The sequence below is a fragment of the Pseudomonas sp. W2-17 genome, assembly GCF_041060445.1.
In the GTDB taxonomy this organism is placed as follows: domain Bacteria; phylum Pseudomonadota; class Gammaproteobacteria; order Pseudomonadales; family Pseudomonadaceae; genus Aquipseudomonas.
The window spans coordinates 1-105,589 of the sequence record NZ_JAUFNS010000018.1; the positions used below are offsets into that span (position 1 = coordinate 1).

Sequence of the window (105,589 nt, forward strand, 5' to 3'; positions counted from 1 at the left end):
AGTTACTGGCCTGAGGAGGGCTTTTTTTCTCTTTGCATAAATAAAGAATACCCCGAGTTGATCGGGGCATTTTTTGATTAGCTGCTGGTTATTTCGTTTTCACACGGTCTGAGTGGGACCGGCTTTAGCCGGGAAGAGGCCAGCCCAGGCGCCAGCAATTTTGCTGATCGCACACCCTCCCTGTGGGAGCGAGCTTGCTCGCGAATGCTGCATTCCAAACACCGGATAATCGGTGGATGTACCGACCCCTTCGTGAGCAAGCTCACTCCCACAAGTCCTCAGCGTTTGCTCTGCCCTCGATTCGCTTTCAAGTTTTTCACCAAAAAAGACTAACCACTTCGCCCCCTCGTTCGTCTTTCAGGTAAGGCGCGCTTACCTGCGCCGTTCCAACACCACGAGGGATTACACATGAGCTTCGACAGCGAAAACACACAGTTCCGGGTCGTCATCAACCACGAAGAGCAGTACTCCATCTGGCCCGATTACAAAGCCATCCCGGACGGCTGGAAAAGCGTCGGCATCGAAGGCGACAAACAGACCTGCCTCAACCACATCGAAAGCGTATGGACCGACATGCGCCCCCTCAGCCTGCGCAAGGCCATGGCCTGAACCCACCCCCTTCAGCCTCAGGAGCGTAACGCCCATGAACATGCGCATGCTCACCCCCGAACGCCTGCGCCTTGAAGCCGGCTTTCCCCTGCGCGTCCAGCCCGGCCAGACCGGCGTCTCCCTGGCCGCCGAATTCGACGCCCTGCGCAGCGTCGTCGACCACTCGCTGGAACGCGACGGCGCCATCCTCTTCAGCGGATTCACCAGTGAAGGCGTCGAAGGCTTCCAGCGCTTTGCCGCCTCCTTCGGCCACCCGCTGCTCAACTACGAATTCGGCTCCACCCCGCGCAGCCAGGTCGATGGCAAAGGCGTCTATACCTCCACCGAATACCCGGCCCATCGCTCGATCCCGCTGCACAACGAACAGGCCTACACCACCGAATGGCCCATGCGCATCTTCTTCTACTGCGCCAAAGCCGCGGTCAGCGGCGGCGAGACGCCGATTGCCGACAGCCGTCGGGTGTTCCAGCGCATCAGTCCGGCGCTGCGCAAACGCTTTGAAGAAAAGCGCCTGATGTACGTGCGCAACTACGGCAACGGCCTCGACCTGACCTGGCAACAGGTTTTCAACACCGAGCGTCACAGCGACGTCGAAGACTACTGTCGCCCCCGTGGCATCCAGTGCGACTGGAACGAGGATGGCGACCTGCGCACCCGGCAGCTGGTGCAAGGCGTCGCCCAGCATCCGCGCACCAAGGACTGGGTCTGGTTCAATCAGGCGCACCTGTTTCACCTGTCGAACCTCGACGAGGAGATGCAGGAAATCCTCCTCGACACCGTCGGCGAAGAAGGCCTGCCGCGCAACGTCTACTACGGCGACGGCAGCCCGCTGGAGGCCGACGCGCTGGCGGAAATTCGCGGCGTACTGAGCGAATGCGAAGTGGTCTTCCCGTGGCAGACCGGCGACGTGCTGATGCTCGACAACATGCTCACGGCGCACTCGCGCAAGCCGTTCAGCGGCGAACGAAAAGTCGTGGTCGCGATGGCCGAAGGCGTCAGCGGCAACACCCTGCACACCCTTTCCTGAGTCCGATATTCATGCAGAAAACCAAGCTTGTTTACGTCTGGTCGTTGCGTAACGCAGCGGCGGACAAGGCCGGTCAATACGTTGATTACCACGGCGAACAGCGCTACATGACCTCGCCGCTGGAGTACCTGGTCAAGGCGCTCAACGACACCGCCCTCGGCGACCATTACTCCCTGGAAGCGATCATCTACGACGAAAACCCTGAGTCGGCCCGCGACCGCGAGAGCATCAAGGACTACGGGTTCAAGCCGGGGCAGGGCGCTCACTGGTTCTACCCGGCGGGCCTGACGGTGCAGGGGCGCAAGGTCGATGACCTGCTGGAAAACGTGCCGTCGAGCTACCGCGCCTTGCCCTTGGGCGACAGCGCGCGGCCGGCCGGCAAATCGGATTTCGAGCGCCGTCTCGGTGAGCGCCTACACGCGCTCGGCGCCGATGTCGTGGTGCTCGACGGGCTGCTGGTGATCCTCGATGAACTGGTGCGCGAAGGCGCTGATTTCCACCGGCGCATCTTCAACGTACACCCGGGCATCACGCGCCTGGAATCGCCGTACGAGCGGCGCGGCGCCTATGCCACCCTCGACGCGCTGTACGGCGCCCGGGGCAAGAAAGTGGTCGACTGGACCACGCGGGAGATGGTCGACATTCCGGCGGTGAACATGACCGGCGCCTCGTTCCATTACGTCGACACCGGCATCGATTCCGGCGAGGTGGTGTTCGACGTGCTCGACACGCCCATCGCGCCGGACGACACCATCCTCGAACTGCGCTGGAACAACTTCAACAACAGCCTGTTTCCTGCGCTGGAGCAAGGGTTGTGGGTGCTGGCGCGGCAGCAGTCCCATTGACCGCGCTCCGTTGAACGGGCGGTCAGCGCAGCGAGTCAGCACATGATTCCTGCGCTGGCGCCGTTGTTCATTGCCGATTTCGAGCACTACCGCGACGTGCTGGTATTGCCCGACGACCCCCGCGTCGGCGTGCCCCTGCGCACGTTTCTGACCGGTGAATACCTGAACGATGTCCTCACGCGATTCGCCAGCGCCTATCCCGACAGCGACCCCCGCGGCCTGGCGTCGATCTGGAGCAAGTATTACTTCATCAAACTGATTCCACCGGTGGTCGCGGCGTCGCTGATCCTCAACCAGCGACTGCCGCTGCACCTCGATCACGTACAACTGATCCTCAACGACGATGGCCTGCCTGCCGCGTTCAAGCTGGCTGACTCGGGACAGCGCTGGACGCCCAGTCCGGCCGATGCTTTCGAGCGTTTCGACGAATTGCTTGAGCAGCACCTCAGGCCGTTCATTGATGCCTTCGCGCGGCACGTTCGTCTATCGCCCAAGGTGCTGTGGAGCAACGCCGGCAACTATTTCGAGTGGTTGTTGGGCGTGCTCGCAAACGCAATGCCCCACGCCGATGTGAGTCACGGCCGCCAGTTGCTCAACGCGCAACATCTCCCCGATGGATGCCGCAATCCGCTCTACCAGCCGGTGCGTTATCTCAAGGTCGGCGGCCAGGAGGAACTGAAGCGCCAACGCCGCGTGTGCTGCATCCGTTACCGCGTAAACGGCCTCGACTACTGCGCCAACTGCCCGCTGTCCTGACTGACCGCGTACACATTGTGGAACGGCTTCAGCCGGGAAGGCGTAACTCGCCACGCCGCAAAAACGAGATCACACCTCCCGCCCACGCAACCCGCTGCGGCCATAAAACGCCACCACCACAAAACACCCCAGCGGCAGCAGGTACGCCAGCGCCGTAGAGAAGTGATCCGCCACCAGTCCCATGAAATACGGCATCAGCGCGCCGCCGACGATGGCCATGATCAGGAACGAGCTGCCGCGTTTGGTGTGCGGGCCGAGGTTTTTCACGCCCATGGCGAAGATGGTCGGGAACATGATCGACATGAAGAAGAACACCGCGACCAGCGCCACCACCGACACGCTTTCCACGCCGCTGACCACCACCGCGCACAGCGCGACGTTGATCCACGCGTAGACCATCAGCAGCCGCTGCGCCGGGATACGCCCCATCAGCCAGGTGCTGAAGAAGCGCCCGCACATGAAGCAGATCATCGCCACCGACAGCAAATAGGCGGCACTCTGGCTGGTCATGCTCGCCCAGTGTTCGGTCACGTAATTGATGAAGAACGCGCCGACACCCACCTGCGCCGCCACATAGAAGAACTGCGTGACCACGCCGCCGACGAACTCACGGTGCTGCCAGAGGGTCTTGTTGTCGTGGCGCTGGATGCTCGATTCCTGCTCGCGCAGATCGGGCATCGGCGTGCGGGCGAACAGCGCGGCCACCAGCAAAACGATCACCGCGATGACCACGTAGGTGGTTTGCAGCGAGCTGTTGTCACTGCCGGCGTTGTTGCCGCCGAAGAACAGCGCGCCCCCCAGCAGCGGCCCGACGAACTGGCCGAGGCCGTTGAACGACTGCGCCAGATTAAGCCGACGCTCCGCGCCTTTCGGATCGCCCAGCACGGTGGCGTAAGGATTCGCCGCCGTCTCCAGACAACCCAGCCCCAGGGCGATGACGAACAGCGCAAACAGGAAGAACGGGAAGCTCGCCGCATTGGCCGCCGGCATGAACAGCAACGCGCCGGCGGCGTACAGGCACAGGCCCAGCAGAATCCCGGCCTTGTAGCCGAAGCGGTCCATCAGAAAGCCGGCGGGCAGGGCGATGATGAAATACGCGCCGAAGTACGCGGCCTGCAGCAGCCCGGACTGGGCCTTGCTGACGTGCAGCGTTTCCTGAAAGTGCTTGTTCAGCACATCGAGCAGCCCGTACGACAGGCCCCAGAGGAAAAACAGGCTGGTCACCAGCATCAACGCCACCCGCACCGACGGCGCTGCGTGCCGGTACACCGGGGTCTGGACTTTGCTGTGTTTGGTCAACATAACGCTCTCCTTTTTTGTTGTTGTTCAAGCGTGAAGCGTGACGAAGCGGATGTTCGGTTGTGCAGGGATCGACGCCTTGCACTCGTACCTGTGGGAGTGAGCTTGCTCACGAAAAGGCCGGTACATCCGCGAGATTTCCAGCATTTGAAACTCAGCTTTCGCGAGCAAGCTCGCTCCCACCAGAGACCCATTCAGCAGCCGGCGCAGAGGGGTGTCAGGGCTCATGAAGTCTTTTGAATTGCTCATCCAGACTAAAAATCTGCGCCATGGGCTGCCACTTATTCCCCGGCTCGGTCCACGGCGTCGGCCTCTGAAACCGCCACATCAACGCCTCCCATTCCTGCACCCTGGGATGGGCCGCCGACGCCTGATCCATCGCGTCGGCGCTAAAGCCCGGGGCGGTGTCCATGACCATGAACAGCCGCGTGCCCAGTCGCCAGATCTGCATGTCCAGCACGCCCTGACTGCGCAGGTGTTCGGCAATTTCCGGCCAGATGCGCCGATGCAGTTGCTCATACTCGGCGATCAACACCTCGTCATCGGCCATGTCCAGGGCCATACAAAAACGCTGCGCGCTCATGTCAGTGCCCGATCCAGATGCGTATAGCCGCCGTCCACCACCAGCCACTGCCCGGTGGTGTGGGACGCTCGCGGAGACAGCAGAAACAGCACGCTGTCGGCAATCTCAGTCGGCGTGGTCATGCGCTGCCCGAGGGGGATTTTCTCGACGATCTTCGCCAGCTTCGCGTCAGGGTCGTCGAAGCTGGCAATCCAGCGCTCGTACAGCGGCGTCATGACTTCAGCCGGGATCACCGCGTTCACCCTCACGCCATCGCCGAGCAGCGACGCCGCCCATTCCCGGGTCAGCGACAGTTGCGCGCCTTTCGAGGCGGTGTAACCGCTGGTGCCGCCCTGGCCGGTGAAAGCGGTTTTCGAGCCGATGTTGACGATGGCGCCCTTGCTCGCCTTCAGCGCCTCGACGCACAGATGGGCCATGACGTAGTAGTGAATGAGGTTCTTCTCCAGCGACTCGATGAACGCGCCGCGACCGGCCCCTAGGCCGATGTTGTCGTTGACCCCGGCGTTGTTGACCAGCCCGTCGATGCGGCCAAAGCGCTCCAGCACCTTGCTCACCGCCGCCGTACATTCGGCCTCGTCACGCAGCTCGACCTGCACGAACAGGGTCTGCGGCTGGCGTCTGTCCAGCTCGGCGGCCAATTCAGCAGGCAGCGGCTGATTGGCGAAGATCACCGGGATCGCGCCTTCTTCGGCCAGCCCCAGTGAGATCGCGGCGCCAATCCCCGAGCCGCCGCCGGTGACGATGATGATTTTGTCATGCAGGTGCAGATTCATGGGCAGGTTCCTTGCAGTCCGTACAGGCGAATGGCGGTGCCGCCGCGCAGCGCGTTTTGCTCATCGACGGAGAGCGTACTGATGGCGGTTTCGAACAACTGGTGGACGTCGCTGTAGCTGCCGGCCATCTGACAGACCGGCCAGTCGGAGCCGAACATCAGTCGTTGCGGCCCGAACAATTCCAGCGCCAGATAGAAATACGGCAGCAGCTCCACCGGTCGCCAGCGCTGCCAGTCGGCTTCGGTAATCAGCCCCGACAGCTTGCAGGCCACGTGGGGCAGGGCGGTCAGCGGGGCGAGGCGATCGGCCCAGGCGATGGGGTCTTCCAGGGACAGATCCGGTTTGCCGAGGTGATCAAGGATCAGGTGATGCCGGTCGTGGCGTTGGCAGAAGTCGGTGGCAGCGTGCAGGTCTTTGTCTTTTATCAGCACGTCGTAAGTCAGCCCGAGGGCTTGCAACTGCCGCATACCCCGGGCCAACGCCGGGTCCTGGAGAAACAGCGACGGCGCCGGTTCGTCCTGTACCAGGTGACGAAGGCCGACCAGTTTTTCCGCGTCCGCCCAGCGTGCCAATTGCTCGTCGACACCATCCGCCCGCAGGTCCGCCCAGCCGACCACGCCGAGGATCCAATGATGCTCGGCCGCATGGCTCAACAAGGCGTCTGTCTCGGCAATGCTGTGCCGCGCCTGCACCGCGACGCAGCCATCGATGCCATGCTGATCGAGCAGAGGTTTTAAATCGCCCGGCAGAAAATCCCGTTGCAGCGCAGCATGGCGCTGGTCAATCCAGGGGTAATCCCTGGCGTCATAAGTCCAGAAATGCTGATGGGCATCCACCCGCAAGGGCGGTGCCGGAACGCTTGAGTGTTGGGACGACATTGTTGTTGTACTCCGTCCGTTTTATGCCTGGGCAAAGCTCTGCCGGGGTCCTCAGCCCTTGTACGCGTACTGCTCCCGCGAAGCGGCTTTCATCTGAATCGAAAACCCCGGGGCGGCCGGCGGCAGATACGCCGCATCACGAATCACGCAGGGGTCCTCGAAGTGCTCATGCAGGTGATCGACATACTCCACCACCCGACCTTCATGGGTGCCGGCGATGCACAGGAAGTCGATCATCGACAGGTGCTGCACGTACTCGCACAGCCCGACGCCGCCGGCATGGGGGCAGACCGGCAGTTGATATTTGGCGGCCATCAGCATCACTGCCAGCACCTCGTTGACCCCGCCGAGGCGGCAGGCGTCGATCTGCACCACATCGATGGCGCCGCGCATGATCAGTTGCTTGAAGACGATGCGGTTCTGGCACATCTCGCCGGTCGCCACCTTCACCGGGTGCACGCCAAGACGAATGGTGCGATGACCCTCGACGTCGTCGGGGCTGGTCGGTTCTTCGATGAACCACGGTTTGGCGAACGCCAGCTCGCGGACCCAGTCGATGGCCTCGCCGACCTCCCAGACCTGATTGGCGTCGATCATCAGATGGCGATCCGGCCCCAGCACTTCCCGGGCGATGCGCACGCGGCGGATGTCGTCCTGCAGGTCGCGGCCAACCTTGAGTTTGATGTGGGAAAACCCGCCATCGACCGCTTCCTGACACAAACGGCGCAGCTTGTCGTCGGGGTAACCCAGCCAGCCCGCCGAAGTGGTGTAGCAGGGGTAACCGTCGGCGAGCAGCGCTTGCAGCCGTTGCGCCTTGCCTTCGGCGCGCTCGGTCAACAGCGCCAAGGCTTCGTCCGGCGTGAGGCAGTCGGTGATGTAGCGGAAATCGATGCAGCGCACCAGTTGCGCCGGGGTCATTTCCGCCACCAGTTGCCACACCGGCTTGCCCTCGGACTTGGCCCACAGGTCCCAGGTGGCATTGACCACGGCGCCGGTCGCCAAATGGATCGCGCCCTTGTCCGGGCCGATCCAGCGCAACTGGCTGTCGCTGGTGACGTGGCGCCAGAAACGGCCCATGTCTTCGGCGATCCATTCCAGCTTCAAGCCTACCATCACGCCCGCCAGCGCCTTGATCGCGGCGCAGCAGATCTCATTGCCGCGGCCGATGGTGAACGTCAGGCCGTGGCCCTGCAGGGTGGGGTGATCGGTCTCGAGAATGACGTAGGCCGCCGAGTAATCGGGGTCCGGGTTCATCGCGTCGGAGCCGTCGAGGAATTGCGACGTGGGGAAGCGAATGTCTTCAACGCGCAAGGCGGTGATGGTGGTCATGGCGGGTCCCTTTGGCATTGTTATGGGCAGCGCGGTTTGCTTGGGAATTCGGTTAAAACTTTTCAGCTTGGCACCACAGTGATCTCAGTCCGGCGAAACCCTGTGATCTCAGGCACCACATGATCTCAACTGGATGGAGATCTTCAGGGAGTTGAAATCCTGTGTTTTCAAGTCCCACATGATCTCAAGCGGATGGAGATCTTGTGGGAGTGAGCTTGCTCACGAAGGCGGCATCTCTACCCACAGAAATTCAGTGGATGTACTGGCCTCTTCGCGAGCAAGCTCGCTCCCACAGAGACGGTGTTTGCTGCTTTAGGCGTCGACCGTCAGCTGCTGCTGTTCCCCCAACCCTTCAATACCCAGACGCATGGTCTGGCCGGCGCGCAGGAACACCGGCTCCGGCTTGATGCCCAGGCCCACGCCCGGCGGCGTGCCGGTGGAAATCACGTCGCCCGGTTGCAGGCTCATGAACTGGCTCAGGTAGCTCACCAGCTTGGGGATCTGGAAAATCATCGTGCGCGTGTTGCCGTTCTGGGAGCGCTTGCCGTCGACTTCCAGCCACAGGTTGAGCTGATGGGGGTCGGCGATTTCATCGCGGGTCACCAGCCACGGACCGATCGGGCCGAAAGTGTCGCAGCCCTTGCCCTTGTCCCAGGTGCCGCCGCGCTCGATCTGAAATTCACGCTCGGAGACGTCGTTGATCACGCAATAACCCGCCACGTGCTCCAGCGCATCGGCTTCGTCGATGTAGCGACCGCCCTTGCCGATGACCACGCCCAGCTCGACTTCCCAGTCGGTCTTCTTCGAGTTGCGCGGGATTTCTACGTTGTCGTTGGGCCCGACGATGGCGCTGGTCCACTTGTTGAAAATAATCGGCTCTTTCGGAATGTCCGCACCGGTTTCTGCGGCGTGGTCGGCGTAGTTCAGGCCGATGCAGATGAACTTGCCGATCTTGCCCACGCATGGGCCGAGGCGCGGATTGCCCTCTACCAGCGGCAGGCTGTTGATGTCCTGTGACTGCAGATGCGCGATGCTTTCCGGGCTCAGGGCGGTGCCCGACAGGTCGCCGATGAGATCGGTCAGATCGCGAATGCGGCCGTCGCTGGCCAGCAGGCCAGGGCGTTCTTGACCGGGTTCGCCGTAACGCAGCAATTTCATGGGGTGTCCTCTGCAGGTAAAAAATCAGGATTGAGTGATCAGAATTCGGTGTCACCAATACGCGGGATGGGCGGTGGGCTCAATTACTCCAGCCGCCGTCGATGATCTGCGCCGTGCCGGTGGTAAAGCCGCTGGCGGACGAGCCAAGGTACAGCGCCAGTTGGGCGATTTCCTCGGGGGTGCCCAGACGTCCCATCGGCTGGCGCGCTTCAAACGCGGCGTACACCTCGGCCTCTTCGCGATGCTCGCGCGCAGCCTGATCGGCCACCCGCTGACGCAGGGAAGGGGATTCCACGGTGCCGGGGCAAATGCAGTTGCAGCGGATGTTCTGCCCGACGAAGTCGGCAGCGACCGAACGGGTGATGCCTATCACGGCGGCCTTGCTGGCGCAGTAGGCGAAGCGGTTGGGCACGCCCTTGACGGCCGAGGCCACCGACGACATGTTGATGATCGAACCGCCACCGTTGGCCAACATCGCCGGCAGGAACGCGCGGATCATCTTGTACATGGCGGTGACGTTGAGGTCGAAGGCGAAGCGCCAGTCGTCGTTGGAGCATTCGAGGATGTTGCCGCTGTGCACCACGCCCGCGCAGTTGAACAGCACATCCAGCGCACCCACTTCGGCGGCCAGCCGCTCGATGGCGGCGTGATCGGTGACGTCGAGCAAACGCTTGTGCACGCCCTGGAGGTGGTCCAGTGCTGCACCGTTGATGTCAACGGCGAAGACTTCCGCGCCGGCCTTCAGATAAGCCTCGACGCTGGCTTGACCGATGCCCTGGGCGGCGGCCGTGATGAGCACTCGCTTACCGGTGAGGTCCATGTTGATCCCTTGTTTTTATTGTTGAGACGACCTGACTGGCCATGCTGCCGTCGAGGTCTGCTGATCGAACCGTGCAGCACGTCAGGAGATTTGAAGCACGCCGAACCCCGACGGGTTTTGCTATGCTCCGCTCACTGCAGCGCTCCAATGGTCAGGCCATTGGTCCTGTTTTTAGCACTAGTCATGGACTGCAACAAGGCCAATTTTTGATCCAGTGCGCTGTACATTTCCGAGCCGATTCCCGATGCCAATCCAAGTAATTGATAACCAGAGACTTTATCGCCAGATCGCCGATCAGCTGCGCGCGCTGATCGACAGCGGCGAATTTCCACCGGGCAGCCGCCTGCCCGCCGAACGTGAATTGGCGAAGATGTTGGGCGTGAGCAGGGCGTCGGTGCGCGAGGCGATGATTGCCCTTGAGGTGATCGGGCTGGTGGATGTGCGCGTGGGCAATGGCGTGCTGGTGTGCGAACCGCCGGGGCAGAAGCTGTCCGATGAACCGGTGATGACTCAGGTCACCCGCGATCAGTGGAAGGACGTCGACCCGGAGCTGGGCATCGAGGTGGATTTCAGCGCGGAGATCCCTCCGTTTGCCCTGCTTCAGGCGCGGCGGTTGATCGAGCCGGAAGCGGCCGCGCTGGCGGCACAAAACGCCAGCGATGAAGAACTCGAAGCCATCCGCGAGGCCTTCGAGCGCAACGCCCGCGACAACCGCGAGCATTCCCATACCCACCCGGGCGATCGGCTGTTTCACATTCGCATCGCCCAGGCCTCCGGCAACCCCGCCTATGGGCTGATGATCAAGCACCTGCTCGGGCATCAGTACGGCAGCATGTTCCAGCGGCTACAGGCGCACTACACCTCCGACGACATGCCGTTCCGCTCCGAACACGAACACCGCCTGATCCTCGACGCCCTGCAAAACCGGGATGCAGAAGCTGCGAGGCAGGCGATGGCGGGGCATCTGGATGAAGTCATCCGTATCTTCAGTCGCGGCGGGTTTTAGCCTTCACAGGGGACCACGATTTCCCGGCTGGCGGAGAACCTGTGGCGAGGTTGTTTGAACACTGCAGATGATCCTGACGACGGAGAACCTGTGGGAGCGAGCTTGCTCGCGAATGCTGACTTCCAGCCGATAAAGATGCAGTGGCTGGACCGGCGCTTTCGTGAGCAAGCTCACTCCCACAGGTCCTCGGCATGGCTCGAAATCTCAGGTCAGCCGCGGTCTCGTGGGAGCGAGCTTGCTCGCGAAGACTTAATGTCTGACACCAGAGAAATTGGCTGAATGTCCCGGCCTCTTCGTGAGCAAGGTGGAGCGCCACCCCGGTCACTCCCACAGGGACCGCACTTCAGCCCCTTTCTGGTGAAGCCTCACCCATCCGTCGACCGCGACACCTCTTCCCATTCCGCAAACTCGGCCTCCAGCTGCGCGAGCTTCTCCCGGACCAGCTTCAACGCGTCGCTGCCCAGCAACAGATGCGCCGGCGGGTTGGGGCTATTAATCAGCTTGAGCATCGCGTCGGCAGCCTTGGCCGGATCCCCCGGCTGTTTGCCGCTGCGTTCTTCGCGGGCCTTGCGGATCGGGTCGAAGCTGGCGTCGTAGTCGGTAATCTGCCGCGCAGTACGCTGCATCGAACGGCCGGCCCAATCCGTGCGGAACGAACCCGGTGCCACCGCGGTGACGAACACATTGAAGGGCTTCAGCTCCTTGCCCAGGGATTCAGAAATGCCTTCAAGCGCGAACTTACTGCCGTGGTAGTAGGAAATCCCCGGCATCGTGATGAAGCCGCCCATGGAGGTGACGTTGAGGATGTGCCCGCTGCGGCGCTGGCGGAACAGCGGCACGAAGGCCTTGATGATCGCCACCGCGCCGAACACGTTGACGTCGAACTGCCGACGCAAATCTTCCAGCGGCGACTCTTCCAGAATACCTTCGTGGCCATAGCCGGCGTTGTTGACCAGCACGTCGATGGGCCCGAACGCGTTGTCGGCCTCGGTCACCACGCGGTCGATGGCGTCGAAATCAGTGACGTCCAGCAGCACGCCGTGGGCGCGACCCGGTGCCTGGGCTTCAAATGCCTGAACGGCGTCTTCATTGCGCAGCGTGCCGATCACGGTATGACCCGCCGCCAGCGCCCGCTGCGCCAACGCCTGGCCGAAGCCGCTGCTGACACCGGTGATAAACAAGGTTTTGCTCATTGTGCGTTTCCTCATGAGGCCTAAGCCGTTGATCGTAGGCCCCCATGGTAGGAACCCTGCGCGCCAAACCGATGACCCAGTCCTACGCGATGATTGCCTGATCCTGCCCGGGCTTGGCGCTGCCATGGGAGGAATGCCGGTCCTGTAGGAGTGAGCTTGCTCGCGATCACGGTGTGTCAGTCAACTCACCTGCAACTGACACGCCGCAATCGCGAGCAAGCTCACTCCTACAAGATCGTGGGCGTATCACACTCGCGGATTGGCCGTGTTCTTCGTCACCAGCCGCAAGCCGCTCGCCACACTGCCCACCGCCGCAAAGCCCGCGCCGATGCTCAATGCCAGCACGGGACCGTGGGTGTTGGAAATCCCGAAGCTCAGTGCCACCAACGCCGCGCCCGTGGCCTGACCGATCAAACGTGCCGTCGCAATCGTGCCGCTGGCGCCGCTGGAGCGTTCCTTCGGCGCGCTGGTCATCAGGGCTTTCTGATTCGGCGCCTGGAAGAAACCGAAGCCGATGCCGCACAGGATCATCCGCGCGATGATCGACATCACGCTGGCGTCGGCGGGCATGGTCGCCAGGGAAATCATCCCCAGGCAGAGCATGGCCAGGCCAATCCCGCCCAGCAGCCCCGGCGCATAACGGTCCGACAGGCGCCCGGCGAACGGCGCGATCATCGCCACCACGACCGACCATGGCGTCATCAGAAACCCGGTCTGGATCGGGTCGCGGCCCAGGGTGCTTTCAAAAAAGAACGGCAGCGAGACGAACGCCAGCCCTTGGGTGGCGAACGAGCAGAACGCCGTCAGCGCCGACAATGCAAACAGCGGCCGCTTGAGCAAATCCAGGGGAAACATCGGCGCAGGGTGCCCGACCTCGCGTTTGAGCATCAGCGCGCCGCCCACCAGAAAGATCGCCAGGGCGATCAGCACGCTGGTCATGGAACCCAGTTGCGCCGCCTGACTCAGGGCAAAGATCAGCGCGCCGAAGGTGATGACATTGAGCACGGCGGTGACCCGGTCGAACGTCAGGCTGCCGAGGCGGGTCGCGGGCAGCGAGTTCCAGGCGAACACCAGGGCGAACAGGCCGATGGGCAGGTTGATCGCAAACAGCCACGGCCAACTCGCTACCGACAACACCAGCGAGGCCACGGTCGGGCCGATGGAAAACGAGGTGCCGACCACCAGCGCGTTCATGCCCAGCCCGCGCCCCAGCCGTTCGTGGGGGAAAATCGAGCCGATCAGCGCGGCGTTGACGCTCATGATCGCACTGGCGCCGATGCCCTGCAGCACGCGGGCGATGGTCAGCGTCGGCAATGACCAGGACAGCGCACACAGCGCCGAGGACACCACGAACAGAATCAGCCCGCCCAGGTAGACCTTGCGATGACCGAGCACACCGCCCAGCGCCGCGAACGGCAACAGCGTGGCGACGGCGGCGAGCTGGTAGGCGTTGATGATCCACACCGACGCGGCGGGCGAGGCGTTCAGATCAGCCGCGATGGCGGGGAGGGCGGTGTTGGCGATGGCGGTGTCGAGGGTGGCGAGGGCGATGGACATCAGAATCGCCGCCATACCGCGAAACTCGCGGGGTGTAAGTTTATTACCGACGCGCGGGGCATCCTGAGTGGCGGGCTGGACCATTATCGATAACGCTCCGGGGGATGAACTTCAGGCGGGTCTGCAGGCGCAGACGAAAGCGTGATGGTGCCGTTTTGTTAGGGTGCTACGCAATGAAAGATGCGCGGGTAAGCGGATGGCGGCGTACTAAGGTGCGGAGCTGAGGCTTCGCAGCCACTGAAGATCCTGTAGGAGTGAGCTTGCTCGCGAAGACTTAGGCCCAGCCGCTAGAAACTCAGCGGCTGTACCGTCCCCTTCGTGAGCAACCTCACTCCCACCAGTGACAGGCCGAAATCAAATCCAGTGATCAGACTCACAAACCTGCTTTGGATCTCCGGTCCAGAAGGCCGCCCTCAACCCCCCGCTGTATCAATGTCCTTGTCCAGCTCACCCGTCTGCCGTTCCTCTTTGGTGGTATCCGGCGACTCATGCTCTTCAGGCTCGAAATCCGGGGTGAAGCTGTTCTCGCCGGTCAGGTTGCCGTTGTTCTCCTGACTCTGCGCGCCGTTCTCGGACTGGCTCTGTGACCCGCCCTGGTTCTTCAGCGCATCGTTCTGCGCCAGGCTGCTGTCCGGCCTGACTTTCTCAACGGCAGGATTAATCGCCGGGTCGTTGCGGTTGACGGTTTGATCGTTGTTCTGGGTAGCCATACGCACCTCTTCGGTCATGTCCCGTTCACAGGACGTACAGATATCGAGGGCAACGGCGCGCAAGGGTTCGACCCATGTGCTGACCGGCAGCTTCAGCTGTCGCGATAGGCGCCGGTCACCGGCATGCGGCTGCCCAGTCGATAGCGCGACGACGGATGCACCAAGCGCACGTAGGTCACCACGTTGCCGCTGTTCCAGGTGCGGCGCATCAGCACCAGACACGGCTCGCCCGGCTCGATCTGCAAATGCTTGAGCTCCTCGGCGCTCGGGTGGCTGGCCTCGACGATGTGCTCCATCTCATCGGGCTGAATGATCTGCAAGAGATAGCGCGCCGACTGCAATGCATCGCCGAAGGGTTGCTGCAGAAAGTCAGGCGCGGCGTGGGGATTGACGTAACGGTCCTCCAGCTGCACCGCCACATCGTCCTCGTAATGCACGCACAACAGGTGAAACACCGACGCGCCAGTGGCCAGCGAGAGGGCCGAGGCGATGGGCATCGACGCCGATTCCCGTGCCAGGTGGAGCACCTGGCAACGATAGCGATGGCCCCGGGCGAGGATTTCGTCGGCGATGTTGGTGATACGCAGCAGGTTGGATTGCGGCTTGCTCGCGGCGACAAAGGTGCCGACCCCGGACACCCGCAGCAGGCGGCCTTCTTCGGTCAGCTCGCGCAACGCCCGGTTGACCGTCATCCGCGACATGCCCAGCTCGACCACCAAGCGGTTCTCCGACGGAATCAGGTCGCCGGGCTTCCATTCCCCCGATGACAGTTTGCCGTGAACGAAGGATTTCGCCCGCCGATAAAGGGCCTGGGGTGCCGGCTTGTCCATCGTTTCTCTCCCTTTCCGAACAGGCGTGCGTCGACGGCCCTAAAAAAAGCGCATCACGCTTTGGCGTCCTGCCAGAACGCGTTGCGGTCCAGGTAGTTCTGCAAGAACTGCTGCAGCCGGGGTTGCTCGGCGTTGTGGAAAATCTGCCGGGGCGTGCCGCGTGCGACGATTTCGCCCTGGTCGAGAAAGATCACCGAATCGGCGACCTGGGCGGCAAAGCCCATCTCGTGGGTGACCACGACCATGGTCATGCCTTCCTTCGCCAGGGTCTTCATCACCTGCAGCACTTCGCCCACCAGCTCCGGGTCGAGGGCCGAGGTGGGCTCGTCGAACAGCATGATGTGCGGCTCCATCGCCAGCGCCCGGGCAATCGCCACCCGCTGCTGCTGACCGCCGGACAATTGCGCGGGATACGCCTGGGCCTTGTGCGCCAGGCCCACCTTGTCGAGCATCGCCATGCCGCGCTGTTTCGCGTCGTCGGCCGAGAGTTTGCGCACCCGCCGCAAGGCTTCGCAGACGTTGCCGAGTGCGGTCATGTGCGGCCACAGGTTGAACTGCTGAAAGACCATGCCGACGTTGCGCCGCACCTGGTTGATCTGTGACTGCGGCGCGCGGCGACGGCCCTTGTCGGTGTCCTGCCAGCCGAGCAATTGGCCTTCGATGCGGATCTCGCCTTCGTCGTACTCCTCCAGAAACGCCATGCTGCGCAGCAAGGTGCTTTTGCCCGAGCCCGACGGGCCGATCAGGCAGACCACTTCCGAGCGCTGCACCTGCAAGTCGATGCCCTTGAGCACGCGCAGGTGGCCGAAGCTTTTGCCCACCTGGCTCAGGGTCAGGACGGGCGACTGCTCGCCGTTGGTTTTCATAGGTTCATCCAGGGATTCGCGGGTCGTTTCGCGGGTCGTGGCGGGCACGTTGCCGCCGGGGATCAGAAGACTGTTCATCGCGGTTGCCTGCTCATGAAACGGCCGACGCGGGTTTCCAGCAGCATGCCCAGCCGCGAGCACAGCTCCACCAGAATCAGGTAGCCAATGCACAGCATCAGCAGGGTTTCGACGAAGGCGAAGGTCTCCGAACCGATGCCGGTCAGCACCATCGTCAGCTCGGGAATGGTGATGATCGACAGCACAGCGGTTTCCTTGCACAGCACCGTGACCATGTTCACCAGCGCCGGCAGAATCATCACCAGCATCTGCGGCAACTGGATGCGCCAGATGCATTGCAGGCGAGTGATGCCCAGACAATCGGCGGCCTCCAGCTGACCCCGGGCGACTGACTGAAAGCCGGTGCGGAAGATCTCGGCGAAGTACACGCTGCCGTAAACCCCCAGGCCGAGGATGCCGGCGGGGATCGGGTCGAGGCTGATGCCGAACGAGGGCCCGCCGTAATACACCAGAAACAGCTGCACCAGAAACGGCGTGCTGCGGATCAGCTCGATGAACACCCGCAATGGCGCGCGCACGAAGTGGTTGCCGAACACCTGGGCGACCGCGATCAGCATGCCCAGCGCGAGGCCGAGCACGACGCCGCTGCTCCAGGTGCCGAGGGTGACCAGAAACCCCGAGCCGATGTCGCCCAGGTGGTCGGTAAAAATGCTCGGGTCGAAGGTCATGCCGTGCGCTCCTTCAGGCGTCGTTCGAGCAGGCTCGCGGCATAGGCCAGCGGCACGTTGATCAGGCAATAGAAGCCGGCCAGCATCAGGTAGTCCTGGACGAACATGTAATCGCTGGCCGCCAGGTTCTGCGCCGTGCGGGTGAGGTCGGCCAGCCCCACCACCGAGACCAGCGACGAGGCCTTGATCAGCAGAATCATTTCATTGACCAGCGCCGGCAGCGTCAGGCGCACGGCCTGGGGCACGCGGATGCGCATGAGCATTTGCGCGTCGCTCATGCCCAACAGCCCGGCGGCCTCCAGCTGACCGCCGGGAATCGCAAGAAAACCGCCACGCATGATCTCGGCGATATAGGCGCCGGCGGCCAGGGACAGGCCGATGATCGCCGCCACCGTGGGCGAGACGTTCGGCAGGCCGACCCGGGGCAGGAAGTAATAGATAAACAGCAATTGCACCAGCAGCGGAATGCCGCGGAACACGAAGATGTAGGCGCCACCCAGGCGGCGCAACAGGGGGACCGGCGACAGGCGCAGGCTACCGACGACGATGCCGATGACAAAGCCGAACACCAGCGCGGCCATCGACACGTGTAGCGTCACCCACAGAGCGCCAAGCAAGAGCGGCGCGTTTTGCTGAAGCAATGGCCAATCGAACACGGGGGTACTCCAGCCGGTGAATTGTCACTGAGTGAATCGTCACACTGTGGATGATCACTGTATGAGTCATCACTGGGTGGATCTTCAGGCGCCGACCTTGTGGGAGTGAGCTTGCTCACGAATGCGGTTTGTCAGGCGACACCTCTTTCACTGCAAAAATGCATTCGCGAGCAAGCTCGCTCCCACAGGTTACGTGTCGCCCCGCAAATCCGGAGTCGACGCGCGGATCGTGTGGGAGTGAGCTTGCTCACGAAAGCGGTGGGTCAGGCGACACATCCTTCCACTGCAAAAATGCATTCGCGAGCAAGCTCGCTCCCACAGGTTACGTGTCGCCCCGCAAATCCGGAGTCGACGCGCGGATCGTGTGGGAGTGAGCTTGCTCACGAAAGCAGTGGGTCAGGCGACACATCCTTCGACTGCAAGCATGCAATCGCGAGCAAGCTCGCTCCCACAGGTTACGTGTCGCCCCGCAAATCCGGAGTCGACGCGCGGATCGTGTGAGAGTGAGCTTGCTCACGAATGCGGTTTGTCAGGCGACACCTCTTTCACTGCAAAAATGCATTCGCGAGCAAGCTCCCACAGGTTATGTGTCGTTCTGTCGGCCTTGAGTCAAAGCAGAAGGCTCAAATGCGCCTCACCACGTCGGCTCGAAATCACCCTTCGGCACGTCCATTTCCGCGCCCAGCCATTTCTTCTGCAGCGCAGCCAGGCGGCCGTCGTCGTGCATCTTGGTCAGGGCGGCATCCAGCGCAGCGATCAGGCTGTCGGCATCGGCGTCCTTGCGGCCCAGGTAGGCGAAGTAGGATTTCTTGCCGAACGGCGGCTGCACCACTTTGTACAGATTGCTTTTCTGCGCGGCGACGAAGGAGATGTTCGGCAGCGAGTTGGCCACGGCGACGATGCGCTTGGCGGCCAGGTCGGCGTAAGCCTGATTGTTGTCGACGTATTCACGAATGGTGACCTTCTGCGGCAGGGTCGCGGCGAAGGCTTTCAGCTCTTCCAGCTGCGCCGAGCCCTTGCCGGCACCGACGGTTTTACCGGCGATGTCTTCAGGCTTGCCGATGCTGTCGTCCTTTGCCCCGGCCAGCAGCGCCACGGTCGCTTCGGCAATCGGCGACACGAAGTGGTAACGCTCCTTGCGCGCCTTGGTCACGATGATCGGACCGGCCACCACGTCGAATTTCTTCGCCTCAAGGCCGGGCAGCACGCTCGGCCACGGCAGGTCGAGGAACTTGATCTTGACCCCCAGCTCCTGGCCCAGCGCCTCGAACAGCTCGGCATTCAAGCCTTTCTGTTTGCCCGCTTCGAGGAAATCGAAGGGCGCGAACTGCATTTCGGTGCCGACCACCAGCTCACCGGCCTTCTTCACATCGGCCAGCTGATCGGCGTGCGCCGACGATGGCAGCACTGCCAGAGGCAACAGCGCCAGCGTGGCAGCGGTACTCAAGCGTTTAAACGTCCTGCGGAACACAGAGTCGAGTGACATGGGATGGCTCCTGGGTGGATGCGGCGTGTTTCGTCGAAGGCTGTGGGATGTTGGGTGAGCGGGTGAATGATTCTGCAACTGCAGTTAGCGTGCCATACCGGTATAGACAACCGGCATGGTACGATCAGCCGAGGATCTTGCCCGGGTTGAGAATGCCGTTGGGGTCGAAGCTGCGCTTGAGCTCGGCCATTACTTGCAACGCTTCTGCGCTCACCGAGTGATGGAGAAACTCGCGCTTGAGCAGGCCGATGCCATGTTCAGCCGACACCGCGCCGCCCAGCTCGCCGACGGCGCTGTACACCAGCTCCTCGATTTCCAGCACCGGCGCGGGTTGCGGCAGCGAGTTGCAGTCCACCGTCAGGTGCAGATTGCTGTCACCGATGTGGCCGAAATACACGCTTCGGTTACCCGGCCAGCGCGCGTCGATACGCTCACGGCAGCGTTCGGCGAACTCACCGATGCGGCCGATGGGCAGGCTGATGTCGAAGTTCAGGGGCGCCATGCGCTGGGGAAACTCGCCGGTGGCCTCGCGAATCTTCCACAGGCCGCGTGCCTGGGTCTGGGAGGTGGCGAGAATGGCATCGACCACTTCACCGGCCTCAATCGCCGCTTCAAGGGTTTGCTCCAGCGCATCGCTTTGGCCGGAAGACTCCAGCAGCACGTACAGCGGATGGTGATCGGGCATCGGCGCGACGGGCTTCTCTAGCCACGACACGCCAAGGCGGAAGAAGTCCTGCCACATCAACTCGTACGCCTGAGGCGTGCCGACGCTCGATTGAATACGCCGCAGCAGGGCGACCGCGCTGGGGTAATCGGGCAGGGCGCAGAGCAGCGTGGTGGTCGGACCGGGTGGCGGCGCCATCTTCAATACTGCTCGGGTAATCACCCCAAGGGTGCCTTCGCTGCCGATGAAGCACTGTTTTAGGTCATAACCGCAGTTGTTCTTGATCATCTTGTTCATCAGGTCGAGCACACGCCCGTCCGCCAACACCACCTCCAGACCGAGCACCAGGTCGCGGGTCATCCCGTAACGAATCACCGCATTGCCGCCGGCATTGGTAGCAATATTGCCACCGATCTGGCACGAGCCCCGGGCGCCTAGATCCAGCGGAAACAAAAATCCGGCCTCGGCCACGGCGCGCTGGATGTCCTCCAGCGTCGTGCCCGCGCGCACGCTGACGGTGGCGGCGGCCGTGTCGATCTCCTCGATGCCGCGCAGGCGATCCAGCGACAGCGCGATGTCGGTGGTGCGCGGAACGGCGCCGCCCGCGAGACCGGTCATGCCGCCCTGGGGCACCACGCTTTGCCCCGCCGCGTGGCAGATGCCCAGGGCGAGGGAGACCTGTTCGGTGCTGGTCGGCAAGAGCAACGCGGCGGGGCAAGCAGGGGCATGGCGGGTCCAGTCGCTGTAATGCCGCGGGCTGATGGCCTCGCCGGTCAGCACCTGAGCATCGCCCAGGGCCTGGCGCAACTGGCTGATGGTCTGTTGCAGGTCGCTCATGGAATCCACTCGATCAATTCGCGTCAGGAGTGGGGCGGGCCTGAAAGCGGGGAGGCTGTATAGACAGCTGAGGCAAGATGCAGGCCAGTTGATCGACGCCGGTGGGTTAATGACGCTAAAAGCTTCCCGGCTGAAGCCGGTCCTAGTGATCGTGAAGTGTCGTACGAATAACGCTCGGGCGGCGCGGCACAGTAAATGCTTGATCCGGTCTATACCGCCCAGTCCATTTCCTGCGCCCGGAGCCTGCCATGACCGTCACCGCCAACCTCCCGATCATCGACATGGCCGGCGTCCGCGAAGGCGACGATGCCGCGATCCGGCGCGCCGGCGAAGCCATCCGCACCGCCTGCAGCGAGAGCGGCTTCTTCTACATCATCAACCACGGTGTGCCCCGACAGGTGATCGACAGCACCATGGCGGCCGCAAAAACCTTCTTCGCCTTCGCACCGGAAGTGAAGCGTCAAGTGGCGGTGAACAAGCGCCACCGCGGCTGGCATGCGTTGGGCGGTGCGCTGATGTATGAGGCGACCAAACCGGATTTCAAAGAGTTTTTCAGCATCGGCCTGGAGCTGCCGGAGGATGACCCGAGTGTGCTGGCGGGGGAGGCGTTGCGCGGGCCGAACCAGTGGCCGGATTTCATGCCGGCATTGCGGGTGGCCCTGGAGGCCTATTACGAGGAGATCGGCAAGGCCGGCGCTGATCTGTTGAAGGCCGTGGCCGTGGGCTTGGGCATCGAGCCCGATTTCTTTGCGCCGAAATACGGCAAGCGTTTGCAGCGTACGCAGATGGTCTATTACCCGCCCCATCCGCCCCGGGCCGAGACCGATCAGTTCGGCGTGGCGCCACACACGGATTATGGCTGTATCACGTTGTTGCATCAGGACAACAGCGGCGGTCTGCAGGTGCGTGAGTTGGGCAGCGGGGCGTGGATCGATGCGACGCCGATCGAGGGCAGTCTGGTGGTGAACGTGGGGGATTTGCTGGCGCGGTGGTCGAACGATCGGTTCCGGTCGACGTTGCATCGGGTGATCAATCAGTCGGGGCATGAGCGGTATTCGATCGCGACGTTTTATGACCCGACCTATGGGGCCGTTGTTGATCCGTGCGATTTGGGAATCGAGGCTGCTGCCAGTCGGTATCCGGCGGTGGCGGCGGGGGATTACATACTCAAGCGGATTGATGATTCGATGGCGTATCGGAAGAAGGCGTAGTCGCAGGCTCCGAAAAGCGGGTAAATGCGCAAATATTTACGGGTATCCAATATCTCGGTGTGCTGTTGTTAGGGTTCCGCCCTTACGGCGGGTCACTTTTTCCAAGAGCCGAAAAAGTAACCAAAAAGGCCCTGCTCCTGGTTGGGTTCCTCCTTCGTCGGAATACCCTCACTCCGACGACGCTCCGTGGGCCCGCGCCGAACGGACATCCATGTCCTAGCGGCGCTCTCGCGGCATCCATGCCGCTCGGCCCACTCCGCGTCGTCTGCGTTCAGCCTGCACCCAAGTCGCGATTTGTGGTGTTTGGGCTTTTTGCGTACGAAGATCAAAAGCACGGCAACGGCAACGGCAACTGCAACTGCAACAGCAGCAACAGCAGCAACAGCATTCGCGAGCAAGCTCGCTCCCACAGGGGCGGTGTTTGGTCAGCGGAACTGCAAGCGCCTGTACCGGCCTCTTCCCGGCTAAAGCCGGTCCCACTAAAACACCGCGCGCACCTGTGGGACCGGCTTCAGCCGGGAAGCCTTTGATCTGCTTTAAACGCGCTTTTGATCTTCCTACGCAAGAGGTCCAGACAACACCAAACGCGACTTTGGTGCAGGCTGAACGCAGGTCTCGTGGAGTGGGCCGAGCGGCATGGATACCGCGAGAGCCGCCCCCCGCCATGGATGGCGGATGGCGGCGGGCCCACGGAGCGAGACCGGAGTGAAGGAACCCGACGAAGTCGGGCCCAACCGAGAGCAAGCACCCTTGGTTACTTGGGGTGCTTTTCCAAGTAACTCGCCGAAGGCGAAACGTCTGCCCTTAGGCAGACGCTCCTGATCTTAAATGTTCAGCGGTTTAGATAACCGCCAGGATCGCCTCGGTAACCGCCCCGATATTCCCCTTGTTCAACGCCGCCACACAAATCCGCCCGGTATCCAACGCATAGATCCCGAACTCGCTGCGCAAACGATGAACCTGCGGTGTCGTCAGACCCGAATACGAAAACATCCCCCGCTGACGCGCGACAAAACTGAAATCCTGCCCCGCCGCATTATTCGCCAGACGCTGGGTCATCTCCTCACGCATCCCGCGAATCCGCAGGCGCATCTCGCCCAGCTCCTCCTCCCACTTCGCACGCAACTCAGGGCTGCTCAACACCGCCGCCACAATCGACGCGCCATGGGTCGGCGGATTCGAATAGTTCGTGCGGATCACACGCTTCACCTGCGACAACACCCGCGCCGTCTCCTCCTTCGAATCCGTCACAATCGACAACGCGCCGACCCGCTCGCCATACAGCGAAAACGACTTCGAAAACGAACTGGAAGCAAAGAACGTCAGGCCGCTGTCGGCAAACAGACGCACCGCCGCCGCGTCCTCGTCGATCCCGTCACCGAAGCCCTGATACGCCATGTCCAGAAACGGCACATGACCCTTGGCCTTCAGCACCTCAAGGACCCTCTTCCAGTCTTCCAGGGTCAGGTCAACGCCGGTCGGGTTGTGGCAGCACGCGTGCAGCACAACGATCGAGCCGGACGGCAGGTTCTGCAAATCTTCCAGCATCCCCGTGCGGTTCACGTCATGGGTGGCGGCGTCGTAATAGCGGTAGTTCTGCACCGGGAAACCGGCGGTTTCGAACAGCGCGCGGTGGTTCTCCCAGCTCGGGTCGCTGATCGCCACAACGGCGTCAGGGGAAAGCTGCTTGAGGAAGTCAGCGCCGATCTTCAGCGCGCCCGTGCCGCCGACCGCCTGGACCGTCATCACCTGACCCGACGCCAGCAGCGGCGACTCGGCACCGAACAGCAGGGTTTGCACGGCCTTGTCGTAGGCGGCGATGCCGTCAATCGGCAGGTAACCGCGGGGCAGGTGTTGAGCCACCCGGTTTTCTTCCGCTTCGACAACGGCGCGCAGCAGCGGAATTTTCCCTTCTTCGTTGCTGTAGACGCCGACACCCAGATTGACCTTGGTCGTACGGGTATCGGCGTTGAATGCTTCGTTGAGGCCCAGGATTGGATCGCGTGGTGCCATTTCGACAGCGGAGAACAGGCTCATTGTGCGGGGGCTCTGAGTGGGGGAGTGAATGGGTCGCGTCGCTCCAGCCGATTGCACTAGAGCGGTGCACAAACGGGGAGCAAGTATAAAGGCCCGCGCCAGTGCGGGCGACAGTCCCGGGCAGGTTTTTCAGGGTTTTTCGCGAAATTTTTCGACCGTTAGTCCAGTGCTGCGGACTAATCTGCGGAGGGTGGCTTGAAAGGTGGCGCAGTCGACTCCACCTGTAGTCCCATCACTTCTTTTATGTACGTCTTTTCCGTGGCGGGATCAGCCGTTCGTGCTCAATATTGCGTTGCTGCAGGATTTATCTGGCAGCGGCCCGTCCAGAGGTACGTTATGTCCGAGTTTCAGCTCGTTACCCGTTTTGAGCCGGCCGGCGATCAACCGGAGGCGATTCGTCAGTTGGTTGAAGGCATCGACGCCGGGCTGTCGCACCAGACCCTGCTCGGTGTGACCGGTTCGGGCAAGACCTTCAGCATCGCCAACGTCATTCAGCAAGTGCAGCGCCCGACCCTGGTGCTGGCGCCGAACAAAACCCTGGCCGCCCAGTTGTACGGCGAGTTCAAGGCGTTTTTCCCGAACAACTCGGTCGAATACTTCGTTTCCTACTACGACTACTATCAGCCCGAAGCCTACGTGCCGTCGTCGGACACCTTCATCGAGAAGGACGCGTCGATCAACGACCACATCGAGCAGATGCGCCTGTCCGCGACCAAAGCGTTGCTGGAGCGCAAGGACTCGATCATCGTCACCACGGTGTCGTGCATCTACGGTCTGGGCAGTCCGGAAACCTACCTGCGCATGGTGCTGCACGTGGATCGCGGCGATAAACTCGATCAGCGCGCCTTGCTGCGCCGTCTGGCCGACCTGCAGTACACCCGCAACGACATGGATTTCGCCCGGGCGACCTTCCGTGTGCGCGGCGACGTGATCGACGTGTTCCCGGCGGAATCGGACCTGGAAGCCATCCGCATCGAGCTGTTCGATGATGAAGTCGAAAGTCTCTCCGCCTTCGATCCGCTGACCGGCGAGGTCATTCGCAAACTGCCGCGCTTCACGTTTTACCCGAAGAGCCACTACGTGACCCCGCGCGAAACGCTGCTGGACGCAATGGAAGGCATCAAGGTCGAGCTGCAGGAACGTCTCGAATACCTGCGCGGCGCCAACAAGCTGGTGGAAGCGCAACGCCTGGAGCAGCGCACCCGTTTCGACCTGGAGATGATCCTCGAACTGGGTTACTGCAACGGCATCGAAAACTACTCGCGTTATCTGTCCGGGCGTCCGTCCGGCGCGCCGCCGCCGACGCTGTACGACTACCTGCCGGCTGACGCGCTGCTGGTGATCGACGAATCCCACGTCAGCGTGCCCCAGGTCGGCGCCATGTATAAAGGCGACCGCTCGCGTAAAGAAACGCTGGTGGAGTACGGTTTCCGCCTGCCGTCTGCGCTGGACAACCGGCCGATGCGTTTCGATGAGTGGGAAAACGTCAGCCCGCAGACCATTTTCGTGTCAGCGACGCCGGGTAACTACGAGGCCGAGCACGCGGGCCGCATCGTCGAGCAGGTGGTGCGGCCGACCGGTCTGGTTGACCCGCAGATCGAAATCCGTCCGGCGCTGACCCAGGTCGACGACTTGCTCTCGGAAATCCACAAGCGCGTGGCGATCGAGGAACGGGTGCTGGTGACCACGCTGACCAAGCGCATGTCCGAAGACCTCACCGATTACCTGGCCGACCACGGCGTGCGCGTGCGTTACCTGCACTCGGACATCGATACCGTCGAGCGCGTCGAGATCATCCGCGACCTGCGCCTGGGCACCTTTGACGTGCTGGTGGGGATCAACCTGCTGCGCGAAGGTCTGGACATGCCGGAAGTGTCACTGGTGGCGATTCTCGATGCGGACAAGGAAGGCTTCCTGCGTTCCGAGCGCTCGCTGATCCAGACCATCGGCCGAGCCGCGCGTAACCTCAACGGCCGGGCGATTCTCTACGCCGACCGCATCACCGGCTCCATGGAGCGCGCGATTGGCGAAACCGATCGTCGTCGCGAGAAGCAGATCGCCTTCAACTTGGCCAACGGCATCACGCCGAAAAGCGTGATCAAGGACGTCGCCGACATCATGGAAGGCGCCACCGTGCCCGGCTCGCGCAGCAAGAAGCGCAAAGGCATGGCCAAAGCCGCCGAGGAAAACGCCAAGTACGAAGCCGAACTGCGCTCGCCGAGCGAAATCACCAAACGCATTCGTCAGCTGGAAGAGAAGATGTACCAACTGGCCCGCGACCTGGAGTTCGAAGCAGCGGCACAGATGCGCGACGAGATCGGCAAACTGCGCGAGCGGTTGTTGGCGGTTTGAGGACTCCTGGGAGTGACTGGGGCATGACGCTGGATATCGGTCACGCCAGGGGACCTGTGGGAGTGAGCTTGCTCACGAAGGCATTTTCACTCCAGATGAAGATGCAGCGGATGTACCGACGCTTTCGCGAGCAAGCTCGCTCCCACAGGGGTTGTGTTCAACTTGATATCCCGGCCACGCCGCTGGGCTTTGTGGGAGTGAGCTTGCTCACGAAGGCATTGGTCCTGCAGATGGAGATGCGGCGGATATCAGGCCATCTTCGCGAGCAAGGTGGAGCGCCACCCCGGTCGCTCCCACAGGGGATCTGTTAGATGAGCGATCGCGGAGCGTCAGGACATTCCGCTCAATGCGCCGCGCCACTCTTGACCCCCGACGGCAGCTTACGCGTCAGCAACACCGCCAGCATGCTGACCCCCAGCGCAATTCCGACAAAATGAAACGCGTCGTTGTAGGCCATGATCGCTGCCTGTTGATGGGCGATCTCGCTGAGCTTGCCCAACGCCGCCGTTTCACTGCCCAGCCGGTCGGTGAGCATCGCCATGCGCTCGGCCACTTGCGGATTGGCGGGGGAGATCGATTCGCGCAAATAGTCGAAGTAGGTCTTGGTCCGTGCATCCAGCAGCGTGGCCAGCAGCGCAATGCCGATGGCGCCGCCCAGGTTGCGCAGAATGTTGAACAGGCTCGACGCCGACCCCGCATCCTGGGGCTGAATGAACGCCGTCGCGATCAAGGAAATGGTCACCATGATCAATGGCTGACCCAGCGCCCGTACGATCTGAATCTGGTTGAACTGCGGCCCGGCGAAATCCGGATTGAGCACGCCGGACGAAAAGCTCGCCAGCCCGAACAAACCAAACCCCAGCGTACACAGCAGCTTTGGCGAAATAACCTTCATCAGCTGCGGCACCAGCGGAATCAGAAACAGCTGGGGCACGCCCATCCACATGATCACCTCGCCGATCTGCTGCGCGTTGTAGCCCTGTATCTGCGCCAGGTACAGCGGCAGCAGATAGATCGAGCCATACAGCCCGACGCCCATACCGACGCTGGAAATACTCGATAGACCAAAATTGCGGTTGCCGAGGATGCCCAGATTGATCAGCGGCTTCGCCTTGGAAAGCTGAATGATCACAAAGCTGATCAGGCTCACCAGCGCAATACTGCCCAGGCCGACGATCAGGTTCGATTCAAGCCAGTCCTTGCGATGCCCCTCTTCAAGAAAGACCTGCAGGCAGCCCAGCCCGACGCCCAGCGTGACGATGCCGGCGTAGTCGGTGCTCTTGAGCAATTCCCAGTGCGGTGCTTTCTTCTCCAGCCCGTAGAGCAGACCGCCAATCATCACCAGCCCCGGCGGGATGTTGATGTAGAAGATGTATTCCCAGCCAAAATTCTCCGTCAGCCAGCCGCCCAGGGTCGGGCCGATGGAAGGGGCAAAAGTGGCGGTCATGGCGAACAGCGCCATGCCCTTGGCCCGGTGATGCTCCGGCAGTTTGATCAAGGTCAGGGTGAACGCCAGCGGGATCAGCGCGCCGCCGGTGAAGCCCTGCAGGGCGCGGAATACGATCATGCTCTCCAGGCTCCAGGCCATCGAGCAGAGCAGGGACGACAGCAGAAAACCCAGTGACACCCAGACCGCCAGGCGCCGCGCCGAGAGCAGCTGCACCAGCCACGCCGTCAGCGGAATCATGATGATTTCCGCCACCAGATACGAGGTGGAGATCCACGAGCCTTCTTCCAGCGTCGCCGACAGTGCGCCCTGGATGTCCTTGAGCGACGAGTTGGTGATCTGGATATCGAGGACCGCCATGAACGCGCCGAGCATCACACTCATCACGGCAATCCAGTCGCGCCGGGTCGGTTCGCCGACCGGGCGGATCAGTTCGTCACCGGCCACGTTGCGGGTCGTTCGCCGGCCGGATGTCAACCGAAACGGTCACCGACATGCCCGGGCGGATCTTGCCGTGCAGCGGGTTGTCCGGCGTGAAGGTCAGCTTGACGGGGATGCGCTGCACGACCTTGGTGAAGTTGCCGGTGGCGTTGTCCGGCGGCAGCAGACTGAACTGCGCGCCGGAGGCGGCAAACAGGCTGTCGACGCGACCCTCGATGGGCGTGCCGGGAAAGCTGTCGAACGTCAGCTGGGCGACCTGACCGATCTCCATGTGCTCGATCTGGGTTTCCTTGAAGTTGGCCTGCACCCAGATGTCCTCGTCCGGCACGATCGACAGCAGATACGCGCCGGCCTGAACGAACTGACCATTGCGCGCCGCCCGCTGGCCGACAAGCCCGCTGAGGGGCGAGTGGATTTCGGTGCGCTGCACATTGATCTGCGCTTGAGCCAGGTCGGCGCGAGCGGTGGCGATCTGCGCGTCGAGGCGCTTGATCTCGGCGTTCAGCGCGTTGACCTGCTGGCGCTGACTCTGGGCATCGGCCTGGGCCTTGCTGACCTGGGAGCGGGCGACGTTGCTGTCGGCGGTCATGGTCGTGACCTGCGCTTCCGAGACGAAACCCGGGGTGCGCAGTTTTTGCAGCCGCGCCAGGTCCAGTTGCGTGCGCCCGAGGGTTGCCTGATTCGCTTGCACCTGCGCATCGCTGGCGGCGATCAGGCTCGACTGCTGAGTGAGACGGCTCTGGGCTTGCAGGCGCTCCGCCTCGCGGGTTGCCAGGGTCGCCTGAGCCCGGTCGATGGCCAGGCGAAAGTCATCCGGCTCGAGCCGCACCAACAACTGGCCTTTTTCCACGTGCTGGTTGTCCTGCACCAGCACCTCGTCGATCCGCGCGCCGAGCTGGCTGGACACCCGGGTGATTTCACCCTGCACGTAGGCGTTGTCGGTGGACTCGTGAAAACGTCCTTTCAGGTACCACTGGGCGAAGAAGGCGAGGGCGATCAGCAGGACCACCCCGAAGAAGATGAACAGGCGGCGCTTGAGTTGGGCGGGCATGGGCGTTCTGGATTTTTGGAATGTCAGCAAATTTATCAGGGTTGGCGGTCTGGCACCTAGCCATCGTCGCGATCATGACCGGCACTGATGGCGGGGCATTCGTTGCGAGGCGTTCCGGGCAGGCAGGGCGGGGGCGCCTGTCTCGTCATCGCCCCGATTGTGCAGCCCATCACCGCTGGCGCTGGAGCCGCGCAGGCCGCGCCTGTTAACATTCGCGGCTTGTTCGACCTATCCGGGATTTTCCATGACCACCGTTCGCACCCGCATCGCGCCATCGCCCACCGGCGACCCCCACGTTGGCACGGCCTACATCGCGCTGTTCAACTATTGCTTCGCCAAGCAGCATGGCGGCGAATTCATCCTGCGCATTGAAGACACCGATCAACTGCGCTCGACCCGCGAGTCCGAACAACAGATTTTCGACGCCCTGCGCTGGCTCGGCATCGAGTGGAGCGAAGGCCCTGACGTCGGCGGTCCCCATGGCCCGTATCGCCAGAGCGAGCGCGGCGACATCTACAAGAAGTACGTGCAGGAACTGGTCGATGCCGGTCATGCCTTTCCGTGCTTCTGCACCGCCGAAGAGCTCGACCAGATGCGCGCCGAGCAGACCGCCCGCGGCGAAACCCCTCGCTACGACGGCCGCGCGCTGCTGCTCTCGAAAGAAGAAGTCGAGCGTCGCCTGGCCGCCGGCGAACCCCATGTGATCCGCATGAAGGTGCCGAGCGAAGGCGTCTGCGTGGTGCCGGACCTCCTGCGCGGCGAAGTCGAAATCCCGTGGGACCGCATGGACATGCAGGTCCTGATGAAGACCGACGGCCTGCCGACCTACTTCCTGGCCAACGTCGTCGACGATCACCTGATGGGCATCACCCATGTGCTGCGCGGCGAAGAGTGGCTGCCGTCGGCGCCGAAGCTGATCCTGCTCTACGAATACTTCGGCTGGGAAAAACCGGCGCTGTGTTACATGCCACTGCTGCGTAACCCGGACAAGAGCAAGCTGTCCAAGCGCAAGAACCCGACCTCGGTCACGTTCTACGAGCGTATGGGCTTCATGCCGGAAGCGATGCTCAACTACCTCGGCCGCATGGGCTGGTCGATGCCCGACGAGCGCGAAAAGTTCTCGCTGGACGAAATGGTCGAACACTTCGACCTGAGCCGCGTCTCCCTGGGCGGCCCGATTTTCGACATCGAGAAACTGTCGTGGCTCAACGGCCAGTGGCTGCGTGAACTGCCGGTGGAAGAGTTCGCCACCCGCGTGCAGAAGTGGGCGTTCAACAGCGACTACATGATGAAGATCGCGCCCCACGTGCAGGGCCGCGTCGAGACATTCAGCCAGATCGCCCCGCTGGGCGGCTTCTTCTTCGCCGGTGGCGTGACGCCGGACGTGAAGCTGTTCGAGCACAAGAAGCTGTCGCCGGAGCAAGTGCGCCAGGTCATCCAGCTGATTCTGTGGAAGCTGGAGTCCTTGCGTCAGTGGGAGAAGGACAAGATCACCGGATGCATTCAGGCGGTGGTCGAGCACCTGGAGCTCAAGCTGCGTGACGCCATGCCCCTGATGTTTGCCGCTATTACCGGTCAGGCCAATTCGGTATCGGTCACCGACGCGATGGAGATTCTCGGCCCGGACCTCACCCGTTTCCGTCTGCGCCAGGCGCTGGACATGCTGGGCGGCGTGTCGAAGAAAGAGAACAAAGAGTGGGAAAAATTGCTCGGCGCGATTGGCTGAGTGGTTGCATGAGCGACACCGGGCCATTGAGCGATTGCCCGGTGGCCCGACGTGGGGCGGTTTTCCGGGAGGCGGTAAGTGATTGTTATCCCGGAAAATTCTTTTGGAATTGTTTGAAAAAGAATTTGACAGCATTGTGGGTCGCACTTAATATGCGCCCCGTCCACACGGCAACGCAGAAACACGCGGTAACGCGGCGTTCTCTGTCAGTGTAATGTGGGGCTATAGCTCAGCTGGGAGAGCGCCTGCATGGCATGCAGGAGGTCAGCGGTTCGATCCCGCTTAGCTCCACCAAATTAGAAGCTTGAAGGTTTGCTTTACTGCCTTGAAGTTTGTCCCGCTTCGGAACCAGCACCGATGCGGTACGCAAGGGTTACGTCCCCTTCGTCTAGTGGCCTAGGACACCGCCCTTTCACGGCGGTAACAGGGGTTCGAGTCCCCTAGGGGACGCCAGTTTTACCGAGTGAGGCTTTCGAGCTGATCTCCGCCGAGAGGCGTAAAGTAGGGGCTTTAGCTCAGCTGGGAGAGCGCCTGCATGGCATGCAGGAGGTCAGCGGTTCGATCCCGCTAAGCTCCACCAATTTCTGCCAGGGTTCGTCATGTTGTCATCGACGAGTCTGCTCGAAGGTTTTGCGTCCCCTTCGTCTAGTGGCCTAGGACACCGCCCTTTCACGGCGGTAACAGGGGTTCGAGTCCCCTAGGGGACGCCACGATTTCTCGCTCTGCGAGACCAAGGGTCATTCGATTATTGAATGGCCCTTTTGTTTTTCCGGGGTTTGAGTTCTCAGTCCCTTCCTTGTTTAGCTCATTTTCGTTCATCTCTTGTCTTATCCGCCTGTCAGTCATCTCAAATGCCCTGATGGGTCCTTGCCAACGCACATGATGAGGATAATATTATCGTCATCATCCCGGAGGCGGTCATGAACGACAAAAAAGCACAGACCCGCGAACGTATTCTGACTGCTGCCAGCACTGCACTCATCGCGCGCGGCCCGATCGAGCCCAGCGTCAACGAGATCATGGGCGCAGCGGGGCTCACGGTGGGCGGCTTCTACGCGCATTTCGACAGCAAGGAAGCGCTGATGCTTGAAGCGTTCAGCCAGTTGCTGGCCGAGCGCCGTGAGATGGTCGCCGGTATCGACGATCAATTGCCGGGCGAGGAGCGGCGCGCGCTATTGGCGGCGTTCTACCTGTCGCGCAGGCACCGCGATGCCCAAGAGCACGCGTGCCCCTTGCCGACGGCGATAGGGGAGATGGCGCGTCTGTCCGATGATTTTCGCAACGCCCTGGCGGAACACGTCGAACTGATGGTGGCGCAGCTCGCCGCCAGCCCTGAAGAAACCGACAAGACCCTGGCCGACATCGCCTTGATGGTCGGCGGTCTGGCACTCGCCCGAGCCCTGGGCCCCAGTGAACTGTCGGATCGGGTGCTGCGGGCAGCGAAATCGGCGGTGCTCTGATGCCATTGTAGGACCGGCTTCAGCCGGGAAGAGGCCAGTGCAGGCACCATCAATTCTGCGGTGTGACACCCGACGCCTTCCCGGCTAAAGCCAGTCCCACAAAGTTTCGCGTTCAGCCAATCCCTCTGGATGCACGCGATGCTTTTTTAGTGGGACCGGCTTCAGCCGGGAAGGGGCCGGCGCAGGCACCCTCAACCTCTGGCCAACCACGACCGCCCTCAGTTTTGTCTGATGCTTTTGGTTACACTGCCCGCGTAATGAATTTGAAGGGGCAGGAAGACATGGTCTGGGATCTGGCAACGCCGTTCGTCATCGATCTGCAGGTGGGCGAGGAGGACATCGACGGCCTGGGGCACGCCAACAACGCCGTGTACGTCACTTGGCTCGAACGCTGCGCATGGCGGCATTCCCAGCAGTTGGGCCTGGACCTGACCGAGTATCGCCGACTCGACCGGGCCATGGCCGTGGTGCGTCACGAAATCGATTACCTGGCCAGCGCCTACCAGGATGACGAGCTGCAACTGGCGACCTGGATCGTCGACTGGGACCAGCGTCTGAAGATGACCCGGCGCTTCCAGCTGAAACGGCCCAGTGACGGGATGACCTTGCTGCGGGCGCAAACCGCCTTCGTCTGCATCGAACTCTCGTCGGGCAAGCCCAAGCGCATGCCGAGCGAGTTCATCGACGGCTACGCCGCCGGCCTGCACCGCGTTGTGTCCTGACGTCCGGCACGCGTAAAGCGTATCCAATCCGCCGGCCTCTGCGTAAACTGCCGGACTTTTTTTCGAGTGTGACCCATGCAAATTGCCCTGGCGCCCATGGAAGGCCTGGTCGACGACATTCTGCGCGACGTGCTGACGCAAGTCGGCGGCATCGACTGGTGCGTGACCGAATTCATCCGGGTGACCGAGCGTCTGCTGCCGGAACATTACTTCCACAAGCTCGCGTCCGAACTGTTGCAGGATTCGAAAACCCGCGCTGGCGTGCCCTTGCGTGTGCAACTGCTGGGTTCTGACCCGGTGTGTCTGGCCGAGAACGCAGCCTTCGCCGCCGAACTGGGCGCCCCGGTCATCGACCTGAATTTTGGCTGCCCGGCCAAGACGGTCAATAAGTCCCGGGGCGGGGCGGTGCTGCTCAAAGAGCCGGAGCTGCTGCACACCATCCTCAGCCACGTGCGTCGCGCCGTGCCGGCACACATTCCGGTCACCGCCAAAATGCGCCTGGGCTACGACAGCACCGAGCCGGCCCTCGATTGCGCCCGGGCGCTGGAAGCGGGCGGCGCTGAACACATCGTCGTCCACGCCCGCACCAAGGTCGATGGCTACAAGCCGCCGGCGCACTGGGAGTGGATCGGCAAGATTCAGGACGTGGTGAAGATTCCGATCATTGCCAACGGCGAGATCTGGACCGTCGACGACTGGCGGCGCTGCCGGGAAATCTGCGGGGCCCGCGACATCATGATCGGCCGCGGTCTGGTGGCGCGTCCGGACCTGGGCCGTCAGATCGCCGCTGCCCAGGCCGGGCGTGAGGTCATCCCCATGACCTGGATCGAGTTACAGCCGTTGCTGCGGGATTTCTGGCTGCAGGCCATGGCCAAGATGACCCGCGTTCAGGCACCGGGCCGGCTCAAGCAGTGGGTGGTCCTGCTGACCAAAAGCTACCCCGAGGCCACTGTGCTATTTGATGCCCTGCGCCGCGAAACCGACTGCGAGCGGATCAGCCAGATGCTCGGCGTGAACGTGCCGGAAGCGGCCTGAAAATTTTTTTTTGCACGACTCTTGAAACGCAAATGGCTGTCCCTATTTTGGGATTACGCGATGCCGAAATCGGGTCGCGGAGATAACCACTTGCTGATTTATCAGGAGATTTTCAGATGACTACTGCATTTTCCCTGGCTCCACTGTTCCGGCACTCCGTTGGCTTCGACCGCTTCAACGACTTGTTCGAATCGGCGGCGCGCAACGAGTCGGCGAGCAGCTACCCTCCCTACAACGTCGAAAAGCACGCGGATGACCAATACCGCATTGTCATCGCGGCGGCGGGGTTCCAGGAGGAAGATATGGAGTTGCAAGTCGAGAAGGGCGTACTGACCGTCACCGGCAGCAAGCGCGAGAACACCGCGGAAGGCGTGACCTTCCTGCACCAGGGCATTGCCCAGCGTGCGTTCAAGCTGTCGTTCCGCCTGGCTGACCACATCGAGGTCAAAAACGCTGCTTTGGCCAATGGCCTGCTGAACATTGACCTGCTGCGTCTGGTGCCTGAAGAGGCCAAGCCAAAACGCATCGAAATCAATGCTCAGAAAACCCTGACTCACTGATCCCGAGTCAGCGTGAGAAGGCGCCCTGCGGGGCGCCTTTTTTGTGCGCGTTCAACGCGGCGTTATGCAGGCCTGGGGTTACTGCAACTGCGCAGCCTGGGCATCGAGCAGCGCCATGAACGCCCGCGCGGCGTTGGACAGTGTGCGTTCGGTGTGGACGATGTACCCCAGCTGTCGCCGCAACTGAATGCCCGGTAACGGAATGGCCGTGACCTGCTCGTCGAGCATGGTCCGGGGCAGCACGCTCCAGGCCAGTCCGATGGACACCATCATCTTGATCGTCTCCATGTAGTTGGTGCTCATGGCGATATTCGGCTTTAGGCCCTGGGCTTCGCACAGTCCACTGACGATGTGGTGGGTGAAGGTGTTCTCGCCCGGGAACACCGCCGGGTAGCCGGCGATGTCGGCCAGGCTGACGTTTTTCTGAGTCGCCAGCGGATGCTCGGGCGCCGCGACGAAGTCCAGGGGGTCGTCCCAGACCTTGACGGCCTTCACCAGCGCGTGGGGCTCGGGCGCCAACGTAATCACCGCCAGCTCCGCACGGCCGTGGAGGATTTCTTCGTAGGCCACTTCCGAATCGAGAAACTGAATGTCCAGCGCGACGTCCGGGTAGGCCTTGGTAAACGCCCTTAACAGCGTAGGCAACCGGTGCAGTCCGATGTGGTGGCTGGTCGCCAGGGTCAGGCGCCCGGTGACTTCGCCGGTCAGGTTGGTCAGCGCACGACGGGTGTCGTCCAGCACGTTAAGGATCTGATAAGCGCGTGGGAGCAGGGCGCGTCCGGCCTCGGTCAGGCTGACTTCGCGACCCAGACGATCAAAAAGCCGAACGTCCAGCTGCTGCTCCAGACCGGCGATGCGCTTGCTGACTGCCGGCTGCGTCAAGTGCAGGCGCTCGCCGGCGGCCGAGAAACTGCCCATCTCGGCGATGGCGATAAAGGCATTGAGGTTGGCCAGATCCATCTCGGATTCCTGTTGGTTATGCAAAGCATGAAAAATATGAATTTGAGTTATTTAAGCATATTCCATAGCATCTCCCCCACAAGCCAAGGGTCTTTACGGTGTCATCTCGACATCGACGGCCGGGGCATAGAAATACGCTGATGAGGAACCGTCTGATGGCCGGCAAAACGCTCTACGACAAGCTCTGGGATTCGCATTTGGTCAAGCAGCGCGACGATGGCTCCGCGCTGCTGTACATCGATCGTCACATCATCCACGAAGTGACCTCGCCTCAGGCTTTCGAAGGCTTGCGCCTGGCCCGTCGCAAACCGTGGCGCATCGACGCCAACGTCGCCACCGTCGACCACAACGTGCCGACCACCCCGGACCGCAAGGACGGGGTTGACGCCATCGTCGATCAGGTGTCGCGCTTGCAGGTCAAGACCCTGGACGACAACTGCGACGAATACGGCATCACCGAATTCAAGATGAACGACGTCCGCCAGGGCATCGTTCACGTCATCGGCCCGGAGCAGGGCGCGACCTTGCCGGGCATGACCGTCGTCTGCGGCGACTCCCACACCTCGACCCACGGCGCATTCGGCGCCTTGGCCCACGGCATCGGCACCTCTGAGGTCGAGCACGTCCTCGCGACCCAGTGCCTGGTCGCCAAGAAAATGAAGAACATGCAAGTGAAGGTCGAAGGCAAGCTGCCGTTCGGCGTCACGGCCAAGGACATCGTCCTGGCCATCATCGGCAAGATCGGCACCGCCGGCGGTAACGGCCATGCCATCGAATTCGCTGGCAGCGCCATTCGTGACCTGTCCGTAGAAGGCCGCATGACCATCTGCAACATGTCCATCGAAGCCGGCGCGCGCGTCGGGCTGGTGGCGACCGATGAAAAGACCATCGCCTACGTGAAGGGTCGTCCTTTCGCACCGACGGCCGAGCAGTGGGACGCAGCCGTTGAAGCCTGGAAAGACCTGGTGTCCGACGACGACGCGGTGTTCGACACCGTGGTCGAGCTCGACGCGACCCAGATCAAGCCGCAAGTCAGCTGGGGCACGTCCCCGGAAATGGTCGTGGCTGTGGATCAGAACGTGCCGGATCCGGCGCAGGAAGCCGATCTGGTCAAGCGTGGCTCCATCGAGCGCGCACTGAAGTACATGGGCCTTAAAGCCAATCAGGCGATCACCGATATTCAACTGGATCGCGTGTTCATCGGCTCGTGCACCAACTCGCGGATCGAAGACTTGCGTGCGGCGGCGGACATCGCCAAAGGCCGTAAAGTGGCGTCGACCATCAAGCAGGCGATCGTTGTGCCGGGCTCGGGTCTGGTGAAGGAACAGGCCGAGCGGGAAGGGCTGGACAAGGTCTTCATCGAAGCCGGCTTCGAATGGCGTGAGCCGGGCTGCTCGATGTGCCTGGCAATGAACCCGGACCGCCTCGAGAGCGGCGAGCACTGCGCGTCCACGTCCAACCGTAACTTCGAAGGCCGTCAAGGCGCCGGTGGTCGTACTCACCTGGTCAGCCCGGCGATGGCGGCAGCGGCAGCGGTCAACGGCCGTTTCGTCGACGTTCGCACCATGAGCCAGGCATAAGGAGCCCCGTATGAAGCCTTTTACTCAACACACCGGTTTGGTCGCTCCTCTGGATCGCGCCAACGTTGACACCGATCAGATCATCCCCAAGCAGTTCCTGAAGTCGATCCGCCGGACCGGCTTTGGCCCGAACCTGTTTGACGAGTGGCGGTACCTCGATGTGGGTCAGCCGTATCAGGACAACAGCAAGCGTCCGCTGAACCCGGACTTCGTGCTCAACGCCGAGCGTTATCAGGGGGCCAGCGTATTACTGGCCCGGGAAAACTTCGGTTGCGGCTCGAGCCGCGAACACGCCCCGTGGGCGCTGGAGGAGTACGGTTTCCGCAGCATCATCGCGCCGAGCTACGCGGACATCTTCTTCAACAACAGCTTCAAGAACGGCCTGCTGCCAATCATCCTGAGCGAAAGCGAGGTGGATGAGCTGTTCAAGGTGGTCGAAGCCACACCGGGCTATCAGTTGAGCGTGGACCTGGAAGCCCAGACCGTGACCCGCGAAGACGGCAAGGTGTACCGCTTTGAAATCGACGCCTTCCGCAAGCACTGCCTGCTCAACGGCCTGGACGACATCGGCCTGACCCTGGTGGACGGCGAGGCGATTGCCGCGTTCGAGAGCAAGCATCGGGCTTCGCAGCCGTGGCTGTTTCGCTGAGGGGCGGCCTTAAGCTGCAAGCTATAAGCTTCAAGCTGCAAGAAATTCCGAGCCAGGCGCTGCATCACTTGTGGCTTACCGCTTGGAGCTTGCCGCTCCCGAGCCGGCACCATCTACCGGCTCGACGCATATTCTGAAACGAGGGTTTTATGAGCAAGCAGATTCTGATTCTTCCAGGTGATGGCATCGGTCCGGAAATCATGGCCGAAGCGGTCAAGGTGCTGGAACTGGCCAGTGAGAAATATCAGCTGGGGTTCGAGCTGAGCCACGACGTTATCGGTGGCGCGGCCATCGACACGCATGGCGTACCACTGGCAGATGGGACCCTTGAGCGCGCTCGTTCGGTTGATGCGGTATTGCTCGGCGCCGTGGGCGGCCCGAAATGGGACGCCATCGAGCGCGACATCCGTCCGGAGCGTGGCCTGCTGAAGATTCGCTCGCAACTGGGCCTGTTCGCCAACCTCCGTCCGGCGATTCTCTATCCGCAACTGGCCGACGCCTCGAGCCTGAAGCCTGAAATCGTCGCCGGCCTGGATATCCTCATCGTCCGCGAGCTGACCGGCGGTATTTACTTCGGCGCCCCACGTGGCACCCGCGAGCTGGAAAACGGCGAGCGTCAGTCCTACGATACGTTGCCCTACAGCGAAAGCGAGATCCGTCGTATCGCCCGTGTCGGCTTTGACATGGCCCGCGTGCGCGGCAAGAAGCTCTGCTCGGTGGACAAAGCCAACGTGCTGGCCTCCAGTCAGTTGTGGCGCGAAATCGTCGAGCAGGTCGCTAAGGATTACCCGGACGTCGAACTCAGCCACATGTACGTCGACAACGCCGCCATGCAGCTGGTCCGCGCACCGAAGCAGTTCGACGTGATCGTGACCGACAACATGTTCGGCGACATCCTCTCCGACGAAGCGTCGATGCTCACCGGTTCCATCGGCATGCTGCCATCAGCGTCGCTGGATTCGAACAACAAGGGCATGTACGAGCCTTGCCACGGTTCGGCGCCGGACATCGCCGGCAAAGGCGTGGCCAACCCGCTGGCGACGATTCTGTCGGTGTCGATGATGTTGCGTTACAGCTTCAACGAACACACCGCCGCCGACGCCATCGAGAAAGCCGTCAGCCTGGTGCTGGATCAGGGCTTGCGCACCGGCGACATCTGGTCCGAAGGCAATGCCCGGGTCGGTACGCAGGAAATGGGCGACGCCGTAGTCGCCGCGCTGCGCAATCTGTAATATCTCGGGCCCACGACTGTCAGGTTGAGCCCTATGGCTCTCTGCGGTCGGGGCCCCACTTTTAATTAAGGTGTAGTTGCGATGAAACGTGTAGGTCTGGTCGGTTGGCGCGGGATGGTCGGTTCCGTGCTCATGCAGCGCATGCTGGAAGAGCAGGATTTCGATCTCATTGAGCCGGTTTTTTTCACCACCTCCAACGTCGGCGGCCAAGGCCCGTCGGTGGGTAAGGACGTCGCGCCGCTGAAAGATGCCTACAGCATCGACGAGCTCAAGACTCTGGACGTGGTGCTGACCTGCCAGGGCGGCGACTACACCAACGAGGTTTTCCCCAAGCTGCGCGAAGCGGGCTGGCAGGGTTACTGGATCGACGCGGCGTCGTCCCTGCGCATGCAGGACGATGCGGTGATCATCCTCGATCCGGTCAACCGCAAGGTCATCGACCAGCAGCTGGATGCCGGCACCAAGAACTACATCGGCGGCAACTGCACCGTCAGCCTCATGCTGATGGGCCTGGGCGGGCTGTTTGAGGCCGGTCTGGTGGAGTGGATGAACGTCATGACGTATCAGGCCGCTTCCGGCGCCGGTGCGCAGAACATGCGTGAGCTGATCAAGCAGATGGGCGCGATCAATGCGTCGGTGGCCGACGAGCTGGCGAACCCTGCCAGCGCGATTCTGGACATCGACCGCAAGGTGGCTGACGCGATGCGTGGCGAGGGCTTCCCGACCGAGAACTTCGGGGTGCCGCTGGCGGGCAGTCTGATCCCGTGGATCGACAAGGAGCTGCCGAACGGTCAGAGCCGCGAGGAGTGGAAAGGGCAGGCGGAGACGAACAAGATTCTGGGTCGTTTCAAGAGCCCGATTCCGGTCGACGGTATTTGCGTGCGGATCGGTGCGATGCGGTGTCACAGTCAGGCGTTGACGATCAAGCTGAACAAGGATGTGCCGATCGCGGATATCGAGGGGATGATCAGTCAGCACAACCCGTGGGTGAAACTGGTGCCGAATAATCGCGAGGCGAGCATTCAGGAGCTGAGCCCGACGTCGGTGACCGGTACGTTGAATATTCCGGTGGGTCGTTTGCGCAAGTTGAACATGGGGTCGCAGTATCTGGGCGCGTTTACCGTGGGCGACCAGTTGTTGTGGGGCGCGGCCGAGCCGTTGCGTCGCATGCTTCGGATTCTTCTGGAACGGTAATCCGGCGTTCGCGCTAGACCTGCGGCGTGGCTTAGGACGCCAGGATCAAGAGCGTCTGCCTGGGGGCAGACGTTTCGCCTTCGGCGAGTTACTTTTGAAAAGCACCAAAAGTAACCAAAAGTGCCTGCTCCTGGTTGGGCCCGACTTCGTCGGGTTCCTTCACTCCGGTCCCGCTCCGTGGGCCCGCGCCGAACGGGCATCCATGCCCTGACGGCGCTCTCGCCGCATCCCTGCGGCTCGACCCACTCCGCGAGACCTCCGTTCAGCCTGCACCCAAGTCGCGATGGGGGGCGTCTGGATTTTTTGCGTACGAAAATCAAAAGCACAGCAACAGCAACAGCAACAGCAACAGCAACAGCAACGGCAACAGCTTCCCGGCTGAAGCCGGTCCTACGGGTGCGCGCGGTCTGTTAGTGGGACCGGCTTTAGCCGGGAAGGGGCCGGTTCATTCACCATCGGTTATCCGATCGTTCCCACTGACGCTTTCCCGGCTAAAGCCGGTCCCACTGAATGCACGCGGTGTCCTGTGGGACCGGCTTCAGCCGGGAAGCTTTTGATCTTGCACTTGATCTGCTTTTGCCTTTCAAACACAAAAAGTCCAGCCACCGCCAATCGCGACTTTGGTGCAGGCCGAACGCGGACGACGCGCAGTGGGCCGAGCCGCATGGATGCGGCGAGAGCGCCGCTAGGACATGGATGTCCGTTCGGCGCGGGCCCACGGAGCGTCGTCGGAGTGAGGGAACCCGACGAAGTCGGGCCCAACCGAGAGCAGGCACTTTTGCTTACTTTTGGTGCTTTTCAAAAGTAAGTCGCCGAAGGCGAAACAATCTGCCCCTAGGCAGATGCCTCTGATCTTGAATTTGATCTTGATCTTAAGACAGCGGCAAACCGCATGCCCGGCGCTTCGATCCAGCGATGAACCACCATCGAAACCACCACAACTGCCACTACCACCAACAGCAACAACAGATTGTCGTTCAGCGCACTGCCCGTGCTCAGATACCGCACCAGCGTCCCCGGCATCTCCCCCGGCTTGTCCATCAACAGCGGATACCCGCCAAACTTCGCTGCCACCGTCAGCCCCGTCGCGATGACGAAAATCACCGCTGCATGGGTCAGGTAAATCGACAGCCACAACCGGCCCAGCGCCGGGAACACCCGCACCTGCAACAGCCGCGACACCACCCCGGCTTCCCAAGCGAACACCAGAATGGCCAGGCAAAACAGCAGCGACAGCTCAATCGTCAGCGGAGCGTCGCCGGCCACCATCAGCCAGCCGATCGCCGCCAAAACCCCCACCTCAAGCACGCTGGCCAGCACCACCCCCGGCGTGAAATGCCGCAGCCGTGCGTACAGCCGATACGTCACCGTGCCCGCAAAAAAACAGGCTGCGCCCCACAGCACATAGCGCGTCAGCAGATCGGAATCCACGAACAAGCCGACAAACGCCAACCCGCCCAGCAGCGTGAAAATCATCCGCGCCATGCCCGGCAGCGCATAGCAAATCAGCCCGAAAATCAGCCACAGATAAAACGCGACGCTGACCCACCACGACGGGTAGTTGAACGACAGCGCATTGAAGCCCGGCCACCAGGCCTGAATCAGCAACAGATTGGGCACGATCTCCCCTGGCGCGCGGTCACCACTGAACGCCGGGAAATTCAACAGCAACCCGTAGCGCTCCAGCACCAGCTTCAGGCACTCGAATCCGATGAAGAACAACAGCACCGCAATGTGCAGCGGCATGACCCGGCAGGCGCGAGCAAGCATGAAGTCGCCCAGCTGCCGCGAGGTACTCAGCGTGCCCACGTAGCGCCGGTAAATCAGAAACCCGCTCAGGGCGAAGAACAAACCGGCGAACTGACTGGCATTACGGAAAAACCACAGCTCCGTGAGGCTTCGCTCGATGTGCGAGTGATGAACGATCAAGGTCAGGGCGCAGAGACCGCGCAGGCTGTCGAGCGCGACGAATCGCTTCATCGTGAGGATCCTTTTTCAGATGATTCAGGCGTACGGGCACGCGAACAGGCGCCAGCAGGTGTGCAGGGCAGGCAATGGCAGGGACAGAGAGGAAAGTTACCACCTTCGGCGCCAAGGCTGATGAGTGGCAGGAGCAGCTTGAAAACAGGATGTGATGCACAGCTATTTCGAAGTCAACGCTAACAGGGTGATCGTGAAAGTTTTGCCAGCGACGGGCAGCAGTATGCCCGAACCGCAAACCCGTTCGAAACAGCAATCATCGAAACCCTACTGTCAGAAAATCCCACTATATGGGATTACGCGTTATATATTGAGATTGCCAGCGCAACAGGTTTATAGTTCGCTCCGCATTCACTCATTAATAACAATCAGGTGAAGCCATGCAGGCGCAATTGATCGCGCTCGATTGGGGGACGACCTCCCTTCGCGCGTATCGACTCGGCGAACACGGCCGGGTACTGGAACAACGTTCGCTCAGCGCGGGCATCATGCAGCTGCCATCGACACCCCGTTTGATCGGCGGGCAGCAGGTTTCCAACGGATTCGAACTGGCTTTTGACGAAGCCTGCGGCGACTGGCTCGACGCCGAGCCGACGCTGCCGGTGATCGCCTGCGGCATGGTCGGCAGCGCCCAGGGCTGGCGCGAAGCGGTCTATCAGCAGACGCCCGCCAGCGTCGCAGCGCTCAGTTCTGCGCTGGTCACAGTGCGCAGCGTGCGCGGCGTCGACGTTCACATCATTCCCGGCATCCTGCAGCGTTCCGAGCTGCCCAACGTGATGCGCGGCGAAGAAACTCAAGTCCTCGGCATTCTCGACTCGCTGCCCGCCAGCGAAGCCGCCAAACCCTTGTTGATCGGCCTGCCCGGCAGCCACTCGAAGTGGGTGAGGGCGGTGAACGGCCGGATCGAACATTTTGACACCTTCATGACCGGCGAGGTCTACGCCGCGCTGTCCAGCCACACCATTCTCGGCCGCACGATGCAGCGCAGCGACACCTTCGACGCTGAAGCCTTCGACCGAGGCGTGGCGGTGTCGCGGTCGGCCAATGGCGCGGCAGGTCCGCTGTCGACCATCTTCAGTTGCCGCACGCTCGGCTTGACCGGCGTGCTGTCCGGTACCGCACAATCCGATTACCTGTCCGGCCTGTTGATCGGTCATGAAATCGTCGCGCTGGCCCAACTGCTGCGCCAGACCGACGCGCAATTGCCTGACGTGATCCTGATCGGCAGCGACGCGCTGATCGCCCGCTATCAGCGCGCCCTCGATGCCAACGGTTTTGCCCAAGTGACCCTGGCCGAGCAGGCCACCGAGCGTGGCCTCTGGCAGGTGGCGGTGCAGGCCGGTCTGATTCAATCCTCCTCTTCGGCCGCTGCCCGGCCCCTTCACGTAGAGAACTGACATGCTCAAGCAAGCCCTCGTGCAAAACGGTCTGGTCGCGATTCTGCGCGGCCTGCGCCCCGAAGAAGCGCCGGCCATCGGTGATGTCTTGTACACCGCCGGTTTCCGCGTCATCGAAGTGCCGCTCAATTCCCCGCAGCCGTACGACAGCATCCGCCTGCTGCGTCAGAGCCTGCCCGCCGATTGCCTGATCGGTGCCGGCACGGTGCTGACGCCGGAACAAGTACGTCAGGTCAAGGAAGCCGGCGGCCAAGTCATCGTCATGCCCCACAGCGACCCGAAGGTGCTGCGCGCGGCGAAGGCCGAAGGCCTGTTTCTTTCCCCCGGCGTAGCGACACCGACCGAGGCCTTCGCCGCGCTGGCCGAAGGCGCTGACGTACTGAAGATGTTCCCAGCGGAGCAAATGGGCCCGGCAGTGGTCAAGGCCTGGCTGGCGGTGTTGCCGGCCGGGACGGCGTTGATTCCGGTCGGCGGCATTACCCCGGACAACATGAAAGTATTCCTCGACGCCGGCGTGTCCGGTTTCGGCCTGGGTTCGGGGCTGTTCAAGCCGGGCATGAGCGCCGAGGATGTTGCCAGGAACGCCAAGGCCTACGTGGATGCCTGGAACCTGCACAAGCCTGCCAACCTTCAGTGACTGACCCGCTCGTTGCGCCATCGAGGCTGTGTTTTCGAGCGAGTGCGCTAACAGCATGTGTTTTTGAATAAGAGAGACAAGACATGAAAATCACCAAACTCACGACTTACATCGTTCCGCCGCGCTGGTGCTTCCTGAAAGTCGAAACCGACCAGGGCGTCACCGGTTGGGGCGAGCCTGTGGTCGAGGGCCGCGCGCACACCGTGGCTGCGGCGGTTGAGGAACTGTCCGACTATTTGATCGGCAAAGACCCGCGCAACATCGAAGACATCTGGACCGTGCTCTATCGCGGCGGCTTCTACCGGGGCGGCGCCATTCACATGAGCGCGCTGGCGGGCATCGATCAGGCGCTGTGGGACATCAAGGGCAAGGCGCTGGGCGTGTCGGTCAGCGACCTGCTCGGCGGCCAGGTGCGCGACAAGATTCGGGTGTATTCGTGGATCGGCGGCGACCGTCCGGCTGATACCGCGCGTGCCGCGAAAGAAGCGGTGGAGCGTGGTTTCACTGCGGTGAAGATGAACGGCACCGAAGAGCTGCAGTTCCTCGACACCTTCGACAAGGTCGATCTGGCCCTGGCCAACGTCGCCGCTGTGCGTGATGCCGTAGGACCGAACGTGGGCATCGGCGTCGACTTTCACGGTCGCGTGCACAAACCGATGGCCAAAGTGCTGATGAAGGAGCTGGACCCGTACAAGCTGATGTTCATCGAAGAGCCAGTGCTCAGCGAGAACTACGAAGCGCTGAAGGAGCTGGCGCCGTTGACCAGCACGCCGATTGCCTTGGGCGAGCGCCTGTTCTCCCGTTGGGATTTCAAACGCGTATTGAGTGAAGGTTACGTCGACATCATCCAGCCGGATGCTTCCCACGCCGGCGGTATCACCGAAACCCGCAAGATCGCCAACATGGCCGAAGCCTACGACGTGGCGCTGGCGCTGCATTGCCCGCTGGGCCCGATCGCGCTGGCCGCGTGTTTGCAGCTGGACGCCGTTTGCTACAACGCGTTCATTCAGGAGCAGAGCCTGGGCATTCACTACAACGAGAGCAACGACCTGCTGGACTACATCAAGAACCCCGAAGTCTTCGACTACGACAAGGGCATGGTGAAGATCCCGAACGGCCCGGGTCTGGGCATCGAGATCAACGAAGAGTACGTCAAGGAACGCGCCGCCATCGGCCACCGCTGGCGCAACCCGATCTGGCGCCATGCCGACGGCAGCTTTGCCGAGTGGTGATCCTTCTGTGCTGAATCGATCGTTCCCGCGCTCTGCGTGGGAATGCATCTCCCGACGCTCCGCGTCGACTTCAAGACGCGGAGCGTCAGGGCGGGTTACCACGCAGAGCGTGGGAACAAGCATTCGCGAGCAAGCTCGCTCCCACAGGGACTGTGCCTGACCCTGATGTCGAGGGCGCTGACCCTCATGTGGGAGTGAGCTTGCTCACGAAGCTTTTCACGGATCACTTACACCAAAAAAACTCCAGACCTCAGATAACCATAAAAAGAGGCACTTCCCATGCGCACACAGACTGTTCCCCAGGCGCGGGCGACCACCGCCACGCCGACCCGCAAACGCTTCTTCATCATGGTGCTGCTGTTCATCACCGTGGTGATCAACTACCTCGACCGCAGCAACCTGTCCATCGCAGCGCCCGCACTGACCAGCGAGCTGGGCATCGACCCGGTGCACGTCGGCCTGATCTTCTCCGCCTTCGGCTGGACCTACGCCGCCATGCAACTGCCCGGCGGCTGGCTGGTGGATCGCGTTCCGCCGCGGATCCTCTACACCGTGGCACTGGCGCTGTGGTCCATCGCGACCATCTTCCTCGGCTTCGTTGGCAGCTTCATCGGCCTGTTCATTTTGCGCATGGCCGTCGGCGCGCTGGAGGCTCCGGCCTATCCGATCAACAGCCGCGTCGTCACCGCCTGGTTCCCTGAAAAAGAACGCGCCACCGCCGTCGGCTTTTACACCTCCGGCCAGTTCGTCGGCCTGGCCTTCCTGACCCCTGTGCTCGCGTGGTTGCAGACCCGCTACGGCTGGCACATGGTGTTTGTGGCCACCGGCGGCGTCGGCGTGCTCTGGGCGGCGATCTGGTACATGGTTTACCGCGAACCCCGCGACTTCAAAGGCATCAATCAGGGCGAGATCGACCTGATCAAGGATGGCGGCGGCCTGGTCGACATGCAGACCGATGCCTCGAAACGCAAAAGCGGTTTCAGCTGGCAGGATCTGGGCATCGTGCTGACCAAGCGCAAGCTGTGGGGCATCTACCTGGGCCAGTTCTGCCTGAACTCGACGCTGTGGTTCTTCCTCACCTGGTTCCCGACCTACCTGGTCAAATACCGCGGCATGGACTTCATCAAGTCCGGCCTGCTGGCGTCGCTGCCGTTCCTCGCGGCCTTCGTCGGCGTGCTCTGCTCCGGGTTCTTTTCCGACTGGCTGATCCGTCGCGGTCACACCGTCGGCTTCGCTCGCAAGACGCCGATCATCGCCGGTCTGCTGATTTCCACCTCAATCATCGGCGCCAACTACGTCGACTCGACCCCATTGGTGATCACCTTCCTAGCACTGGCCTTCTTCGGTAATGGCCTGGCGTCGATCACCTGGTCGCTGGTGTCGACCCTCGCCCCGGCGCGGCTGTTGGGGTTGACCGGCGGCACCTTCAACCTGATCGGCAACCTGGCGGCGATCGCCACGCCGATCGTGATCGGCTTCCTGGCGTCGGGTGATTCCTTTGCCCCGGCGATCACTTACATCGCCGTTCTGGCGCTGCTTGGGGCGTTGTCCTACATCCTGTTGGTGGGCAAGGTGGAACGCATCGAGTTGTCATGACCCTGTCGATAGGTAATGAGGGACGTCAATCACGTGCCCGGTGACGAACCTTTGCCTGAGTGCGCTTCCTTGAAAGCTGCGCTCAGGGCGCATATTTACTACGTCCTGGAGTCGCAGGTCGTTCGGGCGGGTGTTGCTTCTGAAAGGGTCACCGAGAATCACCTGGCCCGAGCGCTTTGGTAGGACCGTGCTTGAGAGTTTGTCTACATCCAAGAGAGCAACCTTTCGAGCTCACGGTGTTCCCACGTGCTCAGCAGCTCCACCGGATCGGTACCGAACCGTTTGGAGGAGTCAAAGGTATAGGCCCTGCCTTCCGGGTTGTAGCAGCTGTCGCAATAGTCGAGCGTGTCGCAATCGTTGTAAAACGTGATCACCCACCCATCGGTTTCGACCGCCATCAGGCCGCAGTAAATTTCTACCCACGAGTGTTCGCCTATGCGGCGCATCGATCGCACGCCCAGGGCGATGTCCCGCAGGATTTGATAGGTTTCGCGCGCGGTGAGTGGGTTTGGAGACAAACGGATATACCTTCGTGGCTCTGGCTTTCGAGGAATAGGTGCATGAAGAATTTTCGCAGGGGCATGCGGCGCAGGAATCGATTTGATAGCCTCCGTTCTCCTTTGGAGAGTGTTCATGACTACCAACAGCCAATCAAAGATGGCGGCTCGCTATGGTGAGCCAGATGCATCAGCGCTCCTCGCCTGGAACGATATCATCGATCAACTCCTCGACCATCGCAGCGTCCGCGCATTTACTGCAGAGCCCTTGCCTGAAGGCGCAGTTCAGACGCTCATCGCCGCCGCGCAATCCGCGTCAACCTCGTCAAACCTGCAGGTCTGGAGCGTTGTCGCTGTGCAGGATGCTGACCGAAAGGCACGACTAAGCTCGCTCGCTGGAAACCAGGCCTATATCCGGCAGGCGCCTCTGTTCTTCGTATGGCTTGCCGACTTGTCCAGAGTCACGCGTGTTGCCGAGCAGCAGCAGGCAGAACTGGAAGCACTTCCTTACCTCGAAAGTCTGTTGCTCGGAACAATTGATGTTTCCCTGGCTGCTCAGAATGCGGTCGTGGCGCTCGAATCCCTGGGGCTTGGGAGCGTGTACATTGGCGCCATCCGCAATGATATCGAGGGCGTCGCGAAGGAGCTTGGACTGCCTCCACACGTCTACCCCGTATTCGGCCTTTGTGTAGGCCATCCCTCCAGGGAGTTGCCGGCCAAGGTCAAGCCGAGGCTTCCTCAGAGCGCGGTTCTCCATTACGAAACATACTCAGTTGATCAAGAGCCTGAAGCGATCGCCGAATATGACCAGCGTTTAGGGGCTTTCTATCAGCGCGAGGGCATGAAGGCATCGGGCTGGTCGGAGCAGGTCGTCAATCGGTTAAGCAGCGTCGCTAATCTTCATGGCCGCGAACGACTTGTTGAACAGATGCTGCGAATGGGTTTTGGTCTTCGTTAACCCGTTGTTCGTCATAGGCGCAAGCGTAGCGATGAGGTCGCCCTGCCATCGGTAGGGGCTCCGCCTGATCGGCACCACGAAGGCATGGCGGAGCGATGTGAGGGCGGTGAGAGCGCGACGCTTGAAACGCTTTCGGTCGTTCGAGTCGCCAAACTCCCCACCTCGTTCACCTCAAACGCACACGCTATATCCTCAGCCATCACCGTCAGTAATCGAGCACTGCCGCTAGTGAAGGGTTGTGCTTTGAATCGTGCTTCCACCGTGAAGCCACCGAGTACTGAACAACGTTGCGAACTCGACCGCGCCTTTGAAGTTGAGCCGAGACGAGGCGTAGGATTTCATGAGCAGCGAGCGTGCCAATGCCCAGTCCCATTTTTCCTTGATGAGATTCTCGACGCCTTCCAGCAGTGATTCGATGTCGTCCGGGTCTAGCTCAGCGATCTTGGCGAGCGCTTCAGCGACATTCTTTTGTGAGCCGCCCACCGACAGCGCGAGGCCTGAACTCTCGCACGCCATTCCTACGTGGTTGAACATGAGTACCAGAGCGTCGTTGGTTTGATCGCCGCGCCAGGTGAGTAAATGAGTTTTCGAGTCAGAGCCATAGGTGAATTCATTTACCAGCCCGAGTGATCTGAACGATTTACGGGCTTCGCTCAGCAACTCCTGTGCTTTGCTATCGATGAAGGGGCAGGGCGTCGTTTCGGTCAGTACCGCGCGCATTTCCTCGCGGACATGATCGTGCACCATTGCACCTAGCCCGTCGAATTGGGGTGGCTGACCGCCTCGGGCGGCAGTGACGATAATCACCTTTTTTTCGATATCGACATCCAGTACCCGCCAACGCCGGCCACCAAAGATAATCCGCTGGCCCTTCATCAGAGGCCGGCTAACGGGTATCGAACCAAGCGGTTTGCCCTCTCGTACCAGCCTGAACTCTTCGTCGCTGGTGAAAGCGCTGTAGAACTCATAATGGTTGATGAGTCGTTCGCCGATCTCTCCTGGAAGCAACAAACCTGAGCTGTCCTGCACGATCAGTTTCTTCTCGCCGAGACCTTTCAGTAGAGAGAAGAAGTCAGTCTTGGAAATGCTCTTGAATGTTCCGCTTTCTACCAGGCCACCCCATAACTGAGCAGCGCTGGCGCCTCCTTGCTGTGCGATCACTGACAGAATCTGTTGCACCAGAGTCGAGGCGTGCAAACCCTCAGCCCTGGGCGGCTCGAACCAGTTGCCAATCAGTAGCCTGATCATCGCGATGGTTTGGACGAGGTTCTGGCGTAGCAGGTCTGACAATGATGACTGGTCAGTCAACTCCCGTTCCTGACAGTAGGCCCGGAGAGTGGCGGGTTCGTCGTTGCGACGGCCTGACCGGCCTAGGCGTTGGCGCAGGCTTGCAACTGATGGAGGCGAACCTATCTGGACAACTGTCTTGATGTTGCCGATGTCTATTCCAAGCTCCAGGGTGGTGGTGCAGACGGCGGTTGCTGGAGGTGTGCCTGCTTTGAGCGCACGCTCCGTGTCTTCTCGAAGGTCTTTCGAAAGGCTGCCGTGATGAGGCAGGAATTCGTTGGGCATACCGCTGATTTCGCAGAGGCGACGTAGGCGGTCTGCGTACCATTCCACCTCCTGCCGACTGTTCGGGAAAACCAGATTGTTACTGCCGCGCAGCACCTTGTACATGTGTGCGGCGATGGCATGCCTGGAGCCGGACTCGTCTTCTTCCTCCTCTTCTTCAGGGTTCTGATCAGGGTCGGCATTCGGTATTTCGACAGCACGCAACTTTTGCATCGGCGGCATCATGTAGCCGCGCACTTGCACCTGAAGATTCTGGCCAGATGATTTCGATTCAATCACCTGCACCCGCTCTGGATGCCCGGGCCTGAGAAACTCGCTCGCCAGCGACATGTCTCCCAGCGTGGCGGACAAGCCGACTCTCGGCAGGGTTTTTCCGGCTACAAGCTCGACTCGCTGCATCAATGACTGGAGCTGCTTGCCACGCTCGCTGCCAATGAAGGCATGCAGCTCGTCGACCACGATGTAACGCAGGTTCTGGAACAGGCCCATGAGGCTTGAACCTCTGTTGACGAACAGCGCCTCAAGGGACTCTGGGGTGATCAGCAAGACGCCCTTGGGAGACTTGAGAAACTTGTGTTTTTTGCTGGCGGACACATCCCCGTGCCATGCGATGACGGGAAGATCCAACTGCTCACAGAGTCGACTCAGCCTGCCCCATTGATCGTTGATGAGTGCCTTTAGTGGGCTGATATAAAGGACGGCCCCAGCAGGATCTTGGTGCTCTATCAGGTTAGTGAGGATGGGCAGGAATGCGGCCTCAGTTTTCCCGGCAGCCGTTGAGGCGGCGATAATCACATCCCGATCAGCATCCACCAGCGCGGAAATTGCCCATTCCTGTGCGTCCCTTAACGCTGTCCATCCCTGGGCCCAGACCCACTGTTGAACGTCGGGGTGCAAGCGCTCGAAAGACGAGGATTCAGAGTTTGAAGGTTGTGAGCTCATCGTCTGCCTCGATGCTCAAATCCTGGTTGCCGCCATCATCCTGGGCAACCTGAACGGCCCCCACCAAGGCACGCCAGTCCGCTCCAGGGTTCTGCTCCAATACCGCGAGCAGGTTGATGAAGGCTGTGATGGTTGTGCGTGGAGTGCGGAAGTAGGCCTCCCCCAACCGTTGGTTACAGTGCGCCATGAACGCAGGGATCGCTTCGTCAGGCATCAGGTATTTGCCCGGGTCACCGTAGGCATAAACGTCACGCAGCTTTTGAAGCAGTACGTAGAAGTCTTCGGGAGTCAGGCTGCTTAAGCGGATGACCGGCCCCGACAGGTCGATCAATCCAGATTTGGCGAACGTGTTTTCGGCAAGCCGGGATTGCAAGGCGGGGTAGCTATAAAGTCCACGCCGGGTGTCCATCAGAAACTCAGGCGTACCGCCGAGGACGAAGCCAAGGCCCCCGGTCGAGCCTTGTAGGGAGTCATTCAGAATCCGCAAGATCTGCTCGTAGTTGGCGTTGCGTGCCTGAGTATTCGCGAGCTTGTATAGATTTACGAGCTCGTCCAGGCAAATCATGAGGCCGCCGAACCCCGCCAGGCGTACGAACCGCGACAGCAACTTCAACTGATCGTAGACCGATGCGTCATCAATGATGGTCCGGACACCGAGCGCCGCACGTGCATCTGTCCTGGTAGTGAACTCGCCTCGAAGCCACCGGATGGCATCCGCCTTGAGCTGCTCGTTGCCTTGTTCAAACCCTTGGCAATACTTGGCAATGACGTCAGCGAAGTCGTAGCCGTTCACCATCTCAGTGAGATCGGCGAGGAATTCTCTAATCACGACTTCACTCTCGACGCCCCGGGTTTTCGCTTCCGATTTTGCCTGAGAAATGAATTTTTCAACGATACCCTGCAGCGCACCACCGTCCGGTTTTGTCCGGGTGGACATGTTTTTAGCAAGCTCTGCATACAGTGAGCGTGCTTGTCCGCCTGAGGCATGCAGCCGGCGATCCGGGTTTAAATCGGCGTGCATTGTGACTAGCTTTCGCTCCATCGCAATGCCCCGGACAAGGTTAAGGAAAAAGGTTTTCCCGGCCCCATATTCGCCTACAACGATCCTGAAGGCGGAGCCGCCGTCGGCGAGCCGATCTATATCTTTGAGAAGGGCGTCGAGCTCACCCGCTCGACCCACCTGAATAAGATACTGGCCCGCACGAGGGACTACGCCGGCTCGCAATGACTGGATGACCGCATCGCGATCCTTTGGGCGTATCGTGCTCATAGGGCTAATTCTTCCAGGATATCCGGGTTGATCTCGATGGGGTCATCCCCCTCAGAGACGGGCATGTCGAACCGCTCAAACGCCATGTCGTTGATTTGCTCAAGAGCGCCATCCAGCATGAGCTCCATATCTGTGGCCACATCTTCCAGCTCTTGGCGGCTCCATTCGCGGCGTGACACGATCATTCGCAGAAACGCCGAGTGCTCTGTGTCGAGCCCATGTACGGTCGCTGCATGGTCAGTGGGCTGATCCTTGATGCTGTCCACGATGGCAGGCGGTTCTGGAAATTCATCACTGAATACCTCGGCCAGCAGCGCTGACACCACTGCCGTCTCGCGCTGGAGCTGCGCAATTTTATCCATGTCCAGATTGAAGTTTTGGGCTGCGGCAGAATTGCCTGGCATCTCACCGGTGTGGTCGGAACTAGGCACGGCACCAAATCTGGGCGCCGTGGAGACATTTTTACCAGGGGTGATGGCTGCGCCGTGTAAGTCTCCGTAAAGCAACTGTGGATCAAGCTCCAGTGTTTTATAGACGCGTTCCAACAGCCGGACTTCCTGCGGCGAGACGTTTCCGTCAGCTTGAGCGAGATGAGCGAGAAACCTGGCCATGGCGCGTTTGGCATCGGCGTTCAGAGGGCTTAGCTTTTTTTTCAGGCTCGCCAGGGTAGGTGGCTGCAGAATCTGGATTTGCAAGTGGGCTTTGAGCCGTTTGAGATGGCCTACGCCGAGATGAGTCCAGGAGTCGATATGCCGCCCGAGCTGAGCCATTTCCTCATTCGACGTCACCCTGTCTGCAGCCGCGACCGCACTTGCCAAATCCAGCGTCACCGCTGCGGCGTGGTAGTCCGAGGTTGTCCGTACGCTCGCATCATCGTCACCTGCCGCAAACAGTACGATCGTGTCTAGATTCTTGGGAGTACGGCTGCCGGACAGTACGTCCGGCTCAAAGCCGATACCCGAGGACTCGAATGCTCTCGCCAAAGCGACGATTGTTCCGCGCGGGAGAGCTCCTGCAGATCCAAACCGTCCTGCAAGATCCTCGAAGGTCATGACCAGATGCTCCTCGCCGACTTGCCGCTGCAGATCAGCGATCACATCCTTTGCTGCAGCCGGCCAGAGGGCCACTGGCAGCTGCAAAATACCCTCCAGATCTGAGGCCCCTCCAGGATTGCGACCCAGGTATCTACTGTATGGGTCGAGGATAAACGTGCATTCATCGACTACGGCCTGGAGCTTTTTGCGCGTTGCCGACGTAACGGAAACATCCGGTATGTCGCCCACCGCCATGTCGGGAATACCCAAGCGAGAAGAGGCTGAGCGGTAGCTCGTTTTAAGCATGGTTTTGTTTTGGTTAAGCACAAGACCGTTTGGATAGCGGGTGGAATACCGCGTCACGAAAAGCTGTTCAAACTGATCCGCACATCTACTTACTGAGGTGCGTCGGCTAATGTTTGGGTCTGACTTTGCCCATGCCAACGCCCACGGAGCATTTAAAGGATGCTTGTCCTGGGCCATCTGCCCCAATGCCAGCCGCAGCGACATCGGCATTTCAACGTCGGTGGATTCGAAACGAGGCGGTGCTCCTAGGTACATCTGCGGCTTCACATCCACGAGCTGGATGTGATTGAGCAAATTCGACGCGTAATTTCGAAACGACGCGTTCTCACCGTAAAGCATCCTTAGACGCTTGACCTCTCTGACGATGGTGGGGAGCTCAGAGCGCGCTACATCGTCCGTGAGCGAATCAACGACCGCCCGACGTTCAAGCCCGTAAAAGAAGATGAAGACGTAGCCAATATCCACATTGGGCGTACTTCGCCCGTCGGACAGCCATTGCAGGTAGCCACGCCGGGCTGCAGGCGAGATGCCGCTGTAACTGGGCCAGTAGCCGGTTATTTTTTCGGTTAGATCGACATGCGCAGCTTGTACAGGCAGTTGGCCGTTAATCAGCGAGGGCTCTTGTTTAAACGTGCGATCTGCTTTTTCAGCAAAATAGACCATGCCGCCCTGAAGAACATGGCCGCTGACAGTGATGGTTTCATCCTTGCCAATCCATCGAGCTTGCGGAAAAACATCTTTGGGCTTGGGGATCGTGAACTGCTGCTCAGGCGAGTTCACCCTGACCACATGGAAATCCGAGTGAGCACCGTTAGCGTTGCTCACTTCGAGACTGATTTCTGATTTGGACTCGTTATTCGACAAGGTTGTAGTTTGACCTTTTGAGTCGGGGAGGATCGTATTCTTCGGGCGAGGAGGGCCGGTTGATGACGCTCTAATAGACTTCTTTACTAGCCAGATGAAGCCAGCGATCCCCGCCAACAGCGCGACCAAGAGCCGCATTCGGGGTGGTACAGCTACGATGAGCACGACCAATATGAATATCAAGGTCGCCATGGCCGCCATGTCTGGGCTGCTTTTTTGCTTCCTTGCCATTAAGTGCTTCCATCATGATGGGCTGGCTTGGTGGCAGTATCTGCATTTTCTCACCGGACGCCAATCACCGCGCTTGCTGTCCAGCTGACGTCCCGACCAACGCGACATCACTCTCCATTGATTGTGTGGTGGCCGCGGGTTTCAAAGCCTTGAGCTCTGCCTTGAGGCTTTCGTTCATGGCTATCAAGGTATGTGCATCAGCTTTCAACCTTCGGATGTCAGACCAGGCTTCCTGCAGCTCGTCCAACAGCATCAGACACTGGTGCTGGTAGCTTTCGAGTTCGGTAGGCATACCGCGGTCTAGAGCAGTGTTGGCGATGCACGGAGTGGGATGGGTCATAAGATTGCCGTCAGGAGTACGTATGTTCTCCGGCTAGAGTAGCTCCAGATACTGTATGGATCAACAGTTCAGTGGCGCATTCGCTGCCGCCTGGAATGACGCCACTGTATCGACTAGAGTCCTGCCTATGCCTGCGTCGTTGACTCGTCTCACCCCCGCACCCTATCTGGCGCCTGATGAAACCGTCGTCTTGTTCGACGGGGTCTGTAGCTGTGCAACGGCTGGGCGAAGTTTTTGATCCGGTATGATCGCGGCCACCGTGTCCGGCTTGCCACCGTTCAATCCGAGGAAGGTCGGGCGCTGCTGGCTTGGGCGGGGTTACCCGTCGATACGTTCGATACAATGGCGGTTATCCGCGACCATCATTACTGGGTGAGGTCGGATGCGTTTTTTGATGTCATCGGTCGGCTGCCGGGCGGGTGGCCCCTGCTTCAAGTGCTGAAGGTATTTCCACGGTGGCTGCGGGACTGGTCTTATGACCTTGTTGCTCTCAACCGATATAGATTATTCGGGCAGTACGATGTCTGCCTGCTACCGACTCAAGATCATGAGCGTCGCTTTCTAAAGGGGCAGCCATGACCCCCATGCGCCAAGCACATTGGCTGGGGCGTGACGGTCTCCTACCATGGCCTGGTGCCGAAGCTGATTGCGCTTAGTCCTGGAGAACAACTGTTGCTGCGGGCCATGGCCTGGAGTGCGTTCCCTGGCTGTCTCGTGGCGCAGGCATAGCGCAACTGGGACTAGCAGCGTCACTGCTGTTCGCACCTCGGAACAAGTGGCCATTGGCGATCGCCGCTATCGTCTTAGCAGCGTTGCTTGTGGATATTGCACTGGTGCAGCCCGCACTCCTTGTTGATGCTTTCAACCCTGTCAGCCTGAATATCGCCGGTGGGAGTTTGAGTTTTGGAGCGATAGGTGGCACGGTCGGTAGTGGCATTGCCGGAATTATATGTGTTGGATTAAGCATCCCGACAGGCGGAGGTGCCGCATTAGCATGTGCAGTAATTGGGGGGGCTGCCGGAGGTATGGCGGGAGGTGCGCTTGGAACTAAAGGCGGTGAGATGATGGGCGACTATCTATACAGGCAGACAACCCCATGACAGACGTGGATCCTGGGCTGATAGCGACAATTATTATTTTGTCCGCCGTAATTACGGTGTGTGCTTCTTTTTATGTGGCTCACGCCTTTACCGAGAAATTTGAACATTGTCTTCCCAGCTGTAAATTTGTTGAGCAAAATAAAAAGGTTTTTTCGGCCGCAGGGCTCTTGGGAAAGATTATGCGCTGCAACATGATTTATATTTATCTTTGGATGCCAAGTATTGGGGAGAAAAAGGGCTTGGTAGATATAAAGGACATCGAGCGTTTCCCTGTGAAATTCAGATACCTGCTTACAATTCCTTGGACAGTGCAGATTATTCTTGTAATAGCCCTGGTACTACTTATCCAAGTAAGCGCAACGTAACTTCTATCTCTCTCCCTCCAAGGCCGAAGGAAAATTTCTTTATCAGCAATGATATTGATTCATGTTTGAGATTACATATTCTGGTCACGATAGGGACGACTGTTCGCTATCATGACACAAAATAGTGTGCTCCATGGTTGCTGAATCTCGCTGTTGGACCTGTACTTTAGCGACTTTTGTTAAACATCTTTATGCAAGACATAACTGCTTGAGTCGCTGGCTGGCTCCTAGGCTTCCTCCGCCGTCGACGCTGATCACTTGGCCCGTCACGAAAGAAGCACGCTCACTAAGCAGGAAGGTTATCAAAGCGGCAACTTCTGCTGGACTTCCCAGCCTTTGCATCGGAATCGTGGAAAGTAGTTGACGCTCAGCATCGCTACCTACTGGCCTGGTGGCTCGGAAAAGCTCGGTATCTATAGGGCCAGGAGCACAAGGAGTAGAACAGGCGAATAATGATCTGGCACAGATTTTTTGCGACCAACATGAAGCTGCAAGGTTCGAAGCTAGCTTCATTCATGAACCGAGTTCATAGGATGGTGCTACGTAGAGCCAAAAGAACCCCTACTCTGGCTCGACGCCCGATTTGCATCCTCTTAGAATCACATTTGACGTCTTGGATCACCGGTGACTAATCTCCTATTCATTTGCAGTCGCAACCAGTGGCGAAGCCCGACAGCAGAAGCCATGTGGCGCCGTCGACCTGGCTTCAATGTGCGTTCGGCAGGTACCAGTCCCAGTGCACGGAAATCAGTCGGGCCTGCAGACATTTGTTGGGCAGACGTGATTTTCGTAATGGAGCGTAAACACCTGCAGCGGCTCCGAGCGGAATACGCTCGGCTTCTTGAGCACAAGCTCGTGCACGTTCTTGAGATCCCTGACGATTTTCAGTACATGGATCCCGAACTGGTGGAATTGTTGGAGAGCGCGGTGAGCGAATTCCTGGAGCAGTAGGGACCTCCCGGGAAGTTGCGAGGTGGCAGCAGTGACGTATGTGCAGCCCTTGCAGGTGGCCTTGACGAACGCTCTAAGCTGAACTGAGCGCCGCCAGCGCTCCAAGTTGCTTACCCGCTCTCGGCGTAACCGCTGCTTGCTTTCATCCTGTCTCACTTGCTGCAGATGCAATCCCTCCTCAATCCGACGTGCATGCTGCTGTTCCAGCGAGGCAAAGTATGCTGGTGGGGCACAGACCTTCAACATTCAGAATGTGTACTGACCGAACGCCCACGATGAAGGTGCTACGACGCCATCGTCCAACGCAAGCAGCCTGCAGGAAAAATGGACCAAGCCTCTACACGCAGAGATTTCCTAAAGCGGATTGGTACGGTGTAAATCAGAGCGGGTCAGACCATTCAAGGCTGGAAGCGGCGTGGAGATACCTTAAGGTTACGGACAGTGGACGTAGCATCGATGTACTGCAGGCGCTCGCTTTGTCCGCCGACGACATCGGCCGCGTTGTGGCATTTGGTCAGTTACGTCGGTGACGGCCTCGTTGCCGAAAAAGTCGGTGGTATCGGGGTAGTGGGTGCGTGCCAATGACACCTCTGCCACGCCCGAGTCTCGGTCGAAGTGCGCTGGATAATGCCATCCACCAGTTGTGCTTCCAGGATGTGGAAAATTGATGGCAGCTTGCCCGTGGTGTAGTGCTCGCGTGTGACGGGTTTGAGATCAATATCAAATAGCGGCTGCCTCATGGGACCTTTTTGAGACTCGCAAGACCTTGCTTGATATGTCCAGCGATCTCCTCGATGGTTCGAGGGCTTCACGGCGTCTTTTACTGCATCCGCTTGCCCTTGGGACTCGACCCCATTGGTGATCGCCTTCCTCGCGCTGGCCTTCTTCGGCAACGGCCTGGCGTCGATCACCTACATAGCCGTTCTCGCGTTGCTCGGGGCGTTGTCCTACATCCTGTTGGTGGGCAAGGTCAAACGCATCGAGTTGGTATGACCCTGTCGATACGTAATGAGGCACGTCAATCACTTGCCCCGTGACCAACGTTTCCTTGAGAGAAGCACGGAAGCCATCTATGCCCGGGTAAGACCGGGCTTGAGAGGTTGTCTGCATCAAAGAGAACACTATTTCGAGCAGGTGCTCAGGCGCTCCACCGAATCGCTACTGAACCGTTTGAAGGGTCGAAATGGACCCTCCAAACGGTTCTTAGTATCTGGCAAGAGCACCTGAGCTGGCGCAGGCTTTAAGGCAGCTTTTGAGGTTAGAACTCCCAATTCAGCGACAGCCCTACGCCGTGGGTTTTATCCCGGGCGCCCAGCAGGCCGTTGTAGTCCAGGTTGATCCGCGCATCCCGGTTCAAGACAAGGCTGGCGCGGGCGCCCACGACGGCGGCGTCCCGGTCCATGGACACGCTTTGCACGGCAAAGCTATTCACCCCGCTGGCAAAGGCCAGGTGCTGCTCGGCCGAGGTATCGCTCAGGTTATGCTGCCAGCCCAACGTACCTGAGACGTCCAGTTTCTGGGTATCGGTGAGGTTGAACCGGCTACCGGCACGCGCGCCCAGTGTGGACAGCACCGTGTCGCGGGTGTCGTCATTACCCCTGAGCGCCGTGGCGCCTCCCTTCTCCGTAAAGCTGTCGCTGTCGAAGTGCACATAGGCCAGGTTGGCGAAGGGCTCCAGCGCCAAAGGCTGCAGGTTCAGACGATAGGCCGCTTCGGTGAACACCTGGGTCGATTGCGCGTCGCGCTTGACCTTCAGGCGGTCGGCCGAAGTGCCCAGTTGCAGGTCTCGCTTGACGTCGATGCGGTGCCAGCTATGGGATGCACCCGCGGTCAGGCGCAATGGCCCTTCTTCGTGGCCGATGTAGGCACCCAGGTGGTAGCTATCGGCCGAGGCGCTGGAATGGGTGTTGTCACCCATGCCTAACGAGGTATCGCTGTAACCGACCATGGCGCCCAACCGGGTGTGCTCAGCCACCAGGCCGTCCACCCCGGCGAGCAGGCCGCCCAGGGAAGAGGTTGAACTGGCGCTGTCGCTGCTGCCGGCGTTCTTGCCCCAGGCGCCCAGGCCTTTCACCCACAGGTTGTTGCCTTCAACACCCGCCGCAGGCTGGTCGTATAGCCCTTCGACGCGCAGGCGATCACCTACGGCATCGCGTACCTGGCGGCTGTCGTTGATCAACTGAGTGGCGATGGCCGGGTGCACTTCGCCGGACAACTGGGTGTAGGCACGCCGGGCGGTAGCCGCATCAGGGCTCAACAGCAGCTCTTCGTACACCGCGTTACCGGCCCCTAATTGCTCGGCGGCCGCCGCTACGTTGGCCTGGTTAGCGGTTTGCGCGGCGCTGGCGAAGCTGTCCCCATTGCGCTCCAGGGCCAGTGCAACGCCCGTCCCGCTGTAGGCCAGGTTGCCATCCAGGAAAGCGTAGTTATCCAGCACCGACCCAAACTGGCCCTGCACGCCGCCAGCGGCTTGCAGCACGCTGAACTGCCGCCCGATCAGGCTGTTGACCTCGCTTGTGGTGAAGCCGACGCCGTTTTCCAGCGAGAGGGCCATGGTCGCACCGCTCACCGTAGCCTGTCCGCCGGCGATAATGCGGTCGCTGCCAGCGGGCGACAACTCCACCGCATACACAGCCCCGGGCGCCAGGTTAAGATCGCCCGCCACGTGTAAGGTACCCACGGAATTGCCCGGCGCTACCGTACCGCCACGGTTGGCGGCAAGGGACGCGACCCGGCCGTTGCCGCCCAGTATGCCGGTGTCGTTGACGGTCACCGCCGAGGCCAGCGAACCATTGACCGCCAGGCGCCCTTCATTGACCAGGGTTGGGCCGCTGTAGGTGTTGGCGCCAGTCAGCACCAAGGTACCGATACCCAGCTTGGTCAAGCCGCCATGCCCGGCTATGTCATTGCTCCACACGTCCCGCCCGCATTGTGGCCCGCTGCAGAGGCGCTGGGTCGGTTTACCGGCATCGACCACCGCGCCGGTGCCCGGCAGGTTGGCAACGAACTGGCTGTCGCCATAGGCGCCGCTGATACGAAACTCGGCGGGAATATCCGCCTCGGTGACGAACATGCTCGGGCCGTTGACGGCCTTGCCCAGGTTGATCATGCCCCAGCCATAGAGCGCGTCCACGCCAGGCGCGCCGAGGTCGGTGGCGGTGGTTTTCAACACGTCGGCCACCTGTGCGCCGGTCATGTAGGGGAAGCGCTCCATCAGTACCGCCATGCTGCCCGCTACATGGGGCGCGGCCATGGACGTACCGTTTTTGTTGGCCCAGCCCACGGTCAGGTCTTGCAAGCTGGTGCCGTTGAGCACGGAGCTGTAGATCCGCGTACCTGGCGCCGACACGCAGAAGCTGGCCGTGTAACCGCAGCGAGAAGAAAATGTGCTCAAGGTGTAAGGCGTGGCGCCGGCCGCCGTGGCGTTCGGGTTTTGCTGCAAGGCAGCAACCGTCAGCCAGTTGGGGGCGATCTCTGGCACGAAATACCCGAGTCCGGCCATGGCGTCCGGGTTGTTCAGGTTGTAGTCGTTGCCGGCGGCGAAAATGGTGACCACGCCGCTGCGCGCTGCATCGATGGCGCCTTGGTAAGCGCCCCCTGGGCGAGTGCCGAGGATCTGTCGGATCTGATCGAACTGCAGCTGCGCATCCTGCACGGTAAAGTGCGGAAAGGCCGGGTCGCGACCGCCCTGGTCAAAGCGGTCGGTAATGCCGATGCCCCAGCTGTTATTGATGATGCGCGCGCCACTGCTGACCAATGCATTCCAGCCAGCTTGGTAAACCGCGCCGTCGTTGCCCAGCACAATGCCGTCTTCCGGGCCTGGGTCGCCGTTGTCGGCGCTGATGATCTGGGCGTTGAAGGCCACGCCGTGCATAGGCCCACCGTCTCGGTTGCCGCCAGCGATGCCACCTACGTGGGTGCCATGGTTACCCAGCCGGCCGTTGGAGTCAGGGGTAGGGGTGCCATCGTAACGGAAGGCGTCGCCGGCCTTTACCGGAATATAGGGGTCGGTGTACTCGCGAATGCCACTGGTAACCAGGTTGATCACTTTATCCGGGCTGGCGAATTCCGGGTGCGGTGCGTACACCGGCTGATCGAAAATGCCCAACTTCACGCCCTTGCCGGTGTAACCGGCCGCGTAGGCCTGGTCGGCGTTGATCGCGCCCAGCCCCCATTGGGCCGTGAACTCCGGGCTGCGCCAACTGGCGACATTCCCGGCCTGGCCGGCTTCTACGTAAGGCGCAGCATGGGCTACACCGAGGGTGGCCAGGTAACAGGCGAGGGCGCCGCAAGAAGCGCGATTGGCTTGCCGAATAGCGTGCCGAATGGAGCTGACAGCAACCTGTCGAGTGGTGAATAGCTCTTTCATAGATATAACTGTCCTTAGTTAGCGCACACAAAACCCCGCGCGAATGCCGTCTTGGCATCCGCGTCGTTCTTTTTCCAACAATGGGTAGGTTGAAACATTCAGCTCTATGCACGCGGCGGGCGATGGCCTGGCTCGCCCTGCCGCTTTGCGTTTAGAACTGCCAGTTAAGGCTCAAGCCGATGCCGTGGCTTTTTTCACGGCTGGCCAATTGGCCGTTGTAGTCCAGGCTAACGCTGGCCTCACGGCTCAGCGCTATGCGGGCATGGGCACCCACCAGGGCCGCTTCACGCACCAAGGGCGAACTTTCGATGCCAAAGCTGCTGCCGCCTGCCGCAAAGGCCATGTGCTGCTCTGAATCGGTATCGCTCAGGTTGTGCTGCCAGCCCAGGCTGCCGGAGAGTTCCAGCTTCTGATGATCATTGATTGCGATGGTTTTAAGCGCCCGTAGACCCAGCGTGCTGAGCACGGCTTCACGGGTATCGCTGCCGGAGGCAAGCGCTGCGGCATCTCCCTTCTCGCTGAAGCTGTCAGTGCCAAGGTGTACATAGGCCACGTTGGCGAAGGGCTCAAGCACTGCGGGCTGCAACTGAATACGGTACGCCGCTTCGGTGAATACCTGTGCGGTTTGCGCATCGTGTTTGGTTTTCTCCCGGCCACTGGCGCCGCCGACCTGTATGTCGCGCTTGCCATCGATCCGGTGCCAGCTGTAGGCACCGCCGAGGGTCAAGCGCCAGGCGCCGATCTCATGACCCAGGTAGGTGCCCAGATGGTAGCTGTCCACTGATGCACGGGAATGGGTACCCGAGCCCATATTGACCGAGCTGTCACTGTAGCCGCCTACCAGGCCAAGGCGCGTGTCGTCACCTATGTCGCCGTCGACACCCGCCAGCACGCCGCTAATGGACGAGGTATAGCCAGCCGTATCGCTACGGGAATCCGTTTTGCCCCACGCGCCCAAGGCCTTGAACCACACATTGTCTTGCGCTGCCGTATGGGTATCGGCGCCGAAGACGCTGGCGCCCAGGCGCTCGCCAACCGCATCACGCACATAGCGGCTGTCGTTGATCAACTGGGTGGCGACTGCCGGGTAGATCTCGCCCGACAGCTGCTGGAAACTCTCCCGCGCCGAGGCGGCACTTGGCGCGAGCAGCAGGTTTTCATACACCGCGTTGCCCGCCCCCAATTGCTCGGCGGCCGAGGCCACTGCTGCCTGGTTAGGGGTTTGCGCCACGCTGTCGAAAGCCGCCGTGCGTTCGATATTCAGCGCAACGCCGTTAACGGCGTAGTCCAACCGGCCGCCGAGGAAAGCGTAGTGGGAGGTGACCGCAGCGAACTGCCCGTTCACACCATTGGCGGCTTGCAGCACGCTGTACTGGCGGCCAAGCAGGGTTTGGCCAGGCGTGGCATTCAAGGCCAGCGGCGTTGGGTCCAGGGCCAGGGTCATGTTGGCCCCCGACACCGTGGCACTGCCGGTGGCCACAATGCGGTCACTGGCAGTGGGTGAAAGTTCTACCGCGTAGGTTGAGCCTGGCGCGAAGGTTAAGTCACCGTTCACTCGCAAGGTGCCGATGGAGTTACCCGGCGCCACCTGCCCGCCGCTCAACGCGGTGAGGTTACCGACCTGGCCATTGCCGCCCAAGGTGCCACCCGCATTGACCTGCACGGCGGACGTCAGGGAGCCATTGACCGACAGCACACCGCCGTTGACCTGGGTATCGCCGCGATAGGTATTGTTCCCTTCAAGGATCAATCGGCCCGCGCCGGACTTGATCAGGCTGCCCTGGTACTGGCGCTGAGCCGCGGCCGCCGCACGGGCGGTGCCCACGGCGTAGTCGGTCTGGTCCTGTTGGCTGGCCGTGCTGGCCACGCCGTTCTGCCAGCCTCTGTTGACCAGGGTTTGCCGCCAGGCGGCCTGTTCGGCAGTGTCCTCGGCCTGACGCTGGATCAACGCCTGATCAGAAATATCGTTACTCCAGACATCGGTTTGGCCGGCGCCCAGGGTGGCATCGAAGGTGCCCAGCAACTGGCCTGGCCCGCGCATGGCCCGCTCAAGGTTGACCACACCCCAGCCCACAGTGCCATTGGGCGCCTGGGTGACCGAACCATCGAGCTGGGTCGCGGTGGTGAGCAGCACCTGCAAGGCCTGCTCGTTGTTCATGTAGGGGTAGCGCTCCATCACCAGCGCCAATGCGCCGGTGGCATGGGGCGCGGCCATGGACGTACCGGACTTGAGCGCATAGCCGCCGCCCGGCACGGTGCTGTTGATCAGCCTCCCCGGTGTGGTGATGCACCAATATTTGGCAATGCCGCACTGGTTGTAGCGCTGGGCATTGGCGCTGTCCAGGCCAGACACCGCCAGCCAGTGGCCTTCCAGGTCTGGCTCGAAATACGGCAGCGCAGAACGCACACTGGCGTTGGCATACCCGGTATTGCCAGCACTGAAGACGTTGATCACGCCCTTGCGCGAGACGTTAGCCGCTTCATCCAGCCAGGTGCCCCGGTTGTAATGCTGGGCATAAGCGGCCTGCACGCCTTCCAGTGTCGCGTAGGTCACATCCGGCGGCTGGCTACCCCAACTGTTGTTGATCGCCCGCACACCGGCATCGGCCAGCGCGCCATAAGCCGCCTTGAAGTACTGCGGGTCTGGGCTCGGGCCAAACAAGAAGCTATCGCTCTGGTTGGTGTTGGCCACATAGATTTGCGCGTTGTACGCCACGCCATGCATGCCGACGCCATCGCGGGCCGCGCCCATGGTCCCGGTCACGTGCGTGCCGTGGGTGTCGTTATTAGGGTTGATGGCACCCGTGACGCTAAAGGGCGAACCATTTACGTAGGTGCCGTTGGCCGTTACCGCATGGTAGCGGGATGGGCTGGCTTCGGGATGAGAGGGGTCGAATCCCGAATCCATCGCGCCGATTTTTACGCCGTTGCCGGTGATACCGGCAGCATAGGCCTGGTCAGCCTGGATACGGCCCAATCCCCAGTCGCTCTGAAATTCTTCCGAGCGCCAACTGGCCGCGTCGCCTAACTTGCCCTGTTCTGCATAGTCGGCATACGCCGAGCAGCCAAAGGTAAAAGACAACGCGCAAAGTGCGGTCGTGGTTGCGGGTTTAACGGAATAACGGACAGCATTGGACGGCTTGAACCTTCGCATCCCTGCACACCTTTTTTATTTATTAGCTCCCTAGTGAGCGCCGTAAGAAAATAGTCCGCTCCGCAGGGCATGGCAACTAATTTGTTTCAATTTTGATACAAAGCCAACGACTGGCGATACGCAGGTAGTTAGGCAAAAGGCGCTGTGATGCCTGACCTAGAAGGTCCGGGCACAACTAAGGGGCATTGCGGAATAGTGGCGTTTTAGTTGCATTGTCGAAAAAGTAGCGCGTGTTTAGTTGATCTGGCGCAGGCGTCTTGGCGAACCTTCCACAGTCACAAGTTCCATGCGGGATGCGCAGCAAGGATTTATTCAAGTAATAAACAGCGTGAATCAGGAGTAATGGGCGTTAAGTACACGAGCGCCAAAGGGTCCGCGGGCGCAATTATTATGTTTGCGCAACTTACCGCAGTGCTGGCACGGCAAGCGATGCTTCGTCCCTAATCTGTTTCAAACCCTCGGCTGTGTGTTCACTGGGCACCGTACCGAAGCCGTGCTTGCGGAACCAAGCGCCGTTCCAGGGAGACTCATGAGTCGGTCGGATTTTTCCGCAACACTTCAGTGCATCGGTAGCGACAGCCAGCGCTAGGTCGCGACGTCCCGCCGTATGAAAGTAAGATGCTCTGCAGCGCTGGCAGGCTGCAAGGCTGGCGACGATAATGACGCCGGTTTTCTGATTCGATAAGGCGCGCCATGCAAGATGCATCCGACACCGCCGTCACTGGCAAAGACCCTGCACCCACCGGCACGCAAACGCTGATTCGCGGCCTGGGCGTGATTCAGGCGGTCGCCAGCGGCGCTCGCGACCTCAAGGAAATCGCCCGGCTGATCGGCACCACCCGCAGCACCACGCACCGGCTTGCCAGTTGCCTGGTGGAGGAGCGTTACCTGCGGGTGTTGCCGCAAACGGGCTATGTGCTGGGGCCCAGGTTGATCGAGCTGGGATTCCAGGCCCATGAAGAAGTGCCGCTGCTGGTGCTCGCCAGACCCTTTCTTGACGAACTGTCGGCGCTCACCGGCGACACCGTGCACCTGGCGATGCGCGACGGTGACGAAGTCTTGTACCTGCATAAAAACCCCGGGCGCAATGGCCCGGAGATGCGTTCGCGGGTGGGCCATCGCATGCCGCTGGCGCGCACCGGCATCGGCAAGGCGTTGCTGTTGGACAGCCCGGAAAGCGAATGGCAACGGCTGTACGAAATCAGCGTGCCGACCACCGGCAAAAACCCGCTGTGGCCGGCCCATGAAGAGCAGACCTGGGCGCAGGTGCAGGCGCGCATGCACGAGTACGTGCGAGGCGGTTATGCATTCGATCTGGAAGACAACGAGCCGTCGATTCGCTGCGTGGCCGCGCCGGTGCGTGACGCCAGCAAACAGATCGTCGCTGGCATCAGCATCGCCAGCACCGTGCCATACATGCCGCTGGAAAAAATGGCCGACCTGGTGCCGGTGATCAAGGACGCGGCGGCACGGCTGTCGGCGGAGCTGGGCGGCTAGCGTGTCGCTGCGCGGAGCAGGAGGGGGCGGGGCGAAACGTTGAAGCAACGGGCGGCACTCACATGCTGTTGAAAGCCCGGATAGCGCCTGCAGGTGACGAGATCGAGAAATGGGTCCGTGATTGACCCAACCATAACCCCGACCCGCGGTCTTAACTGTTCAGAGGCCAAAGGCCGTCCGGCCAAGGCACGCGCGATTCGGGAAGGAGGGATGTTATGGCGAGTAGAAAAAAAATACAGCTCACACCGCTACTGCTGCTTCAGGAACTCACCACCCTTTTGCTGGAGCATTTTGAGCAAGCCTGCGGACAAACCCTTGCTGATGCTGAAAAGAAGCTTTCCCGGTTCGAAAAGAAGCGCAGCAAGGTGGAAAAAAAGCGTGGCAAGCAGCGGGACCGTCTCGACTACACGCCAACCTCCAAACGCAAAAAACAGACAAAGCTGCGGGCCACTCTCTCACTGCTTGAAGCAGCTTTGGTTGAGTTGCAACTTCAGATCGATGAGACCCGGCAATACATCAGTCACTTGAAGCACGACATTCACGTAAGTCTCACGTTGGTGCAGGGCGTGGGCAAGATACGTGAAGCCGCCGGTGAAATGCTGCGCCAGCGCGAAGGCGGAGGCAGCTCGCCAGCCGCACAAACGGAAGTGGCCGCCAAGTCTGCTGTGAAGCCTTCGCCCGCGACCCTGCGCGCTGCCAAGCAGGCGACAGCACTGAAAGCCATTGCTAATGCGGTGGTCGCCAAGCCCACGGTGACGGTGGTCAAGGGACGAAAGCATGCGCCAAGCGAGGTTGCACCATTGGCCCACGGGGTCGCCGAGGCCAGCGCTGCACCCGAGCCGGATGACGCGCCGCATGCTGAATCGGCGCTCCAGCCCGAGTGGCTTGAGCGCTCGCTGTAGTGGTGTCGCCGTTCGCCCCGCATTGCGCGGGGCGACCGGTGGATCAGGCCTTCAATGTGGCCATGTCAATCACGAAACGGTATTTCACGTCACCGGCGATCATGCGGCTGTAGGCCTCGTTGATGTTCTTGATGTCGAGCATCTCGATGTCGCAGGTAATGCCGTGCTCGGCGCAGAAATCCAGCACCTCCTGGGTTTCGGCGATGCCACCGATCAGTGAACCCGCCAGCACGCGACGCTTCATCACCAGATTGGCTGCGTGCAGCGCCGGATCGACGGGTTCGATCAGGCCGACGAGAATGTGCACGCCGTCAAAACGCAGGGTTTCCAGGTAGGGGTTCAGATCGTGCTGCACCGGAATGGTGTCCAGCAGGAAGTCGAAATGACCGGCAGCGGCTTTCATCTGCTCGGCATCCGTCGAAACGATGACGTGATCGGCGCCCTGACGACGACCTTCTTCTGCCTTGCTCGCCGAGCGGGTGAACAGCGTCACTTCGGCGCCCATGGCCTTGGCGAACTTGATGCCCATGTGGCCCAGACCGCCCATGCCCAGCACGCCCACTTTGTGGCCGGCCTTGACGCCGTAATGCTTGAGCGGCGAGTAGGTGGTGATGCCGGCACACAGGATCGGCGCGGCAGCGGCCAGGTCGAGTTTCTCCGGGATACGCACAACGAAATGCTCGCTGACCACGATGCTGTTGGAATAGCCGCCCATGGTGTTGCTGCCGTCGACGCGGTCCGGAGTGGCGTAGGTCATGGTCGCGCCTTCGAGGCAATACTGCTCGAGGTCGCGGGCGCAGGCTTCGCACTGACGGCAGGAATCGACCATGCAGCCGACACCGACCAGATCACCGACTTTGTGCTTGCTGACGTTGGCGCCGACTTCGGTGACCTTGCCGACGATTTCGTGGCCCGGCATCAGCGGGTACACGGCGATGCCCCACTCGTTGCGCGCCTGGTGGATGTCGGAGTGGCAGACGCCGCAGTACAGGATCTCGATGGCCACGTCGTCCGGCCGCGGGCTACGGCGGCTGAACGTCATGGGGGCGAGGGGAGCAGTGGCGGACTGGGCGGCGTAACCGATGGCTGTGTACATGAAGAACCTCGCAAAAACGATGACGGTTGAGGCGGTGCATTGTCCGCAGCCAAGGCGTCGACGGCCATGGTCATTCCTCCGTCTGTCATGCCTGATCCTCCGAACCTGACACCTCGATTCACGCGGCGCGTGGCAGATCTGCGATGATGGCGGTGTCAAATCCTCCGTATGGTTGCCCATGTCTCCTCTTTCCCATTCCGACGCCAACGCCGAGTTGGTCTCCCTTATCAAACCCTTGGCACCGCGCCCGGGTTTCGTCGACACCCTCGTGCCGGGCGTGCAGGCGATGTCCTGGGATTACTACGTCGCCAGCAGCCCGCAGATCTATGAACCGAGCCTGGTGATCATCGCCCAGGGCAGCAAGCTCGCACGCCTGGGCCCGCGAACGCTGGAATACGGCGCCGGTCATTATCTGGTGCAGGCGTTGTCGGTGCCGTTCATGTGCGAAACCTTCGCGACGGCCGAGGCGCCCATGTATGGCGTCGCCGTGTCGATCGATCGCGCGCTGCTGGGCGAGCTGGTGCAGGCCATGGGCGAGGCGCCGAACGTGAAGGTCAAGGCGCAGACGCCGGAGTCCATGACCTCCGCCGAGCTGGATGCGCCGATGCGTGAGAGTGTCGAGCGGCTTTTGCGCTGTCTGCACGATCCGCTGGACGCGCAAGTGATGGGGCAGGCTCGGGTCAGAGAGGTGGTGTATGCCGCGTTGCGCGGTCCCCAGGCCGGGGTGCTGCGGGCATTGGTCGAACAGACCGGCCACTTCGCGCGCATTGCGGCATCGCTGCAATACCTGCGCGACCATTACGATCAGGCCTTGAGCGTCGAGGATCTGGCCCGCTGCGCCAACATGAGCGCCTCGACCTTCCATGAGCATTTCAAGCGCAGCACCTTGCTGTCGCCGGTCCAGTACCTCAAACGCGTGCGCCTGCTCAAGGCTCAGCAGATGCTGATTGGCGAGGGCATGGGTGTGGCGCAGGTCGCGCACAAGGTCGGGTATCAGAGCACGTCGCAATTCAGTCGCGAGTACAAACGCTACTTCGAGCGCAATCCGGGGGAAGAGGGCGAGCGGCTGAAAGTATCAGCGTGAGGGGTGAGGCTGAGCCTCAAAAGCTTCCCGGCTAAAGCCAGTCCTACGGAGGTTATGCGGTGTCGTTGTGGGACCGGCTTCAGCCGGGAATACGTCGGTGTGTGCAACATCAATTTTGCGGTATGGCCGCTTGCGCCTTCCTGGCTAAAGCCGGTCCCACTGAACACGCGCAGTGTCAGTAGGACCGGATTCAGCCGGGAAGCTTGCAGCTAAAGCTTGAAGCTTGCCGCTTCCCTTACATATTGGGATAGGTCGGGCCGCCTGCGCCTTCCGGTGCTACCCAGGTAATGTTCTGTGACGGATCCTTGATGTCACAGGTTTTACAGTGGACGCAGTTCTGCGCGTTGATCTGGAAGCGCTTCGCGCCGTCTTCCTGGGTCACCACCTCGTAAACCCCCGCCGGGCAGTAACGCTGAGCAGGCTCATCCCACTTCGGCAGGTTGACGCTGATCGGGATGCTCGGATCCTTCAGCTTCAAGTGGCACGGCTGCTCTTCTTCGTGGTTCGTGCCGGAGATGAACACCGAACTCAACTTGTCGAAGCTCAGCTTGCCGTCGGGTTTCGGGTAATCGATCTTCTTCGAATCGGCCGCCAGCTTCATGCACGCGTAGTCCGGCTTGGTGTCGTGCAGGGTGAAGGGGATCTTGCCGCCAAACAGGTTCTGGTCGATGAAGTTGAACGCACCACCGAAGATCGCGCCGAATTTGTGAACAGCGGGCCCGAAGTTGCGGCTGGCGAACAGCTCTTCGTGCAGCCAGCTGGCCTTGAAACCCTCGACGTAGCCGTTGAGCGCGTCGCCACCCTCGTTGCCGGCGAACAGCGCATCCGCCACCGCTTCAGCGGCGAGCATGCCGGACTTCATGGCGGTGTGACTGCCCTTGATCTTGGCGAAGTTCAGCGTGCCGAGGTCGCAACCGATCAGCGCGCCGCCGGGGAAGACCATCTTCGGTAGCGAATTCAGACCGCCCTTGCAGATCGCTCGCGCGCCGTAGCTGATGCGCTTGCCGCCTTCCAGGTACTGCTTGAGGACCGGATGGTGCTTGAGGCGCTGGAACTCATCGAACGGCGACAGGTACGGGTTGGCATAGGACAAATCGACGATCAGCCCGACCACGACCTGATTGTTTTCCAAGTGGTAAAGGAACGAGCCGCCCGTATTTTCGGTACCCATGATATCCAGCGGCCAGCCGGCGGTGTGCACCACCAGGCCTGGCTGATGTTTGGCCGGATCCACTTCCCAAATTTCCTTCAGGCCGATGCCGTAATGCTGGGCGTCGGCTTCGCTGTCGAGGTTGAAACGGTTGATCAGTTGCTTGCCGATGTGGCCACGGCAGCCTTCGGCGAACAGCGTGTACTTGCCGCGCAGTTCCATGCCGGGGGTGTACAGGCCTTCTTTCGGATTGCATTCACGGTCCACGCCCAGATCGCCAGTGAGAATCCCGCGGACCACGCCGTTCTCATCGATCAGCGCTTCCTGAGCGGCAAAGCCCGGGTAGATTTCGACGCCGAGGTTCTCGGCCTGCTGCGCCAGCCAGCGGCACAGGTTGCCCAGGGAGATGATGTAGTTGCCTTCGTTGTGCATGGTCTTGGGCACGAACGCGCCCGGCACTTTCTGGCTGGCGTCAGCGCCGGTCAACACATAGATGTCGTCACGTGTGACCGGGGTGTTGAGCGGGGCGCCGAGGGCTTTCCAGTCGGGGAACAGCTCGTTGAGGGCGCGGGGTTCAAACACCGCGCCGGAGAGAATATGAGCACCGACTTCGGAGCCTTTTTCCACCACGCAGACGCTGATTTCCTGACCGGCGTCTGCGGCTCTCTGTTTCAGGCGGCAAGCGGCAGACAGCCCGGCGGGCCCGGCTCCGACGATGACGACGTCGAACTCCATAAATTCGCGTTCCACAGGCTATCTCCTACTCAAGGCTCAACGGCATATTTTTTTATAGATGGCTAAACCGACACCGGGAAGGTCGTGGGCCCGGGTGTCATCTCAAAGGCGCGCATTATATCTACACCACCTCACAGGTCCAATACAAACGTTTGTTTGAATCGGCCGAAACCCTGATAAATCATGGTGAGGCGGCTTGTGACTGGCGTTTATGTCGTATTGACCCGACTAGACGTTGCGGTCAAGATACGGGCGGTTTTGCGCTGGCTATGGGTTGGCTGTCAGCCCTCATCATTGCGTACGAACCGTCGGTAGCAGAGCACCGGTAAAAGCAACGTGAGCATCGCCCCGCGCAACCGTCAGCCTCAGGCCGGCGGCGCGCTGCAGTTTACACGGGCGCTCGGCGTCTGGCTTGGATTGCCGCCCTGGCGTGGCCGCTTTTGCTGACATCCGCATTCAGCAACGGTGAATACGTTGTTTTCACAGGTGTTCCCTACACTGACGAGTACCCATCGCCGGGCCTGGCCTGGCGATTTCTTTTCACCGGAGAGAAACGAGGAATCCATGAAGGTTCTTGTAGCTGTCAAACGAGTGGTCGACTACAACGTCAAGGTTCGCGTCAAAGCGGACAACTCCGGCGTCGATCTCGCCAACGTTAAAATGTCGATGAACCCCTTCTGCGAAATCGCTGTAGAAGAAGCCGTGCGCCTGAAAGAGAAGGGCGTTGCGACCGAGATCGTCGTCGTTTCCATCGGTCCGACCACCGCTCAGGAGCAACTGCGTACCGCGTTGGCACTGGGTGCCGATCGCGCCATCCTCGTGGAATCCGCTGACGAACTGACCTCGCTGGCCGTGGCCAAGTTGCTCAAGGCCGTTGTCGATAAAGAGCAGCCGCAACTGGTCATTCTCGGCAAGCAGGCGATCGACAGTGACAACAACCAGACCGGCCAGATGCTGGCTGCGCTGAGCGGTTATGCCCAAGGCACCTTCGCCTCTAAAGTCGAAGTGTCCGGCGACAGCGTCAACGTCACCCGTGAAATCGACGCCGGCGCGCAGACCGTATCGCTCAAGCTGCCAGCCATCGTCACCACCGACCTGCGTTTGAACGAGCCGCGCTACGCCTCGCTGCCAAACATCATGAAAGCCAAGAAGAAGCCCCTCGAAGTGCTGACGCCTGATGCGTTGGGTGTTTCGACTGCGTCCACCAACAAGACCCTGAAAGTTGAAGCCCCGGCTGCCCGCAGCGCAGGCATCAAGGTCAAGTCGGTTGCTGAACTGGTTGATAAACTGAAAAACGAAGCGAAGGTGATCTGATGACGACCCTGGTTATCGCTGAGCACGAAAACGGCGCAATCGCTCCCGCCACCCTGAATACCGTTGCTGCTGCCGCAAAAATCGGTGGTGACATCCACGTTCTGGTCGCCGGTCAGAACGTCGCTGCCGTCGGCGAAGCAGCTGCAAAAATCGCAGGCGTGTCCAAGGTCCTCGTGGCTGACAACGCCGCCTACGAGCACCAACTGCCGGAAAACGTCGCCCCGCTGGTCGTCGAGCTGGCTTCGGCTTACAGCCACGTGCTGGCGGCTGCAACCTCCAACGGCAAGAACATCCTGCCCCGCGTCGCAGCGCACCTGGACGTCGATCAGATCTCCGAGATCATCTCGGTCGAAAGCGCTGACACCTTCAAGCGCCCGATCTATGCCGGTAACGCTATTTCGACCGTTCAGTCGTCGGCAGCCGTGAAAGTCATCACCGTTCGCGCCACCGGCTTCGATGCAGTGGCAGCCGAGGGCGGTTCTGCTTCGGTTGAAGCCGTGGGCGCAGCCCACGATGCCGGCAAGTCGTCCTTCGTCAGCGAAGAGCTGGCCAAGTCCGACCGTCCGGAACTGACCGCTGCCAGGATCGTCGTTTCCGGCGGCCGCGGCATGCAGAACGGTGACAACTTCAAACACCTGTACACCCTGGCTGACAAGCTGGGTGCAGCGGTCGGCGCTTCACGCGCGGCCGTTGACGCAGGCTTCGTGCCCAACGACATGCAGGTCGGCCAGACCGGCAAGATCGTCGCGCCGCAGCTGTACATCGCGGTCGGCATCTCCGGCGCGATCCAGCACCTCGCCGGCATGAAAGACTCCAAAGTGATTGTCGCGATCAACAAGGACGAAGAAGCGCCGATCTTCCAGGTGGCCGATTACGGCCTCGTGGCGGATCTGTTCGAAGCGATCCCGGAGTTGGAGAAGCTGGTTTAATCCACTTCCCTGCCTTATAAAGAGAACCCGTTCGTTCGGGCTGCCGCAAGCGTGTTCACTATGAACCAGCGCTCAGGCAGTCGGGGCTGACGGGTTTTTTATGGGCTCGAAAAAGGACGTTGTCATGTTGTCGCCAAAGCAGACGCTGGCTTCACTGCTGGGCGGGTTGCTGTTGCTGCCGTCGCTGGTCTGGTCTGCGGGCAAGTGTGACCGGCTGATCGTCACCGGCAGCCCGGATGCGCCGCCGTACCTGTGGCGCGACCCCCAGGACCCCAAGCACCTGATGGGAGCCAATGCCGACTTGCTCAAGGAGGCGGCGCAACAGATCGGCGTCAAGGTCGAGCTGCTGTATGGCGGCAAGCGCAGCCAGGCCCTGGAAGAGGTGCGCACCGGGCGCATGGACATGCTCGCCGACACGCCGCTCAACAACGCCGAGCTGGAATCCCTGGACTTCATCCACCCGCCCATCGCCCAGAACGAAATCATGGTCTGGACCCGCAACGGTCATGAGCAGCCGTTCAATTCCTTGGCCGATCTGCAGGGCCATCCCGGCGCCATGTCCGAAAAGACCCGGGTCACCGCCGGATTCGATGAGGCGATCAAGGCTCACCTGACGCTGGAGAAGCAGTCCAGCCTCCCCAAGGCCTTTCAGAAACTGGCGGCGGGGCAGGTCGAGTTTGTCCTCGCCGGCCGCTATGCCGGTATGGCCGTGACCCAGGCGCTGGACATCGCTAAAGATCTGCAAACCCAGCCCATGCCCCTTGATCGGCCGGGCTTTTATCTGGCGCTGTCGTTCAACTCCGCCTGCAACGATCCATGGCTGCGCGGACAGCTGGCGAAAAAAATGACAGAATTGGCGGCTTCCGGTCGCTCCAGTGAAGCCGTCACGCGCAATCTGGACCTGTGGAAAATTCAATTGCAGCAGTCCGGCAGCGCCCTCCATCAGTAGGAATGTGTTTTGAGCTTTCTTTTGAAAATCCAGCCTGTATTCGCCGCTGTCGTGCTCGCCGCCCTCGTGGGCTGTGCCAACGACCCGGCGCCCACCGAACAACTCAAGCTCACCGAACAGGCCGTCGGCCAGGCCGCCGCAGTCGGTGCTACGGATGAAGAACCTGACCTGGTGACCGCGCAGACGAAGCTGACCCAGGCTCGCGCCGATATGGCGGACAAGTCCTACAAAGACGCGCGCATGCAGGCCGAACAGGCCGAGCTGGACGCGCGTCTGGCCGAGGCCCGAGTGCTGACGCAGAAGAGCGAAGCGCAGGTGGCCCAGGTCAATATCCGGCTTGAGCGTCTGCGCAAGCAGTTGGGAGCCGGTCAATGAATACTGTTGCGCGAAGCCTCAGTTTCGGCCTCTTGCTGGCCAGTGCCGGTCTTGCTGGCTGTGCCGGTCACCAGAGCAGTGAGCAGGCGTTGCAGGGCGCCATCAACGATTATCAGAAGGTCAAGGAAGACACCAATGTCCTGCGCAGCGCGCCGAAGGACGTCATCCGCGCCGGCGAGTTGCTGGGCAGGGCCGAGCGCCTGTCGAGCTACATCGGCAGCGCTGACGACGTCAGTCATTACGCCTACCTGAGCAGCCGTTACAGCGCGATCGCCCGGGAGCACAGCAAGCTGCTGTTGAATCAGGAAAAGCTCGCGCGGCTGGAGCTTGAGCGTCAGCGCCTGCAACTGGCGTTGCGTGAAGCCAAGCTGGCCGGCGCCCAGCAGCAGGGCAAGTGGGCCGAAGATCAGGTGATCAGCCTGTCCACGCAGCAGAACGAGCGCGGACTGGTGATGACCTTGGGCGACATGCTGTTTGATACCGGCCGCGCCGAACTGAAAAGCTCGGCCAATCGTACGGTGCTGAAGGTCGTGCAGTTCCTGCAATTTAATCCCAAGCGTGTGGTGCGCATCGAGGGCTACACCGACAGCACCGGCGACGCTCAGGAAAACCTCGCGCTGTCGAAAGACCGGGCACAGGCCGTGGCTGACGTGCTGTCGGATCTGGGCATCGAGGAAGACCGGATTCAGGTCGAAGGCTACGGCGATCAGTACCCGGTGGACGCAAACACGTCCGAAAGTGGTCGTGCGCAGAATCGCCGTGTTGAAATTGTGTTCTCCGACGACAAGGGCCATCTCAGCGCGCCTCGTTGAGGGGCAGGGGATTGGCATCATTCAGGCGATTCAAACACCGCGCCCTCTAGCCGGAACAGGAACTGTCACCGTACACTTCCGAACTGTTCCGGTGATCCTTTTTATTTGATCACCGCACGCATGATCAAAGCACGGGATCGAGGGACGCGAAATGACCAGTCTGTTGCTGTACCAACGCATTGCCCAACAGCTGGCCGAAGACATCCGCCGGGGCGTGTATCAGCCCGGCGAGCGCGTGCCCTCGGTACGCAAGATGAGCTCCCAGCTCAACGTCAGTCATGCCACCGTCCTGCAGGCCTACGCCAATCTCGAAGACCAGGGTCTGATCCGTGCGCGGCCGCAGTCCGGTTACTACGTGCATCAAACCCCGGCCCTCACGGCGGCGACCCCCGACATCGCTCGGGTGGAGCGCCCCGGTCTGGTCACCCGCGCCAGCATCATTCAACAGGTGCTGGTCGAAGCCCGGCGGGAAGGGGTGTTCGCGTTTGGCGCTGCGGTCCCTCACATCGATTACTTACCGCTGCGCGCGTTGCATCAGCAACTGGCCAAGGTCACCCGCTTTCAGAGCCCTCGGGCGTTCAATTACATGTTCAGCCCTGGCTTTGAACCGCTGCGCCGTCAGGTGGCGATTCGCATGCGCGACGCCGGCGTGGTGATCGATCCCTCGGAAGTGGTGATCACCCATGGCTGTGTCGATGCGCTGCAGATGTCGCTGCGGGTGCTGACCAGCCCGGGCGACCTGATCGCCGCAGAATCTCCGACGTACTACGGCTTGCTGCAACTGGCCGATCTGCTTGGCCTGAAAGTCATCGAAATTCCCAGCGACCCGAACACCGGGATCAGCCTGGAAGCACTGCAACTGGCGGCCAATCAGTGGTCGATCAAGGCGCTGGTCATGACGTCGCGGCTGAGCAATCCCCTGGGCAGCACCATGCCGGAAGAGCGGCAGAAACACCTGCTGCGCCTGGCCTCGGACTTCGACATTCAAATCATCGAAGACGACATCTACGGCGAGTTGATGTACGAGCAGAACAAGACCAAGGCGCTGAAGGCCTTCGACCGGTTGGGCCATGTGATCTACTGCTCGAGCTTTTCCAAGACCCTGTCGCCGGGGGTGCGGATCGGTTGGATGATCGCCGGGAAATACCAGGCGGAAATCCAGCGCCTGCAAACCTTCAGCACCCATTCAGCGTGCAGCGTGACGCAGATGGCGGTGGCGTCCTACCTTGAAAACGCCGGGTACGACCGGCACTTACGCTTTATCCGCCAGGAGCACCGCAAAAATCTTAGCGCGTTTCAGCTGGCGGTGCAGCAGATGTTCCCTGAGGGTACGCAGATCAGCCGGCCTGCGGGCGGGTTCATTCTCTGGATCAGTCTGCCGGGGCGGGTGAACACTCAGGAGTTGCACGTGCGCGCGCTGGAGCAGGGCATCAGCATTGCGCCGGGACTGATTTTCAGTAATACGGAGCAGTTCAACCACTGCATTCGCCTTAACTGCGGGTTGCCGTGGAACCGGGAAGCTGAGAGGGCGTTAATGACGGTGGGCATGCTGGCCAAGCAGTTGTGCCAGGATGCCGGGCAATCCTGGTGAACTCGTAGGGTTGCCAGGTTTCCATACTATCGGGGGAGGCGGACAAGGCAGCTTGTCAGCCGCCGTGCAAAGGGCCAGCATATGGCTCCTGTCTTACTTACTGCCGTTCAGACTATGAAATCACTGCGTTGTATAAGTGTGATGTTGTTGGTGTTGCTGAGCGCCTGTGATGCGGATAAAGCGCCCACGCCACCGGCGAAAGCCACCGCCTCGGCCCCTGCCGCGCCCGCTGTGTCGACCGTGGCTCCCGAGCCAACAAAGCCTGTCGCTGGTCCTGAGCCTTCTTCTGCATTGCCGGACAAGCCAGTGGCTGACACGCCAGCCTTCCATACCCTTGCGCCAAATATCACGACCGTGCCGGTTGTTGCATCGGGCAAGTCTTCGGCTGAAGCGCCGCGAACAGTTACCAACGCCAAAACGACCGACGATAAGGCCGCTGGCCCCAACGCCAAATCCGCCAAGGTTAAAGCGGATAACGCCGAAGTGGCGCGGCGCGCCCCGGTTGCCAGCAAGAGCAAATCGGCGTCTCAGGTGGTCAAGGAAACCAAGCTCAACAAAGTGCCACTTGACCTGAGCCTGCCGCCCGAGATGGTCAAGCAGCTGACCCCACCGGCTAACGTCATCAGCTCCGCGTCGAAGGCCAAAGCCCCGTCAACCGGCGCCAAGCCGCTGCTTCCGAAGATGTTCCCTGACGCGAACGCCGACCCGGACTTCCAGATGCAAGGCCGTCTGCTGAGCAACGAAATGGACCTGCAGCTGCGCAACGAGGCGCGCAAGGATGTGGAAGGCGCCGCGCTGGATTTCACATTCAAAAAGTGATGAACCCATGACGCTGTCAGAGCGCTCGATTTTCAAACGTGTGTTTTAGCGCGTAAGATCCGGTCATCGTTCTCACTGCCACACAGGTTCTCTTCATGGAATGCCGTCCAGGCTGCGGCGCGTGCTGTATCGCGCCGTCCATTACCTCACCGATTCCCGGCATGCCCAACGGCAAGCCTGCGGGCATGCGCTGTCTCCACCTGTCGCTAGACATGCTCTGCGGCATCTTTGGACAGCCGGGAAGGCCGGCGGTGTGTGGTCAGTTTGCGGCGGACCCTGAGGTGTGTGGCACCGGCCCTGAGGACGCGATCCGGCTGATCGGTTGGTGGGAAAAGATGACATCGGTGGCGTGAAGCGCAGCCGAGGCACGACTGAACTTCAACAATAAGGAACAACATATGAGCTCGCTGTACCGCATTGCTTTCGGCTTGGGACTGACTGTATGGGTGGCTGCCTCAGCGCAGGCTGAAGAGTGGAAAGTCGCGAAGAACGAGGAGGGCATCAAGGTCTCCCTCAGCGAAGTTCCCGGATCGCAGTACAAGGCTTATCAAGGCGTGACCACCATCAAGGCGGGCATCGGCAAGCTCAGAGCGTTGCAGGAAGACGTGGTCGCTGCCTGCGCGTGGATTCACGAATGCAAGCTGCAGAAGATCCTCAAGCACGACGGCGACAAGACCTGGACCTACTCCCAATTCAATACGCCGTGGCCGGTCACGCCGCGGGATTCGGTACTGAAAGTGACGACAGTGGAAGGCGCCGATGGCAGCGTGACCCGTGAGCTGGAAGGCGAGCCCAAGTACATCCCGGAAGAGAAGGGCTTTGTGCGGGTGGTGCAGGTCGAGGGGTTCTGGAAGTTCGTGCCCAAGGGCGACAACCTGACCGAGGTCACCTATCAGGTGCACACCGAGCCTGGCGGTAGCGTGCCCTCCTGGCTGGCGAACAAGTTCGTGGTCGACGCGCCGTTCAACACCCTGAAAGCGCTGAAGGACCGAGCCGAGAAGAACTGACCGGTTCGCTCGCGACGCTAAAGCCACACACCAAAAAGGCTGCCCGAGGGCAGCCTTTTTTTGCGTCTTCGTGTTTGCTGTCGAGTTATTTGCGCTCGGCCAGCGGAACGATGTCGCGCGACACTTCGCCGGTGTACAGCTGGCGTGGACGGCCGATCTTGTAAGGGCTGGAGAGCATTTCCTTCCAGTGAGAGATCCAGCCGACAGTTCGCGCCAGGGCGAAAATCACGGTGAACATACTGGTCGGGATGCCGATGGCCTTGAGGATGATGCCCGAGTAGAAGTCGACGTTCGGGTACAGCGAGCGCTCGATGAAGTACGGGTCGGTCAGGGCGATCTCTTCGAGACGCATGGCCAGCTCGAGCTGCGGGTCATTGGTGATGCCCAGTTCGCGCAGGACTTCGTCGCAGGTCTGTTTCATCACAGTGGCGCGCGGGTCGCGGTTCTTGTAAACCCGGTGACCGAAGCCCATCAGCTTGAACGGATCGTTCTTGTCCTTGGCCTTGGCGATGTAGGTATCGATGTTGGACACATCGCCGATCTCATCGAGCATGGTCAGCACGGCTTCGTTCGCGCCACCGTGGGCAGGGCCCCAGAGTGCGGCGATACCGGCGGCGATACAGGCAAACGGGTTGGCGCCCGACGAGCCTGCCATGCGCACGGTGGACGTCGAGGCGTTCTGTTCGTGGTCGGCGTGAAGGATGAAAATCCGGTCCATGGCCTTGGCCAGCGTCGGGCTGATCGGTTTGATCTCGCACGGCGTGTTGAACATCATGTGCAGGAAGTTTTCCGCGTAGCTGAGGTCGTTGCGCGGGTACATCATGGGTTGACCCATGGAGTACTTGTAAACCATTGCCGCCAGGGTCGGCATCTTGGCGACCAGACGGATCGCGGAGATCTCCCGGTGCTGCGGATTATTGATGTCCAGTGAGTCGTGGTAGAACGCCGAGAGGGCACCGACCACACCGCACATGACGGCCATCGGGTGGGCGTCGCGACGGAAACCGTTGAAGAAGGTCTTGAGTTGCTCGTGCACCATGGTGTGATTCTTCACGGTGACGACGAATTCGGCTTTTTGCTCGGCGGTTGGCAGTTCGCCGTTGAGCAGCAGGTAGCAGGTTTCCAGGTAGTCCGATTGCTCGGCCAACTGTTCGATCGGGTAGCCGCGATGCAGAAGAATGCCGTTGTCACCATCGATATAGGTGATCTTCGATTCGCATGAGGCGGTGGACATGAAGCCAGGGTCAAATGTGAAGCGTCCGGTGGCAGTCAGGCCGCGTACGTCGATAACATCGGGACCAACGGTGCCGGTCAGAATGGGCAGCTCGACGGGGGCTGCGCCCTCGATGATCAACTGCGCTTTTTTATCAGCCATGTGGCCTCCTAATTATGCTTCAAATCATCAGACAGACCCCCCACGCAGGGCCCGCATCACTATAGTGAGATAAATTCTAAAGTCAATTTGCCAAAAGTCTTGTAGCAGAAGGCTTTAACGCGGGGTTTTCGTCGAAATTACGGGCCATTTACGCCAATTATCGGGCTAAAGCAATCCACCCTTGGGACAGGGTCTGCGCGTTGTCATTAGTTGGCTAACTGTCTATACTCGGCGTCCGACCGCCAGGGGCTTTCAGGCCCGATTCAACGGGGTTGGTCACTTCCTGGGTAGTGGGTACCTGACCAGTACACTTCCCAACAACTTGCCCTGAGTGTTAGGGCTCTTCAGTGTGAAAAAAGCCGTGAAAAGCCAACGACCTGTAAACCTAGACCTAAGGACCATCAAACTCCCTATCACTGCTTACACGTCCATCCTTCACCGTATCTCCGGTGTCATCCTCTTCGTCGGCATTGCCATCATGCTTTATGCATTGGACCTGTCGCTCGACTCCGAGGAAGGCTTCGCGTCGGTGAAAGCGGGACTGACCAGTCCGCTGGCCAAGTTCGTGATCTGGGCTCTTCTGTCCGCACTGCTGTATCACCTGGTGGCGGGCGTCCGTCATCTCATCATGGACTCGGGCATCGGCGAGACGCTGGAAGGCGGCAAGCTGGGCTCTAAAATCGTTATCGCCGTGTCTGTGGTGGTGATCGTTCTGGCAGGAGTGTGGATATGGTAACCAACGTCACCAACCTTTCTCGTTCGGGCCTGTATGACTGGATGGCGCAACGCGTCTCCGCCGTCGTACTCGCGGCTTATTTCATTTTCCTGATCGGGTACCTGATCGCTCACCCTGGCATCGAATACGCCACGTGGCACGCGCTCTTCTCCCATAACGCAATGCGCATCTTCAGCCTGTTGGCCCTTGTAGCCCTGGCGGCTCACACCTGGGTTGGCATGTGGACCATCGCGACCGACTATCTGACGCCAATGGCGCTGGGCAAGTCCGCGACAGTGGTGCGTTTCCTTTTTCAGGCGGTGTGCGGCATTGCGATGTTCGCTTACTTCGTCTGGGGTGTGCAGATTCTTTGGGGTATCTGATTCATGGCTAACATTAATACGCTTTCATTCGACGCCATTATCATTGGCGGCGGCGGTGCGGGCATGCGTGCCGCATTGCAGCTGGCTCAGGGCGGCCACAAGACCGCTGTCGTCACCAAGGTCTTCCCGACTCGCTCCCACACCGTTTCCGCGCAGGGTGGCATCACCTGCGCAATCGCTTCGGCCGACCCGAACGATGACTGGCGCTGGCACATGTACGACACCGTCAAGGGCTCCGACTACATCGGTGACCAGGACGCTATCGAATACATGTGTTCCGTGGGCCCGGAAGCCGTGTTCGAGCTCGAGCACATGGGGCTGCCGTTCTCCCGTACCGAGCAGGGCCGCATCTATCAGCGTCCGTTCGGCGGTCAGTCGAAAGACTTCGGCAAGGGCGGTCAGGCTGCACGTACCTGTGCCGCTGCCGACCGTACCGGTCACGCACTGCTGCACACCCTGTATCAGGCCAACCTGAAAGCCGGCACCGTATTCCTGAACGAGTACTACGCCGTTGACCTGGTGAAGAACCAGGACGGCGCGTTCGTCGGCATCATCGCCATCTGCATCGAAACCGGTGAAACCTCGTACATCCGCGCCGACGCGACTGTACTGGCCACCGGCGGTGCCGGCCGCATCTATTCCTCCACCACCAACGCCCTGATCAACACCGGCGACGGCGTGGGCATGGCGCTGCGTGCCGGTGTGCCGGTTCAGGACATCGAAATGTGGCAGTTCCACCCGACCGGCATCGCCGGCGCAGGTGTACTGGTCACCGAAGGCTGCCGTGGTGAAGGCGGTTACCTGATCAACAAGCACGGCGAGCGTTTCATGGAACGCTACGCGCCGAACGCCAAGGACCTTGCCGGTCGTGACGTCGTGGCTCGCTCGATGGTTAAGGAAATCATCGCCGGCAACGGTTGCGGTCCTGACGGCGACCACGTAATGCTCAAGCTTGATCACCTCGGTGAGGAAGTGCTGCACAGCCGTCTGCCAGGGATCATGGAACTGTCCAAGACCTTCGCGCACGTCGATCCAGCCGTGGCGCCAATCCCTGTCGTACCGACCTGCCACTACATGATGGGCGGCGTTGCCACCAACATTCATGGTCAGGCGATCACCCAGGACGCCGCCGGCGTCGACACCATCATCCCGGGCCTGTTCGCGGTCGGTGAAGTGGCGTGCGTATCGGTTCACGGCGCCAACCGTCTGGGCGGCAACTCGCTGCTCGACCTGGTGGTCTTCGGTCGTGCTGCGGGTCTGCACCTGGAGCAGGCGCTCAACGAGGGCGTCGACTACCGTCGCGCTTCCGAAACCGACATCGACGTCGCGCTGGCTCGCCTCAACGGCCTGAACTCCCGCACCGATGGCGAAGACGTGGCGACCCTGCGCAAAGAGCTGCAGAGCTGCATGCAGAACTACTTCGGTGTGTTCCGTACCGGCGAATACATGCAGAAGGGTATTGCCCAGCTGGCTGACCTCCGCACGCGCATCGCCAACGTCAAGATCAACGACAAGAGCCAGGCGTTCAACACTGCCCGGATCGAAGCGCTGGAACTGCAGAACCTGCTGGAAGTCGCTGAAGCAACGGCGATCGCCGCAGAGCATCGCAAGGAGTCCCGTGGCGCCCACGCCCGTGAAGACTTCGAAGATCGCGACGACGAGAACTGGCTGTGCCACACCCTGTACTTCCCGGGTGACAAGCGCGTAGCCAAGCGTGCCGTGAACTTCTCGCCGAAAACTGTTCCGACTTTTGAACCTAAGATTCGGACTTATTAAGGGTGACCGCCATGTTGCAAGTCAGTGTTTATCGCTACAACCCTGATCAGGACGCCGCGCCGTTCATGCAGGATTTCCAGGTCGACACCGGTGGCAAGGACCTGATGGTGCTGGACGTGCTGGCTCTGGTCAAAGAGCAGGACGAAGGCTTCTCGTACCGTCGTTCGTGCCGCGAAGGCGTGTGCGGTTCCGACGGCATGAACATCAACGGCAAGAACGGCCTGGCCTGCATCACGCCGTTGTCGGCTGTGGTCAAGGGCAACAAGCTGGTGGTTCGTCCACTGCCTGGTCTGCCGGTCATCCGTGACCTCGCCGTCGACATGAGCATCTTCTACAAGCAATACGAGAAGGTGAAGCCATTCCTGCAGAACGACACGCCGGCTCCGTCCATCGAGCGCCTGCAGACCCCGGAAGAGCGGGAAAAACTCGACGGCCTGTACGAGTGCATTCTGTGCGCTTGCTGCTCGACGTCCTGCCCGTCCTTCTGGTGGAACCCCGACAAGTTCCTGGGTCCTGCTGCGATCCTCCAAGCCTATCGTTTCCTGGCTGACAGCCGCGACACCAGAACGCAAGAGCGTCTGGCATCCATGGACGATCCGTTCAGTGTGTTCCGCTGCCGCGGCATCATGAACTGCGTCAACGTTTGTCCGAAAGGCCTTAACCCAACCAAGGCTATCGGTCACGTGCGCAACATGCTGCTCAAAAGCGGTGTCTGAGTTCGCCACACCTGTAACATCGCAGCACCCGCTACTGCAGCACCCGTAAACGCTGCGGCGCAGGCTTCAACCGGCGCCGTAGTTTTAACCTGAGCAGTTGTCGTATGGCTTCAGCTCTTATTTTGAAGAAATGAAACCAGCAGGGGCATCCGGGCTGGTACCCGGACTATCTGCGTGATCCCTAGTGACTTGAAGTCGCTGCACATGGACTTTTCAAGTTTGCGCTGGCATCGACGCCGATGGTGTCCCCTAATCGAGGGTGACCAAGCATGCAAGAAAGCGTGATGCAGCGCATGTGGAACAGCGCCCACCTTTCCGGTGGTAACGCTGCCTATGTGGAAGAGCTCTATGAGCTCTACCTGCACGACCCTAACGCTGTGCCAGAAGAGTGGCGCACCTATTTTCAGACGTTGCCGGCTGACGGCAGCACTGCCACCGATGTATCGCACTCTACGGTTCGCGATCATTTTGTGTTGCTGGGGAAAAACCAGCGCCGCGCCCAACCGGTCTCTGCCGGCAGCGTGAGCAGCGAGCATGAAAAGAAGCAAGTTGAAGTGCTGCGACTTATCCAGGCATTCCGTATGCGCGGCCATCAGGGTGCGCAACTCGATCCTCTGGGTCTGTGGAAGCGTACTGCGCCAGCTGACCTGTCGATCAACCATTACGGTTTGACCAACGCTGACCTCGATACCACATTTCGTGCCGGCGACCTGTTCATCGGCAAGGAAGAAGCGAGCCTACGCGAAATCGTCGAAGCGTTGCAGCAGACATATTGCCGCACCATCGGCGCCGAGTTCACGCACATCGTCGATTCCAACCAGCGCAACTGGTTCATGCAGCGCCTCGAAAGCGTGCGTGGCCGTCCTGCCTATTCCGCCGACATCAAGAGCCACCTGCTCGAGCGTGTGACGGCGGGCGAGGGTCTGGAGAAGTACCTGGGCACCAAATACCCGGGCACCAAGCGGTTTGGTCTGGAAGGCGGCGAAAGCCTGATCCCGATGCTCGACGAGCTGATTCAGCGCTCCGGTTCCTATGGCACCAAGGAAGTCGTCATCGGCATGGCCCACCGTGGCCGTCTCAACGTGCTGGTCAACACCTTCGGCAAGAACCCGCGCGACCTGTTCGACGAGTTCGAAGGCAAGAAGAAAGTCGAGCTGGGCTCCGGTGACGTCAAGTACCACCAGGGCTTCTCGTCCAACGTGATGACCACTGGCGGCGAAGTTCACCTGGCGATGGCGTTCAACCCGTCCCACCTTGAAATCGTTTCCCCTGTGGTCGAAGGTTCGGTGCGTGCCCGTCAGGACCGTCGTAACGACGCCACTGGCGAGAAAGTGCTGCCGATCTCGATCCACGGTGACGCTGCGTTCGCTGGCCAGGGTGTGGTGCTGGAAACCTTCCAGATGTCGCAGACCCGTGGCTTCAAGACGGGCGGCACGATCCACATCGTGATCAACAACCAGGTCGGCTTCACCATCAGCAAGCAGGAAGACTCGCGCTCTACCGAGTACGCGACCGACGTTGCCAAGATGATTCAGGCGCCGATCCTCCATGTGAATGGCGATGATCCGGAAGCCGTGCTGTTCGTGACCCAGCTGGCGATCGACTACCGCATGCAGTTCAAGCGTGACGTGGTCATCGACCTGGTCTGCTACCGTCGTCGCGGCCACAACGAAGCCGACGAACCGAGCGGCACCCAGCCGCTGATGTACCAGCAGATCGCCAAGCAGCGCACCACCCGTGAGCTGTACGCCGATTCTCTGGCCGCCGCCGGCATCCTCAACGCCGAAGCCGCTCAGGCCAAGGTCGACGAGTACCGCAACGCGCTGGACAACGGCATGCATGTGGTCAAAAGCCTGGTCAAAGAGCCGAACAAGGAATTGTTCGTCGACTGGCGTCCGTACCTGGGTCACGCGTGGACGGCACGTCACGACACCAGTTTCGACCTCAAGACGCTCCAGGAACTGTCAGCCAAGCTGATGGAAGTGCCGGAAGGTTTCGTGGTTCAGCGTCAGGTCCAGAAAATCTACGAAGACCGCCAGAAGATGCAAGTCGGTGGCCTTCCGATCAACTGGGGTTACGCGGAAACCATGGCTTACGCCACGCTGGCCTTCGAAGGCCATCAGGTGCGCATCACCGGGCAGGACGTCGGTCGCGGTACGTTCTCGCACCGTCACGCCGTGTTGCACAACCAGAAAGACGGCGCGACCTATGTGCCTCTGCAGAACCTGTACGCCGGTCAGCCTCGTTTCGACCTGTATGACTCGTTCCTGTCGGAAGAGGCCGTGCTGGCGTTCGAATACGGTTACTCGACCACTCAGCCCAACGCGCTGGTGATCTGGGAAGCCCAGTTCGGTGACTTTGCCAACGGTGCACAGGTCGTGATCGACCAGTTCATCACCAGTGGCGAGCACAAATGGGGCCGTCTGTGCGGTCTGACCATGCTGTTGCCTCATGGCTACGAAGGGCAGGGCCCGGAGCACTCATCGGCACGTCTTGAGCGTTACCTGCAATTGTGTGCCGAGCACAACATTCAGGTCTGCGTACCGACCACCCCGGCTCAGATCTACCATCTGCTGCGCCGTCAGGTGATCCGTCCGCTGCGCAAGCCGCTGATCGTGTTGACGCCGAAGTCGTTGCTGCGCCACAAGCTGGCTGTATCGACCCTGGAAGATCTGGCCCATGGCTCGTTCCAGACCGTCATCCCGGAAATCGACACCCTCGATGCCGCGAAAGTGACGCGTCTGGTGCTGTGCAGCGGCAAGGTCTACTACGACCTGCTGGAAAAACGCCGTGCCGAAGGCCGCGAAGACATCGCCATCGTGCGTCTCGAGCAGCTCTATCCGTTCCCGGAAGACGACCTGATGGAGGCCATCGCGCCTTACACCAATCTGACCAACGTGGTCTGGTGTCAGGAAGAACCGATGAACCAGGGCGCCTGGTACAGCAGTCAGCACCACCTGCGCCGCAGCATTGGCAATCACAACCGCAACCTCGTTCTCGAGTATGCCGGCCGTGATGCTTCCGCTGCTCCTGCTTGTGGATACGCTTCGATGCACGCCGAACAGCAGGAAAAACTGCTGAAAGACGCGTTCTCCGTTTAACGCCTTCGCGCACTAGAAACCGAATTAAAGGAATTACAGATAATGGCTATTGAGATCAAAGCCCCCTCTTTCCCGGAATCCGTTGCCGACGGCACCGTTGCCACCTGGCACAAAAAACCGGGCGACGCCGTCAAGCGTGACGACCTGATCGTTGATATCGAAACCGACAAGGTCGTTCTGGAAGTACTGGCCGAAGCTGACGGCGTACTGGGCGCAATCGTTGCCGAAGAGGGCGCCACTGTCCTGTCGAACCAGTTGCTGGGCTCGATCGAAGAGGGCGGCGCCGCTCCAGCTGCGGCCGCTCCAGCCGCCGCTGCATCGGCTCCTGCTGCTGCGCCTGCCCAGGCTGCCGCTGGCCCAGCCGCTGGCCCAGCCGCTGCTTCCGGTGACGAAGACGCGATCGGCGCTCCGGCTGCCCGCAAGCTGGCCGAAGAAAACGGCATCAACCTGTCCAGCGTCAAAGGCACCGGCAAAGACGGCCGCGTGACCAAGGAAGACGTCGTCGCTGCCATCGAAGCGAAGAAATCCGCTCCGGCCGCCGCGCCTGCCGCCAAGCCTGCTGCTGCAGCCGCTGCTCCTGTGACCGCCGTTGGCGACCGCACCGAGAAGCGCGTGCCGATGACCCGTCTGCGCGCCAAGGTTGCCGAGCGTCTGGTTGAAGCTCAGTCCAACATGGCGATGCTGACAACCTTCAACGAAGTCGACATGACCGAAGTCATGGCCCTGCGTTCGAAGTACAAGGACCTGTTCGAGAAGTCCCACAACGGCGTACGCCTGGGCTTCATGTCGTTCTTCGTCAAGGCAGCGACCGAAGCGCTGAAACGCTACCCTGCGGTCAACGCTTCGATCGACGGCACCGACATCGTCTACCACGGTTATGCCGACGTCGGCGTTGCCGTGTCGAGCGATCGCGGCCTAGTGGTTCCGGTGCTGCGCAACGCCGAGCAGATGAGCCTGGCTGAAATCGAAGGCGGCATCGCCACCTTCGGCAAGAAAGCCCGTGACGGCAAACTGTCCATCGACGAGATGACTGGCGGTACCTTCACCATCACCAACGGTGGTACTTTCGGTTCGATGATGTCGACCCCGATCGTCAACCCGCCGCAGGCGGCCATCCTGGGCATGCACAACATTCTGCAGCGTCCTATGGCGATCAACGGCCAGGTCGTCATCCGTCCGATGATGTATCTGGCGCTGTCCTACGATCACCGCCTGATCGACGGTAAAGAAGCCGTGACGTTCCTGGTGACCATCAAGAACCTGCTGGAAGACCCGGCGCGTCTGTTGCTGGACATCTGAGTCAAGGGCAGCTGCAAGCCGCAAGCGCCAAGCTGCAAGTTACAGCAGCCTGGCGCCGACGCTTGGGTCGTCGCAACATCCTAATGAACAGGCTGCAACTCGTCTGTAAAGCATCACGGATCAGCTTGCAGCTTGTGGCTTAAAGCTCGCAGCTAAAGAGGAACTCTTTTCTATGTCCCAGAAATTCGACGTGGTAGTGATTGGCGCTGGCCCTGGCGGCTACGTGGCGGCTATCAAGGCCGCGCAACTCGGTCTCACGACTGCCTGCATCGAGAAGTATCAGGATAAAGAGGGCAAGCTGGCCCTCGGCGGTACCTGCCTGAACGTGGGCTGCATCCCGTCCAAGGCGCTGCTGGACAGCTCGTGGAAATTCTACGAAGCCAAGAACCAGTTCGGTGTTCACGGCATCTCGCTCAGCGACCTGAAGATGGACATTGCTGCCATGATTGGCCGCAAGGCGCAGATCGTCAAAGGCCTGACCGGCGGCGTTGCCAGCCTGTTCAAGGCCAACGGCGTCACTTCCCTGCAAGGTCACGGCAAACTGCTGGCCGGCAAGAAAGTCGAGCTGACCAAGCCTGACGGCACCACCGAAGTCATCGAAGCCGAGAACATCATTCTGGCCTCCGGCTCGCGTCCGATCGACATTCCGCCGGCTCCGGTCAATCAGGTCACCATCGTCGATTCGACTGGCGCCCTGGAATTCCCGGCAGTGCCTGAGCGCCTGTGCGTTATCGGTGCCGGTGTTATCGGCCTGGAACTGGGTTCGGTCTGGGCTCGTCTGGGTGCCAAAGTGACGGTGCTCGAGGCCCTGGAGAAATTCCTGCCAGCCGCTGACGAAGCCGTTGCCAAGGAAGCGCAGAAGACCTTCACCAAGCAGGGTCTGGACATCAAGCTGGGCGCACGCGTCACCGGTTCCAAGGTCAATGGCGACGAAGTCGTCGTGACCTACACCGACAAAGACGGTGAGCAGAACATCACCTTCGACCGCGTGATCGTGGCCGTGGGCCGTCGCCCGGTGACCACCGAACTGCTGGCTGCCGACAGCGGCGTCGACATCGACGAGCGCGGTTTCATCTTCGTCAACGAGCAGTGCGAGACCAGCGTTCCTGGCGTGTACGCGATCGGTGACGTGGTTCGTGGTCTGATGCTGGCGCACAAAGCATCCGAAGAAGGCATCATGGTTGTCGAGCGCATCAAGGGTCACAAGACCCAGATGAACTACGACCTGATTCCGTCGGTTATCTACACCCACCCGGAAATCGCATGGGTCGGTAAAACCGAGCAGACGCTGAAGGCCGAAGGCGTTGAAGTCAACGTCGGTCAGTTCCCGTTCGCGGCCAGCGGCCGTGCAATGGCAGCGAATGACACCGGCGGTTTCGTCAAGGTCATCGCTGATGCCAAGACCGACCGTGTACTGGGTGTACACGTCATTGGTCCTGGCGCTGCAGAGCTGGTACAGCAGGGCGCGATCGGTATGGAGTTCGGCACCAGTGCCGAAGACATCGGCATGATGGTCTTCTCCCACCCGACGCTGTCCGAAGCGTTGCACGAAGCGGCACTGGCTGTGAATGGCGGCGCCATCCACATCCAGAACAAGAAAAAACGCTGAAAATAACCACGACGGTCCGCCCGTCGTAGGCCCTGCTCGCAGGGCTTACCGCGGAAGGTCCGTTGGACTCGAACTCCCGGCAGCGCAGGACAGGCTTCATGCCTGATTTGCGTTCTCCGGGAGAAGCGGTCACAGGTGGTGCGGCACGCTTTGACGAGCAGCACCGAATGCGCAGTACCTAACGAAGACGGTAATAAGCATGAATCTTCACGAGTATCAGGGTAAGCAGCTGTTTGCTGAATACGGCCTGCCAGTATCCAAGGGCTATGCAGTAGACACCCCGGAAGCAGCAGCAGAAGCGTGCGACAAGATCGGCGGAACCGAGTGGGTCGTCAAAGCCCAGGTTCACGCAGGCGGTCGCGGTAAGGCGGGCGGCGTCAAGCTGGTTCGCAGCAAGGAAGACGCAGCTGCGTTCGCTCAACAGTGGTTGGGCAAGCGTCTGGTCACTTACCAGACTGATGCCAACGGTCAGCCAGTCACCAAGATCCTGGTTGAATCGTGCACTGACATCGCCAAAGAGCTGTACCTGGGCGCTGTAGTCGATCGTTCGAGCCGTCGTATCGTGTTCATGGCTTCCACCGAAGGTGGCGTGGACATCGAGAAAATCGCTCACGACACGCCTGAGAAGATTCTCAAAGCGACCATCGATCCACTGGTTGGCGCTCAGCCATTCCAGGGTCGCGATCTGGCCTTCCAGCTGGGTCTGGAAGGCAAGCAGGTCACTCAGTTCGCCAAGATCTTCACCGGTCTGGCCAAGCTGTTCCAGGACCACGACCTGGCCCTGCTGGAAGTGAACCCGCTGGTAATCAAGGCTGACGGCGATCTGCACTGCCTCGACGCCAAGATCAACATCGACGCCAACGCCATGTACCGTCAGCCAAAGCTGAAGGCTTTCCACGACCCATCGCAAGATGACCCACGTGAAGCCCACGCTGCCAAGTTCGAACTGAACTACGTGGCACTGGAAGGCAACATCGGCTGCATGGTCAACGGTGCCGGTCTGGCCATGGGCACCATGGACATCGTCAACCTGCATGGCGGCAAGCCAGCCAACTTCCTCGACGTAGGCGGCGGCGCAACCAAGGAACGCGTTACCGAAGCGTTCAAGATCATCCTGTCCGACACCAACGTCGCGGCAGTACTGGTCAACATCTTCGGCGGCATCGTTCGCTGCGACATGATTGCCGAAGGCATCATTGGCGCCGTGAAAGAAGTCGGCGTGAAAATCCCGGTGGTTGTTCGCCTTGAAGGCAACAACGCTGAGCTGGGCGCTAAAGTACTGGCAGAAAGCGGCTTGAACATCATCGCAGCTACCAGCCTGACCGACGCTGCTCAACAAGTCGTCAAAGCTGCGGAGGGCAAATAATGAGCGTCCTGATCAATAAAGACACCAAGGTTATCTGCCAGGGCTTCACCGGTTCCCAGGGTACCTTTCACTCCGAGCAAGCCATTGCCTACGGCACCAAAATGGTTGGCGGCGTGACCCCAGGCAAAGGCGGCACCACGCACCTGAACCTGCCCGTGTTCAACACGGTGTCCGAAGCAGTGGAAAAAACCGGCGCAACCGCCTCGGTCATCTACGTTCCAGCTCCGTTCTGCAAGGATTCCATCCTTGAAGCAGCATTCGCCGGCATCAAGCTGATCGTGTGCATCACTGAAGGCATTCCTACCCTGGACATGCTGGATGCCAAGGTCAAATGCGACGAGCTGGGCGTAGTCCTGATCGGCCCTAACTGCCCGGGCGTCATCACACCGGGCGAGTGCAAGATCGGCATCATGCCAGGCCACATTCACTTGCCAGGTAAAGTCGGTATCGTGTCGCGTTCCGGCACCCTGACTTACGAAGCTGTGAAGCAGACCACTGACGCCGGTTTCGGTCAGTCGACCTGTGTCGGTATCGGTGGTGACCCGATCCCGGGTTCGAACTTCATCGACATCCTGAAGCTGTTCCAGGAAGACCCGAAGACCGAAGCGATCGTCATGATCGGCGAGATCGGCGGTTCGGCTGAAGAAGAAGCGGCTGCCTACATCAAGGCACACGTGACCAAGCCGGTTGTTTCCTACATCGCTGGTGTGACTGCCCCTGCGGGCAAGCGCATGGGCCACGCAGGCGCAATCATCTCCGGCGGTAAAGGTACTGCAGACGAGAAGTTCGCAGCACTGGAAGACGCAGGCGTGAAAACCGTGCGTTCGCTGGCAGACATCGGCAAAGCCCTGGCTGAGCTGACCGGTTGGGAAGTGAAGAAGGCTTAATCGCCCTCGTCTCACTGCCTGATCACCAAAAGCCACCTTCGGGTGGCTTTTGCGTTTCTGGCGTTTCGATTTGCCTGATGCCCGGCCTCGATCCTGTAAGACATTTCTGATATGCGACACGAACGTGCATTCAGCGGTCGCACCGCCCTGTATCGGTGCGCTAAATAGGGTAGGCTAGCCGCCGTTTTGTGCAGTCGGCTCCCACAAGGAGCGGCGGCGCGCTCAGGGTCTGTCTTAAAAGGGCGGGCAGCATTTCCCCCACCCTCAGGGAAATCCTCTTCTTAATTCCGATTCAGCAGTGTGGTTTCCTTAATGAAAGTGTTGAAAGGCCAGGACATTCTGGCACTGGGTTTCATGACGTTTGCGCTGTTCGTGGGCGCTGGCAATATCATCTTCCCCCCGATTGTAGGCCTCCAGGCCGGCCCCAACGTATGGATGGCCGCTTTGGGCTTTCTGGTCACGGCGGTCGGCCTTCCGGTGGTGACCGTGATCGCGCTCGCCAAGGTCGGCGGCGCGATGGACGCGTTGAGCAGCCCGATCGGCAAGGTCGCCGGGACCATTCTCGCCGCCGTCTGCTACCTGTCGGTGGGTCCGTTGTTCGCCACGCCGCGCACGGCGACGGTGTCGTTTGAAGTCGGCCTGGCGCCGCTGACCGGTGAAAGCCCCCTCGCACTGTTTCTCTATAGCCTGGTCTATTTCGTGCTGGTGTTCTGGATCTCCCTTTATCCGGGTCGATTGCTCGACACCGTGGGCCGGTTCCTCGCGCCGCTGAAGATCTTCGCCCTGGCCATCCTCGGCATCGCTGCGTTTGTCCTGCCTGCAGGGGAGGTGGGCATCGCCGAACCTGCCTACGTCGCGGCGCCGTTTTCCCAAGGGTTCATCAACGGCTACCTGACCATGGACACCCTGGGCGCGCTGGTTTTCGGCATCGTCATCGTCAACGCGATTCGCTCGCGCGGTGTTGAGTCGCCTCGGTTGATCACTCGCTACGCCATCATCGCCGGCCTGATCGCCGGTGTCGGTCTGGCGCTGGTCTACATCAGCCTGTTCCGTCTGGGCTCGGACAGCCATGCCGTTGCCGCCGGTGCAACCAATGGCGCCGCCGTGCTGCACGCCTACGTCCAGCACACCTTCGGCACCTTGGGCAGCAGCTTCCTCGCCGTGCTCATCTCGCTGGCCTGTCTGGTCACTGCGGTTGGCCTGACCTGCGCCTGCGCCGAGTACTTCAGCCGCGTGCTGCCGCTGTCCTACAAGACACTGGTGATCCTGCTGGCGGCGTTTTCGCTGCTGGTGTCCAACCTGGGCCTGACCAAACTGATCCAGTTCTCGATCCCGGTGCTGACGGCCATCTACCCGCCGTGCATTGCGCTGGTAGCGTTGAGCTTCTGCAAGGACTTCTGGCACGAGCAAGGGCGGATCGTCGCGCCGGTCATGCTGGTGGCGTTCCTGATCGGTGCGGTGGATGCGGTCAAGGGTTCTGCGCTGGGTGTGTACCTGCCGGATGCGCTGGCTCATCTGCCGTTGAGCGAGCAAGGCCTGGCCTGGCTGATCCCGTCGCTGATCACGCTGTTCATCGCGTTCGTGGTGGATCGCATGCTCGGCAAGCGCAGCGAAGCGCTGGCCTGAGTAGGAGGTCGGCGCGTCGCAGAATAAACACGCCGATCTTTTCAAGCAGACAAAACAAAGCCCGCTAAATGCGGGCTTTGTTTTTTGAAACTCTGGAAACTTACTGCTTAGTTGCAGGTGCTGCCTGGTTCGCTTCTTTCGCGCGCTCTTGAGCGGCTTCAGCGTTCTTTTGAGCGGCTTCCTGACTTTCTTTGGCAGCGTCGTTCACTTTGTCTTGCGCTTTTTGCATCGATTCTTGCGACTGCTCGGCAGCCTTGTTTGCATCTTGCTGTTTATCTTCGGATTTTTTGTCACAGGCGGCGAGGCCCAGAGTGGCAGAAAGCATGAGGGCAATAGCTAAAGATTTACGCATGGGGTGTTTCTCCTTATTGGTCATCAACGTGCCTTCGAGCATTCGGTTATAAGGTTAGTTCCATGTTCCGGCGGGATAAATACGTAAGCGTCTCAGCGGTGTAACAACTCGGCTGATCACAGGCGGTTAATGGTTTATGTCCCGTGTTCAGTCGACAGATCTGCAGCCCGGAGGTTCTCGGCGGGTGAAGATTCTTCGCTGACAGCACGCCTGCCCTTGAAATCGTCTCCCCAGCCCCCACCTTGATGACAACCCGCTGCTCGGAGCCGCCCTCGGCGTTTCGCGCAGCTACCCCTATTTGTGTGGACTGATTGGAGTTTGATGACCATGAGTGTGGAAACTCAAAAGGAAACCCTGGGCTTCCAGACCGAGGTGAAGCAGCTGCTGCACCTCATGATCCATTCGCTGTACTCGAACAAGGAAATCTTCCTTCGAGAGCTGATCTCCAACGCGTCCGACGCGGTGGACAAGCTGCGCTTCGAGGCACTGTCCAAGCCTGAGCTGCTGGAAGGCGGCGCCGAGCTAAAGATCCGTGTCAGCTACGACAAGGACGCCAAGACCGTCACCCTGGAAGACAACGGCATTGGCATGAGCCGCGAGGATGTCATTACTCATCTGGGCACCATCGCCAAGTCCGGCACAGCCGACTTCATGAAGAACCTGTCCGGTGATCAAAAGAAAGATTCTCACCTGATCGGTCAGTTCGGCGTCGGTTTCTACTCCGCGTTCATCGTGGCCGACCAGGTTGAAGTGTTCACCCGCCGCGCCGGCTTGCCCGCCAGCGAAGGTGTGCACTGGTCCTCGAAAGGCGAGGGCGAGTTCGAAGTCGCCACGATCGAGAAAGCCGATCGCGGTACGCGCATCGTGCTGCACCTCAAGAGCGCCGAAGATGAGTTTGCTGACGGCTATCGTCTGCGCAACATCATCAAGAAGTACTCCGACCACATCGCCCTGCCGATCCAGTTGCCGAAAGAGCAGGCGCCGGTCGAAGGTGACGCCGAGCCTGTTGAAGAGTGGGAAACCGTCAACCGTGCCAGCGCGCTGTGGACCCGTCCACGTACCGAGGTCAAGGACGAGGAATACCAGGAGTTCTACAAGCACATCGCCCACGACTTCGAGAACCCGCTGAGCTGGAGCCACAACAAGGTCGAAGGCAAGCTGGAGTACAGCTCGCTGCTGTACGTGCCGGCCCGCGCGCCGTTCGATCTGTACCAGCGTGAAGCACCGCGCGGCCTGAAGCTGTACGTGCAGCGCGTGTTTGTCATGGACCAGGCCGAGTCGTTCCTGCCGCTGTACCTGCGCTTCATCAAGGGCGTGGTCGATTCCAACGACCTGTCGCTGAACGTGTCCCGTGAAATTCTGCAGAAAGACCCGATCATCGATTCGATGAAGTCCGCGCTGACCAAACGCGTACTGGATATGCTGGAGAAGCTGGCGAAAAACCAGCCGGAAGACTACAAGGGCTTCTGGAAAAACTTCGGTCAGGTGCTGAAGGAAGGCCCGGCCGAAGACTTCGCCAACAAGGAGAAGATCGCCGGCCTGCTGCGCTTCGCATCGACTTCCGACGACAGCGGCGAGCAGAGCGTTTCGTTGGCCGACTACCTGTCGCGCGCCAAGGAAGGCCAGGACAAGATCTACTTCCTTACCGGCGAAAGCTACGCGCAGGTCAAAAACAGCCCGCACCTCGAAGTCTTCCGCAAGAAAGGCATTGAAGTGCTGCTGCTGACCGACCGTATCGACGAGTGGCTGATGAGCTACCTGAGCGACTTCGACGGCAAGGGTTTTGTCGACGTGGCACGCGGTGACCTGGACCTGGGCAAGCTTGATTCAGAAGAGGACAAGAAAGCCCAGGAAGAAGTCGCCAAGGACAAGGAAGGCCTGATCGAGCGCCTGAAAACTGCGCTGGGTGATGCCGTCAGTGAAGTCCGCGTCTCCCACCGTCTGACCGATTCGCCAGCGATTCTGGCGATCGGCGAGCAGGACCTTGGTCTGCAGATGCGTCAGATTCTGGAAGCGAGTGGTCAGAAGGTGCCGGACTCCAAGCCGATCTTCGAATTCAACCCCTCGCACCCGCTGATCGGCAAGCTGGACAACGAGCAGAATGAAGACCGCTTCGGCGATCTGTCGCACATCCTGTTCGACCAGGCTGCGCTGGCCGCCGGCGACAGCTTGAAAGATCCGGCTGCCTACGTGCGCCGTTTGAACAAGTTGTTGGTCGAGCTCTCGGTTTAACATCCTTGTGACGGCAAAACCCGCTCCGGCGGGTTTTGTCATTTAATCTCCCCCCATCCTTATCAGCAGGAGTTCGCTATGAGCAATGTGACCGTGCAGTCCGTCGTGTATGACATCGACGGCGTGAGCTACGAAAGTCGTCTGGCCTTCAGTGAAGGTGCTCAGGCCGCACCGGGTCTGGTGATGGCGCCGAACTGGATGGGTGTCAGCGAAGACGCCGAGCAGATTGCCAAAGACGTGGCGGCGAAGGGCTATGTGGTCTTGCTGGCGGATCTTTACGGCCAGCAAGTGCGCCCGACTAATGGTGACGAAGCGGCGGCTGCCATGATGCCGTTGAAGAATGATCGCGTGCTGTTGAATACACGCATGAAGGCCGCACTGGAGCAATTGACGGCCCAGAAAATTGCCGCCGTTGATACCTCTCGGCTGGCGGCGTTTGGCTTCTGCTTCGGCGGTTGCTGCGCACTGGAACTGGCGCGCACCGGTGCGCCGTTGAAGGCTGCGGTGTCCTTTCACGGCACACTCGACACGCCGAACCCGGCTGACGCCAACAACATCAAGGGCAAAGTGCTGGTGATGCACGGCGCGTCCGACCCTCTGGTGCCAAAAGAGCAATTGCCGGCGTTCGAAGCCGAGATGAACGCTGCCAACGTCGACTGGCAACTCTTGAGCTACGGCGGGGCGTTCCATTCGTTCACCGACCCACACGCCAATAACCCGGGCGTACAGATGTACAACCCGACCGTGTCGAAGCGCGCGTTTACCTCGATGCACAACCTGCTGGACGAAGTGTTCGCGGGCTGATGTGATTGTTTAGCTGTTGTGGGAGTGCCCCTCCGGACACTCCCACAGAGTCTATGCAGGCCCCGGCCGATCAGCGCTTCAGCCTGTTGCCCTCCGGCAATTCAATCCGCTCGACTTCCCCCGGCACCGTCGGCCAGTCCCCGGCCGCCCATTTCGCCCTGGCCTGTTCAATCAGCGCCGGATCGCTGGCCACGAAATTCCAGTTCATCTTTCTCGGCCCATCCAGGGGCGCACCGCCGATCAGTACCGCGTGACAGTCGCTCTGCGCGCAAAGCGTCGGCTCGATGCCTGCATCCAGCACCACCAGACTGCGCGGCTGCACCGGCTCGCCCTCCAGCAGCAAGTCCCCCTCGATAACGTACAGCGCGCGCTGTTCGTGCTCGGCCGGGATTCGCAAAGTCGTCGCGGTTTTCAGGTTCAGTTCAGCGTAAAGCGTGGGCGACAGCACCGGCACCGGCGACTTCAGGCAAAAGCCTTCGCCCGCGATCAGGCGGATACGAATACCCATGGCGTCGCTGACCGGCAGGGTGGCGGCGGGGTGATGGCTGTAATGACCTTCGCCTTGCTCATGGGATTTGGGCGAAGCCAGCCAGACTTGCAGACCATGCAGGCGAGAGCCACTGGCGTGCAAGCCTTCGGGTGTGCGTTCAATGTGGGCAATGGCGCTGCCGGCGGTCATCCAGCTGACCTCGCCGGGCCTTACGTGCTGATCGCTGCCGAGGCTGTCCTTGTGTCGGATTGCGCCTTCAAACAGGTAGGTCAGCGTCGACAGGCCGATGTGCGGATGCTGGCGGATGTCCATGCCGGTGCCGGGCGCGTAGGTGGTCTCCAGCATGTGATCGAAAAAAACGAAAGGCCCCACGCTCCGGCATTGCGCAGCGGGAAGGGGGCGCAGTATCGGTTGGCCTTCGACGTCTTCGGCGCGGGGGATGATGGTCAGCATGATGGCGCTCTCTCTTTCGGTCCTGCAAAAAGCAGGTCCGAATCAATGCATTTCAACAGCCATAAAAAAGGCGCCCCGAAGGGCGCCTTTCTTGTCTGCAACTGACTCTATTACTTGCCAGTCCAGCGCTTCATCACCAGCGTGGCGTTGGTGCCGCCGAAGCCGAAGCTGTTGCTCATCACCAGATTCAGCTCGGTGTTTTCGCGGGTCTTGGTCAGGATCGGCATGTCGGCAACGGCCGGGTCCAGCTCGTCGATGTTCGCCGAACCGGCCATGAAGTTGCCTTCCATCATCAGCATGCAGTAGATCGCTTCGTGAACGCCGGCGGCGCCCAAGGAGTGACCCGACAGGCTCTTGGTGGAGCTGATGGCAGGCGCCTTGTCGCCAAACACTTCACGCACGCCTTCCATTTCCTTGACGTCGCCGACCGGGGTGGAGGTGCCGTGGGTGTTCAGGTAGTCGATGGTGCCATCAACGGTGGACAGCGCCTGCTGCATGCAGCGGATGGCGCCTTCGCCGCTTGGCGCGACCATGTCATAACCGTCGGACGTTGCGCCGTAGCCCACCAGTTCGGCGTAGATCTTCGCGCCACGGGCCAGAGCGTGCTCCAGCTCCTCGACCACCACCATGCCGCCGCCGCCGGCGATAACGAAACCGTCACGGTCAGCGTCGTAGGCACGGGAGGCCTGTTCAGGCGTGTCGTTGCGCTTGCTGGACAGCGCGCCCATGGCGTCGAACAGGAACGACTGGCTCCAGTGCTCCTCTTCGCCACCGCCGGCAAAGACGATGTCCTGCTTGCCCATCTGAATCTGTTCCATGGCGGTACCGATGCAGTGAGCACTGGTGGCGCAGGCAGAAGCGATGGAGTAATTCAGGCCCTTGATCTTGAATGGCGTCGCCAGACAGGCTGAAACCGTGCTGCTCATGGTCCGGGTGACGTAGTACGGCAGAACCTTTTTGATGCCTTTCTCGCGCAGGATGTCCAGCGCTTCCATCTGGTTCAGAGTCGAAGCACCGCCAGAGCCGGCAATCAGACCGGTACGCGGGTTGGATACCATCTCTTCGGTCAGGCCGGAGTCTTCCACGGCGCTCTTCATGGCCACGTAGGCATAAGCCGCCGCCTGGCCAACGAAGCGCAGGGTTTTGCGGTCGACCAGTTCCTTGAGCGGCAGGTTTGGATCGATGGAACCCGATACCTGGCTGCGCAGGCCCATTTCGGCGTATTCCGGGTTGAAACGGATGCCAGGGCGACTTGCACGCAAGTTGGCGGAGACGGTGTCTTTGTCATTGCCCAAGCAGGAAACAATGCCCAGACCAGTGATAACGACGCGGCGCATGCGAATACCCTTAGAAATTTTCAGTGGAAGTGAAGACACCGACGCGCAGGCCTTCGGCGGTATAGATTTCACGCCCGTCCACGCTGACCGAACCATCGGCGATCGCCAGGTTCAGCTTGCCTTTGAGGACGCGCTTGATGTGAATGTTATAGGTGACTTTCTTGGCAGTCGGCAGGACCTGACCGAAGAATTTCACTTCGCCCGATCCCAGTGCGCGACCGCGGCCCGGCAGGCCTTGCCAGCCGAGGAAGAAGCCGACCAGCTGCCACATGGCATCGAGGCCCAGGCAGCCCGGCATCACCGGATCACCTTCGAAGTGACAGGCGAAGAACCACAGGTCCGGGTTGATATCGAGTTCGGCGACCAATTCACCTTTGCCGAACTTGCCGCCTTCTTCACTGATGTGGGTGATGCGGTCGACCATCAGCATGTTAGGGGCGGGCAATTGGGCATTACCTGGGCCGAACAGCTCGCCGCGACTGCAGCGCAGCAGGTCTTCCCGGGTAAAGGCGTTTTGTTTGGTCATGCGAACTCCTCGATAATCCTGTGCGGCAGGGTGTGGCGTTACTTACCCAATCTGGCCAGCGGGTCATCCCTCTGCTGGCAGCCTACTCATAGACTATTGCGTTGTAGTGAAAGTCACAGCACGGGTGAAATGAAAGTACACCTGTGCACTGAAATTTTTCGACCGCGCGTGGGCGTGGGTCGAATCGGCACACAAGACTGCCGGAATTTATCATTTACCGCCAGTCGCAGATGCCTTAATGGTCAACCATCGCTGCAAAACCTGCTGTAAATCAGTACGTTTGAATGGCTTGGCCAGGTAATCGTTCATTCCGGCTTGCAGACAGATGTCCCGGTCGCCGTGCTGGGCGTTGGCGGTCAGGGCAATAATGGGCAACGTCGCCAGCCCCGGCAGCATTCTGATTCGGCGCGTGGCTTCGTAGCCGTCCATGACCGGCAGTCGGCAGTCCATCAGGATCAGCGCGAAGGTTTCCCGGCTGGCCATGTTCACCGCTTCAAGGCCATCCGCCGCCACGCTTACCTGCAAACCCAGGCTGCGCAGCATCGCCTCGACCACCGTGCGATTGACCGGGTTGTCCTCGACCAGCAGCACACAGGCGTCGCGGCTCTGGGGCATTTCGCCGACGCCGCCGGACGCGGGTTCTATCACCGGCGGCCGAACCCGTTGCAGCGGGATTTTTAGCTGGAATACCGAGCCGAGTCCTTCACTGCTTTGGGCCTGCAACGACCCGCCCATGCGTTCGGCCAGGTTGCGCGCAATGGGCAGGCCCAGGCCGGTGCCGCCATAGCGGCGGGAGATGGAGTTGTCCGCTTGCTGAAACGCGTCGAACATCGATTCCAGTCGATCCGGAGAAATGCCGATGCCGCTGTCGCGCACCGAGCAGGTAAACAAAATGTGCTGCGGGTCGGCGAGGGTGAAGTCCACTTCGACGCGCACGCTGCCGAACTCGGTGAATTTCAGCGCATTGCCGATCAGGTTGACCAGAATCTGCCGTATGCGCGTCGGGTCGCCCTTGACTTGTAGCGCCTCCATCGACGGCGGCAGATCCAGTTCCAGGGCCAGACCGCGCTGCTGTGCGTTGTGGGCAAACGCCTGAACCGAGGTGCTGATGAGGTCGGCGAGGTTGAAAGAAATGCTTTCCAGTTCCAGCGCATCGCGCTCGAAGCGGGAGAAATCCAGAATGTCGTTGATGACCCGCAGCAGGTGCTCGGTGGATTCCATGGCCAACGCGGCGTATTCAGCCTGCTCATCGGTCATCTTCGTGGTTTCCATCAACTGCAGCATGCCCAGTACGCCATTCATGGGCGTGCGCAGTTCGTGACTCATCATGGCGAGGAATTCGGACTTCGCGTTGTTGGCACGTTCGGCTTCCTCGCGGGTGCGGATGAGCTCGTCCATCGCCTGCTTCTGCTCGCGGCTGGCCTTCTCAAGGCCCAGGGCCAGATTGTTGATGTGCCGGGCCAGATCGCCCAGCTCGGCATCGTCGGCAACTGGCAGCGGGGCGGAGTAATCGCCGTGCTGAATGGCTTTCACTGCCGCACTCATGGCGCTGATCGGCTGGGACAGGCTCAGCGACAGGCGTCTCGCCAGCATGTAAGTAAAGAGCAGGGCGAACATCGCCAGCACGCCGGCCTTCAGCAATATCTCCTGCTCGCGCTGGTTGAAGGCGTCGCTGGACATGCCCACCAGCACCCGTCCCAGATAACCTTCCACCGGCACGCTGGGGTCGTCACCGGAACCGGCCTCGTCGGCATTTCCGAACGGCTGCGCGGACCTGTCCGGCTGCAGGCGGATGGGCGCCTGGAACACTTCCATCTGCCGGGAATGCCCTTGTTCCTCGGCGGGTTCGACATGCACCAGCACCTTGCCGGCACTGTTGCGCACTTCGAGAAAACGCACGTGAGGCGTGTTCATCGTGGCGTTCATGAGGTTTTCGAGGACGGCGTTATTGCCGACGATGACCCCGTATTCCGACGCGGGCGCCAACTGGTTGGCGATGAGTTGCCCGGTGTGATTGAGTTCCTGTCGCAGGTCCTGAATCCGCACCACAGTAAAGAAGCTGATCAGCAGCAGGGTCAGCAATAACGCCGGGCCCAGGCTGAGGATCTGCGTCCGGGTGCTGATGTTCCAGCCGCGCTGAGCCGTCACGACGCGATGCCAGCTGGCCGGGTTCGCAGGATGTGCCGGGGGTCAGGCATGGCAAAGCCTGACGGGGCAGGGGAAGTGAACGCTTGGTGTCATGTCACGGATCTCTTCGGGAGCGACCTGACGATAGCTCATCGGCGCCGCTGAGGAATTTTCGTCTCGGGGGCGCATCTTAACCGAGCTGTGGGCAATTTCCTCGGCAAGAGTGGGGGATCGGCTATAAGTTCGTGGGGCAGCTTTTGCCGCTGGCCCCGAGACTAACGCTCCGTATAATGCCCGCATCGCCAGATGTGATGGCCCTGAATGGATTGTTTTATGACCCAGCAGCAACCAATAGCGGTCCTTGGCGGCGGCAGTTTCGGGACCGCAGTGGCCAACCTGTTGGCCGGCAACGGTCATCGGGTGACGCAATGGATGCGCGATCCGGAGCAGGCCGAGGCGATCCGCACGAACCGCGAGAACCCGCGCTACCTCAAGGGCATCAAGGTGCTCGACGGCGTCGAGCCGATCACCGATCTGCACGCCACTTTGCAGGACAGTCAACTGGTGTTCGTGGCGCTGCCGTCCAGTGCGCTGCGTGGGGTACTGACCCCGCACGTCGATCTGCTTGCCGGCAAGATGCTGGTCAGCCTGACCAAGGGCATCGAGGGCGACACCTTCAAACTCATGAGCGAAATCCTTCAGGACATCGCCCCCGCTGCGCGGATTGGCGTGCTGTCCGGGCCCAATCTGGCCCGGGAAATCGCCGAACACGCCCTCACCGCCACGGTGGTTGCCAGCGAAGATGAAGACCTCTGTCAGCAGGTTCAGGCCGCACTGCATGGTCGTACCTTCCGCGTGTACGCCAGCGCCGACCGTTTTGGCGTGGAGCTGGGCGGCGCGCTGAAAAACGTTTACGCCATCATCGCCGGCATGGCGGTGGCGCTGAATATGGGCGAGAACACCAAGAGCATGCTGATCACCCGCGCGCTGGCCGAGATGACCCGCTTTGCGGTCAGTCAGGGCGCCAATCCTATGACCTTCCTGGGTCTGGCCGGTGTCGGCGATCTGATCGTCACCTGTTCCTCGCCGAAGAGCCGTAATTATCAGGTCGGTTTTGCCTTGGGGCAGGGCCTGAGCCTGGACGAAGCGGTGACCCGGCTGGGTGAAGTCGCTGAGGGCGTCAACACCCTCAAGGTGCTCAAGGCCAAGGCGCAGGAACTGCAGGTGTACATGCCGCTGGTGGCCGGGCTTCACGCCATTCTTTTCGAGGGCCGCACGCTGGAGCAAGTCATCGAGCTGCTGATGCGCGCCGAGCCGAAGACCGATGTCGACTTCATTTCAACCAGTGGTTTCAACTGATCCTAGACGGAGAAGCTCTTGAACGAATCAAAACTCAAGCAACACGAATCGATCCTGCTGCGCATCCTGTGGATGGTGCTGTTTGTGCTGGTCTGGCAAGTGGCGGAGGTGGTGCTGGGGGTGGCTGTGCTGGTGCAGCTGGTTTACCGCCTGTTCAATGGGGCGCCGAGCCTCAGCATCATGTCGTTCGGTGACAGCCTGAGTCAGTATCTGGCGCAGATCGGTCGCTTCGGCACCTTCCACACCGATCAGAAGCCATGGCCGTTTGCTGACTGGCCCACGCCGCGTGCCCCTGAGGGCGAGGCGCCGCATGTGGTGGTCAAGCCGCAACCGGCGCCTGCCGCGTCTGAGCCGACGCCCGTCACGCCTCAACCGGCGCCAGTGACTCCGCACCCGGTTCCCGCCACGCCGCCGGTGGTTTCCGAAACCCCGCCGGTGGTGGTCGATACGCATCCTGCTGTTGACACATCGCCCTCTGCGCCGGTTACGCCGCCCGTCACGCCCGTCACGCCTGCACCCGACGAAGAGCCGAAACCGTGAAGCTCTGGATTCTGCGCCACGGCGAGGCGAAACCTCAGGCTCGTACGGATGCCGAGCGGGAGCTGACGGCCAAGGGCCGTGAAGAGGTGTTGCGCAGCGCCGCTCACCTGATGGGTCAGCCGCTGCAGCGGATTATCGCCAGCCCGTATGTGCGTGCTCAGCAGACCGCCGAGCTGGTCCGTCAGGCCCTCGGGTTCACCGATGCTATCGTGACCGTGCCGTGGCTGACGCCGGACTGCAATCCGCACAAGGTGCTCGAGCAACTGGACGCGTACAGCGCGGAGGATGTGTTGCTGGTCAGCCATCAACCCTTGGTGGGGAGGTTGATCGGGCTGGCGGTGCATGGTTCTTTGCAGCATGCGCAACCGATGCACACCGCCAGTCTTGCTCGGCTTGAGGCGGATTTGCCCCTTGCCGGCGCGATGGAACTGGTGGATGTTCGGCACGCTGAATGACGGTGTGGTGAGCGGTTTATTTGCTCCCCGCAGCTGATTGATTGATGCAGTGCAAACCCTCCAATAACAAGGAAGAACCATGAGTGTATGGCGTAGCCCCCCGGACCTTGATGCGCTTAATGCGAAGCAGAAGAACACCATCGGTGAAGTGCTGGATATTCGGTTTGAAGCGGTCGACGATCGGTCTCTGACGGCGAGCATGGCGGTGGATGAGCGCACTCATCAGCCTTACGGTTTGTTGCACGGCGGCGCGTCGGTGGTGCTGGCGGAGACGGTGGGTTCTACAGCCAGTTATCTGGTGATTGATACCGACCGGTTTTTTTGTGTGGGGATTGAGGTCAACGCGAACCATTTGCGCGGGGTGCGCAGTGGGCGAGTGACGGCGGTAGCGCACCCTGTTCATATCGGGCGCACGACCCATGTCTGGGATATTCGTCTGACGACGGAGGATGGCAAGGCCTGTTGCATTTCCCGGTTGACGGTGGCGGTGGTGCCCCATGGTGAGCAGCCTCCCGGGCGTTGAGCGAAGATCAAGAGCGTCTGCCTGGGGGCAGACTGTTTCGCCTTCGGCGACTTACTTTTGAAAGCACCAAAAGTAAGCAAAAGTGCCTGCTCCTGGTTGGGCCCTTCCTTCGTCAGGGTTCCTTCACTCCGGTCTCGCTCCGTGGGCCCGCCGCCATCCGCCATCCATGGCGGGGGGCGGCTCTCGCGGCATCCATGC

87 protein-coding genes, 4 tRNA genes and 5 pseudogenes are annotated in these 105,589 nt (G+C 60.8%); 58 read left to right on the forward strand and 38 right to left on the reverse strand.

The features are described from left to right. Window positions 1-408 precede the first annotated feature (408 nt). Genes QWI20_RS20625 through fhuF form a run of 4 tightly spaced genes read left to right on the forward strand, consistent with a single transcriptional unit; the run spans window position 409 to window position 3,237 of the window. Window positions 409-609, forward strand: coding sequence for an MbtH family protein (locus QWI20_RS20625; RefSeq protein WP_369307007.1), 201 nt, complete (start codon window positions 409-411; stop codon window positions 607-609). 34 nt (window positions 610-643) lie between these two features. Next, window positions 644-1,636, forward strand: a complete 993-nt coding sequence (locus QWI20_RS20630) for a TauD/TfdA family dioxygenase (protein WP_369307008.1) — start codon at window positions 644-646, stop codon at window positions 1,634-1,636. An 11-nt stretch (window positions 1,637-1,647) separates the two neighbouring features. Continuing rightward, window positions 1,648-2,481: a N(5)-hydroxyornithine transformylase PvdF gene (locus QWI20_RS20635; protein ID WP_369307009.1), complete on the forward strand. Its 834-nt coding sequence runs from the start codon at window positions 1,648-1,650 to the stop codon at window positions 2,479-2,481. Window positions 2,482-2,523: 42 nt separating this feature from the next. Continuing rightward, complete coding sequence (gene fhuF / locus QWI20_RS20640) at window positions 2,524-3,237, forward strand: siderophore-iron reductase FhuF (protein WP_369307010.1); 714 nt, start codon at window positions 2,524-2,526, stop codon at window positions 3,235-3,237. Between the two features lie 69 nt (window positions 3,238-3,306). On the opposite strand, the gene QWI20_RS20645 is transcribed toward fhuF, so the two are convergent. The 7 genes from QWI20_RS20645 to QWI20_RS20675 all read right to left on the reverse strand — a co-directional run bounded on the left by QWI20_RS20645 (window position 3,307) and on the right by QWI20_RS20675 (window position 10,077). Continuing rightward, complete coding sequence (locus tag QWI20_RS20645) at window positions 3,307-4,539, reverse strand: sugar MFS transporter (RefSeq protein WP_369307011.1); 1,233 nt, start codon at window positions 4,537-4,539, stop codon at window positions 3,307-3,309. 214 nt (window positions 4,540-4,753) lie between these two features. Then, window positions 4,754-5,119, reverse strand: coding sequence for an L-rhamnose mutarotase (locus tag QWI20_RS20650; protein ID WP_369307012.1), 366 nt, complete (start codon window positions 5,117-5,119; stop codon window positions 4,754-4,756). Beyond that, on the reverse strand, window positions 5,116-5,892 hold the full coding sequence (locus QWI20_RS20655) for an SDR family oxidoreductase (RefSeq protein ID WP_369307013.1): 777 nt from the start codon (window positions 5,890-5,892) through the stop codon (window positions 5,116-5,118). The genes QWI20_RS20650 and QWI20_RS20655 overlap by 4 nt, the downstream gene beginning before the upstream one ends. Next, window positions 5,889-6,770 (reverse strand): amidohydrolase, encoded by an 882-nt coding sequence (locus tag QWI20_RS20660; protein WP_369307014.1) that lies wholly within the window; start codon window positions 6,768-6,770, stop codon window positions 5,889-5,891. The genes QWI20_RS20655 and QWI20_RS20660 overlap by 4 nt, the downstream gene beginning before the upstream one ends. Before the next feature lie 51 nt (window positions 6,771-6,821). After that, window positions 6,822-8,099 carry an L-fuconate dehydratase gene (locus QWI20_RS20665; protein ID WP_369307015.1) on the reverse strand — a complete coding sequence of 426 codons (1,278 nt, stop codon included), beginning with the start codon at window positions 8,097-8,099 and terminating at the stop codon, window positions 6,822-6,824. A gap of 312 nt (window positions 8,100-8,411) precedes the next feature. Next, window positions 8,412-9,257 (reverse strand): fumarylacetoacetate hydrolase family protein, encoded by an 846-nt coding sequence (locus tag QWI20_RS20670; protein WP_369307016.1) that lies wholly within the window; start codon window positions 9,255-9,257, stop codon window positions 8,412-8,414. Between the two features lie 79 nt (window positions 9,258-9,336). Beyond that, window positions 9,337-10,077, reverse strand: coding sequence for an SDR family oxidoreductase (locus tag QWI20_RS20675; RefSeq protein WP_369307017.1), 741 nt, complete (start codon window positions 10,075-10,077; stop codon window positions 9,337-9,339). 244 nt (window positions 10,078-10,321) lie between these two features. Between QWI20_RS20675 and QWI20_RS20680 the strand changes: the two genes are divergently transcribed. Then, window positions 10,322-11,083, forward strand: a complete 762-nt coding sequence (locus tag QWI20_RS20680; RefSeq protein ID WP_369307018.1) for a FadR/GntR family transcriptional regulator — start codon at window positions 10,322-10,324, stop codon at window positions 11,081-11,083. Window positions 11,084-11,448: 365 nt separating this feature from the next. On the opposite strand, the gene QWI20_RS20685 is transcribed toward QWI20_RS20680, so the two are convergent. From QWI20_RS20685 to QWI20_RS20725, 9 genes are all read right to left on the reverse strand, one after another. Further along, the gene (locus tag QWI20_RS20685; protein WP_369307019.1) at window positions 11,449-12,276 is read right to left on the reverse strand and encodes an oxidoreductase; all 828 of its coding nucleotides are present in this window, start codon (window positions 12,274-12,276) and stop codon (window positions 11,449-11,451) included. Between the two features lie 246 nt (window positions 12,277-12,522). Then, on the reverse strand, window positions 12,523-13,848 hold the full coding sequence (locus QWI20_RS20690) for an MFS transporter (RefSeq protein WP_369307068.1): 1,326 nt from the start codon (window positions 13,846-13,848) through the stop codon (window positions 12,523-12,525). 398 nt (window positions 13,849-14,246) lie between these two features. Beyond that, complete coding sequence (locus QWI20_RS20695; RefSeq protein ID WP_369307020.1) at window positions 14,247-14,543, reverse strand: hypothetical protein; 297 nt, start codon at window positions 14,541-14,543, stop codon at window positions 14,247-14,249. Between the two features lie 92 nt (window positions 14,544-14,635). Continuing rightward, entirely contained in the window at window positions 14,636-15,373 is a 738-nt protein-coding gene (gene hutC, locus QWI20_RS20700) for a histidine utilization repressor (protein WP_369307021.1), read from the reverse strand. A 53-nt stretch (window positions 15,374-15,426) separates the two neighbouring features. Beyond that, window positions 15,427-16,239, reverse strand: coding sequence for an amino acid ABC transporter ATP-binding protein (locus tag QWI20_RS20705; RefSeq protein WP_369307069.1), 813 nt, complete (start codon window positions 16,237-16,239; stop codon window positions 15,427-15,429). Window positions 16,240-16,313: 74 nt separating this feature from the next. After that, on the reverse strand, window positions 16,314-16,985 hold the full coding sequence (locus tag QWI20_RS20710; protein WP_369307022.1) for an amino acid ABC transporter permease: 672 nt from the start codon (window positions 16,983-16,985) through the stop codon (window positions 16,314-16,316). Beyond that, a complete protein-coding gene (locus tag QWI20_RS20715; RefSeq protein ID WP_369307023.1) occupies window positions 16,982-17,641 on the reverse strand; it encodes an amino acid ABC transporter permease in 660 nt (219 codons plus the stop codon). The genes QWI20_RS20710 and QWI20_RS20715 overlap by 4 nt, the downstream gene beginning before the upstream one ends. Window positions 17,642-18,275: 634 nt before the next feature. Continuing rightward, window positions 18,276-19,127: a transporter substrate-binding domain-containing protein gene (locus tag QWI20_RS20720; RefSeq protein WP_369307024.1), complete on the reverse strand. Its 852-nt coding sequence runs from the start codon at window positions 19,125-19,127 to the stop codon at window positions 18,276-18,278. A gap of 124 nt (window positions 19,128-19,251) precedes the next feature. Further along, window positions 19,252-20,628: an FAD-binding oxidoreductase gene (locus QWI20_RS20725; RefSeq protein WP_369307025.1), complete on the reverse strand. Its 1,377-nt coding sequence runs from the start codon at window positions 20,626-20,628 to the stop codon at window positions 19,252-19,254. A gap of 248 nt (window positions 20,629-20,876) precedes the next feature. Between QWI20_RS20725 and QWI20_RS20730 the strand changes: the two genes are divergently transcribed. Next, window positions 20,877-21,839, forward strand: coding sequence for an isopenicillin N synthase family dioxygenase (locus QWI20_RS20730; protein WP_369307026.1), 963 nt, complete (start codon window positions 20,877-20,879; stop codon window positions 21,837-21,839). An 840-nt stretch (window positions 21,840-22,679) separates the two neighbouring features. Here the strand turns inward: QWI20_RS20730 and QWI20_RS20735 are convergent. After that, window positions 22,680-23,876: an amino acid aminotransferase gene (locus QWI20_RS20735; RefSeq protein ID WP_369307027.1), complete on the reverse strand. Its 1,197-nt coding sequence runs from the start codon at window positions 23,874-23,876 to the stop codon at window positions 22,680-22,682. A gap of 336 nt (window positions 23,877-24,212) precedes the next feature. Between QWI20_RS20735 and uvrB the strand changes: the two genes are divergently transcribed. After that, on the forward strand, window positions 24,213-26,228 hold the full coding sequence (uvrB, locus tag QWI20_RS20740; RefSeq protein WP_074885065.1) for an excinuclease ABC subunit UvrB: 2,016 nt from the start codon (window positions 24,213-24,215) through the stop codon (window positions 26,226-26,228). Window positions 26,229-26,571: 343 nt separating this feature from the next. Here uvrB and QWI20_RS20745 read toward each other — a convergent pair whose 3' ends face one another. Together QWI20_RS20745 and QWI20_RS20750 are read right to left on the reverse strand one after the other, a co-directional pair. After that, window positions 26,572-28,062 (reverse strand): MDR family MFS transporter, encoded by a 1,491-nt coding sequence (locus QWI20_RS20745; protein WP_369307070.1) that lies wholly within the window; start codon window positions 28,060-28,062, stop codon window positions 26,572-26,574. 49 nt (window positions 28,063-28,111) lie between these two features. Further along, the gene (locus QWI20_RS20750; RefSeq protein WP_369307028.1) at window positions 28,112-29,167 is read right to left on the reverse strand and encodes an HlyD family secretion protein; all 1,056 of its coding nucleotides are present in this window, start codon (window positions 29,165-29,167) and stop codon (window positions 28,112-28,114) included. 244 nt (window positions 29,168-29,411) lie between these two features. Here QWI20_RS20750 and gltX point away from each other — a divergent pair, with 244 nt between their 5' ends. From gltX to QWI20_RS20795, 9 genes are all read left to right on the forward strand, one after another. Beyond that, window positions 29,412-30,893, forward strand: coding sequence for a glutamate--tRNA ligase (gene gltX, locus QWI20_RS20755; protein ID WP_369307029.1), 1,482 nt, complete (start codon window positions 29,412-29,414; stop codon window positions 30,891-30,893). Window positions 30,894-31,111: 218 nt separating this feature from the next. Next, a tRNA-Ala gene (locus QWI20_RS20760) sits at window positions 31,112-31,187 on the forward strand. Between the two features lie 83 nt (window positions 31,188-31,270). Beyond that, a tRNA-Glu gene (locus QWI20_RS20765) sits at window positions 31,271-31,346 on the forward strand. 51 nt (window positions 31,347-31,397) lie between these two features. After that, a tRNA-Ala gene (locus QWI20_RS20770) sits at window positions 31,398-31,473 on the forward strand. 54 nt (window positions 31,474-31,527) lie between these two features. Then, window positions 31,528-31,603, forward strand: a tRNA-Glu gene (locus QWI20_RS20775). Window positions 31,604-31,813: 210 nt separating this feature from the next. Beyond that, a complete protein-coding gene (locus QWI20_RS20780; RefSeq protein ID WP_237254827.1) occupies window positions 31,814-32,353 on the forward strand; it encodes a TetR/AcrR family transcriptional regulator in 540 nt (179 codons plus the stop codon). Window positions 32,354-32,634: 281 nt separating this feature from the next. Then, window positions 32,635-33,075 carry an acyl-CoA thioesterase gene (locus QWI20_RS20785; protein WP_369307071.1) on the forward strand — a complete coding sequence of 147 codons (441 nt, stop codon included), beginning with the start codon at window positions 32,635-32,637 and terminating at the stop codon, window positions 33,073-33,075. A gap of 75 nt (window positions 33,076-33,150) precedes the next feature. After that, window positions 33,151-34,110, forward strand: a complete 960-nt coding sequence (locus QWI20_RS20790) for a tRNA dihydrouridine synthase (protein WP_369307030.1) — start codon at window positions 33,151-33,153, stop codon at window positions 34,108-34,110. Between the two features lie 116 nt (window positions 34,111-34,226). After that, window positions 34,227-34,670 carry an Hsp20 family protein gene (locus QWI20_RS20795; protein ID WP_369307031.1) on the forward strand — a complete coding sequence of 148 codons (444 nt, stop codon included), beginning with the start codon at window positions 34,227-34,229 and terminating at the stop codon, window positions 34,668-34,670. Between the two features lie 78 nt (window positions 34,671-34,748). Here the strand turns inward: QWI20_RS20795 and QWI20_RS20800 are convergent, their stop codons facing one another. Next, a complete protein-coding gene (locus QWI20_RS20800; protein WP_369307032.1) occupies window positions 34,749-35,630 on the reverse strand; it encodes a LysR family transcriptional regulator in 882 nt (293 codons plus the stop codon). Window positions 35,631-35,785: 155 nt separating this feature from the next. On the opposite strand from QWI20_RS20800, the gene leuC reads away from it, so the two are divergent. The 4 genes from leuC to asd all read left to right on the forward strand — a co-directional run bounded on the left by leuC (window position 35,786) and on the right by asd (window position 40,285). Then, entirely contained in the window at window positions 35,786-37,210 is a 1,425-nt protein-coding gene (gene leuC / locus QWI20_RS20805) for a 3-isopropylmalate dehydratase large subunit (protein ID WP_122538324.1), read from the forward strand. Window positions 37,211-37,220: 10 nt separating this feature from the next. Next, window positions 37,221-37,859 carry a 3-isopropylmalate dehydratase small subunit gene (gene leuD, locus QWI20_RS20810; RefSeq protein WP_074885036.1) on the forward strand — a complete coding sequence of 213 codons (639 nt, stop codon included), beginning with the start codon at window positions 37,221-37,223 and terminating at the stop codon, window positions 37,857-37,859. 149 nt (window positions 37,860-38,008) lie between these two features. Then, window positions 38,009-39,091: a 3-isopropylmalate dehydrogenase gene (leuB, locus tag QWI20_RS20815; RefSeq protein ID WP_369307033.1), complete on the forward strand. Its 1,083-nt coding sequence runs from the start codon at window positions 38,009-38,011 to the stop codon at window positions 39,089-39,091. A gap of 81 nt (window positions 39,092-39,172) precedes the next feature. After that, window positions 39,173-40,285, forward strand: coding sequence for an aspartate-semialdehyde dehydrogenase (gene asd / locus QWI20_RS20820; RefSeq protein WP_065986059.1), 1,113 nt, complete (start codon window positions 39,173-39,175; stop codon window positions 40,283-40,285). A gap of 834 nt (window positions 40,286-41,119) precedes the next feature. On the opposite strand, the gene QWI20_RS20825 is transcribed toward asd, so the two are convergent. Beyond that, a complete protein-coding gene (locus QWI20_RS20825) occupies window positions 41,120-42,265 on the reverse strand; it encodes an acyltransferase family protein (RefSeq protein WP_369307034.1) in 1,146 nt (381 codons plus the stop codon). A 380-nt stretch (window positions 42,266-42,645) separates the two neighbouring features. Here QWI20_RS20825 and QWI20_RS20830 point away from each other — a divergent pair, with 380 nt between their 5' ends. The 4 genes from QWI20_RS20830 (at window position 42,646) to QWI20_RS20845 (ending at window position 47,127) form a co-directional block, all read left to right on the forward strand. Further along, on the forward strand, window positions 42,646-43,662 hold the full coding sequence (locus QWI20_RS20830; RefSeq protein WP_369307035.1) for a 2-dehydro-3-deoxygalactonokinase: 1,017 nt from the start codon (window positions 42,646-42,648) through the stop codon (window positions 43,660-43,662). Window position 43,663: 1 nt separating this feature from the next. Then, window positions 43,664-44,299: a 2-dehydro-3-deoxy-6-phosphogalactonate aldolase gene (locus tag QWI20_RS20835; protein ID WP_369307036.1), complete on the forward strand. Its 636-nt coding sequence runs from the start codon at window positions 43,664-43,666 to the stop codon at window positions 44,297-44,299. Window positions 44,300-44,382: 83 nt separating this feature from the next. Next, window positions 44,383-45,531 (forward strand): galactonate dehydratase, encoded by a 1,149-nt coding sequence (gene dgoD, locus QWI20_RS20840; protein WP_065986272.1) that lies wholly within the window; start codon window positions 44,383-44,385, stop codon window positions 45,529-45,531. Between the two features lie 279 nt (window positions 45,532-45,810). Continuing rightward, a complete protein-coding gene (locus QWI20_RS20845) occupies window positions 45,811-47,127 on the forward strand; it encodes an MFS transporter (protein ID WP_369307037.1) in 1,317 nt (438 codons plus the stop codon). Between the two features lie 203 nt (window positions 47,128-47,330). Here QWI20_RS20845 and QWI20_RS20850 read toward each other — a convergent pair whose 3' ends face one another. Then, window positions 47,331-47,645 carry a hypothetical protein gene (locus QWI20_RS20850; protein ID WP_369307038.1) on the reverse strand — a complete coding sequence of 105 codons (315 nt, stop codon included), beginning with the start codon at window positions 47,643-47,645 and terminating at the stop codon, window positions 47,331-47,333. Window positions 47,646-47,760: 115 nt separating this feature from the next. Here QWI20_RS20850 and QWI20_RS20855 point away from each other — a divergent pair, with 115 nt between their 5' ends. Continuing rightward, window positions 47,761-48,582, forward strand: coding sequence for an NADPH-dependent oxidoreductase (locus tag QWI20_RS20855; RefSeq protein WP_369307039.1), 822 nt, complete (start codon window positions 47,761-47,763; stop codon window positions 48,580-48,582). A 225-nt stretch (window positions 48,583-48,807) separates the two neighbouring features. Here QWI20_RS20855 and QWI20_RS20860 read toward each other — a convergent pair whose 3' ends face one another. The 4 genes from QWI20_RS20860 to QWI20_RS20875 all read right to left on the reverse strand — a co-directional run bounded on the left by QWI20_RS20860 (window position 48,808) and on the right by QWI20_RS20875 (window position 55,093). After that, window positions 48,808-51,096, reverse strand: coding sequence for a DEAD/DEAH box helicase (locus QWI20_RS20860; RefSeq protein WP_369307040.1), 2,289 nt, complete (start codon window positions 51,094-51,096; stop codon window positions 48,808-48,810). Continuing rightward, window positions 51,071-52,366, reverse strand: coding sequence for an ATP-binding protein (locus QWI20_RS20865; protein WP_369307041.1), 1,296 nt, complete (start codon window positions 52,364-52,366; stop codon window positions 51,071-51,073). Before QWI20_RS20865 ends, QWI20_RS20860 begins: the two co-directional genes overlap by 26 nt. Next, entirely contained in the window at window positions 52,363-54,801 is a 2,439-nt protein-coding gene (locus QWI20_RS20870) for a TerB N-terminal domain-containing protein (protein ID WP_369307042.1), read from the reverse strand. Before QWI20_RS20870 ends, QWI20_RS20865 begins: the two co-directional genes overlap by 4 nt. A 64-nt stretch (window positions 54,802-54,865) precedes the next feature. Beyond that, window positions 54,866-55,093 carry a hypothetical protein gene (locus QWI20_RS20875; RefSeq protein ID WP_369307043.1) on the reverse strand — a complete coding sequence of 76 codons (228 nt, stop codon included), beginning with the start codon at window positions 55,091-55,093 and terminating at the stop codon, window positions 54,866-54,868. 175 nt (window positions 55,094-55,268) lie between these two features. Here QWI20_RS20875 and QWI20_RS20880 point away from each other — a divergent pair. The 3 genes and pseudogenes from QWI20_RS20880 to QWI20_RS20890 all read left to right on the forward strand — a co-directional run bounded on the left by QWI20_RS20880 (window position 55,269) and on the right by QWI20_RS20890 (window position 56,606). Further along, window positions 55,269-55,720 (forward strand): annotated as a pseudogene (locus QWI20_RS20880) (thiol-disulfide oxidoreductase DCC family protein). A 155-nt stretch (window positions 55,721-55,875) separates the two neighbouring features. Further along, on the forward strand, window positions 55,876-56,241 hold the full coding sequence (locus QWI20_RS20885) for a DoxX-like family protein (RefSeq protein ID WP_369307072.1): 366 nt from the start codon (window positions 55,876-55,878) through the stop codon (window positions 56,239-56,241). Beyond that, window positions 56,238-56,606 (forward strand): hypothetical protein, encoded by a 369-nt coding sequence (locus tag QWI20_RS20890; RefSeq protein ID WP_369307044.1) that lies wholly within the window; start codon window positions 56,238-56,240, stop codon window positions 56,604-56,606. The genes QWI20_RS20885 and QWI20_RS20890 overlap by 4 nt, the downstream gene beginning before the upstream one ends. A 189-nt stretch (window positions 56,607-56,795) precedes the next feature. Here QWI20_RS20890 and QWI20_RS20895 read toward each other — a convergent pair. Continuing rightward, window positions 56,796-57,035, reverse strand: a pseudogene (locus QWI20_RS20895) (SDR family oxidoreductase); the annotation flags it as partial. Window positions 57,036-57,230: 195 nt separating this feature from the next. Here QWI20_RS20895 and QWI20_RS20900 point away from each other — a divergent pair. Next, window positions 57,231-57,557, forward strand: a complete 327-nt coding sequence (locus QWI20_RS20900) for a low molecular weight protein tyrosine phosphatase family protein (protein ID WP_369307045.1) — start codon at window positions 57,231-57,233, stop codon at window positions 57,555-57,557. Between the two features lie 495 nt (window positions 57,558-58,052). Here QWI20_RS20900 and QWI20_RS20905 read toward each other — a convergent pair. After that, window positions 58,053-58,297 (reverse strand): annotated as a pseudogene (locus tag QWI20_RS20905) (hypothetical protein); the annotation flags it as partial. Window positions 58,298-58,397: 100 nt separating this feature from the next. Between QWI20_RS20905 and QWI20_RS20910 the strand changes: the two are divergent. Beyond that, window positions 58,398-58,550 (forward strand): annotated as a pseudogene (locus tag QWI20_RS20910) (MFS transporter); the annotation flags it as partial. 265 nt (window positions 58,551-58,815) lie between these two features. Here QWI20_RS20910 and QWI20_RS20915 read toward each other — a convergent pair. Together QWI20_RS20915 and QWI20_RS20920 are read right to left on the reverse strand one after the other, a co-directional pair. Then, complete coding sequence (locus tag QWI20_RS20915; protein WP_369307046.1) at window positions 58,816-61,926, reverse strand: autotransporter domain-containing protein; 3,111 nt, start codon at window positions 61,924-61,926, stop codon at window positions 58,816-58,818. A gap of 151 nt (window positions 61,927-62,077) precedes the next feature. Next, the gene (locus QWI20_RS20920) at window positions 62,078-65,080 is read right to left on the reverse strand and encodes an autotransporter domain-containing protein (protein WP_369307047.1); all 3,003 of its coding nucleotides are present in this window, start codon (window positions 65,078-65,080) and stop codon (window positions 62,078-62,080) included. A gap of 693 nt (window positions 65,081-65,773) precedes the next feature. Here QWI20_RS20920 and QWI20_RS20925 point away from each other — a divergent pair. Next, the gene (locus QWI20_RS20925; protein ID WP_369307048.1) at window positions 65,774-66,577 is read left to right on the forward strand and encodes an IclR family transcriptional regulator; all 804 of its coding nucleotides are present in this window, start codon (window positions 65,774-65,776) and stop codon (window positions 66,575-66,577) included. 215 nt (window positions 66,578-66,792) lie between these two features. Further along, a complete protein-coding gene (locus QWI20_RS20930; RefSeq protein ID WP_369307049.1) occupies window positions 66,793-67,479 on the forward strand; it encodes an AlgP family protein in 687 nt (228 codons plus the stop codon). Between the two features lie 43 nt (window positions 67,480-67,522). Here QWI20_RS20930 and QWI20_RS20935 read toward each other — a convergent pair whose 3' ends face one another. Next, window positions 67,523-68,575: an NAD(P)-dependent alcohol dehydrogenase gene (locus QWI20_RS20935; RefSeq protein ID WP_369307050.1), complete on the reverse strand. Its 1,053-nt coding sequence runs from the start codon at window positions 68,573-68,575 to the stop codon at window positions 67,523-67,525. Window positions 68,576-68,753: 178 nt separating this feature from the next. Between QWI20_RS20935 and QWI20_RS20940 the strand changes: the two genes are divergently transcribed. Continuing rightward, window positions 68,754-69,659: an AraC family transcriptional regulator N-terminal domain-containing protein gene (locus QWI20_RS20940; protein ID WP_369307051.1), complete on the forward strand. Its 906-nt coding sequence runs from the start codon at window positions 68,754-68,756 to the stop codon at window positions 69,657-69,659. A gap of 235 nt (window positions 69,660-69,894) precedes the next feature. On the opposite strand, the gene QWI20_RS20945 is transcribed toward QWI20_RS20940, so the two are convergent. Next, window positions 69,895-71,559 (reverse strand): electron transfer flavoprotein-ubiquinone oxidoreductase, encoded by a 1,665-nt coding sequence (locus tag QWI20_RS20945; RefSeq protein WP_369307052.1) that lies wholly within the window; start codon window positions 71,557-71,559, stop codon window positions 69,895-69,897. Window positions 71,560-72,108: 549 nt separating this feature from the next. On the opposite strand from QWI20_RS20945, the gene QWI20_RS20950 reads away from it, so the two are divergent. From QWI20_RS20950 to QWI20_RS20990, 9 genes are all read left to right on the forward strand, one after another. Further along, window positions 72,109-72,858, forward strand: coding sequence for an electron transfer flavoprotein subunit beta/FixA family protein (locus tag QWI20_RS20950; protein WP_282372558.1), 750 nt, complete (start codon window positions 72,109-72,111; stop codon window positions 72,856-72,858). Next, on the forward strand, window positions 72,858-73,787 hold the full coding sequence (locus QWI20_RS20955; RefSeq protein WP_369307053.1) for an electron transfer flavoprotein subunit alpha/FixB family protein: 930 nt from the start codon (window positions 72,858-72,860) through the stop codon (window positions 73,785-73,787). The genes QWI20_RS20950 and QWI20_RS20955 overlap by 1 nt, the downstream gene beginning before the upstream one ends. A gap of 124 nt (window positions 73,788-73,911) precedes the next feature. After that, entirely contained in the window at window positions 73,912-74,736 is an 825-nt protein-coding gene (locus QWI20_RS20960) for a substrate-binding periplasmic protein (RefSeq protein WP_369307054.1), read from the forward strand. 21 nt (window positions 74,737-74,757) lie between these two features. Further along, complete coding sequence (locus QWI20_RS20965; protein WP_369307073.1) at window positions 74,758-75,111, forward strand: DUF4398 domain-containing protein; 354 nt, start codon at window positions 74,758-74,760, stop codon at window positions 75,109-75,111. Next, a complete protein-coding gene (locus tag QWI20_RS20970) occupies window positions 75,108-75,923 on the forward strand; it encodes an OmpA family protein (protein WP_369307055.1) in 816 nt (271 codons plus the stop codon). The genes QWI20_RS20965 and QWI20_RS20970 overlap by 4 nt, the downstream gene beginning before the upstream one ends. Before the next feature lie 151 nt (window positions 75,924-76,074). After that, window positions 76,075-77,514 (forward strand): PLP-dependent aminotransferase family protein, encoded by a 1,440-nt coding sequence (locus QWI20_RS20975; RefSeq protein ID WP_369307056.1) that lies wholly within the window; start codon window positions 76,075-76,077, stop codon window positions 77,512-77,514. A 306-nt stretch (window positions 77,515-77,820) separates the two neighbouring features. After that, window positions 77,821-78,333, forward strand: a complete 513-nt coding sequence (locus QWI20_RS20980; protein WP_369307057.1) for a translation initiation factor 2 — start codon at window positions 77,821-77,823, stop codon at window positions 78,331-78,333. Window positions 78,334-78,428: 95 nt separating this feature from the next. After that, the gene (locus QWI20_RS20985) at window positions 78,429-78,686 is read left to right on the forward strand and encodes a YkgJ family cysteine cluster protein (protein WP_346626386.1); all 258 of its coding nucleotides are present in this window, start codon (window positions 78,429-78,431) and stop codon (window positions 78,684-78,686) included. A 45-nt stretch (window positions 78,687-78,731) separates the two neighbouring features. After that, on the forward strand, window positions 78,732-79,340 hold the full coding sequence (locus QWI20_RS20990; RefSeq protein ID WP_369307058.1) for an START domain-containing protein: 609 nt from the start codon (window positions 78,732-78,734) through the stop codon (window positions 79,338-79,340). Window positions 79,341-79,425: 85 nt separating this feature from the next. Here QWI20_RS20990 and gltA read toward each other — a convergent pair whose 3' ends face one another. Beyond that, a complete protein-coding gene (gene gltA / locus QWI20_RS20995; protein ID WP_037009384.1) occupies window positions 79,426-80,715 on the reverse strand; it encodes a citrate synthase in 1,290 nt (429 codons plus the stop codon). Between the two features lie 349 nt (window positions 80,716-81,064). Between gltA and sdhC the strand changes: the two genes are divergently transcribed. The 10 genes from sdhC to brnQ all read left to right on the forward strand — a co-directional run bounded on the left by sdhC (window position 81,065) and on the right by brnQ (window position 94,193). After that, window positions 81,065-81,451 (forward strand): succinate dehydrogenase, cytochrome b556 subunit, encoded by a 387-nt coding sequence (gene sdhC / locus QWI20_RS21000; RefSeq protein ID WP_369307059.1) that lies wholly within the window; start codon window positions 81,065-81,067, stop codon window positions 81,449-81,451. Next, window positions 81,445-81,813, forward strand: a complete 369-nt coding sequence (gene sdhD, locus QWI20_RS21005) for a succinate dehydrogenase, hydrophobic membrane anchor protein (RefSeq protein ID WP_122538398.1) — start codon at window positions 81,445-81,447, stop codon at window positions 81,811-81,813. The genes sdhC and sdhD overlap by 7 nt, the downstream gene beginning before the upstream one ends. Before the next feature lie 3 nt (window positions 81,814-81,816). Beyond that, on the forward strand, window positions 81,817-83,589 hold the full coding sequence (gene sdhA, locus QWI20_RS21010; protein ID WP_065986293.1) for a succinate dehydrogenase flavoprotein subunit: 1,773 nt from the start codon (window positions 81,817-81,819) through the stop codon (window positions 83,587-83,589). Window positions 83,590-83,600: 11 nt separating this feature from the next. Further along, complete coding sequence (locus QWI20_RS21015; protein WP_122538402.1) at window positions 83,601-84,305, forward strand: succinate dehydrogenase iron-sulfur subunit; 705 nt, start codon at window positions 83,601-83,603, stop codon at window positions 84,303-84,305. Between the two features lie 269 nt (window positions 84,306-84,574). Continuing rightward, window positions 84,575-87,406 (forward strand): 2-oxoglutarate dehydrogenase E1 component, encoded by a 2,832-nt coding sequence (locus QWI20_RS21020; protein WP_192174890.1) that lies wholly within the window; start codon window positions 84,575-84,577, stop codon window positions 87,404-87,406. A 42-nt stretch (window positions 87,407-87,448) separates the two neighbouring features. Continuing rightward, window positions 87,449-88,705: a 2-oxoglutarate dehydrogenase complex dihydrolipoyllysine-residue succinyltransferase gene (gene odhB / locus QWI20_RS21025; protein ID WP_369307060.1), complete on the forward strand. Its 1,257-nt coding sequence runs from the start codon at window positions 87,449-87,451 to the stop codon at window positions 88,703-88,705. A 172-nt stretch (window positions 88,706-88,877) separates the two neighbouring features. Next, window positions 88,878-90,314, forward strand: a complete 1,437-nt coding sequence (gene lpdA / locus QWI20_RS21030) for a dihydrolipoyl dehydrogenase (RefSeq protein WP_122538408.1) — start codon at window positions 88,878-88,880, stop codon at window positions 90,312-90,314. Window positions 90,315-90,513: 199 nt separating this feature from the next. Next, window positions 90,514-91,680 carry an ADP-forming succinate--CoA ligase subunit beta gene (gene sucC, locus QWI20_RS21035; RefSeq protein WP_004882574.1) on the forward strand — a complete coding sequence of 389 codons (1,167 nt, stop codon included), beginning with the start codon at window positions 90,514-90,516 and terminating at the stop codon, window positions 91,678-91,680. Further along, a complete protein-coding gene (sucD, locus tag QWI20_RS21040; protein WP_265389343.1) occupies window positions 91,680-92,567 on the forward strand; it encodes a succinate--CoA ligase subunit alpha in 888 nt (295 codons plus the stop codon). The genes sucC and sucD overlap by 1 nt, the downstream gene beginning before the upstream one ends. Before the next feature lie 312 nt (window positions 92,568-92,879). Continuing rightward, window positions 92,880-94,193: a branched-chain amino acid transport system II carrier protein gene (gene brnQ / locus QWI20_RS21045; RefSeq protein ID WP_369307061.1), complete on the forward strand. Its 1,314-nt coding sequence runs from the start codon at window positions 92,880-92,882 to the stop codon at window positions 94,191-94,193. Window positions 94,194-94,293: 100 nt separating this feature from the next. Here brnQ and QWI20_RS21050 read toward each other — a convergent pair whose 3' ends face one another. After that, window positions 94,294-94,545, reverse strand: coding sequence for a hypothetical protein (locus QWI20_RS21050; RefSeq protein ID WP_065986299.1), 252 nt, complete (start codon window positions 94,543-94,545; stop codon window positions 94,294-94,296). A gap of 327 nt (window positions 94,546-94,872) precedes the next feature. Here QWI20_RS21050 and htpG point away from each other — a divergent pair, with 327 nt between their 5' ends. Both htpG and QWI20_RS21060 read left to right on the forward strand, forming a co-directional pair. After that, on the forward strand, window positions 94,873-96,777 hold the full coding sequence (gene htpG / locus QWI20_RS21055) for a molecular chaperone HtpG (protein WP_369307062.1): 1,905 nt from the start codon (window positions 94,873-94,875) through the stop codon (window positions 96,775-96,777). A gap of 78 nt (window positions 96,778-96,855) precedes the next feature. Then, window positions 96,856-97,581: a dienelactone hydrolase family protein gene (locus QWI20_RS21060; protein ID WP_369307063.1), complete on the forward strand. Its 726-nt coding sequence runs from the start codon at window positions 96,856-96,858 to the stop codon at window positions 97,579-97,581. 70 nt (window positions 97,582-97,651) lie between these two features. Here the strand turns inward: QWI20_RS21060 and QWI20_RS21065 are convergent, their stop codons facing one another. The 4 genes from QWI20_RS21065 to QWI20_RS21080 all read right to left on the reverse strand — a co-directional run bounded on the left by QWI20_RS21065 (window position 97,652) and on the right by QWI20_RS21080 (window position 102,535). Continuing rightward, entirely contained in the window at window positions 97,652-98,524 is an 873-nt protein-coding gene (locus tag QWI20_RS21065; RefSeq protein ID WP_369307064.1) for a pirin family protein, read from the reverse strand. Window positions 98,525-98,634: 110 nt separating this feature from the next. Next, window positions 98,635-99,861 (reverse strand): beta-ketoacyl-ACP synthase I, encoded by a 1,227-nt coding sequence (fabB, locus tag QWI20_RS21070; protein ID WP_133771614.1) that lies wholly within the window; start codon window positions 99,859-99,861, stop codon window positions 98,635-98,637. Between the two features lie 10 nt (window positions 99,862-99,871). Beyond that, window positions 99,872-100,387: a 3-hydroxyacyl-[acyl-carrier-protein] dehydratase FabA gene (gene fabA / locus QWI20_RS21075; RefSeq protein WP_074884946.1), complete on the reverse strand. Its 516-nt coding sequence runs from the start codon at window positions 100,385-100,387 to the stop codon at window positions 99,872-99,874. A 210-nt stretch (window positions 100,388-100,597) separates the two neighbouring features. Then, the gene (locus QWI20_RS21080; protein WP_369307065.1) at window positions 100,598-102,535 is read right to left on the reverse strand and encodes a response regulator; all 1,938 of its coding nucleotides are present in this window, start codon (window positions 102,533-102,535) and stop codon (window positions 100,598-100,600) included. Window positions 102,536-102,847: 312 nt separating this feature from the next. On the opposite strand from QWI20_RS21080, the gene QWI20_RS21085 reads away from it, so the two are divergent. The 4 genes and pseudogenes from QWI20_RS21085 (at window position 102,848) to QWI20_RS21100 (ending at window position 105,391) form a co-directional block, all read left to right on the forward strand. After that, window positions 102,848-103,873: an NAD(P)H-dependent glycerol-3-phosphate dehydrogenase gene (locus QWI20_RS21085; protein WP_369307066.1), complete on the forward strand. Its 1,026-nt coding sequence runs from the start codon at window positions 102,848-102,850 to the stop codon at window positions 103,871-103,873. 18 nt (window positions 103,874-103,891) lie between these two features. Beyond that, window positions 103,892-104,191, forward strand: a pseudogene (locus QWI20_RS21090) (DUF4389 domain-containing protein); the annotation flags it as partial. Between the two features lie 218 nt (window positions 104,192-104,409). Continuing rightward, window positions 104,410-104,868, forward strand: a complete 459-nt coding sequence (gene sixA, locus QWI20_RS21095; protein ID WP_369307067.1) for a phosphohistidine phosphatase SixA — start codon at window positions 104,410-104,412, stop codon at window positions 104,866-104,868. A 79-nt stretch (window positions 104,869-104,947) separates the two neighbouring features. After that, a complete protein-coding gene (locus tag QWI20_RS21100; RefSeq protein ID WP_108119739.1) occupies window positions 104,948-105,391 on the forward strand; it encodes a hotdog fold thioesterase in 444 nt (147 codons plus the stop codon). Window positions 105,392-105,589: the final 198 nt, after the last annotated feature.

Excerpts from the sequence above, each read along its gene's own strand:
- QWI20_RS20625 (WP_369307007.1), top strand. The coding sequence starts at position 409 with ATGAGCTTCGACAGCGAAAACACACAGTTCCGGGTCGTCATCAACCAC.
- QWI20_RS20630 (WP_369307008.1), top strand. The coding sequence starts at position 644 with ATGAACATGCGCATGCTCACCCCCGAACGCCTGCGCCTTGAAGCCGGC.
- QWI20_RS20635 (WP_369307009.1), top strand. The coding sequence starts at position 1,648 with ATGCAGAAAACCAAGCTTGTTTACGTCTGGTCGTTGCGTAACGCAGCG.
- fhuF (WP_369307010.1), top strand. The coding sequence starts at position 2,524 with ATGATTCCTGCGCTGGCGCCGTTGTTCATTGCCGATTTCGAGCACTAC.
- QWI20_RS20645 (WP_369307011.1), bottom strand. The coding sequence starts at position 4,539 with ATGTTGACCAAACACAGCAAAGTCCAGACCCCGGTGTACCGGCACGCA.
- QWI20_RS20650 (WP_369307012.1), bottom strand. The coding sequence starts at position 5,119 with ATGAGCGCGCAGCGTTTTTGTATGGCCCTGGACATGGCCGATGACGAG.
- QWI20_RS20655 (WP_369307013.1), bottom strand. The coding sequence starts at position 5,892 with ATGAATCTGCACCTGCATGACAAAATCATCATCGTCACCGGCGGCGGC.
- QWI20_RS20660 (WP_369307014.1), bottom strand. The coding sequence starts at position 6,770 with ATGTCGTCCCAACACTCAAGCGTTCCGGCACCGCCCTTGCGGGTGGAT.
- QWI20_RS20665 (WP_369307015.1), bottom strand. The coding sequence starts at position 8,099 with ATGACCACCATCACCGCCTTGCGCGTTGAAGACATTCGCTTCCCCACG.
- QWI20_RS20670 (WP_369307016.1), bottom strand. The coding sequence starts at position 9,257 with ATGAAATTGCTGCGTTACGGCGAACCCGGTCAAGAACGCCCTGGCCTG.
- QWI20_RS20675 (WP_369307017.1), bottom strand. The coding sequence starts at position 10,077 with ATGGACCTCACCGGTAAGCGAGTGCTCATCACGGCCGCCGCCCAGGGC.
- QWI20_RS20680 (WP_369307018.1), top strand. The coding sequence starts at position 10,322 with ATGCCAATCCAAGTAATTGATAACCAGAGACTTTATCGCCAGATCGCC.
- QWI20_RS20685 (WP_369307019.1), bottom strand. The coding sequence starts at position 12,276 with ATGAGCAAAACCTTGTTTATCACCGGTGTCAGCAGCGGCTTCGGCCAG.
- QWI20_RS20690 (WP_369307068.1), bottom strand. The coding sequence starts at position 13,848 with ATGGCGGCGATTCTGATGTCCATCGCCCTCGCCACCCTCGACACCGCC.
- QWI20_RS20695 (WP_369307020.1), bottom strand. The coding sequence starts at position 14,543 with ATGGCTACCCAGAACAACGATCAAACCGTCAACCGCAACGACCCGGCG.
- hutC (WP_369307021.1), bottom strand. The coding sequence starts at position 15,373 with ATGGACAAGCCGGCACCCCAGGCCCTTTATCGGCGGGCGAAATCCTTC.
- QWI20_RS20705 (WP_369307069.1), bottom strand. The coding sequence starts at position 16,239 with ATGAAAACCAACGGCGAGCAGTCGCCCGTCCTGACCCTGAGCCAGGTG.
- QWI20_RS20710 (WP_369307022.1), bottom strand. The coding sequence starts at position 16,985 with ATGACCTTCGACCCGAGCATTTTTACCGACCACCTGGGCGACATCGGC.
- QWI20_RS20720 (WP_369307024.1), bottom strand. The coding sequence starts at position 19,127 with ATGTCACTCGACTCTGTGTTCCGCAGGACGTTTAAACGCTTGAGTACC.
- QWI20_RS20725 (WP_369307025.1), bottom strand. The coding sequence starts at position 20,628 with ATGAGCGACCTGCAACAGACCATCAGCCAGTTGCGCCAGGCCCTGGGC.
- QWI20_RS20730 (WP_369307026.1), top strand. The coding sequence starts at position 20,877 with ATGACCGTCACCGCCAACCTCCCGATCATCGACATGGCCGGCGTCCGC.
- QWI20_RS20735 (WP_369307027.1), bottom strand. The coding sequence starts at position 23,876 with ATGAGCCTGTTCTCCGCTGTCGAAATGGCACCACGCGATCCAATCCTG.
- uvrB (WP_074885065.1), top strand. The coding sequence starts at position 24,213 with ATGTCCGAGTTTCAGCTCGTTACCCGTTTTGAGCCGGCCGGCGATCAA.
- QWI20_RS20750 (WP_369307028.1), bottom strand. The coding sequence starts at position 29,167 with ATGCCCGCCCAACTCAAGCGCCGCCTGTTCATCTTCTTCGGGGTGGTC.
- gltX (WP_369307029.1), top strand. The coding sequence starts at position 29,412 with ATGACCACCGTTCGCACCCGCATCGCGCCATCGCCCACCGGCGACCCC.
- QWI20_RS20780 (WP_237254827.1), top strand. The coding sequence starts at position 31,814 with ATGAACGACAAAAAAGCACAGACCCGCGAACGTATTCTGACTGCTGCC.
- QWI20_RS20785 (WP_369307071.1), top strand. The coding sequence starts at position 32,635 with ATGGTCTGGGATCTGGCAACGCCGTTCGTCATCGATCTGCAGGTGGGC.
- QWI20_RS20790 (WP_369307030.1), top strand. The coding sequence starts at position 33,151 with ATGCAAATTGCCCTGGCGCCCATGGAAGGCCTGGTCGACGACATTCTG.
- QWI20_RS20795 (WP_369307031.1), top strand. The coding sequence starts at position 34,227 with ATGACTACTGCATTTTCCCTGGCTCCACTGTTCCGGCACTCCGTTGGC.
- QWI20_RS20800 (WP_369307032.1), bottom strand. The coding sequence starts at position 35,630 with ATGGATCTGGCCAACCTCAATGCCTTTATCGCCATCGCCGAGATGGGC.
- leuC (WP_122538324.1), top strand. The coding sequence starts at position 35,786 with ATGGCCGGCAAAACGCTCTACGACAAGCTCTGGGATTCGCATTTGGTC.
- leuD (WP_074885036.1), top strand. The coding sequence starts at position 37,221 with ATGAAGCCTTTTACTCAACACACCGGTTTGGTCGCTCCTCTGGATCGC.
- leuB (WP_369307033.1), top strand. The coding sequence starts at position 38,009 with ATGAGCAAGCAGATTCTGATTCTTCCAGGTGATGGCATCGGTCCGGAA.
- asd (WP_065986059.1), top strand. The coding sequence starts at position 39,173 with ATGAAACGTGTAGGTCTGGTCGGTTGGCGCGGGATGGTCGGTTCCGTG.
- QWI20_RS20825 (WP_369307034.1), bottom strand. The coding sequence starts at position 42,265 with ATGAAGCGATTCGTCGCGCTCGACAGCCTGCGCGGTCTCTGCGCCCTG.
- QWI20_RS20830 (WP_369307035.1), top strand. The coding sequence starts at position 42,646 with ATGCAGGCGCAATTGATCGCGCTCGATTGGGGGACGACCTCCCTTCGC.
- QWI20_RS20835 (WP_369307036.1), top strand. The coding sequence starts at position 43,664 with ATGCTCAAGCAAGCCCTCGTGCAAAACGGTCTGGTCGCGATTCTGCGC.
- dgoD (WP_065986272.1), top strand. The coding sequence starts at position 44,383 with ATGAAAATCACCAAACTCACGACTTACATCGTTCCGCCGCGCTGGTGC.
- QWI20_RS20845 (WP_369307037.1), top strand. The coding sequence starts at position 45,811 with ATGCGCACACAGACTGTTCCCCAGGCGCGGGCGACCACCGCCACGCCG.
- QWI20_RS20855 (WP_369307039.1), top strand. The coding sequence starts at position 47,761 with ATGACTACCAACAGCCAATCAAAGATGGCGGCTCGCTATGGTGAGCCA.
- QWI20_RS20860 (WP_369307040.1), bottom strand. The coding sequence starts at position 51,096 with ATGAGCTCACAACCTTCAAACTCTGAATCCTCGTCTTTCGAGCGCTTG.
- QWI20_RS20865 (WP_369307041.1), bottom strand. The coding sequence starts at position 52,366 with ATGAGCACGATACGCCCAAAGGATCGCGATGCGGTCATCCAGTCATTG.
- QWI20_RS20870 (WP_369307042.1), bottom strand. The coding sequence starts at position 54,801 with ATGGCAAGGAAGCAAAAAAGCAGCCCAGACATGGCGGCCATGGCGACC.
- QWI20_RS20875 (WP_369307043.1), bottom strand. The coding sequence starts at position 55,093 with ATGCCTACCGAACTCGAAAGCTACCAGCACCAGTGTCTGATGCTGTTG.
- QWI20_RS20890 (WP_369307044.1), top strand. The coding sequence starts at position 56,238 with ATGACAGACGTGGATCCTGGGCTGATAGCGACAATTATTATTTTGTCC.
- QWI20_RS20915 (WP_369307046.1), bottom strand. The coding sequence starts at position 61,926 with ATGAAAGAGCTATTCACCACTCGACAGGTTGCTGTCAGCTCCATTCGG.
- QWI20_RS20920 (WP_369307047.1), bottom strand. The coding sequence starts at position 65,080 with ATGCGAAGGTTCAAGCCGTCCAATGCTGTCCGTTATTCCGTTAAACCC.
- QWI20_RS20925 (WP_369307048.1), top strand. The coding sequence starts at position 65,774 with ATGCAAGATGCATCCGACACCGCCGTCACTGGCAAAGACCCTGCACCC.
- QWI20_RS20930 (WP_369307049.1), top strand. The coding sequence starts at position 66,793 with ATGGCGAGTAGAAAAAAAATACAGCTCACACCGCTACTGCTGCTTCAG.
- QWI20_RS20935 (WP_369307050.1), bottom strand. The coding sequence starts at position 68,575 with ATGTACACAGCCATCGGTTACGCCGCCCAGTCCGCCACTGCTCCCCTC.
- QWI20_RS20940 (WP_369307051.1), top strand. The coding sequence starts at position 68,754 with ATGTCTCCTCTTTCCCATTCCGACGCCAACGCCGAGTTGGTCTCCCTT.
- QWI20_RS20950 (WP_282372558.1), top strand. The coding sequence starts at position 72,109 with ATGAAGGTTCTTGTAGCTGTCAAACGAGTGGTCGACTACAACGTCAAG.
- QWI20_RS20955 (WP_369307053.1), top strand. The coding sequence starts at position 72,858 with ATGACGACCCTGGTTATCGCTGAGCACGAAAACGGCGCAATCGCTCCC.
- QWI20_RS20960 (WP_369307054.1), top strand. The coding sequence starts at position 73,912 with ATGTTGTCGCCAAAGCAGACGCTGGCTTCACTGCTGGGCGGGTTGCTG.
- QWI20_RS20970 (WP_369307055.1), top strand. The coding sequence starts at position 75,108 with ATGAATACTGTTGCGCGAAGCCTCAGTTTCGGCCTCTTGCTGGCCAGT.
- QWI20_RS20975 (WP_369307056.1), top strand. The coding sequence starts at position 76,075 with ATGACCAGTCTGTTGCTGTACCAACGCATTGCCCAACAGCTGGCCGAA.
- QWI20_RS20985 (WP_346626386.1), top strand. The coding sequence starts at position 78,429 with ATGGAATGCCGTCCAGGCTGCGGCGCGTGCTGTATCGCGCCGTCCATT.
- QWI20_RS20990 (WP_369307058.1), top strand. The coding sequence starts at position 78,732 with ATGAGCTCGCTGTACCGCATTGCTTTCGGCTTGGGACTGACTGTATGG.
- gltA (WP_037009384.1), bottom strand. The coding sequence starts at position 80,715 with ATGGCTGATAAAAAAGCGCAGTTGATCATCGAGGGCGCAGCCCCCGTC.
- sdhD (WP_122538398.1), top strand. The coding sequence starts at position 81,445 with ATGGTAACCAACGTCACCAACCTTTCTCGTTCGGGCCTGTATGACTGG.
- sdhA (WP_065986293.1), top strand. The coding sequence starts at position 81,817 with ATGGCTAACATTAATACGCTTTCATTCGACGCCATTATCATTGGCGGC.
- QWI20_RS21015 (WP_122538402.1), top strand. The coding sequence starts at position 83,601 with ATGTTGCAAGTCAGTGTTTATCGCTACAACCCTGATCAGGACGCCGCG.
- QWI20_RS21020 (WP_192174890.1), top strand. The coding sequence starts at position 84,575 with ATGCAAGAAAGCGTGATGCAGCGCATGTGGAACAGCGCCCACCTTTCC.
- odhB (WP_369307060.1), top strand. The coding sequence starts at position 87,449 with ATGGCTATTGAGATCAAAGCCCCCTCTTTCCCGGAATCCGTTGCCGAC.
- lpdA (WP_122538408.1), top strand. The coding sequence starts at position 88,878 with ATGTCCCAGAAATTCGACGTGGTAGTGATTGGCGCTGGCCCTGGCGGC.
- sucC (WP_004882574.1), top strand. The coding sequence starts at position 90,514 with ATGAATCTTCACGAGTATCAGGGTAAGCAGCTGTTTGCTGAATACGGC.
- sucD (WP_265389343.1), top strand. The coding sequence starts at position 91,680 with ATGAGCGTCCTGATCAATAAAGACACCAAGGTTATCTGCCAGGGCTTC.
- brnQ (WP_369307061.1), top strand. The coding sequence starts at position 92,880 with ATGAAAGTGTTGAAAGGCCAGGACATTCTGGCACTGGGTTTCATGACG.
- QWI20_RS21050 (WP_065986299.1), bottom strand. The coding sequence starts at position 94,545 with ATGCGTAAATCTTTAGCTATTGCCCTCATGCTTTCTGCCACTCTGGGC.
- htpG (WP_369307062.1), top strand. The coding sequence starts at position 94,873 with ATGAGTGTGGAAACTCAAAAGGAAACCCTGGGCTTCCAGACCGAGGTG.
- QWI20_RS21060 (WP_369307063.1), top strand. The coding sequence starts at position 96,856 with ATGAGCAATGTGACCGTGCAGTCCGTCGTGTATGACATCGACGGCGTG.
- QWI20_RS21065 (WP_369307064.1), bottom strand. The coding sequence starts at position 98,524 with ATGCTGACCATCATCCCCCGCGCCGAAGACGTCGAAGGCCAACCGATA.
- fabB (WP_133771614.1), bottom strand. The coding sequence starts at position 99,861 with ATGCGCCGCGTCGTTATCACTGGTCTGGGCATTGTTTCCTGCTTGGGC.
- fabA (WP_074884946.1), bottom strand. The coding sequence starts at position 100,387 with ATGACCAAACAAAACGCCTTTACCCGGGAAGACCTGCTGCGCTGCAGT.
- QWI20_RS21085 (WP_369307066.1), top strand. The coding sequence starts at position 102,848 with ATGACCCAGCAGCAACCAATAGCGGTCCTTGGCGGCGGCAGTTTCGGG.
- QWI20_RS21100 (WP_108119739.1), top strand. The coding sequence starts at position 104,948 with ATGAGTGTATGGCGTAGCCCCCCGGACCTTGATGCGCTTAATGCGAAG.